Origin of the sequence: Streptomyces albireticuli (assembly GCF_002192455.1) — a bacterium.
Lineage (GTDB): Bacteria > Actinomycetota > Actinomycetes > Streptomycetales > Streptomycetaceae > Streptomyces > Streptomyces albireticuli_B.
In genome coordinates this window covers 111,579-226,921 of sequence record NZ_CP021744.1, presented here as the reverse complement: position 1 = coordinate 226,921, position 115,343 = coordinate 111,579, and the positions used below count along the sequence as shown (strand labels likewise).

Annotated in this window: 86 protein-coding genes, 1 tRNA gene and 4 pseudogenes (2 of these 91 cut by a window edge); 42 read left to right on the top strand and 49 right to left on the bottom strand. The window is 72.4% G+C overall.

The window, feature by feature from the left end; all coding sequences use genetic code 11:
• The 3 genes from SMD11_RS01010 to SMD11_RS01000 all read right to left on the bottom strand — a co-directional run.
• Positions 1 to 110 carry the 5' portion of a class I adenylate-forming enzyme family protein gene (locus tag SMD11_RS01010; RefSeq protein ID WP_087924580.1) on the bottom strand. The gene continues 1,423 nt to the left of window position 1, outside the view, so 110 of the gene's 1,533 nt are visible here — the first part of the coding sequence; its start codon is at positions 108 to 110; its stop codon lies off the left edge, out of view.
• A gap of 94 nt (positions 111 to 204) precedes the next feature.
• Entirely contained in the window at positions 205 to 2,154 is a 1,950-nt protein-coding gene (solA, locus tag SMD11_RS01005; RefSeq protein ID WP_087924579.1) for an N-methyl-L-tryptophan oxidase, read from the bottom strand.
• A 9-nt stretch (positions 2,155 to 2,163) separates the two neighbouring features.
• Complete coding sequence (locus SMD11_RS01000; protein WP_159395166.1) at positions 2,164 to 2,778, bottom strand: class I SAM-dependent methyltransferase; 615 nt, start codon at positions 2,776 to 2,778, stop codon at positions 2,164 to 2,166.
• A 726-nt stretch (positions 2,779 to 3,504) separates the two neighbouring features.
• Here SMD11_RS01000 and SMD11_RS00995 point away from each other — a divergent pair.
• Complete coding sequence (locus SMD11_RS00995) at positions 3,505 to 6,729, top strand: cytochrome P450 (protein WP_087924577.1); 3,225 nt, start codon at positions 3,505 to 3,507, stop codon at positions 6,727 to 6,729.
• A gap of 81 nt (positions 6,730 to 6,810) precedes the next feature.
• Here SMD11_RS00995 and SMD11_RS00990 read toward each other — a convergent pair whose 3' ends face one another.
• Positions 6,811 to 7,434: a TetR/AcrR family transcriptional regulator gene (locus SMD11_RS00990; protein WP_087924576.1), complete on the bottom strand. Its 624-nt coding sequence runs from the start codon at positions 7,432 to 7,434 to the stop codon at positions 6,811 to 6,813.
• Positions 7,435 to 7,558: 124 nt separating this feature from the next.
• Here SMD11_RS00990 and SMD11_RS00985 point away from each other — a divergent pair, with 124 nt between their 5' ends.
• A complete protein-coding gene (locus SMD11_RS00985) occupies positions 7,559 to 7,984 on the top strand; it encodes a pyridoxamine 5'-phosphate oxidase family protein (RefSeq protein ID WP_087930216.1) in 426 nt (141 codons plus the stop codon).
• A 97-nt stretch (positions 7,985 to 8,081) separates the two neighbouring features.
• On the opposite strand, the gene SMD11_RS00980 is transcribed toward SMD11_RS00985, so the two are convergent.
• Together SMD11_RS00980 and SMD11_RS00975 are read right to left on the bottom strand one after the other, a co-directional pair.
• Positions 8,082 to 8,567, bottom strand: coding sequence for a DUF5709 domain-containing protein (locus SMD11_RS00980; protein WP_087924575.1), 486 nt, complete (start codon positions 8,565 to 8,567; stop codon positions 8,082 to 8,084).
• A gap of 236 nt (positions 8,568 to 8,803) precedes the next feature.
• Positions 8,804 to 10,324, bottom strand: a complete 1,521-nt coding sequence (locus SMD11_RS00975) for a peptidoglycan DD-metalloendopeptidase family protein (protein WP_087924574.1) — start codon at positions 10,322 to 10,324, stop codon at positions 8,804 to 8,806.
• Between the two features lie 378 nt (positions 10,325 to 10,702).
• Between SMD11_RS00975 and SMD11_RS00970 the strand changes: the two genes are divergently transcribed.
• From SMD11_RS00970 to SMD11_RS00955, 4 genes are all read left to right on the top strand, one after another.
• Entirely contained in the window at positions 10,703 to 11,509 is an 807-nt protein-coding gene (locus tag SMD11_RS00970) for a serine/threonine protein kinase (protein ID WP_199843773.1), read from the top strand.
• A 69-nt stretch (positions 11,510 to 11,578) separates the two neighbouring features.
• On the top strand, positions 11,579 to 13,003 hold the full coding sequence (locus SMD11_RS00965) for a serine/threonine-protein kinase (RefSeq protein WP_087930214.1): 1,425 nt from the start codon (positions 11,579 to 11,581) through the stop codon (positions 13,001 to 13,003).
• Positions 13,004 to 13,209: 206 nt separating this feature from the next.
• Positions 13,210 to 14,229: an LGFP repeat-containing protein gene (locus tag SMD11_RS00960; RefSeq protein ID WP_199843772.1), complete on the top strand. Its 1,020-nt coding sequence runs from the start codon at positions 13,210 to 13,212 to the stop codon at positions 14,227 to 14,229.
• Positions 14,230 to 14,296: 67 nt separating this feature from the next.
• Positions 14,297 to 15,298: an alpha/beta hydrolase gene (locus tag SMD11_RS00955; RefSeq protein ID WP_324614675.1), complete on the top strand. Its 1,002-nt coding sequence runs from the start codon at positions 14,297 to 14,299 to the stop codon at positions 15,296 to 15,298.
• 187 nt (positions 15,299 to 15,485) lie between these two features.
• Here the strand turns inward: SMD11_RS00955 and bla are convergent, their stop codons facing one another.
• Together bla and SMD11_RS00945 are read right to left on the bottom strand one after the other, a co-directional pair.
• Positions 15,486 to 16,406 (bottom strand): class A beta-lactamase, encoded by a 921-nt coding sequence (bla, locus tag SMD11_RS00950; protein WP_087924573.1) that lies wholly within the window; start codon positions 16,404 to 16,406, stop codon positions 15,486 to 15,488.
• A 124-nt stretch (positions 16,407 to 16,530) separates the two neighbouring features.
• Entirely contained in the window at positions 16,531 to 18,207 is a 1,677-nt protein-coding gene (locus SMD11_RS00945) for a penicillin-binding transpeptidase domain-containing protein (protein ID WP_087924572.1), read from the bottom strand.
• Between the two features lie 85 nt (positions 18,208 to 18,292).
• Here SMD11_RS00945 and SMD11_RS00940 point away from each other — a divergent pair, with 85 nt between their 5' ends.
• Together SMD11_RS00940 and SMD11_RS00935 are read left to right on the top strand one after the other, a co-directional pair.
• Positions 18,293 to 19,249 (top strand): LysR family transcriptional regulator, encoded by a 957-nt coding sequence (locus SMD11_RS00940; RefSeq protein ID WP_087924571.1) that lies wholly within the window; start codon positions 18,293 to 18,295, stop codon positions 19,247 to 19,249.
• The gene (locus SMD11_RS00935; RefSeq protein ID WP_087924570.1) at positions 19,246 to 20,136 is read left to right on the top strand and encodes a serine hydrolase; all 891 of its coding nucleotides are present in this window, start codon (positions 19,246 to 19,248) and stop codon (positions 20,134 to 20,136) included. Before SMD11_RS00940 ends, SMD11_RS00935 begins: the two co-directional genes overlap by 4 nt.
• A gap of 135 nt (positions 20,137 to 20,271) precedes the next feature.
• Here SMD11_RS00935 and SMD11_RS00930 read toward each other — a convergent pair whose 3' ends face one another.
• The 3 genes from SMD11_RS00930 to SMD11_RS00920 are packed head-to-tail and all read right to left on the bottom strand — an operon-like array spanning position 20,272 to position 23,210.
• The gene (locus tag SMD11_RS00930) at positions 20,272 to 21,081 is read right to left on the bottom strand and encodes an SDR family NAD(P)-dependent oxidoreductase (RefSeq protein ID WP_087924569.1); all 810 of its coding nucleotides are present in this window, start codon (positions 21,079 to 21,081) and stop codon (positions 20,272 to 20,274) included.
• Positions 21,068 to 22,603, bottom strand: a complete 1,536-nt coding sequence (locus tag SMD11_RS00925) for a class I adenylate-forming enzyme family protein (RefSeq protein WP_087924568.1) — start codon at positions 22,601 to 22,603, stop codon at positions 21,068 to 21,070. Before SMD11_RS00925 ends, SMD11_RS00930 begins: the two co-directional genes overlap by 14 nt.
• A 1-nt stretch (position 22,604) precedes the next feature.
• Positions 22,605 to 23,210, bottom strand: a complete 606-nt coding sequence (locus SMD11_RS00920) for a chorismate pyruvate-lyase family protein (RefSeq protein ID WP_234365831.1) — start codon at positions 23,208 to 23,210, stop codon at positions 22,605 to 22,607.
• Here SMD11_RS00920 and SMD11_RS36125 point away from each other — a divergent pair.
• Positions 23,101 to 24,138, top strand: a pseudogene (locus SMD11_RS36125) (asparaginase domain-containing protein); the annotation flags it as partial. The gene SMD11_RS00920 and the pseudogene SMD11_RS36125 overlap by 110 nt on opposite strands.
• Positions 24,139 to 24,271: 133 nt before the next feature.
• Entirely contained in the window at positions 24,272 to 24,661 is a 390-nt protein-coding gene (locus SMD11_RS36120) for a hypothetical protein (RefSeq protein ID WP_234365830.1), read from the top strand.
• 105 nt (positions 24,662 to 24,766) lie between these two features.
• Here SMD11_RS36120 and SMD11_RS36115 read toward each other — a convergent pair whose 3' ends face one another.
• A complete protein-coding gene (locus tag SMD11_RS36115) occupies positions 24,767 to 24,976 on the bottom strand; it encodes a hypothetical protein (RefSeq protein ID WP_087924566.1) in 210 nt (69 codons plus the stop codon).
• A 102-nt stretch (positions 24,977 to 25,078) separates the two neighbouring features.
• Here SMD11_RS36115 and SMD11_RS00905 point away from each other — a divergent pair, with 102 nt between their 5' ends.
• Genes SMD11_RS00905 through SMD11_RS00895 form a run of 3 tightly spaced genes read left to right on the top strand, consistent with a single transcriptional unit; the run spans position 25,079 to position 26,369 of the window.
• Positions 25,079 to 25,624, top strand: coding sequence for a TetR/AcrR family transcriptional regulator (locus tag SMD11_RS00905; RefSeq protein ID WP_234365829.1), 546 nt, complete (start codon positions 25,079 to 25,081; stop codon positions 25,622 to 25,624).
• Positions 25,625 to 25,656: 32 nt separating this feature from the next.
• Positions 25,657 to 26,148: a DUF2975 domain-containing protein gene (locus tag SMD11_RS00900; RefSeq protein WP_087924565.1), complete on the top strand. Its 492-nt coding sequence runs from the start codon at positions 25,657 to 25,659 to the stop codon at positions 26,146 to 26,148.
• Positions 26,148 to 26,369, top strand: a complete 222-nt coding sequence (locus SMD11_RS00895; RefSeq protein ID WP_087924564.1) for a helix-turn-helix domain-containing protein — start codon at positions 26,148 to 26,150, stop codon at positions 26,367 to 26,369. Before SMD11_RS00900 ends, SMD11_RS00895 begins: the two co-directional genes overlap by 1 nt.
• Before the next feature lie 464 nt (positions 26,370 to 26,833).
• Here SMD11_RS00895 and SMD11_RS00890 read toward each other — a convergent pair whose 3' ends face one another.
• From SMD11_RS00890 to SMD11_RS00870, 4 genes are all read right to left on the bottom strand, one after another.
• Positions 26,834 to 27,397 (bottom strand): dihydrofolate reductase family protein, encoded by a 564-nt coding sequence (locus SMD11_RS00890; RefSeq protein WP_087924563.1) that lies wholly within the window; start codon positions 27,395 to 27,397, stop codon positions 26,834 to 26,836.
• 456 nt (positions 27,398 to 27,853) lie between these two features.
• Positions 27,854 to 28,486, bottom strand: a complete 633-nt coding sequence (locus SMD11_RS00880; RefSeq protein ID WP_159395163.1) for an NUDIX domain-containing protein — start codon at positions 28,484 to 28,486, stop codon at positions 27,854 to 27,856.
• Between the two features lie 410 nt (positions 28,487 to 28,896).
• Entirely contained in the window at positions 28,897 to 29,262 is a 366-nt protein-coding gene (locus SMD11_RS00875; RefSeq protein WP_087924560.1) for a hypothetical protein, read from the bottom strand.
• Positions 29,263 to 29,578: 316 nt separating this feature from the next.
• Entirely contained in the window at positions 29,579 to 30,448 is an 870-nt protein-coding gene (locus SMD11_RS00870) for an SDR family NAD(P)-dependent oxidoreductase (RefSeq protein WP_087924559.1), read from the bottom strand.
• 58 nt (positions 30,449 to 30,506) lie between these two features.
• Here SMD11_RS00870 and SMD11_RS00865 point away from each other — a divergent pair, with 58 nt between their 5' ends.
• The 8 genes from SMD11_RS00865 to SMD11_RS00830 all read left to right on the top strand — a co-directional run bounded on the left by SMD11_RS00865 (position 30,507) and on the right by SMD11_RS00830 (position 54,839).
• Positions 30,507 to 31,253, top strand: coding sequence for a TetR/AcrR family transcriptional regulator (locus SMD11_RS00865; protein WP_087924558.1), 747 nt, complete (start codon positions 30,507 to 30,509; stop codon positions 31,251 to 31,253).
• Positions 31,254 to 32,029: 776 nt separating this feature from the next.
• Positions 32,030 to 32,443, top strand: a complete 414-nt coding sequence (locus SMD11_RS36110; protein WP_234365828.1) for a cytochrome P450 — start codon at positions 32,030 to 32,032, stop codon at positions 32,441 to 32,443.
• Positions 32,444 to 32,741: 298 nt separating this feature from the next.
• Positions 32,742 to 42,296 carry an SDR family NAD(P)-dependent oxidoreductase gene (locus SMD11_RS35220; RefSeq protein WP_418952398.1) on the top strand — a complete coding sequence of 3,185 codons (9,555 nt, stop codon included), beginning with the start codon at positions 32,742 to 32,744 and terminating at the stop codon, positions 42,294 to 42,296.
• A gap of 3 nt (positions 42,297 to 42,299) precedes the next feature.
• On the top strand, positions 42,300 to 43,562 hold the full coding sequence (locus SMD11_RS00850; protein WP_087924556.1) for a cytochrome P450: 1,263 nt from the start codon (positions 42,300 to 42,302) through the stop codon (positions 43,560 to 43,562).
• Between the two features lie 27 nt (positions 43,563 to 43,589).
• The gene (locus SMD11_RS00845) at positions 43,590 to 49,157 is read left to right on the top strand and encodes a type I polyketide synthase (RefSeq protein WP_087924555.1); all 5,568 of its coding nucleotides are present in this window, start codon (positions 43,590 to 43,592) and stop codon (positions 49,155 to 49,157) included.
• Positions 49,158 to 49,203: 46 nt separating this feature from the next.
• Complete coding sequence (locus tag SMD11_RS00840) at positions 49,204 to 52,989, top strand: type I polyketide synthase (protein WP_234365826.1); 3,786 nt, start codon at positions 49,204 to 49,206, stop codon at positions 52,987 to 52,989.
• A complete protein-coding gene (locus SMD11_RS00835) occupies positions 52,986 to 54,209 on the top strand; it encodes a cytochrome P450 (protein WP_087924553.1) in 1,224 nt (407 codons plus the stop codon). Before SMD11_RS00840 ends, SMD11_RS00835 begins: the two co-directional genes overlap by 4 nt.
• 273 nt (positions 54,210 to 54,482) lie before the next feature.
• Positions 54,483 to 54,839: a hypothetical protein gene (locus tag SMD11_RS00830; RefSeq protein WP_159395162.1), complete on the top strand. Its 357-nt coding sequence runs from the start codon at positions 54,483 to 54,485 to the stop codon at positions 54,837 to 54,839.
• Positions 54,840 to 54,998: 159 nt separating this feature from the next.
• Here SMD11_RS00830 and htpG read toward each other — a convergent pair whose 3' ends face one another.
• Positions 54,999 to 56,930 carry a molecular chaperone HtpG gene (gene htpG / locus SMD11_RS00825; RefSeq protein WP_087924551.1) on the bottom strand — a complete coding sequence of 644 codons (1,932 nt, stop codon included), beginning with the start codon at positions 56,928 to 56,930 and terminating at the stop codon, positions 54,999 to 55,001.
• Between the two features lie 313 nt (positions 56,931 to 57,243).
• Here htpG and SMD11_RS00820 point away from each other — a divergent pair, with 313 nt between their 5' ends.
• Positions 57,244 to 58,137, top strand: a complete 894-nt coding sequence (locus SMD11_RS00820; protein WP_087924550.1) for a methyltransferase domain-containing protein — start codon at positions 57,244 to 57,246, stop codon at positions 58,135 to 58,137.
• A 9-nt stretch (positions 58,138 to 58,146) separates the two neighbouring features.
• On the opposite strand, the gene SMD11_RS00815 is transcribed toward SMD11_RS00820, so the two are convergent.
• From SMD11_RS00815 to SMD11_RS00785, 7 genes are all read right to left on the bottom strand, one after another.
• The gene (locus SMD11_RS00815; RefSeq protein ID WP_087924549.1) at positions 58,147 to 59,535 is read right to left on the bottom strand and encodes a condensation domain-containing protein; all 1,389 of its coding nucleotides are present in this window, start codon (positions 59,533 to 59,535) and stop codon (positions 58,147 to 58,149) included.
• Between the two features lie 14 nt (positions 59,536 to 59,549).
• A complete protein-coding gene (locus SMD11_RS00810; protein WP_087924548.1) occupies positions 59,550 to 61,574 on the bottom strand; it encodes an IucA/IucC family protein in 2,025 nt (674 codons plus the stop codon).
• A 134-nt stretch (positions 61,575 to 61,708) separates the two neighbouring features.
• Entirely contained in the window at positions 61,709 to 63,220 is a 1,512-nt protein-coding gene (locus SMD11_RS00805) for a pyridoxal phosphate-dependent decarboxylase family protein (protein ID WP_234365825.1), read from the bottom strand.
• On the bottom strand, positions 63,207 to 64,580 hold the full coding sequence (locus tag SMD11_RS00800; protein WP_087924547.1) for a diaminobutyrate--2-oxoglutarate transaminase family protein: 1,374 nt from the start codon (positions 64,578 to 64,580) through the stop codon (positions 63,207 to 63,209). Before SMD11_RS00800 ends, SMD11_RS00805 begins: the two co-directional genes overlap by 14 nt.
• An 85-nt stretch (positions 64,581 to 64,665) precedes the next feature.
• Positions 64,666 to 66,219 carry a non-ribosomal peptide synthetase gene (locus SMD11_RS00795; protein WP_087924546.1) on the bottom strand — a complete coding sequence of 518 codons (1,554 nt, stop codon included), beginning with the start codon at positions 66,217 to 66,219 and terminating at the stop codon, positions 64,666 to 64,668.
• Positions 66,195 to 67,169 carry a hypothetical protein gene (locus tag SMD11_RS00790; RefSeq protein WP_087924545.1) on the bottom strand — a complete coding sequence of 325 codons (975 nt, stop codon included), beginning with the start codon at positions 67,167 to 67,169 and terminating at the stop codon, positions 66,195 to 66,197. The genes SMD11_RS00795 and SMD11_RS00790 overlap by 25 nt, the downstream gene beginning before the upstream one ends.
• 50 nt (positions 67,170 to 67,219) lie before the next feature.
• Positions 67,220 to 68,440 (bottom strand): alanine racemase, encoded by a 1,221-nt coding sequence (locus SMD11_RS00785; protein WP_087924544.1) that lies wholly within the window; start codon positions 68,438 to 68,440, stop codon positions 67,220 to 67,222.
• On the opposite strand from SMD11_RS00785, the gene SMD11_RS00780 reads away from it, so the two are divergent.
• Positions 68,439 to 69,026 (top strand): cytochrome P450, encoded by a 588-nt coding sequence (locus SMD11_RS00780; RefSeq protein ID WP_087924543.1) that lies wholly within the window; start codon positions 68,439 to 68,441, stop codon positions 69,024 to 69,026. The genes SMD11_RS00785 and SMD11_RS00780 overlap by 2 nt on opposite strands.
• Positions 69,027 to 69,086: 60 nt before the next feature.
• Here the strand turns inward: SMD11_RS00780 and SMD11_RS00775 are convergent, their stop codons facing one another.
• The gene (locus tag SMD11_RS00775) at positions 69,087 to 70,130 is read right to left on the bottom strand and encodes a zinc-binding dehydrogenase (protein ID WP_087924542.1); all 1,044 of its coding nucleotides are present in this window, start codon (positions 70,128 to 70,130) and stop codon (positions 69,087 to 69,089) included.
• Between the two features lie 759 nt (positions 70,131 to 70,889).
• On the opposite strand from SMD11_RS00775, the gene SMD11_RS00770 reads away from it, so the two are divergent.
• On the top strand, positions 70,890 to 71,129 hold the full coding sequence (locus SMD11_RS00770) for a hypothetical protein (RefSeq protein ID WP_087924541.1): 240 nt from the start codon (positions 70,890 to 70,892) through the stop codon (positions 71,127 to 71,129).
• A 235-nt stretch (positions 71,130 to 71,364) separates the two neighbouring features.
• Here SMD11_RS00770 and SMD11_RS00765 read toward each other — a convergent pair whose 3' ends face one another.
• Positions 71,365 to 72,777, bottom strand: a complete 1,413-nt coding sequence (locus tag SMD11_RS00765; protein WP_159395161.1) for a helix-turn-helix transcriptional regulator — start codon at positions 72,775 to 72,777, stop codon at positions 71,365 to 71,367.
• A gap of 217 nt (positions 72,778 to 72,994) precedes the next feature.
• Between SMD11_RS00765 and SMD11_RS00760 the strand changes: the two genes are divergently transcribed.
• From SMD11_RS00760 to SMD11_RS00750, 3 genes are read left to right on the top strand one after another with little or no spacing between them, the layout of a single operon-like run.
• The gene (locus tag SMD11_RS00760; RefSeq protein WP_087924539.1) at positions 72,995 to 73,807 is read left to right on the top strand and encodes a class I SAM-dependent methyltransferase; all 813 of its coding nucleotides are present in this window, start codon (positions 72,995 to 72,997) and stop codon (positions 73,805 to 73,807) included.
• Between the two features lie 13 nt (positions 73,808 to 73,820).
• Entirely contained in the window at positions 73,821 to 74,519 is a 699-nt protein-coding gene (locus tag SMD11_RS00755; protein WP_087924538.1) for a tRNA-dependent cyclodipeptide synthase, read from the top strand.
• Positions 74,516 to 75,751 (top strand): cytochrome P450, encoded by a 1,236-nt coding sequence (locus SMD11_RS00750; protein WP_087924537.1) that lies wholly within the window; start codon positions 74,516 to 74,518, stop codon positions 75,749 to 75,751. Before SMD11_RS00755 ends, SMD11_RS00750 begins: the two co-directional genes overlap by 4 nt.
• A gap of 216 nt (positions 75,752 to 75,967) precedes the next feature.
• On the opposite strand, the pseudogene SMD11_RS37175 reads toward SMD11_RS00750, so the two are convergent.
• The 3 genes and pseudogenes from SMD11_RS37175 to SMD11_RS00735 form a co-directional block, all read right to left on the bottom strand.
• Positions 75,968 to 76,420 (bottom strand): annotated as a pseudogene (locus SMD11_RS37175) (transposase); the annotation flags it as partial.
• A 180-nt stretch (positions 76,421 to 76,600) separates the two neighbouring features.
• Positions 76,601 to 76,873 (bottom strand): annotated as a pseudogene (locus SMD11_RS36105) (arsenic resistance protein); the annotation flags it as partial.
• Positions 76,870 to 77,265 carry an ArsR/SmtB family transcription factor gene (locus tag SMD11_RS00735; protein ID WP_087924536.1) on the bottom strand — a complete coding sequence of 132 codons (396 nt, stop codon included), beginning with the start codon at positions 77,263 to 77,265 and terminating at the stop codon, positions 76,870 to 76,872. The gene SMD11_RS00735 and the pseudogene SMD11_RS36105, both read right to left, overlap by 4 nt.
• 80 nt (positions 77,266 to 77,345) lie before the next feature.
• Between SMD11_RS00735 and SMD11_RS00730 the strand changes: the two genes are divergently transcribed.
• Entirely contained in the window at positions 77,346 to 77,855 is a 510-nt protein-coding gene (locus SMD11_RS00730; protein ID WP_087924535.1) for an ArsI/CadI family heavy metal resistance metalloenzyme, read from the top strand.
• A 631-nt stretch (positions 77,856 to 78,486) separates the two neighbouring features.
• Here SMD11_RS00730 and SMD11_RS00725 read toward each other — a convergent pair.
• Positions 78,487 to 79,119 carry a type III effector protein gene (locus SMD11_RS00725; RefSeq protein ID WP_087924534.1) on the bottom strand — a complete coding sequence of 211 codons (633 nt, stop codon included), beginning with the start codon at positions 79,117 to 79,119 and terminating at the stop codon, positions 78,487 to 78,489.
• 128 nt (positions 79,120 to 79,247) lie between these two features.
• On the opposite strand from SMD11_RS00725, the gene SMD11_RS00720 reads away from it, so the two are divergent.
• The 4 genes from SMD11_RS00720 to SMD11_RS00705 all read left to right on the top strand — a co-directional run bounded on the left by SMD11_RS00720 (position 79,248) and on the right by SMD11_RS00705 (position 81,125).
• The gene (locus tag SMD11_RS00720; RefSeq protein ID WP_087924533.1) at positions 79,248 to 79,679 is read left to right on the top strand and encodes an Hsp20/alpha crystallin family protein; all 432 of its coding nucleotides are present in this window, start codon (positions 79,248 to 79,250) and stop codon (positions 79,677 to 79,679) included.
• 130 nt (positions 79,680 to 79,809) lie between these two features.
• Positions 79,810 to 80,175, top strand: a complete 366-nt coding sequence (locus tag SMD11_RS00715; protein ID WP_087924532.1) for a DUF2267 domain-containing protein — start codon at positions 79,810 to 79,812, stop codon at positions 80,173 to 80,175.
• A 113-nt stretch (positions 80,176 to 80,288) separates the two neighbouring features.
• On the top strand, positions 80,289 to 80,669 hold the full coding sequence (locus SMD11_RS00710; protein WP_087930209.1) for a DUF2267 domain-containing protein: 381 nt from the start codon (positions 80,289 to 80,291) through the stop codon (positions 80,667 to 80,669).
• A gap of 321 nt (positions 80,670 to 80,990) precedes the next feature.
• Positions 80,991 to 81,125, top strand: coding sequence for an ATP-binding protein (locus SMD11_RS00705; RefSeq protein ID WP_324614673.1), 135 nt, complete (start codon positions 80,991 to 80,993; stop codon positions 81,123 to 81,125).
• Positions 81,126 to 81,236: 111 nt separating this feature from the next.
• Here SMD11_RS00705 and SMD11_RS00700 read toward each other — a convergent pair whose 3' ends face one another.
• Complete coding sequence (locus tag SMD11_RS00700) at positions 81,237 to 81,650, bottom strand: transposase (protein WP_087924530.1); 414 nt, start codon at positions 81,648 to 81,650, stop codon at positions 81,237 to 81,239.
• A gap of 541 nt (positions 81,651 to 82,191) precedes the next feature.
• On the opposite strand from SMD11_RS00700, the gene SMD11_RS00695 reads away from it, so the two are divergent.
• The gene (locus tag SMD11_RS00695; protein ID WP_087924529.1) at positions 82,192 to 82,653 is read left to right on the top strand and encodes a hypothetical protein; all 462 of its coding nucleotides are present in this window, start codon (positions 82,192 to 82,194) and stop codon (positions 82,651 to 82,653) included.
• A 151-nt stretch (positions 82,654 to 82,804) separates the two neighbouring features.
• Here the strand turns inward: SMD11_RS00695 and SMD11_RS00690 are convergent, their stop codons facing one another.
• Positions 82,805 to 83,440 carry a TetR/AcrR family transcriptional regulator gene (locus SMD11_RS00690; RefSeq protein ID WP_087924528.1) on the bottom strand — a complete coding sequence of 212 codons (636 nt, stop codon included), beginning with the start codon at positions 83,438 to 83,440 and terminating at the stop codon, positions 82,805 to 82,807.
• Positions 83,437 to 84,942: an MFS transporter gene (locus SMD11_RS00685; protein ID WP_087930208.1), complete on the bottom strand. Its 1,506-nt coding sequence runs from the start codon at positions 84,940 to 84,942 to the stop codon at positions 83,437 to 83,439. The genes SMD11_RS00690 and SMD11_RS00685 overlap by 4 nt, the downstream gene beginning before the upstream one ends.
• Positions 84,943 to 85,621: 679 nt before the next feature.
• Between SMD11_RS00685 and SMD11_RS35215 the strand changes: the two genes are divergently transcribed.
• Complete coding sequence (locus SMD11_RS35215) at positions 85,622 to 85,762, top strand: hypothetical protein (protein ID WP_159395159.1); 141 nt, start codon at positions 85,622 to 85,624, stop codon at positions 85,760 to 85,762.
• A gap of 550 nt (positions 85,763 to 86,312) precedes the next feature.
• On the opposite strand, the gene SMD11_RS00675 is transcribed toward SMD11_RS35215, so the two are convergent.
• The 5 genes from SMD11_RS00675 to SMD11_RS00655 all read right to left on the bottom strand — a co-directional run bounded on the left by SMD11_RS00675 (position 86,313) and on the right by SMD11_RS00655 (position 92,223).
• Complete coding sequence (locus SMD11_RS00675; protein WP_087924527.1) at positions 86,313 to 87,401, bottom strand: acyl-CoA dehydrogenase family protein; 1,089 nt, start codon at positions 87,399 to 87,401, stop codon at positions 86,313 to 86,315.
• The gene (locus tag SMD11_RS00670; RefSeq protein WP_087924526.1) at positions 87,401 to 88,588 is read right to left on the bottom strand and encodes an acyl-CoA dehydrogenase family protein; all 1,188 of its coding nucleotides are present in this window, start codon (positions 88,586 to 88,588) and stop codon (positions 87,401 to 87,403) included. Before SMD11_RS00670 ends, SMD11_RS00675 begins: the two co-directional genes overlap by 1 nt.
• An 87-nt stretch (positions 88,589 to 88,675) precedes the next feature.
• On the bottom strand, positions 88,676 to 89,869 hold the full coding sequence (locus tag SMD11_RS00665) for a CaiB/BaiF CoA transferase family protein (RefSeq protein ID WP_087924525.1): 1,194 nt from the start codon (positions 89,867 to 89,869) through the stop codon (positions 88,676 to 88,678).
• A gap of 101 nt (positions 89,870 to 89,970) precedes the next feature.
• The gene (locus tag SMD11_RS00660; RefSeq protein WP_087924524.1) at positions 89,971 to 91,416 is read right to left on the bottom strand and encodes a CoA transferase; all 1,446 of its coding nucleotides are present in this window, start codon (positions 91,414 to 91,416) and stop codon (positions 89,971 to 89,973) included.
• 69 nt (positions 91,417 to 91,485) lie between these two features.
• Positions 91,486 to 92,223 carry a helix-turn-helix domain-containing protein gene (locus tag SMD11_RS00655; RefSeq protein ID WP_087924523.1) on the bottom strand — a complete coding sequence of 246 codons (738 nt, stop codon included), beginning with the start codon at positions 92,221 to 92,223 and terminating at the stop codon, positions 91,486 to 91,488.
• 1,853 nt (positions 92,224 to 94,076) lie between these two features.
• Here SMD11_RS00655 and SMD11_RS00645 point away from each other — a divergent pair.
• The gene (locus SMD11_RS00645; RefSeq protein ID WP_087924521.1) at positions 94,077 to 94,652 is read left to right on the top strand and encodes an antibiotic biosynthesis monooxygenase; all 576 of its coding nucleotides are present in this window, start codon (positions 94,077 to 94,079) and stop codon (positions 94,650 to 94,652) included.
• Here SMD11_RS00645 and SMD11_RS35210 read toward each other — a convergent pair.
• Positions 94,649 to 94,993, bottom strand: coding sequence for a hypothetical protein (locus SMD11_RS35210; protein ID WP_159395158.1), 345 nt, complete (start codon positions 94,991 to 94,993; stop codon positions 94,649 to 94,651). The genes SMD11_RS00645 and SMD11_RS35210 overlap by 4 nt on opposite strands.
• A 1,092-nt stretch (positions 94,994 to 96,085) precedes the next feature.
• On the opposite strand from SMD11_RS35210, the pseudogene SMD11_RS37170 reads away from it, so the two are divergent.
• A pseudogene (locus SMD11_RS37170) lies at positions 96,086 to 96,831 on the top strand (transglycosylase SLT domain-containing protein).
• 765 nt (positions 96,832 to 97,596) lie between these two features.
• Here SMD11_RS37170 and SMD11_RS36095 read toward each other — a convergent pair.
• From SMD11_RS36095 to SMD11_RS00610, 4 genes are all read right to left on the bottom strand, one after another.
• Positions 97,597 to 97,749, bottom strand: coding sequence for a hypothetical protein (locus SMD11_RS36095; RefSeq protein WP_234365824.1), 153 nt, complete (start codon positions 97,747 to 97,749; stop codon positions 97,597 to 97,599).
• A gap of 1,459 nt (positions 97,750 to 99,208) precedes the next feature.
• The gene (locus tag SMD11_RS00615; protein WP_234365823.1) at positions 99,209 to 100,414 is read right to left on the bottom strand and encodes a fatty acid desaturase family protein; all 1,206 of its coding nucleotides are present in this window, start codon (positions 100,412 to 100,414) and stop codon (positions 99,209 to 99,211) included.
• A 624-nt stretch (positions 100,415 to 101,038) separates the two neighbouring features.
• Entirely contained in the window at positions 101,039 to 101,203 is a 165-nt protein-coding gene (locus SMD11_RS35205; protein ID WP_159395157.1) for a hypothetical protein, read from the bottom strand.
• A 38-nt stretch (positions 101,204 to 101,241) separates the two neighbouring features.
• Positions 101,242 to 102,246, bottom strand: a complete 1,005-nt coding sequence (locus SMD11_RS00610) for a bifunctional lysylphosphatidylglycerol flippase/synthetase MprF (protein WP_087924517.1) — start codon at positions 102,244 to 102,246, stop codon at positions 101,242 to 101,244.
• 346 nt (positions 102,247 to 102,592) lie between these two features.
• On the opposite strand from SMD11_RS00610, the gene SMD11_RS35200 reads away from it, so the two are divergent.
• Positions 102,593 to 102,676: transfer RNA gene (locus SMD11_RS35200), tRNA-His, on the top strand.
• Positions 102,677 to 102,939: 263 nt separating this feature from the next.
• On the opposite strand, the gene SMD11_RS00605 is transcribed toward SMD11_RS35200, so the two are convergent.
• Positions 102,940 to 103,599: a TetR/AcrR family transcriptional regulator gene (locus SMD11_RS00605; protein ID WP_087924516.1), complete on the bottom strand. Its 660-nt coding sequence runs from the start codon at positions 103,597 to 103,599 to the stop codon at positions 102,940 to 102,942.
• A gap of 524 nt (positions 103,600 to 104,123) precedes the next feature.
• Between SMD11_RS00605 and SMD11_RS00600 the strand changes: the two genes are divergently transcribed.
• Complete coding sequence (locus SMD11_RS00600; protein WP_087924515.1) at positions 104,124 to 104,612, top strand: hypothetical protein; 489 nt, start codon at positions 104,124 to 104,126, stop codon at positions 104,610 to 104,612.
• 24 nt (positions 104,613 to 104,636) lie between these two features.
• Here the strand turns inward: SMD11_RS00600 and SMD11_RS00595 are convergent, their stop codons facing one another.
• The 4 genes from SMD11_RS00595 to SMD11_RS00575 form a co-directional block, all read right to left on the bottom strand.
• Positions 104,637 to 105,860 (bottom strand): beta-ketoacyl-[acyl-carrier-protein] synthase family protein, encoded by a 1,224-nt coding sequence (locus tag SMD11_RS00595; RefSeq protein WP_087924514.1) that lies wholly within the window; start codon positions 105,858 to 105,860, stop codon positions 104,637 to 104,639.
• A 459-nt stretch (positions 105,861 to 106,319) separates the two neighbouring features.
• Positions 106,320 to 107,351: a beta-ketoacyl-ACP synthase III gene (locus SMD11_RS00585; protein WP_087924513.1), complete on the bottom strand. Its 1,032-nt coding sequence runs from the start codon at positions 107,349 to 107,351 to the stop codon at positions 106,320 to 106,322.
• A complete protein-coding gene (locus tag SMD11_RS00580) occupies positions 107,348 to 108,322 on the bottom strand; it encodes a VlmB-like protein (protein ID WP_087924512.1) in 975 nt (324 codons plus the stop codon). The genes SMD11_RS00585 and SMD11_RS00580 overlap by 4 nt, the downstream gene beginning before the upstream one ends.
• A gap of 642 nt (positions 108,323 to 108,964) precedes the next feature.
• A complete protein-coding gene (locus SMD11_RS00575) occupies positions 108,965 to 110,104 on the bottom strand; it encodes an acyl-CoA dehydrogenase family protein (RefSeq protein ID WP_087924511.1) in 1,140 nt (379 codons plus the stop codon).
• A 640-nt stretch (positions 110,105 to 110,744) separates the two neighbouring features.
• Between SMD11_RS00575 and SMD11_RS00570 the strand changes: the two genes are divergently transcribed.
• Positions 110,745 to 111,599 carry a hypothetical protein gene (locus SMD11_RS00570; protein WP_087924510.1) on the top strand — a complete coding sequence of 285 codons (855 nt, stop codon included), beginning with the start codon at positions 110,745 to 110,747 and terminating at the stop codon, positions 111,597 to 111,599.
• 25 nt (positions 111,600 to 111,624) lie between these two features.
• Here the strand turns inward: SMD11_RS00570 and SMD11_RS00565 are convergent, their stop codons facing one another.
• Positions 111,625 to 112,185 carry a Uma2 family endonuclease gene (locus tag SMD11_RS00565; protein ID WP_087924509.1) on the bottom strand — a complete coding sequence of 187 codons (561 nt, stop codon included), beginning with the start codon at positions 112,183 to 112,185 and terminating at the stop codon, positions 111,625 to 111,627.
• 242 nt (positions 112,186 to 112,427) lie between these two features.
• Here SMD11_RS00565 and SMD11_RS00560 point away from each other — a divergent pair, with 242 nt between their 5' ends.
• The 3 genes from SMD11_RS00560 to SMD11_RS35190 form a co-directional block, all read left to right on the top strand.
• Complete coding sequence (locus tag SMD11_RS00560) at positions 112,428 to 114,053, top strand: thiamine pyrophosphate-binding protein (RefSeq protein WP_087924508.1); 1,626 nt, start codon at positions 112,428 to 112,430, stop codon at positions 114,051 to 114,053.
• 138 nt (positions 114,054 to 114,191) lie between these two features.
• Positions 114,192 to 114,632: a hypothetical protein gene (locus SMD11_RS35195; protein WP_159395156.1), complete on the top strand. Its 441-nt coding sequence runs from the start codon at positions 114,192 to 114,194 to the stop codon at positions 114,630 to 114,632.
• On the top strand, positions 114,629 to 115,343 hold the 5' portion of the coding sequence (locus SMD11_RS35190; protein WP_159395155.1) for a hypothetical protein. The gene runs 398 nt beyond the window's last position; only the first 715 of its 1,113 coding nucleotides appear in the window; the start codon lies at positions 114,629 to 114,631; its stop codon lies beyond the right edge, outside the window. The genes SMD11_RS35195 and SMD11_RS35190 overlap by 4 nt, the downstream gene beginning before the upstream one ends.

Genomic DNA, 115,343 nt, shown 5'->3' with positions numbered 1-115,343 from the left:
ATCATGTCGAGCACTTCGCCATGGGTGAGACGGCGATTTTCGTGAACCAGGGCTTCGCCGCGCGGGTCGCGCCCCAGTCCCGAGAGGATCCGGTGAAGAAGTTGACTCATACCTGTGTCGTCCTGATCTGTGGAACCCCCGGAGCCGGCCGGTACTCCTGGTCGGCAGGGGAGGGCGGGGGGGGGAGAGACGAGGGCCGGGGTGTCACGGCGGTGACTGCCGTAGGCCCATGGCGAAGGCCGCCGCGAACGCGTGGCTGTCCGGGTCCCAGCCGAGTTCCCTGATCTCGTCGGTGCGGGGCAGTCCCGCGCAGGCGCAGCCCGCCAGCCCCTGCTCCTCGGTCAGGAGGTAGGCGCTCTGCACGGCGGCACCGGCGTCCCAGAAGACGGCCAGGAGCCCGCCTGCGGGGTAACGGGCCATGATCCGCACCCAGTCGGCCTGCCACAGCAGGACGACCGGAGGGTGGCCGGCGGCCGGGTCGCGCCGCAGGTAGCCGTTGACGCGGTCGTTCACGGACCGCCGCCAGGCGGGGGAGGTGGGGTGGCTGATCAGCTCACTCCCGTCGGCGCAGGCGTAGAGCCCCGCTTCGAGCCCGGTGACGTCGTTCGCCAGCAGGTACGGGGTGAGGCTGCCGGTGCCCCCGCACGTCGGGCTGCTCGGCGCCGGCTCCTTGACCTTACGGAACAGACCGGTGAGTACGCCGGCGAGGGCGGAGAGCGGCAAGGGGCCGGTCATGTCACGGCGGGAACGGCGCCGCCGCAGCACCTCGGTCACCGCCGAACCGGTAGGTGTCGTGGGCAGGGGGATACGCAGCCCGTCGGGTGCCGGGTCGCACCGCTCGGGGATGTCGGCACGCCCGACCTCGGGGCCGCGCTCCAGGTCCCGCCAGACGCGGCGCTCGGCGGCGCTCCAGCCCGCGTGGACGGGCCGGTCGCCGTGGGGCGGACGGGAGACCCGAGCCCGCCGCTCCCCGGCCGGGGGCGGTGTCTGTGCCCCGGCGCGGGGATCTGAGACATAGGTCCGGTCCGGCGCGAAGGGTCGTAGCTGCTCCGCGGTGAACCGGCCGCCGCCGGTCAGCAGGCCGAGGACGACTTCCCCGAGCACGGGCATGAACTTGAAGCCGTGGCCGCCCAGTCCCGTGACGAGGGTGACGGCCTCGTGGCCGGGCGCCCGGCCCAGGACGAAATGATTGTCGGGGGTGCGCGGGTAGGTGCACACCGTGCTCCGCATCCAGCGGCCGGTCTGCCCGGGAAGGTAGCGGCGCAGCTCGGCCGCCGACCGTTCGATCTCGTCCCGCCGCACCCGCCGGTCCACGGCGTCCGGGTCGCAGGGGGCGGAATCGGCCTCCTGGCTGCACTTGACGCCGCCGACCGGCCCGTCGACGGCGGGCATGGCGAAGAAGATGCCGGGGGCCTGCCAGATGTGGACGGGGAAGCGGTCCGGCGCGAAGTGGTGCGCAGTGTCGGGACGCAGCGCGAACCAGTGCTGGACCTGCCGCTGTGCCTGGACGGGCACGGTCACCCCGGGCAGCAGGCGCGTGCTCCACGAACCGGGGCAGAGCACCAGGTGCCCCGTCGAGTAACGGCCCCGAGGGGTCTCCACCGTCAGCCCCGAGCGCCCGGCGGTGAACCGCACCATCGGCTCGTGGAATTGGAGCCGGGCCCCGTCCTCCCGCGCCAGCCTGTGGTGCAGGAGCAGGGCCTCCTCCGCGTGGACGAGACCCGCCATCGGGTCGTAGCAGGCGACCGCCTCGTCCGGCACCCGGGCGCCGGGCACCGACAGCCGCCGGATGCCCTCGGCGTCCAGCATGTGGTGCTCCAGCGCGAAACGGCGCGCGCACTCGGCGGTGCGCACCACCGCCTCACTGTCCTTCCGGCCCGTGATCAGCACACCGGTCCGCCGCCACACGGCACGCCCGGTGGCGTGGGAGAGCTCCTCCCACAGCTCGTGGGCGCGGAGCAGCAGGGGCACGAACACGGCTCCTTCCGCGTAGGCGCGACGCACGATGCGCGTGCCTCCGTGGCTCGATCCGTTGGCGTGCGCGGGGCCGAACCGTTCGAGGCCCAGGACGCGCATCCCGGCCGCCGCCAGATGACGCACGGTGCTGCTGCCCGCCGCGCCCAGGCCGACGACCACGACGTCGTACGTCTCCACCGGCGCCCCTCAAGTCCGCGGCCGCAGGCGCAGCGTGGCCAGGAACCGGCCGTCCGCGTCCGCTTCGACGTGGGTCTCGAACCCTCTGTCCGCCGCCCGCGCCGCCAGGGTGTCCGGGTCCACGTCGAGCCAGGGGAACCAGGGGCCCGTCTGCCCGGCGTACAGGTGCCGGATCCGGCGGTCGCCCGGATAGGGGCGCTCTCCGCTCGCCGTCCAGTCCGCCCTGCCCGGCAGGTCCGGGCCGCCGCGCTGGTCCTTCCCCGACACCAGGACACTGCCTCCGGGGGCCAGTAGTCCGGCCAGCCTGTCGAGCAGCGCCGGGAGCCGCGAGAGCCGCCCGGCGAGGCCGATGTTGTTCCCCATCAGCAACAGATGGCGGTAGGCGCGGGCGGGTCGGAAGGTCCACAGGTCGGCGAGCCGCACACGGCAGCCGTGGCGCACCGCCTGTTCCACCGCGGCCTCCAGCAGGTCGATGCCCTCGGCGTCGATCCCGCGGGCCATGAGGCGTTCCAGATGCCGGCCGGTGGAATACCCGATGTCGAGCACCGGGCCTTCCTCGATCACGTCCAGGGCGCGGAGGTCGGTCGGCGCCACGGCGCCGGGCTCCCGGAGCCACCACCGCATGCTCGTGGGTTCGGGGGGCCGGCCCTCGCGCTCCACCAGTAACTCACCGTGGGCCCCACGCTCCCTCAGAGCCTGCCCGTCCAGAGGCTGATGGCCCCCCGCCGGGTCCACGTCACAGAAACAACTACGCGGCTGCCTCACTGTCGTGCCTTCCTCGAGGCGTGCGCGCCGCCGACGGCGCGGCCCTCGTGATCCGCCGCGAAGTCTCTCCCCGGCCGGGTGAACCGTCACAGGCTGCCCCGGTGTCATGATCGCAACCCTTTCTCCTCGCGTTCTAATCCGAAGGTGTTAACAGCGCCTCTGGCCCTACGTTTTTCCGCTCGGGCGCTCCTCGGCGCGCGGGCGATGTCCGCGGGCCCGGGACCGTGGCGTAGGTCCGGAAGGGGCCACGGACACCTCGTCACCAGGGCCGGCCGTTCCCCGGCCGATGGACCGGCGACGACTCGTCGGCCTCGTGTCCGGCCGCGGGGAAGGCTGAAGCGATCCCGGATCGCGAGCGGGCGGGCGTCCCGACGGGCTCCGTGCCGCACCGAACTGTGGGCCGTGGCCGGCGTGTCGGCCGTGAAGCCGGATGCCAAGCCGCGACAGCGGTCAACGTTTTGCCGCTGTCCGTAGTTCCGTCGCACGGTCGCGTCACTCGACACAATCGATAGACATGGTCGAGTGACAATGTCGTCTGTATGGTGGTCGGGAAGCGACCGACGAAGCGGAACGAAAGGCACGCTGATGACCCATACGTCCGTTGCCATGGCCCAGGCGATACCCGAGCGCCGGGCGCTGCCCCTGGTCGGCCACGCCCTCGACCTGCCCCGCGGCGCCGACGGGCTCGTCCACCTGATGAAGGAGGTCAAGGAGTTGGGACCGGTGTTCCGGGTGCGCGTCTTCGGGTCCGAGATCATCGTCGTCGGCGGACTGGACCTGGTGACGGAGCTGTCGGACGAGACCAGGTTCCGCAAGAGCGTGAGCCGGGACCTGGCCGAGGTCCGCGAGATCGCCGGGGACGGCCTGTTCACCGCCTTCCACCACGAGCCGAACTGGCGCAAGGCCCACGACATCCTGATGCCGGCCTTCTCGCTCGGCGCGATGCGCGACTATCACGCGACCATGCTCCGGGTCGCCCGCTCCCTGATCGCCAAGTGGGACCGGGCCGCGGCGGACCGCCCCGTGGACGTCCCCGAGGACATGACCCGGCTGACCTTCGACACGATCGGGCTGTGCGGCTTCGGCTTCGACTTCGAGTCGTTCCGCCGCGACGAGGCGCACCCGTTCGTCGACGCGATGTCACGCGCCCTGGCCTTCACCCAGGACAAGGTCGAGTCCGTCCCGGGCTCGGAACTGTTCAAGCGCAAGCAGGCCGAGCGGTTCCGCCAGGACACCAGGCTGATGACGGACCTCGTCGACAAGGTCGTCCGGCAGCGCAGGGCGTCGGGCGACACGAGCACGGACGACCTGCTGGGCCGGATGCTGCACACCCGGGACACGGTGACGGGCGAGCCGCTGGACGACACGAACGTCCGCAACCAGGTGATCACGTTCCTCATCGCCGGGCACGAGACCACCAGCGGTGCCCTGTCCTTCGCCCTGTACTACCTGACCAAGCACCCCGAGGTGCTCGCACGGGCCCAGGCCGAGGTGGACGCCCTGTGGGGGGACGAGGACACCCCGGACCCCGACTACGGCGACATCGGCAAGCTGACCTACATCCGCCAGGTCCTCAACGAGAGCCTGCGGCTGTGGCCGACCGCGCCCGGCTTCGCCGTGGAACCCCTCGACGACACCGTCATCGGCGGCAAGTACGCCGTGCGCAAGGGCGAGGCGCTGACAGTGCTCACCCCGGCCCTGCACCGCGACCCCGCCTGGGGTGAGAACGTCGAGCTGTTCGACCCCGAGCGCTTCACGCGGGCGCGGGAGGAGAAGCGCTCCGTCCATCTCTTCAAGCCGTTCGGCAACGGCGAACGCGCCTGCATAGGCCGCCAGTTCGCCCTGCACGAGGCCACCCTGCTGCTCGGTCTGCTGGTGCACCGCTACCGGCTGATCGACCACACCGACTACCAGCTGAAGATCAAGCAGTCGCTCACCATCAAGCCCGACGGGTTCACCCTCAAGCCGGCGCGGCGCGCCGGTGGCGAGCGCCGCATGCCCGCCGTTGCCGCGAGCAGCGCCCCCGCGGGCCAGGACGGACCCGCGGGCCGGCGGGCCGGCGGTACCGTGCTGACCCTCCTGTACGGCTCCAATCTGGGCACCTGCGCGGGCATCGCCCGCGATCTGGCGGCGGACGGCGACGCGTACGGGTTCGCCCCGTCCGTGGCGCCCCTCGACGACTACGCGGGCGAGCTGCGTTCCGCCGACGGCCCGGTGGTGATCGTGGCCGCCTCCTACAACGGCAGGCCCACCGATGACGCCGCCGGGTTCGTCGCCTCGCTGGAGGGCCTCGAACCCGGCTCGCTGGACGGAGTCCGGTACGCCGTGCTCGGTGTCGGCGACCGCAACTGGGCGGCCACCTACCAGCGCGTCCCCTCCCTCGTCGACGAGCGCCTGGCCGCGGCCGGTGCTACGCCACTGCTGGAGCGAGGCACGGCCGACGCCTCCGGAGACTTCGCGGGCACGGTCGACCGGTGGACGGGCGACCTGTGGACCGCCCTGCTGGATCGCTACGGCGACCCGGCGGCCGGGACAGCGGCCGGGACGGAGCCTGCCGTCGAGCCGGAAGAGGGCCAGGGCCTGTACGAGCTCCAGGACACCACCGGCTCGGTCATCGGCGGACTCGCGGAACGGCACGGAGTCCGGCCCATGGAGGTTCTGGAGGCGTACGAACTCGTCGACACGGACCACGAGCTCGGCCGCCCCAAGCGCTTCCTGAAGCTGCGGCTGCCCGACGGCGTCACCTACCGCACCGCCGACCACCTGGCCGTCCTGCCCCGCAACCCGGACGCGCTCGTCCAGCGGGTCGCCGACCGCTTCGTCCTCGACCTGGACCGCACCGTGCGCCTGCGGGCGCGGCGCCGTAGCCGGAACACCCTGCCCGTCGACCGCCCGCTGACCCTGCGCCGGCTGCTCACGGACTTCGTGGAACTACAGGACCCCGCCACCCAGGAGCACGTCGCCGTGCTCGCCGCGCACACCGCGTGCCCGCCCGAGAAGCAGCCCCTGGCCACACTGGCCACCGCGGACCCCGAGACCTTCCGTGAACAGGTGACAGCCACCGGACGCAGTGTCCTGGACCTGCTGGAGGACCACCGCGCCTGCGAGCTGACCTTCGAACGCTTCCTGGAGATGCTGCCGGTCCTGCGCCCGCGCCACTACTCCGTCTCCTCCTCCGCCGCGGCCTCCCCCGGCGAGGTGGACCTGATGGTGTCGCTGCTCGCGGCCCCGCACCGCGGCGGCGAGGGCACCTTCCGCGGCATCGCCTCGCACTACGTCCAGGCGGTGACGGCCGGCGACACCGTCCACGCGCGGGTGCTGCCCTGCGGCGACTCCTTCCGCCTCCCCGAGGACCCGTCGGTGCCCGTCATCCTGGTCAGCGCGGGAACCGGGCTGGCGCCCTTCCGCGGTGCCGTCCTCGACCGGCTGCACGCCCGGTCGACCGGAACGCTGCTGTGCTACTTCGGCTGCGACCACCCCGACGTCGACTACCTCCACCGAGAGGAGTTCGAAGCCGCCGAGGCGGCCGGGGCCGTCAGCATGCGCCCCACCTTCATGCACGCGCCCGCGGACGGCGTCCGGTTCGTCCAGGACCGCATCGCGCGCGAGAGCGCGGAGGTCTGGGCCGCGCTGGAAGCCGGCGGACGGGTCTACATCTGCGGTGACGGCCGCCGCATGGCCCCCGCGGTGCGCGAGGCCTTCATGGCGATCCACCGCGACAACACCGGGGCGTCCGAGGAGGAGGCCGCGGCCTGGCTGGCCGCCCTCACCGAGTCCGGTCACTACGCCGAGGACGTCTGGGCCGGCTGACCACAGCCGCCCCACCCGCTCGACCCGACGGTGACGGCCACGGGCGCACAGCGCGCCCGTGGCCGTCACCGTCGCGGCGATTCAGTCCGTCGGTACGTCCACAAGGCCCAACCGCCCTGTGGCCAGAGCCGTGGTCGCGGAAACCAGGCTCCTCAGACCCAGGGTTTCGGCGGCCTCGTCCGGGGCGTAGAGGCGCTGTATCGTCAGCCCGTCGAAACCGGCGAGGAAGAAACGGGCGACCGTCTCCGGGGGCTGGGAGAGCTCGCGCCCGGCGCGCGTCGCCGCCTCCCTCACCAGCCGCGCCGTCACGCCGACCACCCCGCGGTAGTGGGCCTGGCGTGCCTCGCTCAGCCGAGGGGTACGCAGCACCAGCAACGACAGCTCCGTGAGCAGGTGGTAGCCGGCCGACTCCTCGCGCACCGAGCGCCACAGCGCGCCGGCCAGGGCGGCGACCGTCTCCTCGAAACCGCCGTCCTCGGGCGCCGCCTGCTCGACCCGCGCGATCAGGTCCTCGGTCAGCTGGTCCATGACCGCGCGGTACAGGTCTTCCTTCGTGCCGAAGGTGTAGTGGACCGTGGCCTGCGCGACGCCGAGCTCGGCGGCGATGGCACGCGTACTTCCGGCGGCCACGCCCTCCCTGGCCATGAGGTCGATGGCCGCCTTGACGAGCTGGGGGCGGCGCTCGACCGCGGAAACATGAGCCATACGCGGATTGTAGCGACTTGGTCCTACGATCAAGTCGGCAGACCGAGTCGTCCGCGCCTTCCTGGACCGGGCGGGGGCGGGCGTCAGGGGGACGGAGCCGGTGGTTCCCGCTATCGTCGGCCGCATGAAACTGTCGGTGGAGGAACGAGAGCGGTTTCTGTCCGAACCTCGTGTCGGTGCGCTGTCGGTGGTCGAACGACCCGACCGAGCACCGCTGACGGTTCCCATCTGGTACCACTACACGCCGGGCGGCGAGTTGTGGGTGCGTACCGGCCTCGGTTCCAGGAAGGCGCGAGCCATTCGCTCCGAAGGGCGTTTCAGCCTGATGGTGGAGCGAACCGCGCCGACGGTGCGCTATGTGTCGGTGGAGGGCCCGGTGACCAGGACGGAACCGGACAGCCCTGAGAGAGCCCGGGAGATGGCCGCAAGGTATCTCCCGCAGGAGAAGGTCGCCGGCTTCGTGGAATACGACCAGGCGCAGCTGGGCGAGCACATCGTCATCTGCATGCGACCGGAGCACTGGGTCTCGGCCGACCTGGGATCTTTCTAGTCGGCGCGGATACGGCGGAGCCATGACTCCGGCCGCCGTGCGCACCGCCCGTCACGCCGAGCGGGGGCAACGGCCGGGCCCGCGGCATCGACCGTCGTCACACGCTGAGGTCGTCTCCGCCCTCGACCACAGGCTCATCAGGCACGATGTGCATCGCCGCCTCCTCCGCGGAGGCCGCGCCGCCGTCGATTCCCACGTCGAAGGCGAAGACGTCATTGCGCCGAGGGGGCATGGCGTCGATGGTGGCGACGATACGGCCGGCGCGCTCGCCGCCGACCTCCTCGTCGAGGGGCTCGCCCTCCCCGCCGGGCACATCGCCGATGCCGTCCCCGTCCGGCACCGCGATCTCGGGAACCTCCTCGGCGAGCCGCCGGCCGAGGCTCTCACGCTCCCGCTGCTCGCGGGCCGTCGTGCCGTGGTGTCCCACGCCCAGGGGCCTCTCGGGAGGCGAATATCCCGCGTCGAGGACCTGATCGTAGAGATCGCCGTCGAGGGCGTTCTCCAGGTCCAGGTCACCGGGGTGGTCCCGGCGGTCGGACCGGGCAGGCTGGTAGACCTCGTCCCCCATCACGTCATCGGACATGGTGAGACAACCTCCTCCCGCACCGTTCCGCGGCGACGACCTACCTCCACTCTCCCTCGTACGGTGGCCTCGCGCTTCCCTGGAGGGGAGAAGTCCGCCTCACCGAGGAGAACGTTTGTTTGAATATTTCTCGCCGCGCGGCCACGGCACCGCGCGTCCGGACCACGGCCGCGGGGGTGACCGCGGCCGTGATCCGAGGGGCCCGGCGAAGAGGGGCCCGGGCGAGGGACGCCGGATCAGGTGACGGCCGGGCCCGGGCCGCTGTTGAGCCAGCCCCACTCGGACCAGGTGCTGAAGCCCGTCTGCCACCTGTGGTGGACGCCGACGCGGTTGGTACCGAACACCTCGATGCGTCCGTCGGCGTTGGTGGCGGCGGCGACCTCGGCTCCGCCGCCTCCGAACTCGGTCCAGTCGCCGTAGGGTGCGTTCACTCCCTTCTGCCACATGTGCATGGCGACGTCCCCGTTCATGGCGAACACCTCGACCCGCCCGTCGGGGGTCCGCTCGCTGGTCAGCCGGGAGTCGGCCGGACCGCGGGTCGGCTCCCATCCCGACCAGCCGGTGGGGTTCGTCTGGTACCTGTGGAACACGCCCACCGGGCCGGAGGCGAAGACCTCCAAGCGCCCGTCCGCGTTATGGTCGACCGTCAGGTCGTGCCCGCCGCCGCCGAACTCCTCCCATGACGACCAGCCACCGTTGACCGCGGTCTGGTACTGATGCTGCAAGACCTTGTCGTTGAGCGCGAAGACCTCGAGCCGGCCGTCGGGCGACTTCTCCATCTCGATCCGGCCGGCGGCAGGCCCGCCGCCCGTGGGTTCCCAGCCCGACCAGCCGCTGTTGGGGGAGGTCTGGTACCTGTGGAACACCCCGGACGGATTGGAGGCGAAGACTTCCAGGCGGCCGTCGCCGTTGGCCCCGGCCGCGACGTAGCGCCCGCCGTCGCCGAAGCCCTCCCAGCCCGACCAGCCGCCGGAGGGAGACGTCTGGTAGCGGTGCTGCAAGACGCCACCATTGAGGGCGAACAGCTCCAGGCGGCCGTCGGAGTTGGGCGCGATCGCGAGTTCCGCGCCGCCCGGCCCGCCCAGGGCTTCCCAGTCCGACCAGGCGCCGTTCACCTGGGACTGCCACGCGTGGTGCACTCCGTCGGCCCCGGCCGCGAACACCTCCAGCCGCCCGTCGGCCGATCGTGCCGACACCACCCGGCCCGCCTCCACGGGGTACACCAGTGGCTTGGGCCTGGGACCGGGGCCGGTGCCCGGGGTGCACGGCAGCCCCACGCCGCGTTCCGCGAGGTAGGGCTCCGGGTCGATGCCGCGTCTGTCGGTGGACGTGTCGACCCGCACCCTCAGATGGAGGTGAGGGCCGCTGGACTGGCCCTCGCTGCCGACGAGGGCGATGAGCTGACCGGCCGTCACCTGCTGGCCGACGACGACTTCCCGCCGGTACATGTGTCCGTATTCGGTCACTGTCCCGTCGGGGTGCAGGATGCGGATCCACTGGCCGTAGCCCTGGGCGGGGCCGGAGTTGATGACCTCGCCGTCACCGACGGCGTAGATCGGGGCGCCGTAGTCGTTGGCGATGTCGATGCCGTCGTGGCTGTCGCTGTAGTGCTGGAACACGGCGCCGGCGGTCGGGCACGCCGCGGCGAAGCCGGCGGCCTGGGCAGTGGCCGGGGACGCCGTCACCAGAGACGGCAGGACGGCGGCCGCCGCCGCGAGAACGAAGCGCAGCGTGCGCCGGGAAAGACCGTGAAGCACGTGACGTTCCTCCTTCCCTGAGGGCATGTCGGGGTGGACGGATGGGACACGGGAGTGCCGCTCCGGGCGACGGCTCCCTGTGGACCGGAGGGTTGGACGGTAGCCACGGCCGCGTGCCGAGGGCATCCGGAACGCTACGGACTGACAAGGCGGCCGGGACCCGGCCCGGGAAACCTCGCCCCACGGCTGCCTTGGAGACAGCCGCGTCCCAGAGGCACGGCTCGCGCGTCGTCGCACCGATCGGCCGGGCGGGTCCGGCCCGCGGCCGTCCTGAAGGGGTCGGAAATCGGCCAGAACTGAGGAGTAGGAGGGGCTGGCCGGGATGTGTAACGTTCGGCGTGCGTGCGAACCGAATGACGCGGGGGCGAGGAGGGGGCCGTGAGCGGGGTTGTGATCTATCTGCCGCAAGGGAAGGCGGGGGCCGGAGGGGAGCCGGGCGGCGACGCCGTGACACTGCGGCTCGGCCCGGGGCAGGTGGCGCGATTCGGACGGGGCTCCGCCACGTCCCCGGTCGAACTCCGCCTCGACGACGAGGCGATATCCCGGCTGGCGGGGGAGATCCGGGTGACGGACGACCACTGGCAGCTCAGCAACCACAGCACGACCCAGAGCTATCTGGTGGAGAACCCGGAAGGAGCGGGGGAGTACCTCAGGGTGCCGCCGCGGCGGGCGGGCGCGCCCATCCCCTTCGAGTTCTCACGGGTCGTACTGCCCACCCGCCGCGACACCACGGTCGCCTTCCAGGTGTTCGCGCCCGACCACGTCTACCTCGACCCGGACGGCATGGGCGACCAGTGGGGCAGCCGCACCGTCACGGCGTACTCCCTGGACGAGACGTCCCTGTACTTCCTGGTCCTGGTCGCGCTCTGCGAACCACGGCTGCGTGACGAGTCCCCCGTCGCGGTGCCCACCACTCCTGAGATCGTCGAGCGGCTCCAGGGCCACCCCGTCCTCGGCCGGCTGACCGCCCGGGCGGTCAGCTCGCACATCGACTACCTGGCCGACGAGAAGATGCGGATCAGCGCTCCCGCCGAACACGGGCTCCGCAGGGAAGCCCGCCGCAACGGCAAGCGGGAGACGCTCGTCGGGCTCGTCCTGCGGTTCGGACTCGTACGCGAGGAGCACCTCGCGCTGCTGCCGCCCCGGCCCGGAACGGGTGCGCGGAAGCGGGAGGCGCCGAGATGAGACGCGACGGCCGCGTACGGCGACGTGGCCGGCGGACCGGAGGGGGACGCGGTGCGTGGCTCGGCCGGCATGACGGGAGATGACGGCGCGGAACTGCCCCGCGGCTACCGCATCGGCGATTGGGAGGTCACCGAGCCGATCGGGGCCGGTGGCTGGGCAACCGTCTACGCGGGACGGGCCGTCCGCGACGGGACGGACCAGGAAGCTGAGCCGGGCGGTCACGGCGCCGTCGCGCTCAAGGTCCTGCCGACCGCGGGGCTGGCCCCGCGCCAGGCCCGCAAGGCCGCGGAAACCGCACGCCGCGAGGTCGAATTCGGCCACAGGTCCTCCCACCCGAGGCTGATCGGCCTGCTGGGGTCCGTCGTGCTCGGCGATCCGGACCGCCCCCTGCTGGACGGTGCCGTCGTGCTGGTCATGGAGCGTGCCCAGGGCAGCCTGCGGGACCTGCTCGGTACCGGGACGAGCGAGACCGAAGGCGCCCGGCTGCTCACCGAGATCTGTGAGGGCCTGGCGCACCTGCACCACAGCGGCTGGGTGCACGGTGACCTCAAGCCGGACAACATCCTGCTGATGGCCGACGGCTCGGTGAGGCTCTCGGACTTCGGGCTCGCCACGGAACTGACCGGCACGCACGGCACCCACGGGTACGCGCCCCCGATGGGCACCTTCGACTACCTCCCGCCCGAGCGGGGCAAGGCCACGCTCAGCGAGCAGGGAGTCGAGATCCGGCCGAGCGCCGACATCTGGGCCCTGGGCATCATGATCCACGAGGTGTTCGCCTCCGGTGCCTCGCCGTTTCCCGGCGCCACGCCCCTGGCCCGCGCCGCCGCGACCCAGGAGTACGCCGAGGGGCGCGCGCCGCTCCGCCTGGACGCCGCGGTCCCGCCGTTCTGGCGCGCGCTGGCCGCCGACTGCCTGGCCCCGACCCACGCCGCACGCGCCGCGCACACCGCCGAGAGCCTGCTGGCGCGCATCGCCGAGAGGGAAGCGGCGGAAGGGGAGGCCGGGCGTCCGGTGGCTCGCCGGCGCACAGCCCGGTGGCGAAGAACCCGTGCCGCCCTGGCGGCCGCCGCGGCATGCGCGGTGGGGGCGGCGGTCTGGACGTACGCCGGGAGCGTCGGTGCGTCCGGTACGCCGGGCACGCCACCGGCCGGGGCCGAAGGCCGGATCCGGGTGTTCAACGCCGAAGGGGGCTGCCGGGACCGCACGGACCGGAACCCCGGGTGCAGTCTGGGCCTGGCGATCGACCCCCGCCGCCCGTACACCATCGACAACGTCGTACCGGACCGCGTGTGGCACGGTGACGAGCTCACCGTCGACTGCCGCCTCTCCCAAGGGATCGCCATCCTCGACGAGGCGGACACGCAGTCCGCCGCCTGGTATCGCGTACGCCTTCCCCGTGGTACCCTCCGCCCCACCGCCTGGCTGCCCGCCGTGCGCACGAAGGACCGCCCACCGGTCCCCGAGTGCCCGGCCCCCACCCCCGTGCGGTGAGGCGGGCGAGGGACCGCAGAGAACCCGGATCCCCGTCGTGCCGCGTCGCCGTACCCGGAGTCCACCGGGAACCGTCGCGCGTGTCACCCCGGATCGTTCCGGATGCCTGGCCGGGCGCTCCGGTGGCTACCTTGCGGACCCTCGGTCCCCGGACCGTGCTCACTCCTCGCACGACCCTCACACGACACCGACGAAGGAGCAGGCACGTGCATGGCTCAGCAGCACGGCGCGCGAGATTCGGAACACTGATCCTGCTCGTCACCACGGTCGCGTCCGCCGTGGCCGGCCCGGCGTGGGCACAGGGCGCGAAGGACGTACCCGGCCCCCTCGGACACTCCGCGACGGCCGAGATGTTCTGCGACATCCCGGCGGACCGGGACATCTCCGTGACCCGCAAGGTCTACGAGGTCGGCCAGCGCCGCGGCGTGTCCGACAAGGTGATGCTCGCCGGCTTCGAGACCGGCTGGGTCGAGTCCCGGATGAACAATCTGAACTGCGGTGACCGGGACTCGCTCGGAGTCTTCCAGCAGCGGCCCTCGCAGGGGTGGTGCAATCCGGATCAGTGCCTCGACGTCGACTACGCGGCGAACAAGTTCTTCGAGGTGGCCCAGCAGATGGAGCCCCACTGGGACACCGCGGGGGAGCTCGCCCAGGCCGTCCAGCGCTCCGCCTATCCGGACCGGTACCGCCAGGCGGAGGGGTACGCACGCGAGCTGATGGGCGAGGCGTTCCAGCCCTACGGCACGATCGGGGCGAAGTACGCGGGCCTGGGCGGTGCGGGCGGGCCGCTCGGCCGTCCGGTACGCGCCGAGGAGAGCGCCGCGCTGGGCGGAAGGTTCCAGCTCTTCCAGAACGGGATCGTCCTCTGGCATCCGGATGTGGCCTACGCGATCTACGGGGACATCCTGAAGAAGTTCTGGGACACCGACTCGGAGCAGCGCTGGGGCTTCCCGACGATGGACGAGGCGGACGCGGCGCAGGCGCCGGACGGGACCCGCGGCCGCTTCCAGTTCTTCGAGCGCGGCCTGTTCATGTGGTCGCCGCGGACCGGTGCGCACACCGTGCACGGAGCGATCTACGACGCGTTCCACGCCGCCGGGCACGAGCGGGTGCTCGGTTACCCCGTGACCGACGAGATGGACGAGCCCGGCGGAAAGATGCAGAAGTTCCAGAAGGTCACGATCCACTGGACCGCGGCCAGGGGCACGTGGACCACGGACAACTGACCGGCCGTCCCCTCCCTTACTTGACGCATCCCCTACTTGACGAACAGTCACCGACCAGGAGGTCCTGTTGAGCGAGTACCGCCCCACCCGGAGGAACGTTCTGAAGGCCGTCGGCGGGGCCTCCGCGGCGATGGCCCTCGGCGCCGGAACCGTCCTCGGGACGGCCTCGGCGGCCAGCGCGGCCGATGACGGCTTCGGCCTGCGCGTCGTGCAGCGCGGCGAAGGCGATCCCCGCATGTGGTACTACCGTTTCCAGACCGCCGAGATCGGCTGGCAGCCGGCCGTCAACGTCCTGCTCCCGGACGACTACCACGTCAGCGGCCGCACCTACCCCGTCCTGTACCTGCTGCACGGCGGCGGGACCGACCAGGACTTCATCACCTTCGACCGCGCGCCCAACGACATCCGCGCCTGGACCGCGGGCAAGCCGATGATCGTCGTGATGCCCGACGGCGGGCACGCGGGCTGGTACTCGAACCCGGTCAGCTCGACCGTCGGCCCCCGTAACTGGGAGAGCTTCCACATCAACCAGCTGATCCCGTGGATCGACGCGAACTTCCGGACCTATGCCGAATACGACGGCCGCGCCGTCTCCGGGTTCTCGATGGGAGGCTTCGGCGCGCTGAAGTACGCGGCCAAATACTGGGGTCACTTCGCCTCGGTCAGCTCCCACTCCGGCCCGGCCAGCCTGCGCGGTCCCGCCGGCGGGCTCCAGGGCGGGGTGGTCCACTGGGCCAACGCCTCGTCCGCGGCCATCGAACTGGGCGGCGGCACGGTCTACGGTGTGCCGTGGGACCAGCGGAGGGTCAGCATGGACAACCCGTGCGAGCGCGTCGAGAGCTACCGCAACAAGCGGATCTTCATGGTCGCGGGCACCAGCCCCGAGCCGACCTTCTGGGACCGGTTCAACGAGACCGCCGTGCTCGAGACCCAGCGCGAGTTCCGCGGCTTCCTCGGCAGGGCCGGTATCCCGCACGACTGGCACGAGGTCCCCGGCGGCCACAAGGTCCGCCCCGATCTGTTCGTCCGGGACCTCGACGGCATCATCGACCGGCTCCGCAAGGCGTAGCGCGGAGGCGGCGAGGCCTGGTCGGGGTAGGGCTGGACGGAGGCGCCCGGCGGGCAACGGCCCGGCCGGGCGCCTCTCGCCGCTCCCGGACCCGGGGCGACCGGAAAGTCCGGCGCCTGAGGGTAGACGGGAGCCGGCCGTCACCACCGGCGCGTAGAAGTGGTCCCGTCGGGCCGGCCGGGTTCGTCTAGTGGGCGAGGGCCTTGACAGTGGCCTCGGTGGCCTTGGCGATGAGTGTGTCGTCCGCTTTCGCGTCCTTGGCGGTGCGGCTGGAGAAGACGGCGACGACGATCGGCGCGGCCCGGGGAGGCCAGAGAACGGCGATGTCGTTGCGCGCGCCGTAGCCCCCCGATCCCGTCTTGTCGCCCACCTGCCAGCCGGCCGGGACCCCCGCGCGGATGAGCTTGTCACCTGTGGTGTTGCGCTTGAGCCAGTCGGTCAGCGCCGACCGTTCGTCCGCGGCGAGGGCGTCGCCGAGGACGAACGCGCGCAGGTCGGCGGCCATGGCCCGAGGGGTGCTGGTGTCGCGTGGATCGCCCGGGGCGGCTTCGCTCAGGTCCGTCTCGTAACGGTCGGCCCTGGTGACGCGATCGCCGATCGCGGCGAGAGCCTCCTGCAAGCCCTTGGGGCCGCCGAGTTCGTCGAAGAGGAGGTTGGCCGCGCCGTTGTCGCTGTAGCGGACGGCGGCATCGCACAACTCCCGCAGGGTCATGCCGCTGTCGACGTGCCGGCCGGTGATCGGCGAGTGGCCGACCGGAACGTCACGGCCGTAGCGCACATGCCGGTCGAGCCGCTGGAGCGTGTTCTTCTTGAGCACGGCGCCGGCGAGGAAGGCCTTGCAGACGGAGGCGTAGGCGAAGCGCTCGTCCGGCCGGTGGGTGACGGTGCGTCCGCTGCCGGTGTCGACGGCGTACACACCCAGCCGGGCGTCGTACGTCCGCTCCAGCTCGCCGAACGCGCGCTCGGCCTCCTGGGCGGTGCCGTGTGACGGAGTGGGCGACGACGCCGGGGCGGGCGTACCGGTCCGGCACGCGGTGAGAGGGGCGACCGCGAGCCCGGTCAGGGTGGCGATGACGGAGCGCCTCGTAGGGGAGGTGCTGGTGCGCATGGAGCGACGCCTTTCGGTAGGTGATCCGGCATATGCGAGCGGAGACCGGGACGCACGGCACGCCGCGCCGACGGCGGCCGCGCGGGCGGCCGGTGGTCCTCGGTGGCGGCCGGTGGCGGCCGGGTCAGGAACGGTCGGTGGGCACGGCGGCCAGCACGTCGTGGACGAGGGGTACGGCGGAGGCACTGCCGCTGAGGCCGCCCTCCACGACGGCGGCGACGGCTATGCCGCCCCGGTGCGCGGCGACCCATCCGTTGTTGGGGGCTTGTTCCGAGACCTCGGCGGTACCGGTCTTCGCGCCGACGTCGCCGGGCAGGTCCGCCAGACCCTTGGCGGTGCCCTCGGTGACCGTGGCACGCATCATGGCGCGCAGCCGGTCGGTCACGTCCTTGGGGAGCGGTGCGGTGGTGGTCGTGCCGTGGGCGCCGGGGAGGAGCGTGGGCTGGCGGAACGTTCCGGAGGCCGCGGTCGCGGTGATCGACGCCATGGTCAGGGGGTTGCCCAGGACCTTTCCCTGCCCGATCATCGCCGCGGCCTTGTCGGTCGGGTCGGCCGTCGCGGGCGCCGCTCCGTCGAAGGAAGGGATGCCGACGTTCCATTTCTGGCCTATGCCGAAGTACTTCTCGGCCACGTCGGCCAGTTCCCGGTCGCCGAGCTTGTCACGCAGGCTGATGAAGGCGGTGTTGCACGACTCGGTGAAGTCCTGGGCGAAGGTGGCTCCCCGGTGCTCGCCCAGCTCCACGTTGTGGAACTGCTTGCCGACGGTGAGGTACTTGGGGCAGTCGACGACAGTGCCGGGCTCGACGGCGTCCTTGAGCAGCAGCGCGGTGCTGGTGACGATCTTCCAGGTGGATCCGGGCGCGTAGGTGCCGGAGACGGCGCGGTTGAATCCGGAGGACGGGGAGTTGGCCATGGCGAGGATCTCGCCGGTGTCGGCGCGCAGGGCGACGAGGGCGGCGTTCTTCCCCTGGCTCCGGGCGGCGAGGGCCTTCTCGGCGGCCGCCTGCCACACCGGGTCGATCGTGGTGCGTACGGGTCCGCCGCCCGTCCGGGCGGGTGCGCTGCCGAAGGTGGCCACCGTGCCCTTGGTCTCGCCCGTCACGCGGTCGACGACCTGGACGGCTCCCCGGGGGCCGCCCCCGGCGGCCTTGCCGAGCTGGGCGATGACCGGCGCCAGCGAGGGATACGTACGGCCGGACAAGGGGGCGGCACCACGACCGCTGACCTCGACCGCTTCGGTGGTCCCGCGCTCCAGGCGGAACTTGTCGGTGCCGTTCAGCTTCGGGTGGACGAGGGAGAGGGTCCAGTCCACCTTCCACGTCCCGTCCCGCTCTTCGCGCAGCGGGAGCTTCGAGGCGTAGGTCCAGGTGCCCAGGCCGGTGACGGGCATCTTCGCGGTGAAGGGCACCGTGACCGTGCCGTCCCGCCCGGTGGCGGCCGTCGCGGCGGTGAGGACCGGCTTGCCGATCTCCAGACCGGCGGTGAAGTTCCGCAGCGTGCTCTCGGCCGGCCCGGGGCTGGTGGTACGGCCGCCCGCCTCGGCCAGTCGCCCGGCCGCCCAGTCGGCGAGGAACGCGCGTGCCTGGGTCAGGGCTCCGGGATCGGAGGGGGGCGTGCCGGTGGCGAAAGGGCCCCACCCGGCGACGTACGCCCCGCCGGTGGCCGCGGCGAGCGCCACCGTTGCCGCCGAGGCGAGGAGGGCTGTGCGGCGTCGTCGCCCGGCACGCGTGACGGGGGCGTCCGCCGACGCCGGGGACTGGGTGCGGCGCCCGGGGCGCCGGTGAGGCTGGGGGAGAGGCATGCCCCGAGCACAGCAGCACACTCGCCCGTCCGTCCAAGATTGATATCGGTATCCTATTGATTAATCTGCGATATAGTTCCTGCTCGTGGACCTGATACGCCACCTACAGTGCTTTGTGGCTGTTGCAGAAGAGTCACACTTCGGCCGAGCCGCCCAGCGCCTCGGCATGGCTCAGCCTCCCCTGTCGCAGCGCATCCAGCGCCTTGAGCGGGAGCTGGGGGTGCGCTTGTTCGAGCGCACCAGCCGCCAGGTGACGATCACCAAGGGCGGCACCCTGCTCCTGGACGAGGCCCGCGAGATACTGGCACGCTCCGAGGCACTGCGGGCGACGGCCCGCCGCATCCAGGAGGGCCGCACCGGCCTGCTGCGCGCCGCCCTGCCGCCCGATCTCGCGGGCGACACCGTCGCCGCGATCCTGGCAGCCTTCCGGCACCGGCACGGCGGAGTGGAACTGGAGCTTCAGGAACTGACCACGGCCGACCAGCTCGCCGGGCTCGCCTCCCACGACCTGGACGTGGGGCTCATCCGGCACCCCTGCGACGTCGCCGGCCTGGAGCTCGGCCCCGTCCAGCGCCACGAGCTGGGTGTGCTGCTGCTCCGTGACGCCCCCGCCGCCCGCTCCGGAACGGTCCCGCTCACCGCCCTCACCGGGTACGACCTGATCCTCTTCCCCCGCGCCCAGGCCCCGGCCGTGCACGACGACCTCCTGACCACCTGCGCCCGGCACGGCTACACGCCCGCCGCGGTGCGGCACGGTCAGGGCCCCAGCTTCACCCGCGGCCTGATCCTCTCCTCCCGCGCCGTCGCCTTCACCTCACGGGACGCCCACCCCGCCCAGGACCCGGACATCACCTGGCGCCCGCTCACCGGCGCCCCGCTGACCCTGCGGCACTCCGCCGCCTGGCCGAGGGGTCGCGGCGACGCCGCCGCCCTCGCCTTCGCCGACACCGTCACCGACGCCCTCGCCGCCACCGCCACGGCAGGTGGCGACCTGCCTCCCACCCCCCTGCACCTGCGTCCCGCGGCGGAGTACTGGATATGACCGAGAACAAGGCCCGCACCCGTGGCCGCGTCCACGCCGCCTTCGCCGAGGCCGGCGTCACCGGCTGGCTCCACGCCGTCGACATCGACTCCGGAGCCCAGCTCGACGCGGGCGCCGACCAGCCGGTCGTCACCGCCAGCGTCCACAAGCTCTGCCTGCTCGTCGCCCTCCACCAGCAGGCGGAGGCGGGCCGGCTCGACCTCTCCGAGCAGACCATGTGCCCACCGCGCGACCGCACCCCGGGCCCCACCGGACTCGCCGCGATGCTCGACGACGTCCGCCTCTCCCTGCGCGACGCCGCGTATCTGATGATGGCCGTCAGCGACAACACGGCCGCCGACCTCATCCTCGAGCGCGTCGGCCTGGACGCCGTCAACCACACCACGCGGTGCCTGGGCCTCACCCGCACCCGTGCCGTCCACACCTTCCGGGAGTTCCTCACCCTCCTCAAGGAGGACACCGGACCCGGCGGCCCGGAGGCGCTGGCCGACCCCCGGGTCATCGCCGGACTCCGCGTGCTCGACCCCGCCGCCACCAACCGCAGCACCCCGCGCGACATGACCCGCCTGCTCGCCGCCATCTGGCGGGACGAGGCCTGCGCCCCCGAACACACCGCCGCGATGCGCCGTCTGCTGGGGCTTCAGGTCTGGCCCCACCGCCTGGCCTCCGGCTTCCCCTTCGACGACGTCCACGTCGCCGGCAAGACCGGGAGCCTGCCCACCGTCCGTAACGAAGTCGGTGTCGTCGAGTACCCCGACGGCGGTCGCTACGCCGTGGCGGTGTTCACCCGTGCCTCCAGCCCCGCCGCCGTCCTGCCGCCGGCCGACGCGGTCATCGGCACCGCGGCGCGCATCGCCGTCGACGCGCTTCGGGCTCGCCGGGACTGACTGAGGGCCCGTCACCCGCGGCCGCGGCGCGGGTGCTCGCTGTCGGACGGCTTCGAGGACAGATACGAGCTGAGGGCTGTCGTGCCCTTGCCCGGGGCAGCCCCGTTCCTCTGCTGCGGCACCCCCTGAAGCCGGCTACCGCGACAAGGCGACGTCCTCGACAGTCAGGTAGCGGCCGGACAGGTCTACCGCTGGGCCCGTCGCCAGTTCGAGGACGGCGTTGACCGCTCGGGGGAGCGGAACGGCCCGCCCTGCGTCGATCTGCTCGCGGAGCCAGAGGGCGCGGCGTCGGCGCCAGGGGTCGGTGGAGTCGGTCTCGCCCAGTGCGCTCGTGGTGAGTCCGGTCGCCACGATCCCGGGATGCAGACTGAAGGCCAGGACTCCATAGGGACGGGCTTCGCTGGCGATGTTCTCGATGAACGTGATGCCGGCGGCCTTGGCGACGGAGTAGGAGGACAAGGTGGGCCAGCGGTGCCGTCCCGCGGCGCTGCTGATGCTGATGACGCGGCCACCACCATGACGGGCCATCAACGGAATCACGGCATGCACTGTGGCGACGGTGCTCAATGTGTTGACGCGCACCGCCTCCCACCATTGTTCGACGGGGATCTCCCAGGTGAGGCCGATCGGGCCCTCCACACCGGCGTTGTCGATGAGGACATCGATGCGGCCGAAGTCGGCATAGATCTTCTGCATGGCGACGGCAGCGGCCGCCACGTCGCTGACATCGGCGCACACCGTCGTGACCGGACCGCCCGGCTGTGCGGGCAGCGCCGCGGCGAGGTGTTCGAGCGCCGAGCGGGTGCGCGCGACAAGAGCCAACCGGAATCCCCGTTCGGCACAGGCGGTGGCGATGGCCGCACCTAGTCCGCCGGTGGCGCCAGTGATCACGGCAACAGGCGGATCACCGGCGACACGCTCATGGGTCCCGTCAGACGACGACATGGGGGGTGTCCTCCTGCTCGGGTGCGCCGTAGCGGCCGCGCAGTGCGGCACGGTCGAGTTTGCCGGTGGCCGAAAGGGGCAGCCGCTCGGCGAAGTCGATGGAGCGGGGCACCTTGTACCGGGCGAGCAGGCCACGGCAGTGGCTGAGCAGTTCCTCGGCGTCCGGTCGGCTGTCGTGCCGGGCAACGATCACGGCGTGGGGGACTTCGCCGCGCCGGCGGTCGGCACGGGCGATCACGGCGGCGTCCTCGACCTCGGGATGAGTGCGCAGTACGTCCTCGATCTCGGCGGGCTGCACACTGTACCCGCCGGTCATGATGGTGTCCTTGGACCGTCCGACGACCCGGACGCACTCGTGCGCGTCGCGGACCACCAGATCGCCGGTGCGCAGCCAGCCGTCGTCATCGGTGACGGAGGCCATCTGTCCGGAGCTCGTGCGGTAGCCCGGGGTGACCTGGGGGCCCCGCACCCATAGTTCGCCGACCGTACCGGTCGGCACGGGGCGTCCGGGGGCCTGGGGGTCGATGACGCGGACTTCCAGGCCCGGCACCGGGATGCCGGCGCTGTCCCGGCAGGAATCAGCGGTGGGACTCAGCCCAGCGCCGGAGAGTTCGGTCATCCCCCAGCTCTGGAGCAGCTCCACGCCGGTGCGCCGATGCCAGTCGCGGCGCAGGTCGGCGGGTGTCTGCTGCCCCGCACTCAGGCAGCGCAGCAAAGCGGTCGGCCGCCACCACTGACCGGCGGCCTCCAGCAGCCTGCGATAGACGGTCGGCACCGCTTCGATGACGGTGACGTCGCGAGCGACCAGCTGCTCCAGCCACCAGGTCGGCTCGAAGGCGCGGGAGGAGGTCAGCAGCGTCGCCCCGGCCAGCAGCGTGGAGATCGCCGCGAGATGGCCGTACGTGTGCGCGAGGGGAATGGGAACGGCCACCACGTCATCGGGACCGCGGTGCCGGTCGCGCCAGAAGCCGACCGCGAGGTGGAGTGCCCGTTCCGTCTGGACCACGGGGCGGCAGACGCCCGTCGATCCCGATGTGTGCATGATCATGCAAGGGGTGTCCGCCACGCGGCCGGTGACCGCCCGCGTCTTCGCGGTCCTTGCCGCTCCGCGCGGACCGCGCACGGCATGCCTTCCCGGCGTCACCGCGATCACGTCCACAGGCAGCCGTCGCCCGGCGCACAGTCCCTTGATGTCATCCGACCGTTGCGGGCTGGTCAGCAGCGCCCGGGGGCGGAGATGCTCCAGCACGCGGACGATCTCGTGCTCGGTGAGCACGGCGTTCATCGGTGCCACCGCCGCCCCCGCCTTGTGGGCGGCGAGGTACGCGGCGAGCCAGGAACCACCGTTGGGCAGGAGGAGCGCGACGCAGTCCTCCGGGGTCCGCACCAGCGGGCGAAGTGTGCCGGCCAGGGAGGAGGACCAGGCATCCAACTCGGAGTAGGAACAGGCCGCGGTCTCGTCGAGGACGGCGACGCGGGCGCCGCCCGCGGCGAGGGCGTCGATCAGGGAGTCACGGAACATCTCAAGCACGCTCCCCAGCTGCCGCCGCCTCGGTCCGCACCCCGGGTGGAACGATCCGAGGACTGAACAGCTCGCGGATATACGCCCACGGCCTGTCGTCGGCGTTCAGGGTGTAGGCCTTGAAAGCACAAGGCGTGTCCGGGGCCTGAGGCCAGCTCGTCAGGCCGATTCGGCTGATATGGCGGCTCATCGGCAAGCCCGCCGCGGCGAACGCGAACCCGATGGGGCGCGTACGGTCCTGCATCGCCGCATCGATTCGTGCGTCCTGTCCGGCCCGCGCCGTCACGATGTTCGCCGACACCACCTCACCGTTACGGCTGACCAACCGGGTACGGCGCACCAGGCACGCACCGTCCGTCGCCAGGCGCAGCAGCCCGCGCGCGGTCGCCTCCACATGCTTGCCCGGCGTCATCTCGATGCCGTCCACCTGCGGCGTGAGGGCTGATCGTGTGAGCGCCTGGAGCAGGACGGTGGTCAAACCGTCGCTGGCGAGCAGTATGCGGGTGACAGGCGACCGGAAACCCGAGAGGTCGCCGGCGGGGAACTCATCGCGGGTGTCCGCGGGAACAGTGAGGGGGTGCATCGTGTGCTCTCCGGAAAACGTCACTGGCACGGTGGCAGTTCTCCCGTCGGAGAGTCGCTACAGGCTCCGTGCGAAACCCGGTCCAGGAACAACGGCTCGATCCGCGCCCACCGCGCGTCAGTCAACAGCACAGCCAGCCCAACGACTGGCTGATCCAAACGAAACTGCCTGGTGCCTGCCGGGCCTTGGACACGCGGGCCTCGGCAGTACGACCTGGGGCAGGCGTGGGCGAAGTGTTCCGGTTCGACCTGGTTCAGGTCGCACTGTGCCAGGCGCGCCCAGGCTGCCAAGGCCCGCAGCGACGGCGGGGCTTCGACAACCGCATCCGGTTGACCCGGTCGAAGGGCTGACGGACGGGCCCCAGGGAGGATCCGGAGCCCCGGGGGCGGGGGCGGGGACGCCGGCAGGAGCCCGTAATCTGGGGCCTGTTGACGGTGGTGGCGAGGGGGAGAACGTGAGCATCGCGCTGTTCGCGCTCGGGGGCACGATTTCGGTGTCCGGGCGCGCCAAGGGCGAGCGGCTGACCGGCGCCGAGATCACCGCCGCCGTGCCCGGGCTCGACGGGCTCGGGGTGACGCTGGACGTGCGGGACGTCCATGCCGTGCCGAGCGGGAGCCTGACCTTCGCGCAGGTGCTCGGCGTCGTCGAGGCCGCCTCGCGGGCCGTGGCGGAAGGGGCGGCCGGTGTCGTCGTCACGCAGGGCACCGACACGCTGGAGGAGACCGCGTTCCTCGTCGATCTGGTCTGGGAGCACGAAGCGCCGTTCGTGCTGACGGGCGCGATGCGGCAGCCGGGCACGGCCGGCGCCGACGGGCCTGCCAACGTACTCGCGGCCGCCCGCGTCGCCGCCTCGCCCGCGGCGCGCGGGCTCGGCGCGCTGGTGGCTTTCAACGACGAGGTGCACGCGGCACGTTGGGTCCGTAAGTCCCACAGCACGAGTACGGCGGCGTTCGCCTCGCCGAACGCCGGCCCGGTGGGTCACGTCATCGAGGGCGAGGCGCGGATCCTGGCCGCCCCGCCCCGCCGTTCCACTGTCCTGCCTGCCGGTTGCGACAGCGCACGGATCGACGCCGCCCGCGTGGGCCTTGCACTGCGTCACGCTCGACGACGACGGGGCTCAGCTGGCAGGACTCGCCGAGACGTACGGCGGCCTGGTGGTGGCCGGCTTCGGCGTCGGGCACGTGCCCGCTTCCCTCGCACCCGTGCTGGGTGCGCTCGCCGCCCGCATCCCGGTCGTCCTGACCTCTCGTACGGGCAGCGGCCCGGTGCTGCGGCACACCTACGCCGGGCCCGGCTCGGAGACCGACCTACAGCAACGCGGGCTGATCAACGGAGGGTTGCTCGACCCGTACAAGGCCAGGGTGCTGCTGCGGCTGCTGCTCGCGGCGGGTGCGGGGCGGGACGAGGTGGCCGCGGCGTTCGCCGAACACGGCCACACGGCCGGCAGGCTGTTGACCGGCTGGTCGACGCACTAGTGGCCCACGGCCGCGCCGTCGGTCATGCCGGCGGCTTTACGGATCCCGGTTGCGGGGAGGCGGTCGAAGTCCCCCGCCCAGATTCCGATGCGTCCGAGGTCGGGGTTACGGGCGCTCACGCGTCCACTCGTTGGCGTAGGCGACGTCCTCGTTGAGGGCCCGGATCGCGTCGATCGGGACTTGAACGTAGGGCAGCGGTATGCCGAGTGCCTTGCCGATGGCCGCGGCGATCTGAACCGGCGTGAGTTCGTCTCCCGCCGGGGAGACCGCCCGGCCGATCCACTCCTTCGGCCGGGAGAACGCCAGCACGGCCACGGCGCGACATCGTCGACGGCCATGATCTGCTGCGGCACCTCCGGCGCCGGCCCGGTGGACAGAGTCCCGTTCCGCAGCGCGTATCCGCCGGTGAAGTTCTCCATGAAGGAAACCGGCGTCAGGATCGTCGCGGGCAGGCCGAGCGCCGCGATGTGCTGCTCGATCCGCCACTTGCTGACCAGGTTCACCGGCAGCCTCTCGTCAAGGTGCCGGTCCGCCGGGACCCTGATCGCCGAGCACGGCGCCGACGCCTCCCTGGAGGAGGTCGCTCGCCGTGCCGGAGTCGGCTCGGCCACCCTCCATCGCCACTTCCCCTCCCGGCAGGTGCTCCTGGAAGCGGTCTTCAAGGGCCGGGTGGAAACTCTGTGCGTGAAGGCCGGCGAACTGCTCACCGCACCCGGCCCGGGTCAGGCCCTGTCCACCTGGCTGCGCGCCGTCGGCACGCACGCCGTGACCAACCGCGGACTGGCGGCGTCCCTGATGCGCGACGCGGATCCGGCGCTGGGCGAGACCTGCCACGACATGATCACCAACGCCGCGATGGCTGCGGTAGAAGCATCTCTCGACGGGCGGCGACATCCCGCCACGCTGCGATACGGCCGCCCACTCTTCGGCTCAGCCCTTGCTTCACCTATCGAGATTCGATAGATTCTCATCGTAAATCGATGGAAAGATGGGTCATGGGAAAGCTGACAGTGCGCGCGCTGCGCGCCGTGCTCGTGGTGGTGCTCACAGGCACCGTGTTCGTACAGGCATTGATGGCGTGGGCGCTGGTCAGCGGGAGTGACCCGGAGGACGGGTCGCTCCCGCTGACCGCGCTGCGCGTGATGACGATCCTGGGCATCGGGACGGCCCAGGTCGCCCTGGTCTGTGTATGGCGGCTGGTGACGATGGTGCGACGCGGAACCGTGTTCTCCCACGCCGCCTTCCGGTACGTGGACGTCATGATCGGCGCGATCGTCGCGGCTGCTCTCGTGTGGTTCGCGGTCACGGCCCTCAACGCGCCCGGCCAGCGGGACGACCCGGGCGTCACTGTCATCATGGGCGGGATCGGCGTGGCCGTCCTGGGAGTCGCGCTCATCGTGCTCGTACTGCGGATGCTGCTCGCCCAGGCCGTCGCCCGCGACGCCGAAGCGGCCCGGATGCAGGCCGAGTTGGACGAGGTGATCTGATGCCGATCGCCGTCGACATCGACGTGATGCTGGCCAGACGGAAGATGTCCGTGGGCGAACTCGCGGACCGCGTAGGGATCACGCCCGCCAACCTGGCGGTACTCAAGAACGGCCGCGCCAAGGCGGTGCGCTTCGCGACACTCGCCGCGCTCTGCGAGGTGCTCGAGTGCCAGCCGGGCGACCTGCTCCGCTGGGAGGCCGAGGACCCCGCGGGCGAATGAACCGTGCCGGCCGACGCGTCATCGCCGGTCCCGCCTGCCATTGACCAATCCGCAGGTGGCCACCAGGGTCCCCGGGCAACGCCGCCGCATCGGCGCGGTGAGCGGCCCTGGCGACCGTGGCGTGCCCGGCCGGCCAGGGTTCGCGCAGCCGTCGTGGAGCAGGCCCGCGCGGGTGCCGCTCAGTCGCAGACGGCCCGCCGGGTGTCCGGAGGGGCCCGTGTCCGGGGTGACCACGGTGAGCTTTCCCGTGCGGCCGGCGACCACCACGGGGCAACTGCGGCCGCACCTTCACCGAGGAGGGCGGCGCCGGACCGGCCGGATCCCGGACGCCGTCCGGCCAGTACCTGGTGTAGAGGAACAGCAAATCTCCGTGGACGCGCAGCAGGGCCAGTGATTCCTTCGACCGCAGTGCGATCTTGGTGACGGCGACCCGGGCGGTAGTCCGGGTCACCCAGGACGGGCGCTCAGCGCCTCGTTTCGTACCTGGTCAGGATCACGCCGCAGGGAAGCGTCCGCGTCTCCACCAGGTCGAGGTTCACCCAGTTGTCCAGCGCGGTGAAGAACGGCGTGCCGCCGCCCACCAGGACCGGCGCGGTGGCCAGCACGTACTCGTCGATCAGCCCGGCCCGCATGGCCGCCCCGGCGAGCGTCGCGCCGCCGATGTCCATCGGGCCGCCGTCCTCGGCCTTGAGCCGGGTGATCTCGGGGACCGCGTCGCCGGTGACCAGGCGGGTGTTCCAGTCGACCTTGTCGGTCGTCGACGAGAACACCACCTTCGACATGTCCCGCCAGCGGCGCGCGAACTCGATCTCCGCCGGGGTGGCGTTGGGCCGCTGGTCGCCGGTCGGCCAGTAGGAGCTCATCGTCTGCCACAGTTTGCGCCCGTACAGCGACAGGTCGGTCGCCTGCAACTGGTCGGACCAGAACTGGAACAGCTCGTCGCTCGGCACGCTCCAGCCGATGTCGTCGCCGGGCGCGGCGATGTAGCCGTCCAGGGTCAGGTTCATGCCGTAGATCAGTTTCCGCATGGCGCCAGCTTTCCGTGAGTCGGTCTCACGCGTACAGACCGACACGGCGCGGGAAACCCATCGGTGCGCGATCTGAGCTCACATGTGGTTCTCGTGCTCGGTGGCTCAGCCGCAGACTCATCGTTCCGCCAGGAAAGGGCATCGAGCTGAGACTGATCTTGGGTGACATCGTGGTGAGACAACAGAGAATCAGCAGGTCACAGAAGATCGACATGTCATCGGCGGCGAGCCCCTACAGCTGTGTCCTGGCGATACATGCCGAGAAGCCGGAAGAACTCCTGGACCGGGGTGGAGCCGGTGGGGGTATTGCGCTCGATGTCGGAAGCCCAGTCGAGCGGGCTGTTGCCGTCGAGGCGCCTTCCGAGCCATTGGCTGAATGCCCGGCCATGCCAGAAGTCGCAGGGGTCGTCGACGGAGTGCACGGCGACGGCGAGACGCGTCGGACGGGGATCGAAGCTACCGAGTCCGCTTTCGGGTGTCCGCCAGGTGGCTGGCTTCGCGGAGATAGGGGCACCGTCCGCCGTGCAGGACGTCGTTGGCGATGGTCAGGACCCGAGCCTGTTCTGGATGCACGAGCGGGACCCATTCCTGGGCGGTGAGCATGCGCCAGGCGTCGTGCTCGTCGGACAGAGTCACCTCGATGGTGCTCGCGTCAACGAGTGGGCCCTTGAACAGCGTGAAGATCTCAGGGATGCCCTCGGGGTGCAGACCCCAGTCGACAGCCAGCAGTTCGGGCTCGTCCGGCATGGCCAGCCCGGTTTCCTCGTAGGTCTCCCGCACAGCCGTCTGCCACAGATCCTCACCCTCGTCGTGGCCACCTCCCGGGAGCTGCCACTCGTCCGTCCACGAGGTGTGGAGCAGCATGATCCGGTGTTCGGCGTCATGGATCAAGGATGCGGCGCAGCCGAGGATCTGCGCGCGGCGGGCGAGCCATTCCTCGCGCGGTAGCTGCGGGTGTTTTGTCAACGTGCCGCCTCCCTTTGCCAGGACACTTGTCTCCCTTGACGCGATGATCCGGCTGATACGCGATTCGGAGTATCCGACATTCAACGGGGGTACCGCGGAGAAGGTCACGGTCTGGGTTGGCATGCAGACATGGAGCCATGCCCGGTTGAGGACGTCCATCCGGTAGAACGCGGCATGCCGTGGCCGGCCGACCTCCTGGCCGCGTGCGCCGTCACCGGCCGGCGGCCGTGCCTCTGCCTCCCGGACATCCCACGGACGCAGGGGCCACAGGACCCTGCACATCCGGCTCCGGGCGGCTGTGCGGAGGCGCGCACCACCACACAGGGTCCTCCACGGCGACGCCGTGGGCGGACTTCTCGAGCGGCCTGGGCACGCGGCGACTCCCGGGCATGCGGGAGCGCCGGGTTGTCGTCCGTGTCCGCGTCGAGCGACTGGCCTGTCGTGTGAGGGGCCGTGGAAGCCACGGAATCTTATGGGCCTCCACGGTCTCGTCACAGCAACTTCTCTTGCGGAGCCGAGGGTGGCGTTCGCTGTCAGACTGCTCGGAAGCTCAACCGCGGTGCCTGGGACTGCCAGGTGTGGAAGTCGTTGGCCGGCTCCGAAAGGACAGTGCCCGTGCAGTCGGCGTTGCTGTACATGTCGAGCCGTTTGTCAGTCAGGTTGAACACTCCGTAGGCGGGGAAAGGAAGCGTGACGCAGCCCGACCCAGGGTTGGTGTGCCACGAGGTTCTCCCCTCCCAAGGGGTCTCGTAGAAGCACGCGGATCCGTTCACGCAGACCGGTTCACCCGGCTGCCGTGTGCCGGGGCCGTCGGCCGACGCGGGGCCGGCGAGAAGTGTCATCGAGAGTGCCGACGCCGAGACGCCGATCGTGAGGATGGATTTGATGCGAAGAGCCATGAGTACCTCCGTGAAGTCCAAGTGGTGAGGCGCTTTTGTGGGGAACGGTGGGGATGAGGGGGAGGGGCACTTCTGCGCCCGCTGTCGGCAGGTCGCAGTGAGCGGTTCCGGGTCGAGGAAGCGCGGGAGCCTCACGCCGCGTTTCGCGGCGGCCGATTTCGAAGGGCCCGTGCGGATCGTTCTTCGCGGTGGCGCCGTCGGTGGCGGCGCGCGGCCCAGGATCGGGAAGGTGCGCGGCGGGACGGCGCAGGTCGTAGTGCGATGTCGTACGGCCAAGACGCTGGTGTTCCGGTCGAAGTGTGCGAATCCGGCCGGTCTACTCGGTGTCCGCCGGGAACTCGACGGGGTGCCGCGCGCCGAAGTCGGCGGAGACGGAGACGGCCTGCCAGCCTTCGGCCTCGGCGATCTGGTGCCGTGAGTGGTCGAGGGCCATCCGGGCCGCGTTCGCGCCCAGGGGCAGGTGGGTGGGGAGGTGGTCGCGCTTGACCACGCGTACCAGGATGTCGGCGGCGCGGTCCGGGTCGCCGGCGGTGCGGCTGCCGCGAGCCCGGTCGTGGAAGGCGCCGACGGTCGCCTGGTACTCCGGGGGGACGTCCTGGACGTCCATGGAGGCTCCGGCCCAGTCGGTGGCGAAGCCGCTGGGTTCGACGACCAGGTATCGGATGCCGAACGGCGCGGTCTCGGCGGCGAGTACGCGGGTGAGGCCGTCGACGGCGAACTTGGCCGCCTGGTAGGACCCCAGGCCGGCGCTGCCGCCCACCCGGCCGCCGATGGAGGAGAACTGGACGACGATGCCGCCGCCCTGGGCCTTCAGCAGTGGGAGTGCTGCCTTGGAGACGTTGTACACGCCCCAGAAGTTCGTCTCGAACTGGCGGCGGAAGTCGTCCTCCGGAGCCGTCTCGACCGGGGCGACGTTCGCGTAGCCGGCGTTGTTGACGACCACGTCGATGCGGCCGAAGCGGTCACGGGCGGCGTGGAGCGCGGCCGTGGCCGCGGCGGCGTCGGTCACGTCGAGCGCGACCGGGAGGACCTTGTCGCCGAACCGCTCGACCAGATCGGCGAGTTGTTCCGGCTTACGGGCAGTGGCGGCGACCTGGTCGCCCGCTTCCAGGGCGGCGACCGCGAGGGAGCGGCCTAAGCCGCGGGAGGAACCGGTGATGAACCACGTCTGGGTCTGGGTTGCCATGCGGATAGCAAAACATGGTTGCGTTAATAGCGCAACCTCGTTGCGTTAGAATGTCCGCATGGTCAGCCGCAGTCAGCCCACAAGAGCCCGGAGCCCCGAGGCCAAGCGCGCCCGCGAAGCCGCGATCCTCGACGCGGCGGCCCGCCTGGCCACGGTGAACGGCATCCGAGCGGTGACCTTGACCGACATCGCGGCAGGGGTCGGCATGCACAAGTCGGCGATGCTCCGCTACTTCGAGACCCGGGAAGAGATCTTCCTCCGCCTGGCCGCCGCCGGGTGGGTGGAGTGGTCGCAGGAGGTACGTGAGCAGCTCGCCGCCACCTTGCCCGGCGCGGGCGGCGAGGGCGGCGACGGCGGCGAGGACTCCGCGCGTGCCGCGAACAGCGCGGACCAGGAGTCCCGCCTGCGCGCGGCCGCCGGTCTGCTGGCCGAGTCGCTGGTCGCACGCCCCCTGTTCTGCGACCTGCTCGCTCACACGCCGATGACTCTGGAGCACAACGTCTCGCTGGAAAGCGTCCGGTCCTTCAAGCTGATCGCCATCGCCGAGGTCGAGGCCGTGGGCGAGGCGCTGCGCCGGGTGATCGGGCTGAGCCCGGCGCAGGCCGGCGACGTCGTCGCCACGGCCGCGGCGATGGCAGGAGCCCTGTGGCAGATGGCCGCCCCGGGAACCGCACTGCGCCGCCTTTACGAGTCGGACCCGGATCTCGCCCACGCCGTCGTCGACGTCGCCCCCCGGCTGACCGGCATCCTGAGCGCACTGCTTCGGGGCTACCGCGCCGGCAGTGCCGGCAACGCGGCCGAGTAGGGCGAGCGGCGGGCAAGGACCGGTTGAGTCGGGCCGCGGCGGTGCGCGACCGCCGGACTCCGTGCGTCATCTGTCCCGTGCGGAGGCCCTTTTGCTCGGCGGGTCGGCGCGAGTCGGGCAGGGCCGGGCAGGATGACGTGCGGGCGCGACCTTCACGATCGGGCGAGGGGAATCACGTGATCATGGACGGTCGCGCCCATGGCCGTTCACCCGATCCCCTGTCCAAGATCCGGGCACGCATCAGGCCCGGCGTCGGCACAGGCGCGGCTTCCCCCAGGTGAGACGGACGGACGGCTGAATTCCGACCGCAACGGGATCTAGGGAAATGCGGGTACCACCAGTAATACGGTTGTCCTTGACTTCCGAAAGAGTCGAGGTGGTGACCATGCGCGACAAGAGCCCGCTGCGAGCCGAGACTTGGCCGATGTCCCGGACCTGCCCGTTCTCCCCGCCACCGGAGTATGCCGGCCTGCGCGAGCACCCCGGCCTGCCCAGGCTGACAGGCCCGAGCGGACGCACCGTGTTCGTCGCCGCGCGCCATGAAGACGTCCGCGCTGTGCTCGGCGACGCCCGGTTCGGCTCCGACCGCTCGCACCCGGATTTCCCGTGGACGCGCGTCGGCGAGACCGTGTTCCCCGGCTTCAGGCCCTCGCTGATCGAGATGGACCCACCCGAGCACGGCCCCGCCCGTCGTGCGGTCGCCGGTGAGTTCACCATCCGCCGCATACGAGAAATGTGCCCCAAGGTCCAGCGCGTCGTCGACGGTCCGCTCGACGATGTGCTGGCCGCCGCCGGGCCTGACCCCGGCGGCGGTGGAGGAACTGCTGAGGTTCTTCTCCATCGCCCAGCTGTCCCTGATTCGCCGCGCCACGGCGGACGTCGAGATCGGCGGCACTCTGATACGGGCGGGTGAGGGCGTGGCCGCCCTGTCCGCCGCCGCCGACCGCGACCCCGAAGCCTTCGCCGACCCGGACACGTTCGATGTCACCAGGGACAAGCGCGGGCACCTGGCTTTCGGCTCGGGACCGCACCAGTGCCTCGGCAGGAATCTGGCACGGCTGGAGCTGCGCATCGTCCTCGGCACTCTGTTCCGGCGCGTCCCCACTCTCCGCCTGGCCACGCCACGCGACGAACTGCGCTTCGTCAACGGCTCCGCGTTCTCGGTATCGGCGCTCCCGGTCGCTTGGTGACGGAGACAAAAACCGCCGGCCGTCAGTCATGCGTTTACCGAGTTGAGGGAGAGACAGTTCATTTTGTTGTGCGGCGGAATGTCTGTCTCGCATCCGACGGGTAGCAGCATTCAGCGGGACCTGCTACGTGCCGCGGTAGTGGTGGAAATTCTTGGCAACAGGCCGAAGGGTCTAGTGAAAGTCCCAGATTTTGGTCGCCTGGAAGTGTTGTGTGGAATGGGCCTGGGTGCTGACCATATTGACGCACCTCGATTTATCGGCGTTTGGTTAGATGGTCGCGAGTTCGGTTAATGATCTTGTGCCCATGGTAGCCGACAAAGTCCAAACTTCTCTGGGAGGGCACCGGATGCCGGGCGAACCGATCGCGATTGTGGGAATGGCGTGCCGATACCCGGGCGGAATAACCGCCCCGGCAGGGCTCTGGCAGGTGGCCAGGGACGGGATCGACGCGATCGGCGAGTTACCGGACGACCGGGGCTGGGACCTGGCGGCCCTCTACGATCCCGACCCGGACCGGCCCGGTACCTCCTACGTCCGGCACGGCGGCTTCCTCTACGACGCCGGCCATTTCGACGCCGAGTTCTTCGGGCTCTCCGCCCGCGAGGCGTTGACCACCGATCCGCAGCAGCGCCTCCTGCTCACGACGGCGTGGGAGGCCCTGGAGCACGCGGCCATCGATCCCACCTCGCTGCGGGGCAGCCGCACGGCCGTGTTCGCCGGCTCGATGATGCACGACTACGCGCCCCGGGTGCACACCGTCCCGGACGGGCTGGAGGGGTACCTGATCACCGGGAACACCTCCAGCGTGGTGTCCGGCCGAGTGGCCTACGTGCTCGGCCTCACCGGGCCCGCGGTCACGGTGGACACCGGCTGCTCCTCTTCGTTGGTGACCACTCATCTCGCGGTGCAGTCGCTGCGTCTCGGCGAGTGCGACCTGGCCCTGTCCGGCGGGGTGACGGTGATGGCGACCCCGGAGATGTTCGTGGAGTTCTCGCGGCTGCGCGGCCTCGCCCCGGACGGCCGGTGCAAGCCGTTCTCCGCGACGGCGGACGGTACGGCCTGGTCCGAGGGCGTCGGAATGCTGGTGCTGGAACGGCTCTCCGACGCCCTGCGCCACGGGCACACCGTGCACGCGCTGGTGCGCGGCACCGCGGTCAACTCGGACGGGGCCTCCAACGGGCTCTCCGCGCCCAGCGGGCCGGCTCAGGAACGGGTGCTGCGGGCGGCGCTGGCCGACGCCGGACTGTCCGAGGCGGACGTCGACGCGGTGGAGGCGCACGGCACGGGCACCATGCTCGGCGACCCGATCGAGGCACGGGCGCTGCTGGCGGTGCACGGCTCGCAGCGGGCGCGCTCGCTGCTGGTGGGGTCGGTCAAGTCGAACATCGGGCACACGCAGGCCGCTGCCGGGGCGGCGGGCATCCTCAAGATGGTGCACGCCATGCGCGACGGCGTGCTGCCGCGCATCCTGCACCTGACCGAGCCCAGCCCGCACGTGGACTGGGAGTCCGGCAGGGTCACCCCGCTCGCGGAGGACACGCCGTGGCCGGAGACCGGACTCCCGCGCCGGGCCGGGGTGTCCTCGTTCGGCATCAGCGGCACCAACGCCCATGTGATCCTGGAACAGGCGCCGGAACCCGCGCCCGCCGCGCCACCGCGACCGGCGTCCGCGGTGCCGCTGCTGCTGTCCGCACGGTCGGCGGAGGCACTGCGGGAGCAGGCCGGCCGGCTGGCCGAGCGGCTCCGCCCGGACCGGGTCGGCCTGCTGGACGCGGGATTCACGCTGGCGACCGGCCGGGGCCGGTTCGAGCACCGGGCCGCCGTCGTCGGCCGGGACCGGGAATCGTTGGTGCACGGACTGGACGCGCTCGCCGAGGGCGGCTCGGCACCGGGCACGGTCGTCGGGTCACCCTGCCGGGACACCGGTCCGGTGCTGTTGTTCCCCGGCCAGGGCACGCAGTGGACCGGGATGGCCACGGAACTGCTGGAGTCCAGCCCGGTCTTCGCCGGGCACATGGCGGCCTGTCAGGACGCGATGGCGCCGTACGTGGAATGGAACCTGGGCGACGTGCTCACCGACGCGGACGCGCTGCTCCGGGTGGACGTGGTGCAGCCCGCGCTGTGGGCGGTCATGGTGTCGCTGGCCGGACTCTGGCGGGCGCACGGAGTGCGACCGGCCGCGGTGGTGGGCCACTCCCAGGGCGAGATCGCGGCCGCGACCGTGGCCGGCGCGCTGTCCCTGGACGACGGGGCGCGGATCGTCACGCTGCGCAGCCGGGCATTGCGGGCGCTCTCCGGTACGGGCCGGATGCTGTCGGTGGGGCTGCCGAGAGCGGCGGTCGAGGAGTCGATGGCCCGCTGGGGCGAGGAGCTCTCGGTGGCCGCGGTCAACGGGCCGCGCTCGACGGTGGTCTCGGGCACCGTCGAGGCGGTCGAACAGTTCGCCGCCGCACTGGTCGCCGAGGACATACGGGCGAGCCTGTTGCCGGTGGACTACGCCTCGCATTCGGCGCAGGTCGAACTGCTGCGTGCGGAGCTGCGCGACCTGCTGGCGCCGGTGACTCCGAAGGCGGCCGAGGTTCCCTTCCACTCGACCGTGACCGGCGGTCCGGTGGACACCACCGGCCTGGACGCGGACTACTGGTACCGCAACCTGCGCGCCACGGTCGAGTTCGAGGCGACGGTGCGCGGGCTGGTCGCCGTCGGGCACACCACGTTCCTGGAGTCGAGCCCGCATCCGGTGCTCGCCGGCGGCGTGCGGCAGATCCTCGGTGACTACGAGGAGGACCACGACGAGGGCGGCGTGGTGCTGGAGACCCTGAAACGGGACGACGGTGGTGCCGACCGCTTCCTGCTGGCGGTGGCCGAGGCAGCCGTGCACGGGCTGGACGTGCACTGGAACGGGCTGTTCGACGACGCCCGGGGTGTGGAGCTGCCGACCTACCCGTTCCGTCAGGAGCGGTACTGGATGCTGCCCACCGCCGCCTCCGGGCCCGTCACCGGGCATCCGATGCTGGACTCGGTGGTCCAGCTCGCCGGCGGTGGCCTGGTCGCCACCTGCCGGCTCTCTCTCACCCGGCACCCCTGGCTGGCCGAGCACGGGGTGCGCGGCACCGTGCTGCTGCCCGGGGCCGCGTTCGCCGAACTGGCGCTGCACGCGGGTGAGCGGGCGGGGCTGCCGGTGCTGGACGAGCTGGTGCTGGAGAGCCCGCTGGTGCTGCCCGAGCGGGGCGAGACCGAGTTGCAGATCGCGATCGGCGAGACGGACCCGGGCGCGCTGGCGATGTACGCCCGGTCCGCGCCGGACGCGCCGTGGACCCGTTGCGCGACCGGGACGCTCCGGGCCGCGGGGTCCGGCGGCGAGACCCTGACGGAGTGGCCGCCGGCCGGTGCCGAGGAGATCGACCTCGACGGCGCGTACGCACAGCTCGACGAGCGAGGTTACGAGTACGGGCCGGCCTTCCAGGGGTTGCGGCGGGCCTGGCGGCTCGGTGCGGAGCGTTGGGCCGAGGTCGAGCTGCCGGTCGATCCCGGGCGGTTCGGCCTGCACCCGGCCCTGCTCGACGCCGCGTTGCACCCGCTGCTGCTGGACGCGGGGGACGCGCCGGTGAGGTTGCCGTTCTCCTGGAGCGGGGTCGCACTCCACGCGGTCGGGGCCACGGCATTGCGGGTGCGGCTGACTCCGCGGGGCAACGACTCGTTCGCCGTGGCGCTCGCCGACGCGGCGGGGGAAGCGGTGGCCACGATCAGCGCGCTCGCGCTCCGGCCCGTGGGGCCTGTGCGGCCGGGGACGGCGGGCGTGGACCGGGCGCTGCACCGGCTGGACTGGGTGCCGGTCGCGCGGCGGCCCGCCCCGGCGATCGTGGACGGGCCGGTCGTGGACGTGGCCGGGCCCGAGGAAGCACTGGCGCGGGTCCGCGAGTTCTTGGGCACCGACGACGAGAAGGCGACCGGCGGGCCCCTGATCGTGCGGACCCGTGGTGCGGTCGCGATCGCCCCGGAGGACGACCAGGACCCCGACGCCGCGGCGGTCTGGGGCTTGGTCCGCACGGCACGCACCGAACATCCCGGCCGGTTCGTGCTGGTCGACCTGGACCGCCCTGGCGACCCCGAGGACGACGGCTCCGCCCTGGAGCTGGCGTTGGGCACCGGTGAGCCGGAGATCGCCGTCCGGGGCGGGCAGGCGTTCGCGCCGCGGCTGGCCCGGGTGACGCGGACGGGAGACCGGCCCGCCCTCGCCGGAGGCACGGTGTTGATCACCGGCGGGACCGGCGTACTCGGCCGGGAGCTGGCCCGGCACCTGGTCACCGAGCACGGGGTGCGGCACCTGGTGCTGGCGGGGCGGCGGGGCGGCGCGGCGGCCGAGTCCGGTCTCGGGGACCTGACGGGCACCGCCGAGATCACGGTCGTGGCGTGCGACGTCGCCGACCGGGCCGCCCTCGCCGAGCTGCTGGCGGCGATCCCCGCGCACCGCCCGCTGACCGCGGTGATCCACGCCGCGGGGGTGCTGGACGACGGCACGGTGCGCTCCCTCACCGCCGAGCGGCTGGACGCGGTGCTGCGGCCGAAGGTCGAGGGCGCGCGCAACCTGCACGAACTGACCGAACACCTCGACCTGGCCGCGTTCGTGCTGTTCTCCTCCGTATCCGGGGTCCTCGGCACGCCGGGGCAGGCGAATTACGCGGCCGCCAACGCGTGGCTGGACGGGCTGGCGCAGCACCGCCGCTCGCGGGGACTGCCCGCTTCGTCGATGGCGTGGGGACTTTGGGCGCAGGACACCGGCATGACCGGGCGGCTGGGCGACACCGACCGGGCCCGGCTGCGGCGGACGGGGCTCGTGCCGATGTCCCGCGAACACGGGCTCGCACTGTTCGACGCGGCGCTGGGCACCGACCTGGCGTGCACCGTGCCCGCCCGTTTCGACCTGGCCGGCGTGCGTGCGGCAGGCCCGGAGCGGGCTCCGGTGTGGGCCGGGGTGCTCGGCGTCCGGCGGAGCGCGGCCCGGTCGGCCGCCGTGGCCGCGGCGCCCGTGTTCGTCTCCGGTGGCGAGCGGTCGGTGCTCGATCTCGTGCTGGCCACGGTGGGCTCCGTGCTCGGCGTGGAGCGCCGGGTGGACCCGGCGCGGGCGTTCCGCGACATCGGCTTCGACTCGCTGTCCGGGGTGGAGCTGCGTAACCGGCTCTCCGCCGCGACCGGGGTGCGGCTCCCCGCGACCGCGGTGTTCGACCATCCCACCCCCACGGCCCTGGCCGGGTACCTGTCCGGGCAGCTCTCCGACGCGGTACCCGGCGGCCGGGCACCGGTTGCCGGGCCCGGCACGCACGACATGGACGACCCGGTGGTACTGGTCGGCGCGAGCTGCCGTCTTCCCGGCGGAGTGTCCACCATGGACGAGCTGTGGGAGTTGCTGGCCGCCGGGCGGGACGCGATCACCGAGTTCCCGGCGGATCGCGGCTGGAACCTGGAGGAGGTCTACCACCCGGAGCCGGGCCGTGGCGGGCGCAGCTACGTGCGGCACGGCGGCTTCCTGGACGGGATCGCCGAGTTCGACAACGGCTTCTTCGGCGTCGCCCCGGCCGAGGCGGTCTCGATGGACCCGCAGCAGCGCATCCTGCTGGAACTGGCCTGGCACGCGCTGGAGGACGCCGGGATCGACCCGACCGCGTTGCGGGGCACCCGCACCGGTGTCTACCTCGGGCTGATGGGCAACGACTACGCGCGCCGCGCGCACCGGACGCCCGAGGACCTCACCGGCGACGTCTCGATCGGCAACGCGGGCAGCGTCGCGTCGGGGCGGCTGGCCTACACGTTCGGTTTCCACGGCCCGGCGATCACGGTGGACACGGCGTGTTCCTCCGCGCTGGTGGCGATGCACCAGGCCGCGCAGGCGCTGCGGGCCGGTGAGTGCACGGTCGCGCTGGCGGGTGGCATCACGGTGCTCACCACGCCGACGCTGTTCGTGGAGTTCTCCCAGGTGGGGGTGCTCGCCGCGGACGGCCGGTGCCGACCGTTCGACGCGGCCGCGGGGGGCACCGCGTGGAGCGAGGGCGCCGGCCTGCTGGTGATGGAGCGGCTTTCGACCGCGCGCGAACGGGGCCACCGGGTGCTCGCCGTGCTGCGCGGCTCGGCACTCAACTCCGACGGCGCGTCCAACGGGCTGACCGCGCCGAACGGATCGGCCCAGCAGCGGGTGATCCGGGACGCGCTGGCCGTCGCGGGCCTGGCGCCCGGCGAGGTGGACGCGGTGGAGGCGCACGGCACCGGAACCCCGCTCGGCGACCCGATCGAGGCCACCGCGCTGCTGGCGACCTACGGGCAGGACCGGGAGCGGCCCGTGCTGGTCGGGTCCGCGAAGTCCAACCTCGGGCACACCCAGGCCGCGGCGGGCCTGGCGGGTGTGCTCAAGATGGTGCTGGCCATGCGGCACGGCCGGTTGCCCGAGACCCTGCACCTGAATGCCCCGAGCCCGCACGTGAACTGGGACGACGGCGCGGTGCGGTTGCTGGACGAGCCGATGGACTGGCCGCGCGTGGACCGTCCGCGCCGGGCGGCGGTGTCCTCGTTCAGCCTCAGCGGCACCAACGCGCACGTGATCCTGGAGGAACCCGAGCCGGAGCCCGAACCGGAGCCGGTGACCGCCGCGGCTCCGCCGCTGATCCCGTGGGTGCTCTCCGCGGCCGCCCCGGAGGCGCTGCCCGCGCAGGCCGAGGCCCTGCTCCGCCGGCTGGCCGACGAGGACGGGAACGACTCACTGTCCGCGCTGGACGTGGCGTACTCGCTGGCCACCACGCGGGCCCGGCTGCGTGCCCGCACAGTCGTGCTCGGCGCGGACACCGGCGAGCTGACCGCCGCGCTGCGGGCCGGGACCGGCAGTACCGGAGTGGCGGCCGACGGCGCGACCGCGTTCCTGTTCCCCGGCCAGGGCGTGCAGTACGCGGACATGGCCACGTCGCTCCGGGACCGGGTACCGGCGTTCGCGGCGGCCTTCCAGGAGATCGCCGCCGAGCTGAACCCGCTGCTGGACCGGCCGCTCGCCGAGATCCTCCGGGACGGACCCGGTGAACGCACCGACCATGCGCAGGCCGCGGTGTTCGCGGTTCAGGTGGCGGTGTTCCGGCTGCTCACCACGGTGGGGGTGCGGCCGGACGCGGTGGCCGGGCACTCGGTCGGCGAAATCGCCGCGGCGCACGCCGCGGGCGTGTTCTCGCTGGCCGACGCTTGCGCACTGGTGGCCGCGCGCGGGCGGCTGATGCGCGAACTCGGTGGCGAGGGCGCGATGGTGGCGGTCCAGGTACCGGAAGCCGACGTGCCGGAACTGCTGCGCGGCCGCGAGGACCGGGTGGCGCTGGCCGCGGTGAACGGGCCCGCCTCGGTGGTGCTCGCCGGGGACGAGGACGCGGTGCGGGAGATCTCGCGGCGGGTGGCCCACGCGCACCGCCTGGCGGTGCGGCACGCGTTTCACTCCCACCACATGGACCCGGTTCTGGACCCCCTCCGGGAGGTGCTGGCCGGACTGGACTTCCGGACACCGGTGATTCCTGTCGTGTCCTCGGTGACCGGCGCACGGGTCACCGAAGAGCTTCGTGACCCGGAGTACTGGGTCCGGCATACGCGGGAACCGGTGCGCTTCCACGACTGCCTGCGCACGCTGGACGCGTCCGGCACCAGCACCTACCTGGAGCTGGGACCGGGCGCGACGCTCAGCGCGCTCGGCCAGGAGGCGCTGGGCGGGGACGGTTTCCTGCCGGTGCTACGGCAGGACGCCGACGAGGTGCACGGCCTGCTGACGGCGTTGGCGGCCGCGTACACCCGGGGGGTCGACGTGGACTGGGCGGCCTGGTGCGCGGGCGGGCGGACGGTGCCACTGCCCGGCTACGCGTTCACCCGGCAGCGGTTCTGGCTGCCCGACGACGACGGGGCCCCCGCCGACCCTCTGCTGCACGGTGTCGAGTGGCCGCCGCTGCCCGTCCCCGGCCCGGTCGCCGACGCGCCGGGGCCGTGGCTGGTGGTGGCCCCGCCGGGCACGGACTGGGACCGGCTCACCGAGGACGTCGCGGGCGTGCTGGGCGAAGGGACCCGCACCGTGCGCGGCGACGCCGTGGACGGCGAGCACTGGGACCGGCTGCTGCCCGACCTGCCGGGCGGCGGCATCGTGTCCCTCCTGGCGATGGCCGAGGGCCCGGACACGCCGCGGGTGCCGACCGGCCTGGCCGCCACCCTGGCGCTGCTGCGGGCGCTGCTGTCCAGAGGCGCGGACACGCCCCTGTGGTCGATCACCAGCGGCGCCGTACGGGCCGGCACGGCGGACACCGTGCCGCATCCGGAGCAGGCCGCCGTGTGCGGGCTGGTCCGGGTCGCGGGCATGGAAGCGCCCCGGCTGCACGGCGGCCTGGTGGACCTGCCGCCGCGACCGGCCGTGGAGGACCTGGCCGCGCTGCCCGCCGCGCTGGCCGCCAGGGACGAGATCGCGATCCGGGGCGGGCGGCTGTACGCCCGGCGACTGGTCCCGGTGCCCCGCACCGAACCCGCCACGACGGAGCCCCTCGGCACCGTGCTGATCACCGGGGGGCTGGGCGGCATCGGCGCGCACGTCGCCCGCCGGCTGGCGGCCCGGGGCGCGGACCGCCTGCTGCTGGCCGGCCGCCGGGGCGTGGACACCCCTGGCGCGACGGAACTGCGCGCCGAACTCACCGCGCTGGGAACCGAGGTCGAAATCGCCGGCTGCGACGTGGCGGACCGCGAGGCGCTGGCCGGGCTGCTCGCCGGGCGGTCGCTCACCGGTGTGGTGCACGCCGCCGGGGTGCTCGACGACGGGGTGCTGGAGGCGCTGTCCGAGGACCGGCTGGCGCGTGTCTTCGCGGCGAAGGCGGACGGCGCGCGGTTCCTGCACGAGCTGACCGCCGGCCATCCGCTGCGCTTCTTCGTGCTGTGCTCCTCGCTGGCCGGCACCGCGGGCTCGCCGGGGCAGGGCAACTACGCCGCGGCCAACGCCGTCGTGGAGGCGCTGGCGGCCCATCGGCAGGCCGGCGGCCTGCCCGCGACGAGCCTGGCCTGGGGCCCCTGGCTGGACACCGGGATGACCACGTCCTGGCCCGTCGGCCCGCGGTCGGACAGCGGCGCCACGCCGATGCCCGCCGACCGGGCGCTGGACGCGCTGGAGCGGGCACTGTCCGGCGGTGCGGCGCAGTACGTGGCCGGTGCCGTGGACTGGCCGCGGTTCGCCGCCGCACGGCCGGGGCGCCTGTGCTCCGGACTGCCGGGTGTGGGCGCGGACACCGGGCCCGAACCCGCGAGCGCGCTGCGGGAACGGCTGGCGGCCACCGCGCCGGAGCGGCGGTCGTCGGTCCTGCTGGAGCTGGTCACCGCCCGGATCGCCGTCGTTTCGGGCCGGCCGGCCGGAGACCTGGACGCGCACCGGCCGTTCCGGGAGCTGGGCCTGGACTCGCTGGCCGGGGTCCGGCTGCGCAACCTGCTCGGCGCGGACACCGGAGTGCCGCTGGCGGCCTCCGCGGTCTACGACCACCCCACCGCCGCCGCGCTGGCCCGGTACCTCGGCGACGCGCTCGGTGTCGACGAGGGCGACCCGGCCGAGCGGGTCGTGCTGGACCGCCTGAGGGAGCTGGAGGCGGCCCTGCTCCGGCGGCCTCCGTCCGCGCCCCTCCCCGAGGTGATCACTACGACACTGCGGCGCCTGCTGCGCGGCCAGGAGGACGGCACCGCCGACGAGCGGGCCGCGGTGCCCGACCTGAGCGGCGCCACGGACGACGAGATGTTCACGCTGATCGACGGAGTGCTCGACGACGCGATATCGGACACCGGTCGCACCGCCGGCCGTGCCACGGAGAGGAGCTAGCCCATGTCAGTGCCCAGCCGCCCACCGGCCACCGCGCTCGACAACCCGCTGCACGCCCTGCTCGACCGGGAAGTGCTCGCGAACCCCTACCCGTTGTTCGAGCGGTGGCGAGAACAAGGTCCGATGTGGACGTCGGACGGTTCCCTGCTGCTGAGCGACCACGCCACCTGCATGGCGGTGCTCAAGAGCCACACGACCATGGGCAGTGACACGTTCAACGCGCCGGGGATGCGGGAACTCTTCGGCGACCGCGGCGACGAGCCGGTGCTCAACTCGATCTTCTTCATGGACGATCCCGGACACGGGCGGCAGCGGAACCTGGTCAGCAAGGCATTCACACCACGGATCACCGCGCGCTTCGAGCCGTGGATCCGCGGGATCGTGGACGAACTGCTCCGCGACTGCCTGGCCGGCGGCGAGTTCGACGGCGTGCAGGACCTGGCCGCGGTGCTCTCGCTGCGGGTCATCGCGACTCTCCTGGGCATCCCGGCCGAGGACATCCCGATGCTGCGGGAGTGGTCCAGCGACATGGCGCTGTCCACGGAGCTGCCCACGCTGGTGGCCAGCTTCCACTCCACCGAGATGTTCGACCGCGAGGAACTCGTCCGCATCATCCGCACCACCACCGAACTGCACGGCTACTTCGCGGACCTCATCCACAAGCGCCGCCGCAACCCCGGCGAGGACCTCGTCTCCAGCCTGCTCTCCACGCAGGAGAACGGGCGCGGGCTGAGCCGGCGTGAGGTGACGAACGTCGTGGTGACCGTGTTCACCGCGGCCCACGAGTCCACCACGAACCTGATCACCAACGGCTTGCTCGCGATGTCGCGCCACCCGGAGCAGTTCCAGCTGCTCCGGCAGGACCCGGCGATCGTCGGCGACGTGGTCGGCGAGGCGCTGCGCTACGACTGCCCGATCATGCTGACCGGCCGTGTCGCGCTGCGGTCCGACCGGATCAACGGCCTCGACATCCCCGAGGGCTCGGTGGTCACCCTGGTCCTCGCGTCCGGCAACCGGGACGAGCGGGCGCACCCGAGTGCGGGTCGGTTCATCGCGGACCGGAAACCGGCCGCGATGAACCTCGCCTTCGGCGCCGGCGCGCACTACTGCCTCGGCAGCAGCCTGGCCCGGCTGGAGGCGGAGATCGTGTTCGGTGAGCTGGCTCGCCGGCTGCGCGGCTTCCACGTGCACGAGGACTCACTGAGCTATCGCAGGCACGTGGTCGTCCGCGGCCTCGACACCGAACGCATCACCTTCCAACTCTGACCGGCCATCTGTCGCAGGGAGTCGTTCATGCCCGATGAAGTCAGCACGCTCCGGCAATATCTGAAAAGGGTCACCACCGATCTGTTACGCACCCGGGAGCAGTTGCGTGACGCGACCGAGCGGTCCACCGAGCCGATCGCGGTGGTCGGCATGTCGTGCCGGCTGCCCGGCGACGTGGCCTCGCCCGCCCAGCTGTGGGACCTGGTGGCCGGGGGCACGGACGCCATCTCGGCTTTCCCCGGGGACCGGCACTGGCCGATCGAGGAGCTCTACGACGCCGATCCGGAGTCCCAGCAGGCGCGGCGGTCCTACGTGCGCGAGGGAGGCTTCCTCAGCGGTGCGGGCGATTTCGACCCCGCGTTCTTCGGGATCTCCCCGCGCGAGGCGCTGGTGATGGACCCGCAGCAGCGGTTGGTGCTGGAGCTGGCCTGGGAGGCACTGGAGTCCGCGGGCATCCTGCCGGACTCGCTGGTGGGCGAGCGGGCCGGGGTTTTCGTCGGCGCGTCCAGCAACGACTACGAGATGCTCTGGCAAGGCACCGACCAGTTCTCCCAGTACGGCATCACCGGCAACACCATGAGCGTGATCTCGGGCCGGATCAGCTACGCCCTGGGCTTCCACGGCCCGGCCCTCACCGTGGACACCGCCTGCTCGTCCTCCCTGGTCGCCACCCACCTCGCCATGCGGGCCCTGCGCGCCGGCGAGTGCCCGATCGCGCTGGCGGGCGGTGTGACGGTGCTGAGCACTCCGGAGACGTTCGTCGAGTTCTGCGGCCAGGGCGTCACCTCCCGGGACGCCCGGATCAAGGCGTTCGCGGCCGCGGCGAACGGCTCGATCTGGGCCGAGGGGGCGGGCCTCCTGGTACTGGAGCGGCTGTCCGACGCGCGGCGGCACGGCCATCAGGTGCTCGCGGTGCTGCGCGGCTCGGCGGTCAACTCCGACGGCACCAGCAACGGGCTCTCCGCACCCAACGGCACCGCCCAGCAGGAGGTGATCCGTACCGCGCTCGCCGACGCCGGACTGTCCACCCAGGACATCGACGTGGTCGAGGCGCACGGCACCGGCACGCCGCTCGGCGACCCGGTGGAGGGCACCGCGCTGGTGGCGACCTACGGCCGGAACCGGCCGCCCGGTCGGCCGTTGCTGCTGGGCTCGCTGAAGTCCAACATCGGGCATACGCAGGCCGCGGCCGGCGTGGCCGGCATCATCAAGATGATCATGGCGATGCGGCACGGTCTCGCGCCGAGGACCCTGCACGTGGACAGCCCCACCCCGAAGGTGGACTGGGGAGTGAACGGGGTCAGCGTGCTCGCGGACGCCATGCCCTGGCCGGAGACCGGTCGAGCGCGCCGCGCCGCCGTCTCCTCCTTCGGGATCAGCGGCACCAACGCCCATGTCGTGCTGGAACAGCACGTCGAGCCGGAGGCGCCGGAGCCCGGCGCGCCGTCCGCCGGTCTGGTGTGGACGGTGTCGGGCCGGACCGAGGACGCGCTGCGCGCCCAGGCGACCCGGCTGCTGGCCTTCGCCGAGTCCGGCGACGCTCCCTCCGCCGAGGGGCTGGCGCACGCATTGGCCACCCGCCGCACCCACTTCCGCCACCGGCTGGCAGTGCCCGGCCGGGACATAGCCGAACTCACCTCCGCGCTGCGCGGCCACCTCGACACCGGCCTGGCCCCCGAGGTGGCGGTGGGTGCCGCGGCCGGCGGCGGGCTGTGCATGCTGTTCACCGGCCAGGGCGCGCAGCGCCCCGGCATGGGGCGGCAGCTCGCCGCCTCCTTCCCGGTGTTCGCCGAGGCGTTCGACGAGGTGTGCGAGCTGTTCGACCGAGAGCTGGAGTGTCCGCTCCGGACCGTTCTTGAGGGTGAACCGGACCTGCTCGACCGCACCGACTACGCCCAGGCCGCCCTGTTCGCGGTGGAGGTCGCGCTGTTCCGGCTGATGCGCTCCTGGGGTGTGCGCCCGGACCTGCTGCTGGGACACTCGATCGGGGAGATCAGCGCGGCGCACGTGGCCGGGGTGTGGTCGCTGCCGGACGCGGTCCGGCTGGTGGCCGCCAGAGGCCGCCTGATGGCCGCGCTGCCCGAGGGCGGCGCGATGCTGTCCGTGCAGGGCACCGAGCAGGACCTGGCCCCCTGGCTGGCGGGGCGCGCGCGGCGGGTGTCCGTCGCGGCGGTGAACGCCTCGGACACGGTGGTCGTCTCCGGTGCGGACGAGGACATCACGGAACTGGAGGCCGACTGGGCGGGCCGGGGACGGCGGACCCGGCGGCTGCGGGTCAGCCACGCGTTCCACTCGCCGCTGATGGAGCCGATGCTCGCCGAGTTCGGCACGGTTGTGGCCGGGCTGACGACGCACGATCCGGAGATCCCGGTGATCTCCAACCTCACCGGCCAGATGGCCACGGCGGAGCAGCTGCGTTCACCGGAGTACTGGACCGCGCACGTCCGGCAGGCGGTGCGGTTCCACGACGGGCTGCGCACCGCACGCGAGGCCGGTGCACGCGTCCTGCTCGAACTGGGACCGGGCGCGGTGCTCTCCGCGCTGGCCGGGCGGGACGCCGGGCCGGACGAGGCGAGGGTGCCCACCCTGCGCGGGGCCGATCGTGACGAGACCAAGGACGTGCTTCTCGCCCTCGGCGCGCTGCACACACAAGGCGTGGAGGTGGACTGGCCCACCGTGCTGCCCGCCGCGCCCGCCAGAACGGCGGACCTGCCCTGCTACGCGTTCCAGCACGAGAGGTACTGGCTGGTACCGGACGGCAACGGGCTGAACCTGCGTTCCACCGGCCTGCTCCCGGTGGGCCACCCGCTGCTGGGCGCCATGGTGTCCACGGCCGACGGCGACGGCGTGCTGCTCACCGGCCGGCTGTCCCTCCAGTCGCACTCCTGGCTGGGGGGCCACCGGGTGCGCGGCGTCCCCTTGCTGGCCGGCACCGGCTTCGTGGAACTGGCGCTGGCCGCGGGCGAGCACGTCGGCTGCGACCTGCTCGAACAGCTGACCGTCGAGGCACCGCTGGCCCTGCCGGAGCACGGCGGGGTGTCGGTGCAGGTGGTGGTGGGCAACACCGAGGAGACAGGCCGCCGCCCGGTGCGGGTGTACTCCCGCCCGGAGGGCGTGGGCAGGGCCGAGCCGGGCCCCTGGCGGTCACACGCCTTCGGCTACCTGGGTATCCGCACCGCCACGCCGGACACGACCCTCGCGCACTGGCCGCCGCGGGACGCGCGGGAGATCCCGGTCGCGGACGTCTACGACGAGGTGGTGGAGGGCAGGCACTTCCGCTACGAGGGCGCGTTCCGAGGTCTGCGGACCCTTTGGCGACGCGACCACCCCGACGGGAGCTCGGAGATGTTCGCCGAGGTCGCCCTGCCCACCGAAGCGGCGGGGGACGCGAAGCGCTACAGCCTGCATCCGGCGCTGCTGGACGCGGCACTGCACGCGGTCGGTCTCGGCCCGCAGCTGGACGGGATCGACGAGGGCAGCGGCTCGATGCCGTTCTCGTGGTCGGGGCTGTCGCTGTTCCGGGCCGGAGCCTCGATGGTGCGGGTGCACGTCACCGGCGGGAACGGTGACGTGGTGATCACGCTGGCGGACGAGACCGGTGCCACCGTGGCCACGGTGGACTCCCTGGTGTTCCGGCCGTTGCCCGCCGATGAGTCCTACCTGCTGGGACCGGCCGAGGACGGCGCGGAACTGCTCGCACAGGACTGGGCGCCCGTGCGCCGGCCCTCCACGGTGGACGATTCCGGTGAGTGGCACGATCCCGGGACCGGTGGGCTCGACCTCGCGTCGCTGGCGGACGCGGAGGACCCGGTGCCGCCGGTGGTGGTGCTCCGCCCGGCCCGTCCCACGGGGGACGACGTCACCGCACGGGTCCGCGCCGCGCTCACCGAGCTGACCGGGTACCTGCGGGTGTGGCTCACCGACCAGCGGTTCGCCGGTTCACTGCTGGTGGTCCGCACCGAGCGCGCGCTCGGCGTGCGCGCGGGCGACGAACCCGACCTGGCACTGTCCGCGGCCTACGGGCTGGCCCGCTCGGCACAGAACGAGTACCCGGGCCGCCTCCTGCTGGTCGACGTCGACGAGCCGGCCGACACCGCGTTGCGCGACGCGGTCGCCGTCGCGTCCGCGGCCCGTGAGCCCCAGGTGGCGCTGCGCGCGGGCGAGCTGCTGGTGCCCCGGCTGCACCGCGACGGCGGTCCGGCGGAGAGCGACGGCGGCTCGGCCGCCCGCACGCCCGACCCCGACGGCACCGTGCTGATCACCGGCGGGCTCGGGTCGCTGGGCCGCACGCTGGCCCGGCACCTGGCGCGCCGGGGCGCCCGCAGGCTGCTGCTCCTCTCGCGCCGTGGCGCGGAGAGCCCCGGCGCCGCGGAACTGGTCGCCGAACTCGGTGAGCTCGGCGCGCACGCCGAGGTGGCGCGCGGCGACGTCGCCCGGCGGGACGACGTGGCCCGGGTGCTGGCCGAGGTGCCCGCGGCACACCCGCTCACCGCCGTGGTCCATGCGGCCGGTGTGCTGGACGACGGCCTGGTGGAGTCGCTGACCGATGAGCAAGTAGAGAACGTGCTGGCGCCGAAGGTCGACGGAGCCTGGCACCTGCATGAGCTGACCCGGGAACTCGACCTGGCCGGGTTCACGTGTTTCTCCTCCGCCGCCGGCGTGTTCGGCACCGCGGGCCAGGGGGCTTACGCCGCGGCGAACGCCTTCCTGGACGCGCTCATGGACCAGCGGGCCGCCGCCGGGCTCCCGGCCCGCTCGCTGGGCTGGGGCCTGTGGGCGCCGGACAGCGGGACCGGCACGACCGACGGGATGGGCGGCGGACTGGCCGCCGCGGACCGGGCCCGCATGGACCGCACCGGGATCCGCGCACTGAGCGTCGCGCAGGGCCTGGCCCTCTGGGACACCGCGACCGGCTCGGACAGGGTCCACCTGGTGCCCATCGGGCTGGACCTGGTCACCGTGGCCGGTCTGGGGGAGGAGGGCATTCCGCCGCTGCTGCGCGATCTGGTCCGCCCGGCCCGCCGCCGGCGCTCCGCGCGGTCCGCCGCGCCCGCCGAGTCCCCGGCGGACCTGGCCCGCAGGCTGGGCGGGCTGAGCCCCACCGAACGGGACCGGCAGCTCCTCAACCTGGTGCTCGGGCAGATCGCGGCGGTGCTCGGCTATCCGTCCGCGGACGGGGTGCCCGCGGACGGTCCGTTCGGAGACCTCGGATTCGACTCACTGAGCTCGGTCGAGCTGCGCAACCGGCTCAACACCGCCACGGGTCTGAACCTGCCCGCCACCTTGGTGTTCGACCACCCCACTCCGGCCATCCTCGCGGCGCACCTCGGTACGGAGGTCGCGCCGGACGCCGCCGGCCCGGACGAACCGGCGGACGGCCCCGCCGAGCGCGACCCGGATCAGCTCTCCGGACTCGCGCGGGCGGTCGAGGAGGCGCTGGCCGGCGAGAACGCGCAGCGCGACGCGCTGCGCGGACGGCTGCGGGCGGCACTGCGCGCGCTGGACGGCGAGCCGGGGCCCGGGGTGGACGAGCTGAGCTCGGCCTCCGTGGACCAGCTCTACGCCTTCGTGGACCGGGAGCTCGGCGATGCGTGAGCCAGCAGCCGGGACCGCCCGGCCGACCGGAGAGGAATCGAAAACTGTGGGCGAGGATCCGAAGCTCGTCAAGTACTTCCAGCGGGTCACCGCGGAACTCCAGCGCACCCGGGAGCGGTTGCGGGAGCTGGAGAACCCCGTCGACGACCCGGTGGCAGTGGTCGGCATGGGTTGCCGGTTCGGCGGTGGGGTCGGTTCGCCGGAGGAGCTGTGGGAACTGCTCGCCGCGGAGCGGGACGTGATCACCGGGTTCCCGGCCGACCGCGGCTGGACCGAAGACCAGATCTACCACCCGGAACCGGGCACACCGGGCCGCTCCTACGTCCGGCACGGTGCCTTCCTCGACGACGCGGCCGACTTCGATTCCGAGTTCTTCGGCATTTCGCCGCGCGAGGCGCTCAGCATGGACCCGCAGCAGCGGATCGCGCTGGAGGTCACCTGGCAGGCGCTGGAGTCCGCCGGCATCGATCCGGCCGGGCTGCGCGGCAGCCGCACCGGCGTGTTCCTCGGACTGTCCAACGCGGACTACGCCACGGCGGTCCGCGAGATGCCCGAGGACATGCTGGGCCAGCTCTCCATCGGCAACGCGGGCAGCGTGACCTCCGGCCGGCTGGCCTATGTGTTCGGCCTGCAAGGGCCCGTGCTCACGGTGGACACCGCCTGTTCCTCGTCCCTGGTCGGGATCCACCTGGCGGTGCGGTCGCTGCGCGCGGGCGAGTGCACCCTGGCGCTCGCGGGCGGGGTGACCATCCTGTCCAGCCCGCTGCTGTTCATCGACTACGCCCGGCAACGCGCCCTGGCGCCGGACGGACGGTGCAAGCCCTTCTCCTCGGCCGCCGACGGCACCGCGTGGGGCGAGGGCGCCGGGATGCTGGTGCTGGAGAAGCTTTCCGACGCACGTCGCAACCACCACCCGGTGCTCGCGCTGCTGCGCGGATCGGCGATCAACTCCGACGGCACCTCCTCCGGGCTGACCGCCCCGAACGGAACCGCGCAGCAGCAGGTGATCGCCGACGCGCTCGCTTCGGCCGGCCTGTCGCCCGCGGACGTCGACGCGGTGGAGGCACACGGCACGGGCACCGCGCTCGGCGACCCGATCGAGGCACAGGCGCTGCTGGCCGGGTACGGCCGCCACCGCGGCGACCGGCCGCCGCTGCTGGTCGGCGCGGTGAAGTCGAACCTCGCCCACACCCAGGCCGCGGCCGGAGTCGCCGGCGTGGTGAAGATGGTGCTGGCCATGCGGCACAGCACACTGCCCAAAACCCTGCACATCGGCACGGCGACCCCCCGGGTCGACTGGGCGCAGGGCGGGGTCGAACTGCTCACCAGCGCGGTCCCGTGGCCGCGCGACGGGCGTCCCCGGCGGGCGGGCGTGTCCGCGTTCGGAGTCGGCGGCACCAACGCGCACGTGATCCTGGAGGACCCGGGGCCCGACCCGGACATCGAGCCCGGCGACCGTGCCGTCCCGCCCCTGCTGGCCTGGACCCTGTCGGGCAGGACCGAACAGGCGCTGTCCGCACAGGCGGCCGCGCTGCACGAGTACCTCGACCGGGCGCGCCCGGACCTGCTGGACCTGTCGTGGTCGCTGGCCACCGCCCGGGCGCACCTGCCGCACCGCGCGGTGGTGTTCGGCTCCCGCCCGGCCGATCTCGCCGCGGGCCTGACCGCGCTGAGCACGGGCCGGAACGACACCGGGAGCGCCGCGGTGGTGGTCTCCGGCACCGCCGTGCGGGACGGCAGCACCGCGTTCCTGTACCCGCACGAGTGCACCCCGGCCGTGGTGCGCGCGCTGGCCACCCAGTACGCCGAGGCCGAGCCGTTCGCCGAGCACCTCTCCGCATGTGCGGCGGCGCTGGCCGGGCAGGTCGGCTGGTCCCTGACGGATGTGCTTCGCGGTGACCCGGACGCGCCACCACTGGACCGGCCGGACGTGTCGGCCCCGGCCACGCTGGCCGTGCTGACCGGCGTGACACGAGTGTGGTGCGCGTCCGGGGTGCGCCCGGCGGCGCTGGCGGGACACGGATCCGGCCGGCTGGCCGCGTCCTGGGCGGTCGGGTGGCTGTCCCTGTCCTCGGCGCTGCGGATCGCGGCCGGGCGTCCCGCGGGCGCCGAACCCGACGTCGTGGACGTCCCGCCCCCCGCGCCCGGTGTGCCGGTGCTCTGCGGGGACACCGGCCGTTGGCTGCGGGAACGTCCGGCCGAGGACGACTACCGCACGGTGCCGGCCGCCGACCCCGGCTCGGCCGCCCGCGAGCTGCGGGCCGACGGTCATCGACTGCTGCTCGTGTTCGGTGGGGACACCGCGGGCACGGCCGCCGCGCTGTCCGACGGTCCCGCCGTACTGGCCGTGCCGGAGGAGACGGAGAGCGCGGTGACCGGTTCCGCGGCGATCGTGCGCGCGCTGGGCCGCGCGTACGTGCTGGGGGCGGCGGTGGACTGGCGTGCCGTCCTGGCCGGCACCGGTGCGCGGCGTATCCCGTTGCCCGGCTACGCCTTCCAGCGCAACCGGTACTGGATCGAGCGCGAGTGGACCATGCCGGTGCTGGTCTCCGACGACCCCGGGACGCGCGAGCCCGATCCGCGCTCGCCCGCCGCTCTGCTCTGGGCACTGCACGAGCGGGAGCGCACGCGCCAGGTCGAGACGCTGGTGCGTGAGTGCCTGGGCCGGGCGCTGGGCAACGGACCGGACGACCAGGTCGACGCCGAGGACACGTTCCGCGATCTCGGGATGGACTCGCTGGGCGCGGAGGATCTGCGCGACAGACTCACCACCGATGCCGGTGTGGAGATCGAACTCTCCGACGTGCTGAACTACCCCACGGTGGTCGATCTCACCGAGCGTGTACTGGAAAAACTGGCCGCCCGCGCCGAGGAGGGCACGCTCGACGAGATCGCGGGGACCGCCCGGTCCCGGAACGAGGTCCCGGAATCCGGCACCGGACCGGTGGACCCGGCGCCCGGGAACGCCGACGAAAGCGACGGCAGCCTGGCCTCGTTCTACATCCGGGCGATCCGCACCGGCCGGATCAACGTCGCCCTCCGCCTGGCCCGCGCGGCCTCCGAGACCCGCGACACGTTCGACCAGGACGACCCGCGCGATCTCGCCGAACTGCGCAAGGTGGGCGCGGGCACGGGCGGCCCCACGATCGTCGGCCTCACCCCGCCGATCTTCCCCAACCTGGACCTGCCCTACTCCTACCTGCACGCCGGGCTGGACCCCGCGTCCGACGTGTGGTCGCTGTGGTCGCCCGGATTCGCGGGCGAGGCTCCGCTGCCCGCCGACCGTGCCGCCCTGATGAGGATGCTGGCGAAACCGCTGCGCCGTGAGCTGGCAGACACCCCGTTGATCATCGCGGGGTACTCCTCGGGCGGCTGGCCGGCGCACGACCTGGCCACCCACCTGGAACAGACCGGCGTCCCCGTCACCGCGCTGCTCCTGCTGGACTCGTACCTGCCGGAGGAGGAGATGGAACAGACCGAGACCCGCAGCGAGTTCATGCGTGAGCAGATCCGGCGACGTGACCTCATGGGCATGTCGCTCGACCGTCCGGACCGGACAGTGACCACCAGCGGTCAGATCGCGGCGATGGGCGGCTACAGCAGGATCTACAGCGGCTGGCGGCCCGGCCCGCTGAAGGCGCCGATCCTGCACCTGCTCGCCAGCGAGGTCGTCGCGGGCGTGCCCACCAGTTCGGAGGACCACCCGTTCCCGGCCGAACTGGCGCACCGCGTGCGCAGGCTGCCCGGCGATCACTTCACCATCCTGTCCCAGCACGCCGACCTGATCTCAGCGAACCTGCACGACTGGCTGACGGAGGTACAACCCCTATGACGACCGTTCCCGATCTTCCCGACGCCACAGAGGCGCTGGAGCACTTCCCCTTCGACGACGGCCGCGGCATCGAGGTCAACGAGCGGTTCCGGGAGCTGCGGCAACGCGAGGGGCTGCTCCGGGTGCGGCTCGCCTACGGTGAACCCACCTGGCTGGTCAGCCGCTACGCGGACGCCCGGCTGGTGCTGGGCGATGCGCGGTTCAGCCGCGCGATGTCGGTCGGCCGGGACTTCCCGCGCCAGGAGGAGGCGACGGAGCTGGCCGGGCTGATCACCATGGACGCCCCCGAACACACCCGGCTGCGCACGCTGTTGCTCAAAGCCCTCAGCAGATCCCGTATCGATGCGCAGCGCCCGACGGTGCACGCGGCGGCGGACGATCTGCTGTCGTCGGCGATGAAGGCCGGCCCGGGCATGGACATCGTGGTGGACTACGCGCAGCGGATGAGCGTGCTGTCCATCTGTGACCTGCTCGGCGTGCCGGTCTCGGACCGGGAGGTGTTCGAGTCGACCAGTGCGGCACTGATGCCCGGCAGCACCGTCGGCGCCGAGGACATGATGCGGCGGTTCGGTGCCTTGCGCGCCTGCACCGAGCGGCTCATCGCCGAGCGTCGGACGCGCCCCCGCGACGACCTGATGTCGGCGATGATCCAGGCCCGGGACGAGGAGGACCGGCTCACCGACAACGAGCTGATCGACCTGGTCGTCAGCATGCTGCTGGCCAGGTTCGAGGCGATCATCACCCAGATTCCGAACTGCGTCTACGTTCTCACGCGGGGCGACCGTGCGCTCTGGAACCGGCTGCGTGCGAATCCGGACGAGCTGCCGGCGGCCGTCGAGGAACTGCTGCGCAACAACGCCTCCGCCGGTGCCGGCCTGTTCGTCCGCTATGCGCGGGAGGACGTCAACGTCGGCGGCACGCTGGTGCGCGCGGGCGAAGCCCTCACCGTCGCCGTCGAGTCGGCCAACCACGACCCGGCCCGCTTCGAGGACCCCGACGCGATCGACTTCACCCGGCCACCCGGTGGACACCTCACCTTCGGTTACGGCGCGCACTACTGCGTCGGCGCCCAGCTCGGGCGCATCGACCTTCAGGAAGGGCTGCGGGTGCTGCTCACCAGGGCCCCGGAGCTGACCGTCCGCGACATCACGTGGAGAGAACGGCCGCACATCCGGGGGCCGGAGGCGATGCGGGTGACCTGGCAGGGTGGCCCGGAATAACCGCCACCGCCACCGCCGCCGGGGGCCAACCGGCTTCCGGCGGGTAGTGGCAGGTCGGCTGGATCAGGCGCGCCCCCGGATGGGAGCGGCGCGGATCGGCTACCCGTATGAATGCCACTCCTCAAACATCAAGTCATCCTTTCGTGTGACATTTCGTCAACAGTCTATCGAGATGCATCCGGAAGCGTGGATTCTCCTCCGTGAAGGCGCCGCTCTCGGGGAGGTGACTCTCCCCAACGGCAACGCGGCGCCACCGCGGGGGAAGGAGACCCCATGTTCCCGCTCAAACGCCTGGCGCAACTCGGGGTGACAGCGACTGCGGCAACAGCCCTCATCATCGGACTTTCCGCCAACGCTGAAGCGGCAAACGGAACTTTGACCCTCAGGTACCCCAACGGCAACACCATTGACGTCACCAACCGGGCAAACTTCATCTGCTTCGGCATCCAGGGTGCGGTGGGGGCCGTCAACAGGACCGACGCGAACGCCTTCTTCTACGCGGATGGGGTCTGCTCCGGCCCGGCGACCCTGGTCGTCCCGCCCAACGGCAGCTCCAGCTTCTCGCCCCAGAACGGACTGGTCTTCCGCCCCGTAGCCGACACCTCCGGACAAGCCCGGCCCCACGCCTGAGCTCCACTCCAAGCGTTCACCTGAGCCCCCGGCCGAAGAAGGTCAGGGGCTCCTCCACCGGCTGCCAGGACCCTGGGGGCAAAGACCGGCGCCGGACACCGGCGGCCCGCCCGGATCGTGCGGGGCGGGCCGCCGGTGTCCGGCGGAGACCGCGTTACGTTACAGCGCGCGTTCCAGGCGGGCCGCCATCAGCTTGACGAAGCGGGCCGGTTCCTTCGGCTGGCCGCCCTCGGCGAGTACGGCCAGGCCGTGCAGGAGCTCGGCGGTGTCGGCGAGCTCCGTACGGTCCTCGCGCTCCTTGTACGCCCGGTTGAGGCCCTTCACCAGCTGGTGGTCCGGGTTGAGCTCCAGGATCCGCTTGGCACGGGGCACCTCCTGGCCCATGGCGCGGTACATGTTCTCCATGGCCGGGGTCAGGTCGTGCGCGTCGGAGACGACGCAGGCGGGGGAGACGGTGAGGCGGGAGGAGAGGCGTACCTCCTTGATGTCCTCACCCAGCCGCTCCTTCATCCAGCCGAGCAGCCCGGCGTACTCCTCGGTCCGCTTCTCCCGATCGGCGTCGGGGGTCTCCTCGTCCTTGGCGTCGAGGTCGATCTGCCCCTTGGCCACGGACCGCAGCTTCTTGCCCTCGTACTCGCCGACGGCGTCGGCCCACACCTCGTCGACCGCGTCGGTGAGCAGCAGCACCTCGATGCCCCGGTCACGGAACGCCTCCATGTGCGGGGAGTTCTCGATGCTCTGCCGGGACTCGCCGGTCAGGTAGTAGATGTCTTCCTGGCCGTCCTTCATCCGCTCCACGTACTGCTTGAGCGTGGTCGGCTCGGTGTCGTGGTGCGTGCTCGCGAACGACGCGACAGCGAGGACGGCGTCGCGGTTCTCCGGGTCGGTGACCAGTCCCTCCTTCAGGACGGTGCCGAACTCCCGCCAGAACGTGTCGTAGCGGTCCTGGTCCTTGGTCTTCATCTCCTTGACCGTGGACAGGACCTTCTTCGTCAGCCGGCGCCGCATCAGCTCGATGTGCCGGTCCTGCTGGAGGATCTCGCGGGACACGTTGAGCGAGAGGTCCGCCGCGTCGACGACGCCCTTGACGAAGCGGAGGTACGGCGGTAGCAGCGCCTCGCAGTCGTCCATGATGAACACGCGCTTGACGTACAGCTGCACGCCGCGCTTGACGTCCCGCGTGAACAGGTCGTGCGGAGCGTGGGCGGGGAGGAACAGCAGGGACTGGTACTCGAAGGTGCCCTCCGCCTGGAACCGGATCGTCTCCAGCGGGTCGCGCCAGTCGTGGGCGATGTGCTTGTACAGCTCGTGGTACTCGTCGTCGGACACCTCGTCGCGCGGCCGCGCCCACAGCGCCTTCATGGAGTTGAGCGTCTCGGGCTCGGGCACCTCGCCACTCCCGCCGCTCTCGTCGGCTGCGGCTATGGCTGTGGCGGAGGCCTCGGGCAGCATCCGGACGGGCCAGGTGATGAAGTCCGAGTACCGCTTGATGATCTCCCTGATCTTCCACGGGGAGGTGTAGTCGTGGAGCTGGTTCTCCGGGTCGGCCGGCTTGAGGTGGAGCGTGACCGAGGTGCCCTGCGGCGCCTCGTCGACCGTCTCCAGCGTGTACGTGCCCTCGCCGCGCGAGGACCAGCGGGTGCCCTGGCTCTCGCCGGCGCGCCGGGTCAGCAGGGTGACCTCGTCCGCCACCATGAAGCCGGAGTAGAAGCCGACGCCGAACTGGCCGATGAGCCCTTCCTCCCCGGCCGCGTCCTTGGCCTCCTTGAGCTCCTGGAGGAACTTCGCGGTGCCCGAGTTGGCGATCGTTCCGATGAGCCGTCCGACCTCGTCGTACGACATCCCGATGCCGTTGTCCCGCACGGTGAGGGTGCGGGCGTCCTTATCGACGTCGATCTCGACGTGCAGATCGGACACGTCAGCGTCGAGCGAGTCGTCCCACAGCTTCTCGAGACGCAGCTTGTCCAGCGCGTCGGAGGCGTTGGAGACGAGCTCCCGCAAGAAGACATCTTTGTTCGAGTAGACCGAGTGGATCATCAGCTGCAACAGCTGACGGGCCTCTACCTGAAACTCAAACGTCTCAGTCGACATGTTCGCGAATACCTCACAGGTCCTATCGCCAGAACTGATCGAAGCCACTGTAAAACACCACGTCAGGGACAGGGGCCGGGATACGGGAGCGGTGGCTGGATCCTGAGGCGGCGCCGGGCTGACCGGACCAACCATGAACCCGCCATGTAGGACACGGCCTTGGCCTCGGATCCCGAACTGTAGAGGAGACACCACCGGTCACGAACGGGGACGTGCATCTGGGCCGTAGGGCGTGCGGAGTTCGCCGGCCGTGTGAGACATCCCTCTCCCGTCGTCGTGGCGCTGGCGGCCTGGGAAGGTCGACCATGTAGTCATGACCTCTTCGTCCCACCCGCCGCGGGCCGGTAGCCGACCGGATCCGACAGTCGGGACCACCGCGCTCGGTGGAGAGTCCGCTCCCGCCCGCGGATACCTGCTGGACAACGCGCGCGCCGAGGCGGGCGAACGATTCGTCTGGCTGGCCGAGCTGTTCGACGGGGTGACGCGCGGGCACTTCGATCGACTGGGGGTCGGGTCCGGCTCGCGCTGCTGGGAAGTGGGGGCCGGTGGCCCCGGCATCCCGGAGGCGCTCGCGGCGGCCGTCGGTCCCACCGGGCACGTGCTGGCCACGGACATCGACCCGTCGTGGCTGAAGGCAGGCGACGGGTACGAGGCGCGCCGGCACGACGTCGCCGCCGACCCGCCCCCGGAGCCGGGGACGTTCGATCTGGTGCACGCCCGGCTCGTGCTGGTCCATGTACCCGACCGGGCCCGCGCGTTGGCCACGATGGCGGCAGCGCTGCGGCCCGGCGGCTGGCTGCTGATCGAGGACGCCGACACCGCTCTGCAACCACTGGCGTGCCTGGACGACACCGGTCCCGCGCAGCGGCGGGCCAACCGGCTGCGTGACGCGGTCCGGGAGCTGCTGGCGCGCCGCGGCGCGGACCTGCGCTACGGCCGGACACTGCCGCGGGCATTGCGTGAGGCCGGCTTGGTGGACGTCGCCGCGGCGGGCTCGTTCCCGGTCGGCGGGCCGGCCTGCGACCGGCTGGAGGCGGCGACCATCCGGCACGTGCGCGGCGAGCTGCTCGCGGCCGGCCTGGCCGACGACGCCGAGATCGACGCGCACCTGGCCGCCATCCACGCGGGCGAACTCGACCTGACACTCGCGCCGCTGATCTCGGCCTGGGGGCGCCGTCCGGCCGAGCACCCACCGGCACTCGGTTAGGCAGATCCCCTATTCCTGCACATCAGCGACAAGAGCATCCTCTTGCAGTCCCTCAGCCGTCTCCCCGATCGTGCGGTCCAGGTCGCCGAGCAGCTGCCGCAGCGCCTCCTCGTACCCGGCGGCGAAGCGTTCGACGCCGGCTTCCCGGTAGAGGTCCGGGTTGTACTGGAACTCGTACGTCATCCGGTCGTCGCGCCGGCCCACGTGGAAGGTGACGTCCGTGGTGCTGACGCTGCCGCCCAGGTCGTGGCGCATGGAGCGGGTGCCGGTCAGGTCCAGTGGGGGCGCGGGCTCGTTGTGGAAGGTGAACAGGACACGGAAGAGCCGGGGAGGCCGCGGGTACTCGTCCTTGAGCGAGGCCATCACCGCGGGGAAGGGCACGGCCTGGCAGGTGAGGGCCTCGGCCAGGTTGACCGCGGAGAGCCCGAGGAGCTCGCGCAGCTTCCCCTCGTCGGACGGCCGGGCGCGGAGGACGTACGCGTTGGCGAAGTAGCCCATGGCGTCGAAGGCGCTGGCGCGGGTGCGGTTGGCCATGGGAATGCCGAGTGTGACGTCCTGGCTGCCGGTGAGCCCGCGCAGGAGGAGACACAGCGCGGAGAGGCTGACCGCGGCGAGGGTGACGTTCTCGGCCCGGGCGAGCCGGGAGAGGGCGTCGCTCATGTCCTCGGGGAGGGCGAAGACCCGGCGCTTGCCGTTGAAGGTCTTCCGCTCGGGAGCGGGGTTGTCGTAAGGGAACGTGACGGCGTGGGAGAAGCCCGTGAGTTCCTTGCGGCAGCGGTCGAGGAGCTTGCGCGCCCGGGGGGTGCCGAGCCAGGTGTGCTGCTCGGCGGCGAACTCGGTGAACTGCAAAGGGGATTCCGGCAGGGCGGGCGGTGTGCCGGTCACGGCGGCCCGGTAGAGCTCGGACACCTCACGCCACAGCAGGCCCATGGACCAGCCGTCGAAGACGCTGTGGTGGACGACCGCCAGGACGAGGTGGTCCTCCTCTCCCACCCGGTAGAGCGTGAAGCGGGACAGGGGCGTGCCGCCGAGGGGGAACAGCTCCTCGGCGTCGGTCGCCAGGCGCTGCCGTAGGGCGTCCTCGCGGCTGGTGTCCGGGAGGCCGGCCAGTTCGTCCGTGAGGTCGACGTGGGCCAGGGGGTGCGGGCCGGGGGAGTGGAGCACCTGCCGGACGGTGCCGTCGGCGTCCCGGCGCAGTGAGGTGCGCAGGGCGTGGTGGCGGGCGGTGACGGCGGTGAAGGCCGCCGCCAGGGCCCGGGTGTCGAGGGGGCCGGTGACGCGGTGGGCCTCCGACATGTTGTAGGCCCGGCTGACCTCGGGGTCGGCCAGCATCGGCGGGTAGAGGCGTTCCTGGGCGGGAGAGGCCGGATACACCGTGCCGTCCTCGGGTGCGCGCATGGTCGTGGCCTTCCTTATCGAGCCGCGGGGAGGAGGGGGTTGGGGACCCGGCCGACCCCGGCGGGCATGGTCACCTGCCGCGACCGTCCTTCGCGCAGGAGCGGGCCGAGGACCAGGCGCGAGGGCCACACGGGCGCCCGCAGCACTTCGTGCCGGACGGCGTCGGCCACGGCGGGAGGCGGGCCCACGCGGTCGAGGGCGCGGTCCACGGACAGGGCCAGCCGCTTCCAGAACGCCGTCTCGTCGATGCCGTGGGCCCGGCTCAGCGCGTCGGCTATGCCGTACAGGTTGACCTGGAGGCCCAGGGTCTGGAGGAAGCCGACGAGCTGACGGCCGGTCGGGAGGCACACGGAGTCCGGGTCGCCGGGCTTGAGCCGGTACCCGGGGTCCGGGAGGCCGGCGGCCGCCATCCAACCAGGGGTGAAACGCAGGGTGTCGTGGTCGCGCAGGACGAACCGGCGGGGGACCCCGTGTTCGAGGACGACCACCACGTTCTGCCCGTGGAGCTCGGGCAGCACGCCGTGGCGGAGGAAGCCCACGCCCATCTCCAGGAAGGCGTCGGCGAGTTCACCGAAGAACTCCAGCGCCTGTGCCGCTCCCCAGCCCTTCGCCGAGCGCGCCCGGGCGAGCAGGGGGCCGAGGAGGTGCCACTCGTGGGCGGCCAGCGCGGCCATGGGCAGCACCAGGCGGTGCCCGCCGTCGAACACCTCCCGCGGGTACAGGCGTACCTGGGCCGCCAGCTCGCCGGGGCGGACGGCAGCGGCCGGCCCCGTCCCGGGGGAGCTCCAGCCCGCCCAGGTGCGTTCGTCACAGATGCCCGCCAGGGCGCGGAGACCGGGGTCGCGGTCGGCGATGGCGCGCATGGTCGACTCGGCGCGCTCCCCGTTGTCCAGGTCGCCCGGGACGAGCAGCCGGGGTACGCCGAGGGTCGTCACGCTCAGGGGGAGCTTCACATGGACGTGCGCCTGGGAGGCGGTCGCCAGGCTGCGCAGCGAAGCGGTGGGCTGGAAGGCCCCGAGGGCGGGCGTGAGGGGGACGGGGCCGTCCGGATCCCGCCGGGAAGGGGTGGCCCGCCCGGCACGGTGGAGTCCGGCGAGGACGTGATCGTACTGCCAGGGGTGGACGGGCAGGGGCTGGTGGGTCGTCAGGTCTACGTGGCGACGCTCCATCAGGCCGAGCAGGGCGTCCGTCCCGGTGCCGGTGAGCAGGAGCCGGTGCAAGCTCTCGGAGGCGGGGGCCGAGCCCCGCCGGGTGCCCTCGCGGGGTACGGCGACCCAGGCGAGCGGCATGGGCTCGGCGCGCAGGGGGCCGTAGCGTGTCGCGTCGTCCGCGGTCCAGCCGGTGGCGGCGCGGGCGGTGGGGTGGAAGGGGCGGTTGCGCAGGGAGGCCAGGCGCTCGCCGGCCAGCAGGCAGTGGGGTCGCGGCAACAGCGGGTGCGTGGGGCCGGTGCGGGCCGGTGCCGGGGCACCGGCCACGCCGGACGGGCTCACCTCCTCGGCGGCGCCGGTGGCGGGCCGTGCGCCCGCGAGGAGCCGCCGCCGGGCGGCGAGCGTCGCGGCGGTGTGCTCGACGGCGGTACGCAGGTCGTCGAGCACCTGGTGCGCGTAAGCGGCCGGGGCTTCGCCCGGTACGGGCGTCCGGTCGGCGTCGGCCTGGAGGAGGCCGAGAAGTTCGGCGGGGCGGAGCGTACGCACCCCGTCCGGTGCCGGTCCCGTGAGCCGGGCGGGCCCGCCGTGCCAGACGGGGCCGCGCGAGAACCGCCAGGACTGAAGAGCGCTGACGGGGCGGGCCCGGAAGCAGACCCAGCCCTCGGCGAGGTCCAGGCGGAACCAGCTCTCGCCGGCACCGAGCTCCCGTGCGGCGAGGTCCGCCGGGACGCGGTCCGAGCGCCGGTGGGCCACCTCGTAGAGGTTCTCCTGGACGAGGGTGTCGACCAGGTCGCGCATGACGAGCTCGGCCGCCCGCTCGTCGTGTTCCCCCTCGTGAGGCCGCTCGCCATGGGGAGCGCGTACGGCCGCACCCGCGGACGTGACCTCCATGGACTCCGGAGCGTCCGTCAGGGGGTGTGACGGGTCGTCGGCTGTACAGCACAGGTCGGGCATCTGCTTGTTCTCACTCCAAAGTCGGTCGGCGTACCGGCGGCCGCGCCCGGGTACCCGGGCGCGGCGGGCGGTCAGGGCGTTTCCCGCTCGCCGGCCCGGACCACGGCCGCCAGCAGGGCATCGACCGTACGGGGCTCGGTGTCCGGGTTGAGCAGCGTCAGCTTGAGCTGGACGGCCTCACGCCCGGTGGTGGGGTCGGGAGCTGTCGTACGGCCCACGACCGCGAGGCCCTCGCGGAGCAGACGCCTGCGCAGCCGGGCGTTGACCGCGTCCACGACGTCCTCGGGCGCGTCGGCGGGCACGTACCGGAAGACGACGGTGCTCAGGGTGGGCGGCGCGTAGAGGGTCAGGCGCGGGTGGGCGGTGATGGTGTCGGCGGCGTGCCGGGCCAGGTCGTGGCAGCGGTCGACGAGGGTGCCGAGGCCGGTGCGGCCGAGGGCCTTGAGGGTGACGGCGATCTTGGCGGCGTCGGGGCGGCGTGTGGTGCGCAGGGAGTGGCCGAGGAGGCTGGTGTAGCCGGCCGCTTCGTCGTCCTCGGGGTTGAGGTAGGCCACCTGCCGGTCCAGGGGGTCGAAGGCGGCGCGCTCGCGGGTGAGGAAGACTCCGGCGGCCACGGGCTGCCAGCCGAGCTTGTGGAGGTCGAGGGTGATCGTGTCGGCCTCGGCGAGGCCGGCCAGCAGGGGGCGGAGCCGGTCGGAGAAGAGGGCGCCCCCGCCGTAGGCTGCGTCCACGTGCAGCCGGGTGCCGTGCGCGGCGGCGATCGCGGCGATGCGCGGCAGCGGGTCGACGGCGCCGAGATCGGTGGTGCCGGCCGTGGCCACGATCGCCACGGGGAGCTCGCCGCGGCGTCGCAGCGCGGTCAGTTCCGCGTCCAGTGCCGACGGGTCCATGCGGTGCCCGGAATCGGTGGGGACCGCGATCACGGCGTCCTCGCCGAGTCCGATGAAGCCGGCGGCGCGGGCGAGGGAGAAGTGGGCGGCGCGGGAGCACAGGACGCGTAGCCGGGCGCCGGACGGGATGCCGGTGCGGGCGGCGGAGACGCCGAAGTGGCGGGTGACGGTGTGGTCGCGTGCGAGGAGGAGCCCCATGAGGTTGGACTCGGTCCCGCCGGTGGTGACGACGCCGGAGGCGGTGGCGGGGTCGTAGCCGGCCAGTCCGGCGAGCGCGGCGACGACGGAGCGCTCGACGGTGGTGGCGGCGGGGGCCTGGTCCCAGGAGTCCAGGGACGGGTTGAGGGCGGACGCGGCCATGTCCGCGGCGACGGCCACGGCCAGTGGCGGGCAGTGCAGATGACCGGCGCAGGCCGGGTCGGCGGGGTCGGCGGCGCCCGCGGCCAGCAGGCGGGTCACCTCCGCCAGCGCGGCGGTCGCCCCCGTCCCGTGTTCGGGGAGCGGTGTGCCGAGCTGAGCCTCCCACCGGGCCGCGAGCTCGCCGGGGGGACCGGCCGGGACGGGTCCGCCGCGTTCGGCGGCGCCGTTGGCCAGCGCCGTGACGGCGGTGGCCAGCAGGGCGCCCAGCGCGGCGGAACCGCCCTCGCCCTGGGCCAGGCGGTGCGCGGGGAGCAGGGGGTCAGTGTGCGGCACGGGTGCTCGCCTCCAGGGCGTCGGTGAAGCGTTCGAGGACCGATGCGGCCTCCTCGTCACTGATGATCAGCGGAGGCAGCAGGCGGACCACGCTGTCGTGCCGTCCGCCGAGCTCCACGATGAGCCCGCGGTCGAGGCAGGCCGCGCGGACGGCGCGGGCGAGGACGGGGTCGGCCGGCAGGCTGCCGAGGAGATCGGGCTCGCCCCCGGGGTCGACCAGCTCCACTCCGAGCATCAGCCCGCGGCCGCGCACGTCGCCCACACAGGGGAACCGTGCCGGCAACTCCTCCAGCCGCGCGAGCATGCGGGCGCCCAGGGAGGCGGCTCGTTCGGCCAGGTGGTTGCGGGTGATGAAGTCCAGGGTCGCCGCTCCGGTCGCCATGGCCAGGGTGGTGCCGCGGAAGGTGCCCGCGTGGGCGCCCGGCTCCCACACGTCGAGCTCCTCCCGGTAGACGACGACGGCGAGCGGCAGGCCGCCGCCGATGGCCTTGGAGGCGACGAGGACGTCCGGGACGACCCCGGCGCGCTCGCTCGCCCACAGGGTGCCGGTGCGTCCCATGCCGGTCTGCACCTCGTCGGCGATCAGCGGGATCCCGTGCCGGTGTGTGACGTCGCGCATGGCCCGGAGCCAGTCGGCGGGGGCCGGTACGACACCGCCCTCGCCCTGGACGGGCTCCAGGATCATCGCGGCGGGCGGCACGACCCCGCCGTTGGGGTCGGCGAGCAGCCTGCGGACGTACTCGGCCGCGGTGCGTTCCCCGAGCTCGCCGCCGAGCCCGAACGGGCAGCGGTAGGCGTAGGGGTAGGGGAGGCGGGTGACGTCCGCGCCCGACCCGGCGACCCGGGCCTTGGCCGCGACGCCGCCCGAGACGGCCAGGGCGCCGCTGGTCATGCCGTGGTACGCCCCGGTGAACGCGGCCAGGCCGTGCCGTCCGGTGGCGGACTGGGCCAGTTTCAGGGCCGCTTCGACCGCGTCGGTGCCCGCCGGGCTACAGAACTGGACGCGTGCGCCGCGCGCGAGTCCGGCGGGCAGCGTGGCGAACAGCGCCTCGGTGAAGGCGTCCTTCTCCGGGGTGGCGACGTCGAGGGTGTGCAGCGGGCGGCCGCTGTCGATCACCTTGCGCATCGCTTCCACGGCGACGGGGTGGTTGTGGCCCAGGGCCAGGGTGCCCGCACCGGAGAGGCAGTCCAGGTACGTGCGGCCGTCGGCGCCCTCGACGGTCATGCCCTCGGCCCGCACGGGGACGATCCGCAGGTGCCGTGCGTAGGTGCGCGCGGACGACTCCCGGGCGTCCAGTCGGCGCAGGATGCCCTGCCCCTCCGACTCTGTCACTGCCGGTACCGGCTCTGCCGAGGACATGGTGCGGGCACTCCTGATCGATGGGGGAACAGCGGATGGGAAGGGGGGAGAGGGGGCGGAGGGGGCCGGGCCCCCTCCGCCGTCGTCAGCTCGCGGCGAGGTCGTCGTCGACGAGGCGTGCCAGCGTCTCGACGGTCGGCGAGGCGAGGAAGTCGCCCGGCATGACGTCGGCGCCCAGCTCGTCGCCGATGCGGCCCAGCATCTCCATCAGGTGCATGGAGTCGCCCCCGGTGCCCACGAAGTGCTCGCGGAGGCCGACCGACGCCAGGCCGATCACCTCGCACCAGATGCGGGAGACGGCCTCCTCCGTCGCGGTACGGGGGGTCTCCTGCCCGGGAGCCGGCTCGGCCGGGGCGGGCAGCCGGGAACGGTCGAGCTTGCCGGTCAGGCCCACCGGAAGGCTGTCCAGGACCACGACGCGCGCCGGGACGGCGTGGTCGGGCAACTGGCGGCCGAGGTAGCCGAGCAGCTCGTTCTCGTCCGGCGGCAGGAAGGTGGGCGAGGTGACGTAGCCCAGCAGTCGCGTCCCGTGCAGCGGGTGCCGGTCCACGACGACGGCGGCCTGGCCGACGGTCGGGTGGACGCGCAGCAGCTTCTCCACCTCGGCGGGGTCCGCCCACTGGCCGCGGATCTTGACGCGCTGGTCGCGGCGGCCGCAGAAGACGAGGTTCCCGTCGGGCAGCCGCCTGGCCAGGTCGCCGGTGCGGTACGAGGGCGTTCCGTCGGCATCCGTGGTGAACGCCGCGGCGGTGCGCTCGGGGTCGCGCCAGTAGCCGCGCGCGACACGGGCGCCGCGCAGGACGAGTTCGCCGAACACCTCGGTGGGCCGGCCGGTGGTGTCGGTCAGCAGGACCTCGACGCCCTCGACCGGCCGGCCGACGGGCAGCGCGGCGCGCAGGGCGTCGGCGGGCTCCACCAGGTGCTGGAGGGCCAGGGTGCACTCCGTCGGGCCGAGGCCGTTGACGAGCCGGGAATGCGCGGGGAAGGCCGCCCGGAAGGCCGCCGCGTCCGCGCCGGTCGCCTCCTCGCCGCCCAGCACCACCGCGCGGACGGTGTCGAGCGCGCCGTCGCCGTGCCCGGCGCTCGTCAGGTGCCGGAAGACGGTGGGGGTGCAGTGCACGACGGTCGCCCCCGCGTCCGCCAGAGCCGCGCGCAAGGACGCCGGGGAGTGCGCGGACGGGTCCACGACCTCCAGGCAGGCGCCCGTCAGCAAGGCGCCGAACAGGTCCATCACGCCCGCGTCGAAGGAGTACCGCGCCAGCAGCGGGACGCGCTCGCCCGGGCCCAGGCGCAACCGTGCGGCGTAGGTCAGGGCGTGGCGCAGGACGTTGCCGTGCGTCTGGACGACACCCTTGGGCGTACCGGTGGTGCCGGAGGTGTAGAGCACGTAGGCCATGGCGTCCGCGGTGGGGGCCGTGACCTCGCGACCGGTGCGGTCGACGGCGTCGTACGAGGTGGGCAGGGGTACGACGGGGAGGGCGGGGGCCAGGGCCGCGGCCCGGTCGGCGAGAGCGGCGTCGCACAGCAGGGCGTCCGCGCCCGCGTCGGCGAGGATCGCGGCGAGGCGGGTGTCGTCCAGGCGGGGATCGAGCGGCACATAGGCGGCACCGGCCTTCAGCGCCGACCAGACGCCCAGCACCGCGCCGGTGTCGTGCGCGCACAGCAGCGCGACGCGACCGGTGCCCTCCTCCGCCGGGGCCGGGGCAGGCGCGGCGCCATGGTGTCGGTGATCCGGTCGAGGTCCGCGTAGCGGAGCTCTCCCGAAGGGCCGCGCAGCGCCGGACGGTCACTGTGGGCGGCCGCGACGGCCTTGAAGCGGTGCACCAGACCCTCCGTCACCCCGGCGGCGGGCGGCGGGAGGTGACCGGCCGGGGCGGGGAGCGCCCAGGGCCGGGGCGCGGCCACCGCTCCGTCCTCGACGGGCAGTTCGGCGACGGGCCGGCCGGGCTCGTCCCCGGCGGCGTCCAGCAGGGTACGGGTGTGCCGGAGCAGGCGGGCCGCGGTCTCCCGCTCGTGGAGCCCGGCGTCGTAGCCGAGCCGGAGGACCATGGGGGTGCGGGTGGTGTCGAGGGTGAAGGCCAGGTCGTACGGCGCGCCGCCGGGGCCGTCCCGCGTGCCGTCGTCCGCGGTGAGGTAGCGGAACGCCACGGCCGGCACCTCGGCGGCCTCTTCCGCCGGGCGTCCGACGGGTGTGTCGGCCCGGCCGGCGGTGTCCTCGTGGAGGTGGTCCCACAGGGCGGTGAACGGGGCCCACGGGTCGAACCGGGCGCGCAGGAGCACCGGGTCGGGGCCGGTCGTGGGCAGGGCGGCCGCGAGGAGGAAGTCGTCCTGACCGGTGTGGCGGTGCAGGACGGCGCACAGCGCGGCGAGGGCGAACGCGGCCGGGCGGTGGTCCTCCGAGGGCCGCAGGCGGGCGCCGGTCCCGGCGGGCAGGGCCAGCTCCTCGGTGGCGGGGCGGCGGTCCCGGCGGTCGGCGCGGGGCAGGTCGGCGGGCAGGTCCAGGTGCGCCGCGCCGGCCGGCGTGCGGAGCCCGCCGGCGGCTCCCGTGGTCGCGGACGGGTGTGTGCCTGCGGTGCCGTGCAGTGGCATGGGGGTTCTTTCGTCGTTCGTGGTGGCGCGGGCGGAGAGCTGACGGCTGGTCAGGTGGCGAGGAAGTCCGGGTGGGGGTGGCTGAGGAAGTCGCGGTGGGAGATCTCCCAGCCGTAGGCCCCGGCCATCGGGAACACCACGACGTCCCCGGTCCGCAGCCGGCCGACACGGGCGGCACGGGTGAGGACGTCGGCCGGGGTGCCCAGCTCGCCGCAGAGGGCGACGGGCGTGTCCCGCAGCTCGTTCCGGTCGACGGGCCAGGGCCAGCTGTCCACCCCGACGACCGTGAAGGGGTGCTCGGCACCGAGCACCTTGGGCAGCCGGAACTGGTGGATCCCGCCGCGCAGGACGGCGAAGGCCCGCCCGTGGTTGTGCTTGACGTCGAGGACCTCGGCGCAGTAGAAGCCGTGCTCGGCGACGAGCGAGCGCCCGGGCTCGATGACGAGTTCGACGCCGGCGAGGGCGGCCGACCGGTCGTGGAGACCACGGGCGAAGGCGTCCCAGTCGAAGTGCCGGCCGTCGCCCGAGTAGTCGACGCCGAACCCGCCGCCGATGTCGAGCACCCGGGTGGGCAGGCCGTGACGTGCGCGCAGTTCGGCGGCCAGGGCCAGACAGCGGTCCACGAAGGCCAGATGGGAGGCGGCGTCCGGGTTGTTGGAGACGGAGTGCAGGTGCAGGCCCTCGACGTCGATATGCGGCGCCGCCAGCGCGGCGGCGGCCACCTGCGGCAACTGGTCCTCGTCGATGCCGAACTGCGTGGCCTCGCCGACCATCTGGTGCGTTCCGGTGACGAGCGGCCGCCGGGTGTTGGCGCGCAGCAGGACGCGGGCGCGGGTGCCGGTGCGGCCGGCGACGGCGTCGAGGCGGGCCAGGTCGGTCAGGCTCTCCACGTTGAAGAGGTCCACACCGGCGCGCAGGCCCTCCTCGACGGCGGCCCAGGTCTTGCCGGGGCCGTTGAAGACCACCCGCGCGTCGCCGTCGGCGGCGCGGGCCTTGCGCAGTTCACCACCGGAGGAGATCTCGAAGCCGTCGACCACCGGGGCGAGGGCGCGCAGCACCTCGGGGCGGGAGTTGGCCTTGACGGCGTACAGCAGGGTGCAGGTGTCCGGGAGCGCGGCGCGCAGCCGCCGGGCCTGGCCGGCGATGGCGGCGGTGTCGTGGACGTAGGCGCAGAACGGCTCGGCGCGCTCGCGCGCGGCGGCGATGCCGCTGTGGATCCGCTCGGCCACCCGGGAGGGCAGCGCGTGGCCTTCGTGACGGTGGGTCTGCATGGTGGGTGGGTGCTCCCGCACGCTCGGCCGGCTCGTCTCCGGCACGGACCTGGGCGACGAGGAGATCGCCGGCCTCGGCGTCCTCCTGCTGACAGCGGGTCACGAGACCACCGCCGGCATGCTCGGCCTCGGCACGCTGGCCCTGCTCACGCACCCGGACCAGCTCGCGGCACTGCGGGCCGACCCCGCGCTCCTGCCCGGCGCCGTCGAGGAACTCCTCCGCTACCTCACCATCTTCCACTTCGGGGTCCCCCGGACCCCGCTAGTCGATGTCGAGCTCGAAGGGCAACTCATCCGCGCGGGAGAGTCCGTCACCCTCTCCCTGCCCGCCGCCAACCGCGACCCCGCGGCCTTCGACGACCCGGACGTCCTCGACGTCACCCGCCGCGCCCGCGGGCACGTGGCCTTCGGCTACGGCGTGCATCAGTGCGTCGGCCAGAACCTGGCCCGCGCGGAACTGGAGATCGGCCTCGGCGCGCTGCTCTCCGGGTTCCCCGGCCTGCGCCTGGCCGTCCCCGTCGAGGACGTGCCGCTGGCCGCCGACTCGGGGTTCTACGGGGTGCACGCCCTGCCGGTCGCCTGGTAGACGCCTGGTCTCCCCCGACGCGTCAGGGGAGACCACCGGCGATGAGTGATCGAGGGCAGGTCAGAAGGTGACCACTGCCTTGAGAGCGCTACGGTCGTCCATGGCCCGGTACCCGTCCGCGACCGACGCGAGCCCGACGGACAGGTCGAAGACGGGGGAGGGGTCCAGCCTGCCCTCCAGCACGTCCGGCAGCAGCTCGGGGAGGTACGCGCGGACGGGGGCGATGCCGCCGCGGACGGCGATGTTGTGACGGAACAGCACGCTCATGTCCAGCCCCGCACCGCTGCCGTGCGGCACGCCGACCCACCCGATGCCGCCGCCCGGCCGGACGACCCCGACCGCGGTCTCCATGGACTGCCGGGTGCCGACGGCCTCGACGACCGCGTGCACTCCATGACCACCCGTCAGTTCCCGTACGGCCGTCACCGCCGCCTCGCCCCGCTCGGCCACCACATCCGTGGCGCCGAAGGAACGGGCGACGCGCGTCCTCGCGGCGTGCCGGCCGAGAACGACGACCCGCTCCGCGCCCAGGCGCCGCGCCGCCAGCACCGCGCACAGGCCGACCGCGCCGTCACCGACCACGGCGACGGTGGCACCGGGCCGGACGCCGGCGCTCACGGCCGCGTGATGACCGGTCCCCATGACATCCGACAGCGCGAGCAACGCGTTCAGCAGCCGGTCGTCGGAGGCGGCCGCGGCCGGAAGCTTCACCAGCGTGCCGTCGGCGTAAGGGACGCGGACAGCTTCCCCCTGTCCGCCGTCGGCGCCCGCCGCTCCCCAGACCCCGCCGTTCGCACAGGAGGTGGGCAGGCCCTCGGCGCAGAAGCCACACGTGCCGTCCGACCAGGTGAAGGGCGCGACGACCAGATCGCCGGGACGTACGGTGCTCACGCCGGACCCGGTCTCCACCACCGTGCCGAGGAACTCGTGCCCGATCCGCTGCCCGGGCTGCCGGACGGACTCCCCCCGGTAGGCCCACAGATCGCTGCCGCAGACGCAAGCGCGCAGCACCTGCACCACGGCGTCCTGGGGCTGCTGGACGCGGGCGTCGGGGACCTCCTCGACGCGGATGTCGTAGGGGCCGTGAATAGTGGTGGCGCGCATGAGGCGGAGGTGTCCTTGCGTGGCGGCTGGGGGCGTGAACAACCGTACGGTATGCCGCTTCGAGGGTGCCGACGAGTGAGGTCTTGAGAGTGGCTATTGATCGGGTGATCGCTGGTGGACCCGAAACGAGTAGGGGTGCCGTTACTGACTTTCAGCGGTGTTGTCGTCACGTTGGGATGCCGGTTTCATCATGCGGAGCTCCAGCAGGTACCACGGTCTCGACCACGACGGCAGCCGAGTACTCCGCGGGCCCGTGACCATCACGCACATGCCCACTGTCCACACACCACGGGAAGAATTCCACCACTGATCCCCCACGTCTGATCACCCACGTCTCGCTCTACACCCAGCGGTTGCACCCAGGTTCCGGACCACGTCTGCGACCTGCACCGGCCCGGCAATGAACGCCCCATCCGACGACGACGAAACCGCAGGCACATCTGCCGCCCGGAGACGTGGTCAACCCTCTGCCGAGACATCCCGTCGGTCTTCTGGGGGCGGTGAGGACGCCGAGGGGTCGGCTGGCCGTCGTTGTAGGTGCTGTAACGACCCGCTGAGGCCAGGCGCTCCGCCGGATGTCGTCGGAATGCACTGTTCCGTTGCGCGGGCAGTACGACTTTTTCATGCGGACGGGTGAATTTGTCGGCTGTATTCTCGGGGCTTTCGCGTCAGGCTGGATGCTCGGGCAGGAGATAGATCGGGCAGGCGCTACGTGCGGCCTGACCGGTCCTGATCGACCGCAACGAGGGGCAGTTCGCGGTGAGTTGCCCGGTACGGAGCGCCCGCGAGGCCGCCAAGAAGCGCGGCGACAGCCAGGCCCGCGCCCCGCGCCGCCGCCGTCAGCGCGTCGTGCAGCACGAGGGCCGGGAGCCGTCCGGGTTCGCCGCCGTGCTCCAGGGCCTGATGGCCGACCGGGCCTGGGAGCTCCCGGCCACCGGCGGCACCGGAGCCGGGGGCCGTCGTTTGACGGGCCGGGCCAGCCGCCGGGTCATCAGGTGACTGTCCAGCTGGTGTGGACTTCGCTGATGGAGTGGGTGGACGTCATTCTGGCCATGGAGCACGACAACCTCGCCGCCCTGCTCCAGGTCGCGGACGACCGGGCCTCCCTCAAGCTGGCGCTGTACCTCGGCGACCAGGGCGTGCCTGACCCCTGGGGTCAGCTGGATAACGCCTTACCACCTGCGCTGAACTCAGCGGGGCGGGCGCCCGGCCGCCACTTTCGCAGGGTGATCCCCTATCGGAGAGGGCTTGGGTGGCGCTCGTCGGGGGAGCGGATTTCCTCGATGAGGTCTCGTACGACCGGTTCGGTGGAGTGGTGGGCGAATCGCTGCCGGAACTGCCGGGCGAGGCCGGGTGGCAAGCGGCCGACGAGGGCGACGGCGCGATGGGCACTGTGGGCGGCGGCGTCGAGTTCGCCGAGGGCCAGCTGCGCGTCGACCACGTACAGGAGGCGCCTGGCGGCGTAAGGGGAGGGAGGGTCGGGCGTGCGCGAAGCCGGGCCGTCGTCGAGCAGGGTGGTGAAGTGCGGCAATGCCTTCTTGGGCCGACCCAGATGAAGCCAGGCGGCGCCCGAGGACACCGCCAGCCATTCCTCGCCGACGTTGACGCACAGCAGGTCGGCCACGGGGTCCGCGTCGGCCGCTTCGTCGGCCAGCGTGCTGGTGGCTCGCCCCAGCGCCCGGGTGCTGGCGGTGAGGTCACCGAGACGGGCGAGGGCTTGCGCCTCTCTGGTGTGCAGGGTGACGGCGAGGCCGGCCGGGGGGCGCCGGACGATCGCCCGTGCGGCATGGACCAGGGACAGCATGTCCTTGGGATCGCCGGCTACGAGATGACGGAACGCCAGGTCGATCATGCAGGAGGCGACGCGACGCCGCGAGCCCGCGGCGGTGGCGGCGCGGATGGCGGCCAGGGCGTACCGCTCGGCCCTGGCTTCCTCTCCCAGGCAGCCACTGAGCCATTCGCACAGCGCGGCGGTGCGTGTGGCGAGGAGGAGGAGCCAGGCCCCGGTCTTCGCGTCGTACCCGTGGCTGGTCAGGAGCCCGGCGAGCAGGCGGTGTTCCGCGCGGGCGGCGACGTACAAGGCCATCGGGGTGACCGGTGTGGCTACCTCCTGAAGTTCGAGTGCTTCGATACGGGCCTCCATCCCGGCCAGCATGCCGGGGGTGACGGGGCGTCCGTCCCGGGTGGGTGGCGGCTGGGGCGAGGCCAGGGCGGCCAGTGACTTCTTGATCTGGAAGTCGAGGGCGGGGCCGGTGACGGTGAGGTAGGAGCGGGGCCGTGCGCCCGCGAGCCGGGCTGTGCTGTGCAGGGCGCCGATCGCTCCCTGGGGTGTCCACGGCTGGTTCAGCAGCGCGGTGTCGTCGGTGGCCAGGTGCAGCCAGTGCGGCCAGCCGAGTCTCGCCACCTCTTCCCCGGGAACGTGGTGGACGCGGGCGATGGCGAGCTGTGCGGTGAGTTCGGGTTCGTTCCGCCCGGCCTCCCAGTGCGAGACCGTGTGGCGGGTCCTGACCATCCTGGGGCCGAAGCCGAGTTCGTCGTGGACCCTGGCTATCAGTCTCGCGTAGCCGAGCTGCGAGAGGCCGAGCGATTCCCGCGCCACCTTCAACGGATGCCGCGCCATGTGCGAGTCATCGGGTCTCTGATACATGCCATACCCATCAGTAGTTGAACCATCACCGAATCGTAGAGATCCGCACGGAGGGACGATGCCGAGTACGGCGAGGTAAGGCGCACCTTGGGCGCCACGAAGTCCCTTGAGGCGTCGCACAGGTCACGTTTCCCTGGATCCCGCGAGGCCGCCCCCCTTCCAGCCGCGGAAGCGGCGGCGGCGCGCCATCTCATCCACCGGGCAGTCAGGGGTAGCCATGGAGAGCCAGTTCGATTCAACTGCCGCCGCTTATGCGCAGAGCATGAGCGCGTTGCCGTTCCGTGAACACGTCGAGGCACACAGCCTGTTGACGGCCATCGGGCCTGTCGCGGGCCTGTCCGTACTGGACCTCGGCTGCGGTACGGGGTCGTACACGCGGTACTTCCACACCGCCGGTGCCGGGCGGGTCGTGGGCCTGGACGCGTCGCTGTCCATGGTCGAATCCGCCCGCGGCGAGGAGGAGGGGGAGAGGCGCGGCATCACGTACGTACACCGCGACGCCACACGTCCCCTGAAGGACACGGACGCCGATGGCCTGACCGGTGCCTTCGACCTGGTGACGTCCGTCTACGTCCTGCCGTACGCGATGTCGGAGGAGGAGCTCACCGCGATGTGCGCGACGGCCCGCCGGTCGCTGTCGCCGGCGGGCGGCCGGTTCGTCGCGATGACGCTCAACCCGGACTTCGCCACGGACCCCGAGTGGTACCGGCACTACGGCATGCGGCTCACCACGGACCGGCCCGGCGGGGAGGGCGCCACGGTCCGTCTGACGGCGTGGATCAATGGGCAGACCATCGATGTCCAGGCCCGCCGCTGGTCGGCCGGTGCACATGAACGGGCCTTGCGCGCGGCGGGGTTCGACAGCGTCAGCTGGGTCCGGCCGGAGGTGTCCGAGGCGGGCCGGAGGAGCTTCGGTGACGACTTCTGGGCCAAGTACCTCACCTGCCCGCATGCGCTGATCATCGACGCCACAGCGGAACCGGCCCCCGGCACGGACTCCGGCTCCCCCTCCGGCCGCGAAACCGACTGAGGAGCCTTCCGCCATGGAATTCCTCGTACAGCCGTGCACCGCCGAAAGCCGGCGGATCCTGGCGCGCGCCGAGCACCTGCTGATCGGGCTCAGCCCGTGGAACGGTTACTACAAGCCCCACAGGATCGAGGCCCTGGTCGATTGGGCCTGCGCGAACTTCGCGTCCGTGGACGTCTTCGTCCCCGGTTACGAGGCAGCGCATACCCTGACCGCGGCCGGATTCGAGCCGCGGGAAGCGGTCCACCGCACCCGGCGCGCCATCAGCCAGCTCCGCAACCCAGCCCAGCGCGCCCTGCGGCGTGCCGGCATCCCGAACCCCGGAGCCCGGTTCCACAGCTGGACGCAGCTGGCCAACCGTCCCCCGTACGCCCGCATGCTGGAGCGCGTGCATCAGGCGTACCGGACCGATGAAGCGGTGCGCCGCGCCTGCCGCCTCACCGCCCGCGGGGCCGTGCTGCACGCCGCCGAGCGAGAGCCGAGTGAGCGGCAGATCGACCAGGCGGTCGGCTACGCCCTCGCCGAGCTGCCTCTGGTTCTCGACGGACCGGCGATCTTCGGAACGGAGTCCTCGGTGTTCGTGTACCACCGGGAGATGGATCTCCTCGATCCCTTCATCACCGGCCGGGCCACCCGGCTCCGTCCCGCCTCCGGACAGGGATACGCCGTGGTGCGGCCGGCCGACGACCGTTGCGTACCGTCCCACCGCTCATGACAGCGAAACGGAGCCTCCAGCCCATGGACCAGCCCACCACCGACCCCGGCCTGCCTCTGCGCTACCCCTTTCCGCCGGGCGAGCTCGGCGCCCCACCGCCGCTGCTGGGCTGGGCCCGCAAGAAACAGCCGGTATGCCCGGTCGCGCTGCCCAGCGGCGACCGCGTATGGATGGTCACCCGCAAGGACGACATCACGCGCGTCCTCACCGACCCGGGCTTCTCCCGCGACCTCACCTACCCCGGTGCACCCCGCTTCGTCGGCGACGACTTCACCTCCGTCCCGGGCGGGATCTTCAACCTCGACCCACCCGACCACACCCGGGTCCGCCAGGTGATCAACCGCTTCTACACCCGCGGCGCCGTCGAACGCCACCGGCGGGTGATCGAAGACCACGCGGTCCGGTTGCTCGACGACATGGCACACGGCTCGAACCCGGCCGACCTCATGCCCGCCTACGCCGCCGCGCTCCCCCCGCGCGTGGCCCGCGAAATCCTGGCGGTGCCAGCTGAGTTACACGGTGACTACCACAGCTGTTTCCGCACCCAGACCCACCTCGCCGCCTCCGCGGCGGCGGTCGCGGCGGCCACCGCATCGATCACCGACTTCACCAGGGAAGTCATCGAAACCAAACGACGGGACCCGGACCCCGACGAACCCATCGGCGCACTGATACGGGCCCGCTCCGGCGGCCTCATCAGCGAAGACGAACTGATCGGCACGACCTCGTACCTGTTCGTCACCGGATCCGAACCCCTCACCGCCCCGCTCGGCACCGGCGTCGTCACCCTCCTCACCCACCCCCGGCAACTCCGGGAGTGCGTCAAGGCTCCGGACCTGTGGCCCAAGGCCGTGGAAGAGATCCTGCGCTACCACCACAACGGCGTACTCGGAATGCCCCGGGTCGCCACCGATGACGTCACGCTGCACGACGTCACCATCCGCAAGGGAGAGGGCGTCTGCTGCCCGATGCTCGGAGCCACCCACGACCCCGCGCACTACCCCAACCCCTCCCGCTTCAACATCCACCGCACCACCGACGCCTCGGCCACCTTCGGCGCCGGGCCCCATTTCTGCCTCGGCGCCCCCCTGACCCGCCTCTTCCTGCACACCGCCTACCGGACCCTCTTCACCCGCTTCCCGTCCCTTTTCCTCGCCGTCCCCGAACGCGAGATCCCCTGGGAGGACAACGTTCTCTTCACCAAACCCGCGAGCCTCCCCATCGCCTGGTGACCCGCGACTCACAGAGTCACCGGTCCAGCTAAGGACTGGCGGGCGGGTCACGAGTGGCGCCATAGACGAATGGCAGCGACGGTTGCCGTGCCGTGGAAGATGTAGGCCCTTTTGTCGAATCGGGTGGCTATGGCACGGAGGCCCTTGAGGGTGTTGATCGTTCGCTCGACTACGTTGCGGCGTTTGTAGGTCGCTTTGTCGAAGCTGGTGGGCCGGCCGCCGGCGTTGGCGTTTGACCCGCTGGTCCCTGCGCTCGGGAATGGTGTGCTTGATCTGCCGGCGCCGCAGATACCGGCGGTTCCGACGGGACGAGTACGCTTTGTCGCCGCCCGGATGACCGGGGCGCGTGCGCGGATGACCGCCGGCCGGACGCGGGGCACGGGTGCATTCGTGGACGGGGATGAGCTGCGGGGCATCGCCCCACTGGCCTGGTGAGATGACGAACGCGAGCGGACGTCGGCCGCCCTCATCGGCGAGATGGATCTTGCAGGTCAGCCCGCCGCCGGAGCGTCCCAGGGCCTCATCTGAACGATGTTGAAGAGGCCGGCCGCGTCGTCCACGGACACGCGGCGCGGGGGCGCGGGCGCCCGCGGCGTGTTGATGGACACGGCACGAGGTCGAGTCCACGCTGACCACGCTCCAGTCAATGCGGCCTTTGCGCGCCGGCATCGGCCTGGACGGCCCGCAGGGTCCGATCCCACGCGCCGTCCGCCGATCACCGGCGATGCCTGTCATGAACCGCCTGCCACTTGCCGAGCCGCGTGGGTAGGTCCCGTCACGGGATGCCGGTCCGCTGACGGAACAGGATCCCGTTGATTACCTGACGGTGGTTCTTCCAACGCCCGCCCCCAGCGACGGGATCAGGAGGCGGCGGTCGCGGGTGACGGTGTCGAGGCGGTCGTAACGAACCTTGGCCAGGACCGGGTACATCATCACCAGCAGGCCCAGCGCGATCGGCAGGGAGACGCCGATCACGGTCACCTTCGCGAGCGCGTCGCCCAGGCCGGGGACGAGGCGGCCCAGGCCGAGGCCGGCGCCCATCGCGGCGAGGATCCACACGGCGAGGTAGCGGTCGAGGAAGGACAGCCGTCCCGCTACCGGGGCGGTGGTCGGGCGCGTCACCAGGGGGCCTCGGCGGGCTCGGGCAGGGGCTGCCCGGCGGGGCGGGTGAGGATTCCGGCGAGGCGGTCCGTGGTCTCCGGCAGCAGTCGGTAGTACACCCACGTCCCGCGCCGCTCGGAGGCGATGAGCCCGGCTTCGCGCAGGAGCTTGAGGTGGTGGGAGATCGTCGGCTGGGACAGCTCGAAGGCCGGGGTGAGGTCGCAGACGCACACCTCGCCGCCGGCCCGGGAGGCGATCATCGACAGCAGCCGCAGCCGGACCGGGTCGCCCAGGGCCTTGAAGACCTTCGCCAGCTCCACCGCGTGGTCCTCGGCGAGCGGCGCGGTCAGCAGGCCGGGGCAGCAGCCGCCGGGGCCGTTCTGCCCGAGCACCACGAATTCTTGATTCGACATGTCTCTATGTTGACGCCTGTCGATTCAAGGCGCAAGCTTGAATCGAAGTCGATCGATACAAGAGGATCGAGGAGATCGCCATGTCCCGTGTTCAGCTGGCCCTCAACGTTGCCGACCTCGAAGCGTCGGTGACCTTCTACTCCAAGCTCTTCGGCGCCGAGCCCGCCAAGCGACGCCCCGGCTACGCGAACTTCGCCATCACCGAGCCCCCGCTGAAGCTCGTCCTCATCGAGGGCGAGCCCGGCCAGGACACCCGCCTGGACCACCTCGGCGTCGAAGTTGAGAGCACCGAAGTGGTCACGGCCGCCACCGAGCGCCTCAAGGCGGCCGGCCTGGCCACCTTCGAGGAGAACGACACCTCCTGCTGCTACGCGCTCCAGGACAAGGTCTGGGTCCACGGCCCCGGCCGCGAGCCCTGGGAGGTCTACGTCGTCAAGGCCGACGCCGACACCCTCGACAAGCCCACCGACAACACCCCGGACGCGTGCTGCGGAACCACCTCCTGCTGCACGCCCGACGAGCAGTCCATCAACCCCGGCCAGGCGCTGGCCGAGGCAAAAGCTGCGGCAGGCTGCGCCTGCGGCGGCTGACCTCGTTCCGAGATGTAACCGCTCAAGGGCCCAAGCCGCACGACGCGCGGGTGGCGGAGCGCGTCTGCTCCCAACCCTGGTGGCGGTCCGGGTACGACATCAAATCCCGCACCTATGCGATCCGTTACTTTGTCGCCACCGGCAACGCCTCATACTCCGACATGGAGTTCGGGCTGTTTTCGATGCTCGGCGCTCGGCGCGCTCGACTCGGTCCTGAAAGCCGTGGTGCCGTCGACGACCCCGTACATGGATGCCGCCGTCGAGGAGCCGCGGGTGCCAAGGGGAGCGCGAGCACGAGGTCCCGGACGAGGATGTCGCCCGCCTCTCCCTGCTGGCCCACGCCAACCTCGACATCCTGGGCCGTTACTCCTTCCTCGGCTCCCCACCGGACGGCGGGGACTTGCGGCCCCTGCGCAACCCGGCTGGCGCCGGGCTCGACGAGGAGGGCACTGACGGCTGGCAGGCCGTACGACGACGCCCACGCGGGGCCTTCTTGCTCGTCAGCGGCGATGAGCAGGTACTGGAACGCGGAACGGCCGAAACCAGGTGCCGCCTGGCGGGATGCGAATGGTCCGCCGTGCCTGCCCCCGGGGGCGGCGGCTGCCGCCTCACGGTGTGCCGGCGGCGGGAGTCAGGGCGGTGTGAGGGTGTCGAGTCGTGCGGCGAGGTCGGGGTGGGCGGCGGCCAGGTGGCGTCGGGTGGCGGCCAGGGGGGCGATGAGGGCGGCGGGGTCGTCGTGGGCGAGGGCTGTGTGGAGCTCGCCGACGGGGCGGCGGGCGGCGGGGGGAAGGTCGGTGAGTGCGGTGATCTGGCCGGCGAGGCGGCGCAGGTCGGCGGCGTTGCGGCGGGCCCAGGTGGCGGTGTTGCGGTCGGCGGCCCGGGCCTGTCTGGTGGCCGTCACGCGCTGTTCGCCGGTGGTCCCGGCGGGGCCGGGGCGGCCGCGCAGGTAGCGGCGTTCGGCGGCCTGGCGGCTGGCGACGCCCAGGGGGTGGGCGAGGTCGGCCCAGCTGGCGCCCGCGTCCCGGGCCGTTTCGATCAGGCCGGTCTCCCACCCGGCGAGCCGCTCGCGGACCTGCCGCAGCAGCGACAAGGAGGCCAAGGCCTGTTCCGGGCCGGGGCCGGCAGCGTCGGGGGCGTTCGAGGTCCTGTGCTGGGCTTCGCGCAGGGCGTCGTCTATGGCGTGCAGGGCCGCCGCGGCGGCGAGGAACGACGCCGGGCTGTGGGCGTCGGTGCTGGACGGCGGCGGTTGGTCGGCCGGGGTCACGGGCACCTCCCTCGGGTTGTCATCATGTGGACGACATCGTGATTGTCATCCGTTGGATGACATGTTACAACAGTGTCAGTGAGGCGCATTGGCAGTAACTGCCTGAACCTTCTGGAGGTGTTTTCACGATGTTGATGCGCACTGACCCCTTCCGTGAGCTGGACCGGCTGGCGCAGCAGCTGATGGGCCCGGGCACCTGGTCCAAGCCGTCGGTGATGCCGATGGACGCCTACCGCGAGGGTGACGATTACGTGGTGGCCTTCGACCTTCCCGGTGTCACCGCGGACGCGATCGACATCGACGTCGAGCGGAACATGCTGACGGTCAAGGCCGAGCGCCGGTCCGTGACGAAGGCCGACGACGTGCAGATGGAACTGTCCGAGCGGCCGCTGGGCGTCTTCTCTCGCCAGATCGTGCTCGCCGACACCCTCGACACCGAGCACATCAAGGCCGACTACGACGCGGGTGTGCTCACCCTGCGCATCCCGATCGCCGAGCGCGCCAAGCCCCGCAAGATCTCCATCGGCGTCGGATCCGGTCACCAAGAGATCTCCGGCTGACGTCGGCCGAACAGGTGCGGAGGACGCGTAGCCGAGCTCCCTCCCACCCCGCCCTCCGCCTTCCGGGGGGCAGTTCGAAGAAGAGGGACGCGGTCGAGATGACTCTGCACCTGCCGCCTCCCTCGACCACCTGAAGGAACGCGGCGAGTGCGGCGCCCTGGAGGAAGCTGAGCGCGCGGCCCGCATGGTGCTCGACCTGCTGGACGCGCACCTGGTCGGCGAAGTCCGCGCTCAGCTCGCGGCACGCCTGCCGGAGGACTTCGCCCTGACCTTCCTCAACTCGCTCCGGAGCGCCGAGCCGCTGCCGCCGGAGCGGTTCGTGCGGGCGACCACGGCCTGGATCTGGATCGGGCGCCCCCGAGCGGACCGCGACGGGGCCATCGGTGCCGCACTGCCAGCGGTCGCCGACACCGCGGGCGAGGCCCCGCTGGGCCCGTTCCTGCTGCGATTCCCCGTCGGCTACGACCTGCTACTCGGACGTTCCTACCCCTCCTGACCACCCGCCCCGGTGTCCGCACACCGGCGACAGCAAGAAAGGCAACCACTCCCGTGATCTCCGACCGGCTCGCACCGCACCAGCCGCACCCCTTCGGGGCGGCGTACGAGCAGATGCTGGAGAAGGTCCGCTACGAAGGCGCCTACCCCACCCGTGAGAAGGCCGACGAGGTCGTCCGCCTGGTCCTGTCGGGGCTGGGACGCCAGCTGACGGGCGACGAGCGTGTCGACCTGGCCGCCCGGCTACCCTTCGAGGCCGCTCGCGTCCTCACCACGCAGGTCCCCGATACGCAGCCCCTGACCGGCTGGGCCTTCGTCAAGGACCTCGCCGCGCGCTCGGGCGCCTCCCTGGCCACCACCCGCTGGGACACCGGAGCCGTGTTCGGGGCCGTCGCCACGTACGCCGGCACCGACCTCACCACCCGCATCCTGCACCAGCTCCCGACCGGCTACGCGCTGCTGTTCGGCCGCGCCGAACTCACCCCGGCCGCGTAGACAGGCCGAGCCCTTCCAGCACCCGGGAATCCCTGCTGGAGGCCGTGCAGACGAAGGGGTGGTCCCTGCTCCGGGTCCACCAGGGTCTCGGTCTCGGCCAGGGCAAGCAGGGCCCCGAGAAGTTCGGGGATGTCCTGCCCGGTGGGACCACCGGGCCGCTGATCGGGGTCGGCGACATGCGCCGGGTGGCCCTCGCGCGGCATAGTGCGGGGGTGACCGCACCGGACCGCCTGGACCTGCCCGCCCGCCGACGCCGCCAGCGCGGTGTACCAGCCGATCGCCGCCGCTCCGCCCGGCCAGGAGGCCGTGGAGGTGGATGTCTTGCCGGTTGCCACCGCGATGATCGACCGCCTGGTCCGCCACGCGGAGGTCATCAGCCTCCGCGGCGACAGCTTCCGCATGCGCGGACGCGACCTCGGACGCGTCCCGCCCGCCGAGACCAGCAGCAACGACTAACAAGATCAACTGACGCAACGGGGGTCAATTCTCGACCGTCGACGGTGGGTCACGATTCGGGCTCTGTCTCACATTCCGTGCCAGAGCCACGGAGGGTCACCACATCCGCGATCATGACCGGCCTCGCGCTGCGAGGAGGACCCGTTTGCGGAGCAGGTCGAAGTTCGCGCGGCCGAACATCTGCCGTTTCAGCATTTTGATCTTGTTGTTGTGGCCCTCGATTGGTCCGGAGCTGTAGGGCATGCTCAGTCCGGCGACGACGGCGTCGAGATCGTGGCCGAGGCCGGTGGTGAAGGTGTGAAGGGCGGGCAGGTCGTCGGCCTGGACCAGGGCGATCCAGCTGTGAAGCCGGCGGCCCTGGCGGTTGTTCATCAGCTCGGCGAAGGCCCGCACGTGTCCGGCGGCCCGGTCGAGTGCGGGGCAGCGGGCGAGGATGTCCTTGAGCTGCTGGGCCTGGTCGGTGCTCAGGCTGTCGGGGTGGCGGGTGATCCAGCTGGTGACGTCCCGCACGCTGAAAGGGCTCACTGATGAGTAATCGCTCGACCTCGCCGCACGCCTAGCGCGGACGCGGGGTCAGGAAAACAGCTGCTGGCCGGTTTCTTCGCGACCCGTGCATTTTGTGAGCTTCATTCGTCGCAGGCAGCAATGGAATTCACGCCAACTCGCCCGTGAACCATGTCACATGATCTTGCGTTGAGGGCCCTGGTCTGCTGGCGATAACGTCAGGAAGTCCGCCTCTGCCGCAACTTTCTCTCCGGTGCGGCAGAGGAGAGAAAAGAGAGAAGACGGCATACGGGGCCGGGGTGGGCTCGCAACCAAACACCGGTACTCCCGCATGCCGTCTTCCCGCATACGCACTTGGGAGTGTAGATGAACCGCCGCGCTCTGGGTACTCCCGGAGTCACCGCTCTGGCAGCCTTAACGTTCGGGCTCGCCGCGCCGGCAGCCTCAGCCGCCGAGTTCAACCGCGCCACGTCCACCGCGATATCCGCCCCCGCCGCCGGCCTGGGCCTCAGAGCGTCCGTGACCGGCCGGCCACACGACACCGAAAGGGGAGAAGCGTTATATGCCCAGCGTATTCGAGAAGCCTGTCGGTGAGGAAAAGCCGGATTCATTGAAGGAGGCGATCGGGTATGGCGCGCTCAATGTGCTGCTCTTCCTGATGATCTCCTATCCGGGCGCATCCTTTATCCGCGAGCTTCTGGGATGGCGTGGCGTCGCTATTTCACCGCTCCTGGCGGCTGTTGTCGTGTGGCCGGTCTCGGTCCTCGTCGTCTACACCGAGCCACGCGCCCAGAAGCGGCCGTGGTGGCCGCGGATCGAAAAGGTGTGGAGGTGGGCCGGCGCGGTGCTCTACACCTGCCCGCCCCTGGTCCTGGCGCTCACGTTTCCCCTGGCGGTGGGCTGCGGCCTGTCCACAGGGATTCCCACACTGATCTCCCTCTCCCCACCGGTCCTCCTGATGGCCTTTTTCATCCTGCGCAGGCGCTGGCGCGACCGCCGCCCGGGCGGAAGCTCGGCGGAGTAACAGAAGACGGGACTGGAGAAGGGTGGGCTGGCCCCGCCCCGCCAACCCGACCGCCGCACGTCCCCACGCGGTCCCTCATTTCTGCGAGCACGAAGTGTGACGGCCTTCACCCAGCGTTGCCGCGAGGTGCGTCCCACCGGAGTGCCTCCTGTCATGGCTTCATACCGCTGGCGAGGAGGTCCATGGTCCGGTTGACGAGCCCCAGCAGGTCTTGTTCTTGGCCGCTGGTCACCCACTGCCACAGGGTTTCGTCGACGGCGGCCATCACGGCCACGCAGATGACGCGGATCTCCAGCGAGTCGGCCTCGCGTCCGGCGCGTTCGGCCAGGACGGCGGCGAGCATGTCCGCGTCCCGTGCGGCCTGTTCGGCCGTTCGGCCCCGGATCACGGGCACCTCCCGCGCGAGACGTGTGCGCTGGACGAGTTCGGTGCGCTCGGTGGCCGCGAGGTGCCCCAGGACGTCGAGGACGACGTGCCGCAGGGATTCGAGCACCGGCTCGCCAGCCGGGCGAGCCCGCAGTCCGGCCTCCAGGAGCGGGTCCTGTTCGTCGGTGAGGACGATGTCCTCCTTGGTGGCGAAGTAGCGGAAGACCGTGCTGGGCGAGACCTCGGCAGCCTCGGCGATCTGCTCGACCGGGGTCGCGTCGTACCCCTGCTCGGCGAACAACCGGTAGGCGGCCCGGCGGATCGCCTGCCGGGTCTGGATCTTCTTCCGCTCGCGCAGCCCGAGCTGGGGCGTCTCGGGCTGCTGGGCGGCTGTCGTACGTGCGGAGGCCATGGACGTCATTGTTCGGTATTCCTCCGGGCGGGGGTGGGCAGGCGGGCGGCCACGAGCAGCGCGACGGCCAGAGCCGCGGTACCGCTCACCGTCAGGACGAGGCTCTGACCGTGCAGGAACGCGCTGTCGGCGCTGGCGGCCAGGTGCTCGGCGCCGAGACGTTCGGCGACGGCCTGGGCGGCGCCGACGGACTCCGCAGCCGCCCCGGCTTCGGCCGCGGGCAGGCCCCCGGGGTCCAGGCGTGCGGTGTACGCGCCGGCCAGCAGGCTGCCCAGCAGCGCCACACCGACCGCGCCGCCGAACTGCCGCACGGTGGTCAGCAGCCCGGAGCCGCTGCCCGCGCGCTCGCCGTGCAGGGAGCCCAGCGCCGTGCCCATGGCGGGCACGACAGCGGCGCCGATTCCCAGTCCGGCGACCGCCAGCCACAGCGCGGTGATCCCGTAGCCGTCCCCGGCGCCGGTGGTCGAGCCGAGGAAGGCGGCGGCGGACAGCGCGAGCAGCCCGCCGGTGATCACGGCGCGCGCTCCGAGGCGCGCGGTGATCGCCCCGGTGGCTTTGGAGGCGATCACCATCCCGGCCATCAGCGGCAGCATCCCCAGACCGGCGCCCAGCGTGTCGTAACCGAGGACGCCCTGGAGGTACTGGGGCAGCACGAACATCAGCCCGGCCAGGACGAGCGAGATCAAGGTGGCGGCCGCGGTGCTCCACAGAAAGGCGCGCTCACGCAGCAGGGACACATCGAGCATGGGCCGCGGCTGGCCGCGCCCCCGCCACACGAGGGCGGCCAACAGCGCCAACGAGGCCAGGAACGCGCCCGCGATCAGCGGACTGGCCCAGCCGCGAGCGGGCCCCTCGTTGAGCCCGAAGATCAGCGCGCCCAGGCCTGTGACCGTGAGCAGTGTGGACACGGCGTCGATGCGGGGCGAGGCCGGATCCCGGGTCTCAGGCAGCAGGAAGACGCAGGCGGCGATCCCTATGAGCACCAGCGGCACGTTGATGAAGAAGACCGAGCCCCACCAGAAGTGCTTCAGCAGCCAGCCGCCGACGAGCGGGCCGAGCGGCAGGCCCAGCGCGGAGACCGCGGAGATCGCGCCGAGCGCCCGGGTGCGCTCCTCAGGCGCGAACAGCGAGGGGAGCGCCGCCAGGGCCAGCGGCATGATCAGCGCGGCCCCGGCCCCCATGACCGTACGGGCGGCGATGACCAGCTCGGCGGTATGCGCCAGCGTTCCCAGCAGAGAGCCGGCCAGGAAGACGCCGAGGCCGCAGACGAGCATGCGGCGGCGGCCGAAACGGTCGCCCAGCAGTCCCGCCGGGAGCATCAGGGCGGCGAACACCACGATGTAACTGTTGGCGATCCATTGCAGCTGCCCGCTGCCGGCGCCCAGCTGGGCGGACATCGACGGGAGCGCCACGTTCAGGATCGTCGTGTCGAAGCTGAGCACCAGATTCGCGGCGACCAGGGCGACCAGGGCCCACCAACGCCGCGGATCAGCTCTCGCGGGCGTGGACACGGCCGACGGGGCGGACACCGGGCACGACAAGAGGCACCTCCAAGAAAGACGACACTCATATGAGTGTAGACCTTCATGTGAAAGTGAACTGTCAGTTTCTTGTTCGGTGGGCCTGTACGTCTCGTCCGCGGCCCTGAGGATGCCGACCCGGCCGCGACCGAATCAGGCGGCCCGGTCGAAGCCGGCGGCGGCCAGGTCCTGGCCGCGCAGCAGGGTGAAGCCGACGCCGAGTTTCGGGTCGTACGCCTCAGGGTGGATACCGAGCTCGTGCGTGCTGTACTCGCCGAACCTGTTGATGTGCTCGGGTCAGGTACGGCGAGATGTGGGCCAGGTCCTCCGGCTCGATCGTCCAGCCCTCTTCCAGCAGAGGCCCCGCTCGCCCCCGGCCCCGTGCGCCCATTCCTTCCATCTCGCCGGTCACGGCGGGGGTGCGTGACGAGTGCGGGGGCAGCGGATGCACCGCCCAGGACGCTGCCGAGCGACCGGCTCCGTGTCCGCGAGCAGATCCATATCCTCGGGCCGCCGTGTCTCCCGGGCTGCGGTGCTGGACGCGCTGCCCGTCCACGTGCCCGTGTCGGCTGTGGGGTGTTCAGCCGTCGGGGGTGGTATTGAGGGCGCCGCAGGACCAGCAGTCCCACTCGCTGGGCAGTCCCGCATCACGATGAGTCTGCTCCTGCTGATGACCGCGTGGCTGCTGCCAAAGCGTCAGTCCCCGCGGACACTACGTAAGGTGCTCTCCGGAGCCGCGGTCGCTGTGGCTGTGTTGCCGACGCTGCTGCTGATTCTGATCGCCGAGGCGATGGGCTGGAGAGTGCTGTGAGCAGGCTGAGCACAGAGGTGCCGTGCGCGGCCGGCGCGCGGCGTATCCGTCTGATCGTCGCCCGTGCCCACACATCGATGACGTCTTGGTCGGCAGGCCCGTGTGCCGGTGCGTCTCGCGCCAGGAAGCGCGGGACCGTCATGGGCGATCCGGGCTGGGGGTGTCCCCCGCCCCGTTCGCTGGAGACGGTGTCTGACCGTGCTCGAGACGTGTCTGCGCGAGGCGAACGGCCCGCCACCCGCAGGCCGCGCAGCCGCGTGAGAACCACAGGAAGACCCTCACCGGTCCGCCCGTCGAGAGCAGCTCAGGCTGCTGCCCTCACTGTGGCCGCCTAGTCGGTGTCCGTCGCTGCCGGCACGGCGATCCGGCTCCGGTCCAGGGGACGGCGGGATGAGACGAACTCCCCTCTGATCGTTGACTCGTGGTAATGCAGATCCCGGCCTCGATCTATGCGGCGGCTCTCTCCCACCACCCCGGGCCGGGGGAGAGCTGCTGAGCCGCCGGCCGGTCTTGGCCGGTCGGCGGCGAGGCAGGGCGTGGGGGCGAGGGGTCAGGGTGTGGTGGTGAGGGTGGGCCAGAGGGTGGTGGCGGTGAGGGGACGGGCCAGGCGGCGTGCCCAGTAGGTTTCGTCACCGTCTTCGTCGCGCCAGGACCACAGGCGGGTGGTGGCGAGGTGGAGCGGGTTGAGCTGCGTGATGCCGATGGCGCCGTGGAGTTGGTGGGCGATGCGGGCGATCTCGGCGGCCGAGGCGGAGGCCTGGGTCTTCGCGGCGGCGATGACGACGTGTGCGGCCGGGCCGCCGGGATCCAGCGGGGCGGCGGCCTGGACGGCGGTGCGGACCAGGGCGGTCTCCTCGATCAGCCGCGCTTCTTCCTGTTTGACGGCCTGGAATCGGCTGAGCGGACGGCCGAACTGGGTGCGGGCGGTGGTGTGGGCGACCGTCAGGTCGACGCAGCGTTCGGCAGCACCGGCGATCAGGGCGGAGCGGGCCAGGGCCGCGCGGAGCCGGGCCTCGTCGAGCAGTTCGGGGGAGATCCGGCGGACGTGGGAGGCGGGGATCTCCAGGGTGGCGAGGTGCAGGTCGTCGCGGGGTTCCTCGGCGAGGTTGGCACCGGGGGTGAGGCTGGCCTGGTCGGGGGTGAGGGTGAACAGGACGGGGCCAAAGGGGGCGGTGGCCAGGACGACCACGGCGGTGGCGGCGCGGGCCCAGGGGACGCGGCGCAGGGTGCCGGTGACCAGCAGGGTGTTGTCGTCACCCAGGCAGCCGGCCGAGCCGACGGGCGAGGGGGCCGGGTGGGCGTAGCGGATCGTCAGCTCGGGGGCGATGGTGTAGCTGAGCGGGCCGTCGGGGACGGGGAGGCCCGCGCGGCGCAGCAGGGGGCGGGCGACCAGGGCGGTCTCGGCGAGAGGGGCGGGGACGGAGCGGCGTCCTGCTTCCTGGGCAGCGGCGAGGAGTTGGGCGGTGGAGGCGCCGGGGGAGGGGAGGGCCACGGCATCGGGGGCGGTGGTGTTGGTGACGGTGGGGACGGCGCCCGCATCGGTGTAGAAGGCGGTGGTGTCGTAGGCGTCGGCGGAGATGACGGGGGCGTTGGTGTCGATCGTGTGGGTGTTCATCAGTGCTGCCGTGTGGGTGTTCATCAGTGCTGCTCCAGACCACGCGTGATGATGCCACGAAGGATTTCGTTGGTGCCGCCGCGCAGCGTGTAGCCGGGGCTGTGCAGCAGGGCGAAGGCGAGAAGTTCGGGGTGGCTGCCGGGTGTGGCGTGTGAGTCGGCCGGGGTCGGCAGGATGCTGCGGACGGTGTCGACCAGCGCGCCCTCCAGGCGGGTACCGAGGTCTTTGACCAGGGCGGCCTGGGTGTCGGGCGAGTGCCCGGCGTCCAGGGCCGCGGCCACGCCGAGGGACAGCTGACGAACACTGTGCAGACGGGCCGTCAGGATGCCTACCTGGACGAGCTGTTCTGCCGTGGCCGAGCGCTGCTCCAGTTCGCGGAGCAGGGAGACCAGCAGAGGGAAGGTGGACAGGTAGCGCTCCGGGCCGCTGCGTTCGAAGGCGAGTTCACCGGTGACCTGCTTCCAGCCGCTGCCCCGCTCCCCGAGCAGCATGCCGTCGGGGACGTCGACGCCTTCGAGGTGGACGGCGTTGAAGCGGTGCTCGCCGCTCATCAGGCGGATCGGCTCGATGCGTACGCCCGGCGCGCGCAGGTCGACGATGAACTGGCTGAGCCCCGCGTGCTTGTCCTCGGCGTCGTCGGTGCGGGCAAGGACGATGGCGTAGTCGTTGACGTGGGCGCCGCCGGTCCACATCTTGGTGCCGGTCAACCGCCAGCCATCGGCGGTACGTTCGGCGCGCGTGGCGACCGAGGCGAGGTCGGACCCGCTGTTCTTCTCGCTCATGCCGATGGAGAAGAAGCACTGCCCTGCGGCGATCCGGGGCAGGAAGAAACGGCGCTGCTCCTCGGTGCCGTGCTGGAGGATGGACGGGCCGGCCTGCCGGTCGGAGACCCAGTGGGCGCTGACCGGGGCTCCGGCGGCGAGCAGCTCCTCGATCACCACATAGCGGTCCAGGAAACCGCGGCCGGCGCCGCCGTACTCGGTGGGCAGGGCCATGCCGACCCAGCCGCGCTCGGCGCAGCGGCGGCTGAAGCCGGGGTCCCAGCCGGCCAGCCAGGAGTCGGGGCGGCCGAGCACGGTGCCGCGGGCGCGCTCCTCGTCGGCAAAGGCGCGGACCTCGGCGCGGAGCCTGCGGGCCGATTCGGGCAGGGCGACATCGGGGAACGCGATCGGTGAAAGCGTCGGGGTCGGTGAAAGCGTCGAAGGCGACATGGCTCATTCGCTCCCGGGTCGGTGAATTGATTGATGCATTTCTTTGCGTCACGGAGCTTCGTCACGGAGCTTCGTCACGGAAACCGATCAGCCCGTGGGGTGCAGCAAGGAAGGGTCGAAGCCGGCTTCGCGGAGCACCTCGTCGGTGTGCTGGCCGATGCCCGGGCAGGGTCGCAGCTCCGGCTCCGGGTCGGCCGAGTAGCGCACCGGGCGGCCGATGACCCGGTAGCGGCCCTCGGTGGGGTGTTCGGCCTCGTACAGCAGGCCGCCCTCTTGGGCGTAGGCGGTGGTGGCGGCGGAGGCAAGGTCGAGCACGGGGGCGGCGGCGATGCCCGCCCGGTCGCAAAACGTCTGCCACTCGGCGCTGGTGTGTCGCGGCGTCAGCTCCGCGAGCAGCGGATAGAACGCGTCGGCGTTGCGGGCCCGGTCGGGGCCGGTGGAGAAGCGCGGGTCGGCGGCCAGTTCGGGGCGGCCCACGAAGGCGGTGAAGTCCCGCCAGTTGCGGTCGCTGTGCGGCAGGATGCACATCCAGCCGTCGGCGGTGCGCAGGGCTCGGCGCTGCGGGCTGAGTGAGCGGGCCGAGCCGAAGGCTCCGTCGGCCTCCAGAGCGGCCGCTCCCAGGTGCTCGACCAGGTTGAAGGCGAGCATGGTGTCGGCCATCGGGACCTCGATGTGCTGTCCGGTGCCGCCGTGCTCCCGGTAGTGCAGTGCGGCCAGTACCGACTGGGCGATCTGCATGCCGCAGATCTTGTCGGCGAGGACGGTGGGAACGTAGTGCGGTTGGCCGGAGACCTGGTGGTTGAGCCAGACCAGGCCGCTGGCCGCCTGGATGATGTCGTCGTAGGCGGCGTGCGTGCCGTAACGGCTGTCGCTGCGGAAACCCTGGGCGTTGGCGTAGATCAGGCCGGGATTGACGGACGCGACGTCGTCGTAGCCCAGGCGGAGCTTCTCCAGGGCCTGCGGGCGCAGGTTGGTGATGAAGACGTCGGCGGTGCGCAGCAGGGCGAGCAGGGCGTCGCGGCCGTGCGGGGCCTTGAGGTCGATGGCGGCGCTGCGCTTGTTGCGGTTCAGGTTGAGTGCCGGGCCACCCATGCCAGGGTGGCGCCGCGGCGGGTAGTGGCGCGTCATGTCGCCCGTGGGCGGCTCGACCTTGATCACGTCCGCGCCCAGGTCACCGAGTTCCTTGGCGGCGTACGGGGCCATGATCACGCCGGCCAGTTCGATGACGCGGACTCCGGCGAGGAGTCCGCGGCCGGACGGGCCGCTCGGCTTCTCGGGCATCTTGCGGTGCCTCCTGGGGTATCGGGTGGGACGGGTGAACGGAGGTGCGGGGATCGCGGCAGTGCGGGTCCCGGAGAATCCGGAGAACCCGGAGAAGTGGCCTAGCGCCACTGGAGCGCGGCAGACCCGAGCGGGGAACGTCGGCCGGCCTGTGGGACCGTGCGTCCGCTGTACGCGAACGGTGTCGCCGGTTCGGTGAGCGGGCCGAAGTCGGTCTCGGCGGTCGACAGCGCGGCGAACGGCGTGCGCCCGGGCCGGGGCAGGTCGAGTACGTCCTCCCGTGCGAGGAGTCCGAGTTCCTGCACCCAGTGGCAGACCCCGGCCAAGGTCACGCGGATCCGCCAGGAGCCGCCCTCGGTCGCACGCCGGCGCAGGACCGTTGCCACGGCGGCGGCCCCGAGGTAGGCGGCGAGGTAGTCATTGAGCAGGTACGTCGGTGGCAGCGACGGCCGGTCGGTCCACTCCTCGATGGCGAATCCAGTTGCTGAGCAGGCGAGTTGGTCGAACCCGCCGCGTTGGCCCCAGGGCCCTTCGGCGCCCCAGGCGTGGTATTCGAGGGTGATGAGTCCGGGGCGGCGCCGGACGAGTTCCTCGGTCGACGCCCCGTACCGGGCAAGTCCCCGGTAGGCGTGCACGAAGACGTCCGCGTCCTGGAGCGCGTCCTGGAAGGCCGCACGGTCGTGGTCGTCGCGCAGGTCGCAGTAGGCATTGCGCTTGCCGCCGCCGGTCATGGCGATCATCGGGATCGGGTCGGGGCGGTCGGGGCGCGACAGGTGCAGCACGTCGGCGCCGAACTGGGCGAGGAGCCGCGCCGCGACGGGACCCGCGATGACATGGGTGAGATCGAGCACCCGTACGCCCGCGAGAGCCTCATCGGCCTCACCGATCGGCTCCAGCGGCCGGACCGGTCCGTCACCGACGCGTTCGATCTCGACGACCGGACGCTGGGCCACGTACCGCCCGGCGGCGTGCGCGAGCCACTCGTCGCGGGTGCGCACGACGCAGGCGGCGCCACCCCGCGCGCAGATGGCCTCCTCCAGTGTGAAGGCGTCCCAGTCGGCCGTGGCCTGCGCGATCCCCACCTTGTCGAGCCCGCACCTGAGCACGGAGCCGACCGCGTCCCGCAGATGCGGGTAGGTGGTGATGAGGAAGATCCACCGGCCGTCGCGTGCCCGGTAGAAGTCGTTGTTGCCGAGCAGCGTCGGATCGTCGAGCAGAGTGCCGATCGGGCGCCCGGAGAGCGTCGTGTGATACGTGGCCATGAGCTGGTCGATCGCGGCCCCGGCCTGCACCTGAACCCTCTGGTGCCGGTGGCCGCGCTGTTCGCCGAGCGCCGCCGTCTGCCGCCCGAAGACAGCGATCGCGGCGGACATGGCATCGGCGAGGCGGTGCACCGAGGGCACCAGGGGATCGGCTCCGACGACGGCGATGTCCTCGGCTCCCCGGGCCGGATCAGGGTCGCCGAGGGTGTGCAGCAGCCGGGAGAGCATCTCGCCGACAGAGGTCGGCGAGATCGTCTCGGTCGTGGTCAGCGTGTGCGAAGTCATGCCGGGATGCTCGTTCCCAGTGCTGCACGAACGCCCGGATTCACGGATATCCGTGAATCGATGCGGATGTCACGTCCGCCTCTCCTGGATGTGCGCGAGCAGCCGGGCCGCCGCCCGGTCCAGACTCAGCCGCTCCGAGCGGCCGCGACGCCGGTGCGTCAGAACGAGGGCGCCCGTGACGACGGGGCCGTCGGTGACGGGGATCGCGAGCGCGCTGACCTCGGGGTCGGCCAGACCCTCGCTGCGGCTGATGCGCGACGCGCGGATCGCGGGAAGAGCGCGGCGGAACTCCGCGACCGCCTCGGGGTCATGGCGGGCGAGCTCGTCGAGCAGCCCACGGCGCTCCGCCTCGTCGGTGAAGGCCAGCAGCAGCCGGCCCGCGGCGGTGCGCAGCAGCGGCCGGGCCATATGCTCGTCGGCGAGCGGCAGGAGGCGGGGGATCTCGTCCTCGCCGCCGCGCGCGAGGTGCACGGCGTCGAGCCCGACCCGCACCGTGAGCAGCACCGGGGTACCCGCGACGCGGCTCAGTTCGTTGAGCTCGGCCTGACTGATCTGCGGGACGACCCGGCCGGCGATGAGGTTGAGGACATGCGGGGCGGGCCCGAGCCTGAAGCGTCCGTGTTGTTCCAGCAGAAAGCCGGTCGCGGCAAGGCCGTTGACCAGATCCTGCACCGAGCTCGCCGGCGCCCCGACCGTCCGCGCCAACTCGGCCACGGTCACCCCGCCCGGCCCCCGCGCGGCGGCCTCCAGGATCCCTGCGACCCGGTCCACCGTACGGTGACGCCGCCGTCGGCCGTGCTCGCTCATCCCGCCCCACCTTGTGCTTCTCGTACGCCGCCGGCCACCAGCTTGTCCTTCTTGCTTGTACGCCGCCGGTCACCAGCGCCGACACAGCTCGTCGATCCTTTCCCGAACCACCCCGACGAGCAAGCCGTCCCCGGCCCCGCTGACGTCACAAGCCCGGCAGAAGAAGGTGGTTCACGCAAAGGCGGAAGGATCGTCTCCGGGTCGAAGCCGTCCGCCTTGGCGAGCTCATCGAGGTGATGGCACGTTGCGCGGTGGACGTCCCAGGCCCTGTCGAGTCCCTTGCCTCGAAACCCGCCGCCACACCCACACCGAGCACGGCGAACAGCCGCCCGCGAACCGATTCCTCACGCCTCCCCGTGCGCGCTGGCGCACACCTACGACCAGGTAATTGCGGTTGCCCTGAGCAACGTACCGGCCTCGCAGGCCCTGGAGTCGTACCTGAACCGCGTCGAGGCGGACGCCGGCAAAGGGACAAGATCCTGAGACAAGTCGCCGTGACCCCGGGATGAGACACACCGAGAACACGCAGACCGCCATCACGGAACGGGACATTCTAGTGGGGGGCCTACGCGTGCAGGCCGGCTACGAGGAGCTCGCCTCGCTCGTGAGCACCCTCTGGCCCGACCGCCACGAATCCGGCCCATCCCCCGGCGGGACCCTGGTGAAGATCCGCTGCATGCGCCGCACCCTCCACTTGTGGCCCGCAGACCAGGCCGCCGATGCCCACACCGCCACACCGCGCCTGCGCCTGGGCGCTACCCTCGCCACCGCTCGCCGGCACGACCTGAACCAGACCGGTCTCCAGCGCTGGCGGCAACGGGCCGTCGACGCGCTGGCGGGCGGGGCCAGGTCGCCGGGGGAATTCCGTCAGCCGACGACAGGGGGCACAGCCCAGGAAGTCGCGAACTCCCTGATGAACGCCCACGCGCCCGCGTGGTCTACGGCTCCGCCCGCGAGCGTCGGAGTCACATCGAATCTGTCGGCCATGCCGCCGACCCTATGTGCCCGCCTGCGTGGAGCGGGCCTCGCGCTCGCCCACCTCGGCGCCCTGACACGCGGCTCACCTCCGGTTGCGTGGAGCGGGCCCTTCGGGATCTGTGGTGTTGGGATGGTTTTGCTCTTTCGTTACTAGGTGCTGGGTGTGTGGGGTGGGTGTGCCGGTTCGGTGGTGTGTTGTGCTGAGGGAGAGTGTAGGAGGGGGTGGGTTGGGGGTGCCTGGGTACTGCTTTGTCTGTCCGGTCGGGTTTTTTGGTGGGGGGTGTGGGGGTTGGGTCGTGTGGTGGTGTGTCGTTGTTGGCGTGCCCGGGAATCGAGTCTTGACGGTTGGGTCGGCCTGGTAGTTGCTGCCTCGGGTCTCTGCTGGCTTCGGCCTTTGGTGTCTGGTGCGGTGGCACGTTTTCTCGGCTTTCGGCGCCCGACTGGCTGACCTCCGCTTGCGTGGAGCGGATGTACCGGTCTTGCCGGCCACGGCGGCTGTACTGCGGTTCACCTCCGCTTGCGTGGAGTGGGCGGTGTTGCGTTTGCGTCATGGTCGTGAGGTGTTGGCTGGCGTCCTTCTTTGTTTCTGGAGGGGAGTCTGGGTCCTTCGGTGCGGGGGTGCGTGGCGACGGGGGTCTCGGTCTCTCCGGGTCCTTGGTGGCCTGTCTGCGGGCCATCGGTGTGGGGTGGGCTTTGTTGCATGGCCGGGGTGTTCGTCATCGCGTACATGTGTCACTGGCATGTTTCGGGCCGCGTGGCGTGCTGTCGCTGTGGTTTGGTGAAGTCTGTGGGGGAGTGTGCTGGGGTGTTCGGGGGGGTGTTTGAGTGGGTGTGTCTTGACCTTGAGTGTGCTTGATGTTTGAGGGTTGGCGTTCATGACGCGTTTTCTTGATTTTGTTCGCCCTGCTGCTGGGGCGGTTTTGATGAGTGAGTGGCTCACCGGCACGGCTGAGCGTTCGCGTTTGGCCGCTGACGTGGTGGTGGACGGGTGGGAGGCGGCCCGGAGGCCTTCCGGGCGTCTGGCGCAGCATGTTTTCCTGTCCGCGGGTGGTGCCGGTCTTCTCTTTTACGCGCAGTGGGCCAGTGACGGGGATCACTTGGCGTGGGCCGGTGCTCATCGTGCCGGGGCCGTCAGCCGCGTCGACACGGTCGTGCCCGGCATCCGGCGTTCTGGTCTTGTCCGGACTCGTCTCATGCGCAGTGTGGTTCACGACGCGGAGGGGCCGGTTGGTCTCTTCGTGGTGAGTGCGATGGCGGTGGATGAGGTGGAAGCCGCCGTCGTGCCGGTGCCGGGCCTGCTCGGGGCGCATGTCCACCTGGCATCAGAGGGTGAGCGGGTGAGGGTCGTCACCGAATGGGCCGACGCTGCCTCTTATGAGGCCGTCATCACCGGTGGGGTCGGCTGCCAGCGGTACACGCTCTACCGTGCGTTCGAGGACGATCGCCGCTAGGTGCTGTGCCCGGGGCTGGTGGGCGTGCGTGTTCTCGGTGGTTGTGTCCTGGCCGGGGCGGCCGGCGGAGCGCCGGGCCCGGCTTCTTCTGGCTGGGTGCGGCGCTCCTGGTGTCTGGTGGTGGCGTCTTGGGAGGTCACGGCCGCGTGGAGGATGTCGGCGTGGTTGAACGTGAGCCGGGGTGGCGGGTCCGCTGTCGTGGTGGACAGCCCGCGGCTGCTCTCCATGATCTTGAGCTTGTCGCGGCTGGCCCGCGGCGCGCGGCCGGCCGCACCGTTCGCGGTGAAGGAGGGCTGGCGTTCCTCTGTCTCCAGATGGAGAGTGATCGTCTGCCGTGGCACGGCCCGTGCCGCCTTCTCGGAGTTGCTCTCCCATAGCAGCGCCTTCCCAGGCTGTCTGGGTCTCGGAGAGCACCTGGTGCACGAGCGCCACCTGGACGGAGGCCGGCTGGTGGGTGGGTGAGCTCTTCTCCTGGTACGGGCAGACCCGGTTGCTGGTTCTTCTGCCTGGTACTGGGCTGTTCCAGTTCTCCTTGCCGGGGGTGTGGGGTTCCGCCCGGCTGCTCTGGGCGGGTGTGTCGGGTGGCCCGGTTGCGGGTTGTGGGCTGGGCCCTGGGGCTGGGGGGAGGGGGCGGGGTGCCGGGCCGGGGGTGGGATACCGGCTTCGGTGGCTGGGGCTGGGGCTGGGGCTGGGGTGCCGGGCGGGCGCGGAGTGGTCGCGTGGAGGGGGTCTGGCCGCTGCGGGCCGGTGGCGGCTGGGGGAGGGTGGGCTCGCCGGGGCTGGTGGTCTGGGGTGCCGGGCTGGGCCGGAGCTGCCGTATGGCTGGGACCGGGTCTCCCTTCGGGCTGGTGGGGGCTGGGGGAGGGTGGGCTGGCCGGGGTTGGTGGCCAGGTGGTGCCCGGGTCGGTCCGGAGCTGCCGCGTGGCCGGGGCCGGGCCCCCGCGGGTCGTCGTACGGCTGGGGGCCTCCGGGGGGGGCGGGGGAAGTGGCGGGGCCGGCGGGGCCGGGGGTGGGGTCTTGGGCAGGGGTTTGGTTGCCTTCCGGGGCTGGGCCCCGGGGGGCAGGGCGGGGGGTGGCTGCTACTGGTGGCGGGGCTTGGTGGGTTGGTTGCTGGTTGCTGGTTGCTGGTTGCTGGGTGTGTGCGTTTGGTTGCGTGGGGTGGGTGGGGTGTGAGGTGGGGCATGGGGTGTGGGTCACGTACGAGTGCGGGTAGTGGCCCGGCCATCCCCGGTTCCGGACATTTCGGGTGTTTGGGTGGGTGGTGGGGGTGGGGGTCTACGGGGTGGGGTCGTAGGTCACACCTTTGCCAGGGGGTTCCGGCGCCGCTAACAATTACGGGGTCGCTGGGCGCCGTCGATCGAGACGCGGCGCTTTTTCCGCGCCGTTTCCGGGCCACTGCGACGTACGCGATTTGGAAGAGGTTCAGCTCAGTTATGCGCTCCACCATCTCCGGCTATACCCGTCTGCCCAAGGTTCATAAGCTTTCCGCCGCCGGCATCGCCGCGGCCGGCATCGCCGCTCTCGCTTTCGCCGCGGTTCCGGCGTCCGCCGATGAGCGGGCCCTGGACGTCAAGCCTGTCGCGTGGAGCACCACCGCCTCGGTCGCCGCCGAGGAGCAGGTGCGGGGTGAGCTGGCCCAGCGTGTGGCCGGTGCCGCCGCCCAGGCCAAGACCGACGCCGCTGCCGCGCGGAAGGCCGCCGCGGATGCCGTGGTGAAGGCGAAGGCGGAGAAGGAGCGCGCGGAGAAGGAGGCCGCGAGCCGGTCCGAGGACCGTAAGCCGGTCAAGGCCGCCCCCGCCCCGCTGCCCCCGCCACCCCGGCTGCTCCGGCTCCTGCTGCTCCGGTGAAGAAGGCTTACGCCGATAACCTGGACGGCTGGATCAACGAGGCGATCGATGTCCTGCGCGCCAAGGGCATTCCCGCTTCTTTTGAGGGCGTGAAGCGGAATATCATGCGTGAGTCGACGGGTAATCCCCGGGCGATCAACAACTGGGACTCCAACGCCGCGGCCGGTATTCCTTCGAAGGGTCTGCTGCAGATCATCGATCCGACGTTCAAGGCGTATCACGTCGAGGGCACGTCCTGGGACATCTACGACCCGGTCGCGAACATCGCCGCGTCCTGTAACTACGCGGCCGACAAGTACGGCTCGATGGACAACGTCAACTCCGCCTACTGAGAACCGGCCGGTCCTGGCCCGCACCCCCGCTGATACGGGCGGTGGCACCCCCGCGCAAAGGGGGTGCCACCGCCCGTTTCGCGTTCCCCGCCCGCCTTCCCGCCCCGCCCCGTCCCGGCCTGTCCGGGCCTGTCCGGGCCTGCCCCCGGCCTGTCCGGGCCCCGGTCCGTCACGGCCTGGTTTGATCCTGCTCCGGCTGTGCCCGGGCCGTGCCCGTCCGCAGTGCCCCGGTCCCCGCTGCATACCGGGCTGCCCGGCCGTGCCCCGGGCTGCCCGGCTCGGCTCGGTCCTGGCCGCGCCCGGTCCTGTCCCGCTGTGTCCCGGCCGCGTTCGGCCCGCCTGCGGGCGGTGTGCGTCGGGCGGGGCCCCGCCTTGATCGTGTTCTTTGGTCCGAGACTGGCAGAGGGGCGGGCGGTCTTGCCGGGATCCTTGTCTGCGGTCTGCGGTCTGCGGTCTGCGGTCTGCGGTCTGCGGTCTGCGGTCTGCGGTCTGCGGTCTGCGGTCTGCGGCAGTGTGGCCGGCGGGCCGGGACCGGATGCCTTCGCGTCCGTCTGCTCTCGTCTGGGGAGCGGCCCGGTGTGTGATCGGTCGCTGCCTGGGTCCGTCTTCAGTCGTCCGGGTTCTGGGCGGGGTATTGCCGGTCGGCGGCGTTCATCGCGGTGCCTGGTGCGGCAGTGGGGTGGAAGCAGTTGCCGTTGGCCCGCACTGTGATCGAGTTCCGCTGGTGGTCGATGTGGAAGGGCTCGTCTCCGCGTAGGTTCCGGGTCAGGTGCCGTCTTGTGCCGGTGAGTGGGTGACGATGACGCAGGTCTGCCCCGGCGGGGTCTGGCTGGTGTCTGCCCACGGTTCCACGGTCAGTTCCAGTGGTGCTTCACCGTCGTTCTTGACCAGCGGCCGTGCGGTTCCCCCAGCGGGCATCTTCAGTACCTCTCGTTTCCCCTGCGGGCGGTTTCGCGTGCGAGCACCGGTCCCAGGCAGGCGTCCCGATCCTCACACGCGGGAATCACGTGCTCCACGCGCCTGGACTCGTCCGGGCCGCCCGGTATCAGTACAGCGGGGACGGGTCGCTGCCCTTGGTGCCCGGGAGGGTCTTCCCCGCGCGGGCCGGGCAGTGTTCCGTCGCGGCAGGTGGGGTGTGGTCCCGGCGGGCTGCCGGGGACGGTGTGCGGTGTCCGGGTGGCGGTGTGGCCGCCATGGGATTCCCTGAGTGCGAACGCGAACGCGAACGCGAACGCGGAAGGGGGGGAGGGGGAGATGCGGGTGTTCGGCGGGGGCAGGCACGGGTGCATGGCATTGCCCCGCCGGGTGGTGCCGGCGGCTGTCCTACGGGTGGTGAGGTTCTGGTCCGGGTGGGGCTGTTGCGGTTTGCCGTTCGGCGGTGAGTTCGCCAGCGGCACCCCCGGCCCTGCCCGCTTTCCCGCCTCACCCGGTGCCGGACGGGCCCCGTTGGCCACCCGGCTCTTCTCCGGCCGGTGTGTGCCTTGCCCGGGGGGGCAGGTCCGGGCGGGTGGCCGAGGCCGGTCCGCGGGTGCCGGGTTCCGTGCGGGGCGAGGGACCGGTGCGGGGCGCAGGTACCGGGCCCAGATCTGGGCCTTGCGGTACGGGCCGGCACCGTCGCTGTCGTATTGCGGGGCGTCGAAGGTGACCCAGTACGCCCACTCGCCGTCGTGTGCGTACGGGTGCTCCACGGGCTCCGGGGCACCCATCGCGTCGATCGTCCCCAGGAACTCGTTCTGCCACGGCCCGTCCCACTGCGGATCACGGACCACCGCGACCCGGCTGCCTGCGGGCAACGCCTCCACAGGCCACTCCCGGAGCAGGGAACAGTCCTTGAGGAGTTCGACGGCCCGCCGGTCCCGCGAGGCCGGCGAGCGGGAAAAGGAGGAAACGCTCACGCACCCCAGCTTTCCCGTAAGGCCCCCTCATCGCCACAGGTTAAAGATCACGCCCGGGGCGGCCCGCGCCCCGGCCCCGGCCCCGTCCTGGTCCTGGCTGCGCCCGTTTGTCCCGCCTTGGCCCTGTCCTGGCTCTGCCCGTGCCCGGCCGTAGCCCCGCCCCGGTCCTGCCCTGCTCCGGTCAGACCCTGCCCCGCCTTGCCTTGCCCTGGCCTGGCCCCAGCCCCGGGGCCCGGTCGTGTTCCGGCCCCCGGGCCGCGCCGTGTTCACCGCCTGCCCGCTGTACGCCCCGCGGACCACCCCCCCGGCCGCCCGCGGGGGGGGAGGGAGGGAGGGGGAGGGGGGTGTGCCGTTTTGTGCCGCCGGGGGTGTCCCGGGGGTCTCCTGTCCTGCTCCGGGTTGCTCTGGCCGTGTCTGCCCTGCGCCCTTCTTCGGGCTGCCTGCCTGCGTGTCGTCCTGGTCCGTTCCGGCCGTCTGCCTGTTCATCGTCCTGGCAGTGGTGGGTTCACCTTGCCGTGGCGTAGGGGTGCGCTGATTGTGTGGAGGTAGGTGGCGACTTCGCGGTAGGAGGTCCAGAAGCCGGTCTCGTGGTAGGGGATGTTGTGTTGTGTGCAGTAGGTGCGGGTGAGCTGGCGGGCGCGGGGGAGGTTTTTGCGGGGCATGGAGGGGAAGAGGTGGTGTTCGATCTGGTAGTTCAGGCCTCCGTAGAGGAAGTCGGTCAGGGGGTTCGGGCGGATGTTGCGGGCGGTGAGGACCTGGCGTTCGAGCCAGCCGAGGGTTTCGGGGGTGCCGCCGCGGATGGTCATGCCTTTGTGGTTGGGGGCGAACAGCAGCCCGAAGTAGACGCCGAGGACAGCCTGCTGCACCACCAGGAACACCACCGCCAGGGCGGGTGACAGCAGGATGAAGACCGCCCCCAGGTACAGGGCCAGGCGGGCCAGGATCAGGGCGCTTTCCAGTACGGGCCGTCTGGGCAGGCCGCCGGCGATGGCTTTGACTGCGGTGCGCTGCATCTTGGCGGATTCCAGGACCAGCAGGACGAAGAACAGCACGCTCTGGTAGCGCACGATCAGGCGCTGGCCGCGGCGGCGGGCCGCGTACTGGGAGAGGTCGAAGATCGCGGTGCGCCGGCCGATGTCGGGGTCGAGTGCGAGGTGGTTGGGGTGGCTGTGGTGGCGGCTGTGGTGGTGGGTCCACCAGCCGAAGCTGACGCCGTTGACGAGATTGGCGTGGACGTAGCCGACGGCCGCCGACGCCCCTGTGCCGCGGAACATCGCCTTGTGGCCGGCGTCGTGCCACAGGAAGGAGCTCTGCGCCCCGCACAGCCCCATCCAGGCGGCGACCGGGATCTGCCACCAGGAGTCGCCCACCAGGAAGAACGCGGCCAGGCCCGCTGCCAGCAGGGTGGTGTTGAGGGTGAGGCGGCCCAGGTAGTAGGCGGGGCGCAGTTCCAGCAGGCCCTCGGCCTTCACCTGCTTGAGGAGTTCCGCGAACGTGGCGGAGGCCCCGGCCGGGGCCGGCAGGGCACACGCCGCGCCCGCGGGGCCGGCGGCGCCCGCGTGGCCGGCCGCGGGCACGGCGGCGGGCGTGGGCACGGGGCCGGCCGTGGGCATGGGGGTGGGCGTGGGCACGGGGGTGGTTGTGGTGGTGGGGCCGGTGTCGGTGGTGTGCTTGTGCGAGGGGTGCATACGGTGCTCTCCTTCGAGGCGCGGCCCGCCCGGCCCGTCCGGTGCCGCCGTGGGAGGGGCAGTCCGGCGACCCGCCCCCCGGGGCACCGGCCGCCGGCCGTCAGCCGGCGGGGTCCGGGGTCCGGGGTCCGGGCAGGCGCCCGGCCTGTGCGGGCACCGGGTCCGTGCCGGGGCCCCGGCCACCGGGAGACCGGCCACCGGCCGTCAGCCGTCGTCGGCCGTTGCTGGCCGGCTGCCGGGAGAGCGGTCACCGGGCTTCGGGTGCCAGGTGCCAGGTGCCAGGTGCCGGGCGTTCGGTGCCGGGTGTGGGGCGGGGTGTTGTGCCCAGCTTCCCCCGCCGTGCTGATGCGGTACTGATACGCACCTGACCGCCCATCCGCCCGTTCGCGCCTGCCGCCTGCCGCCTGCCGCCTGCCGCCTGCCGCCTGCCGCCTGCCGCCTGCCGCCTGCCGCCTGCCGCCTGCCGCCTGCCGCCTGCCGCCTGCCGCCTGCCGCCTGCCGCCTGCCGCCTGCCGCCTGCCGCCTGCCGCCTGCCGCCTGCCGCCTGCCGCCTGCCGCCTGCCGCCTGCCGCCTGCCGCCTGCCGCCTGCCTGCCGGGCCCGGGGCCTGGGCCTGGGGCCTGGGTCAGGTGGGTGGTGGCCCGGTGGTCAGGTGGGTGTCCAGTGCGCGGACGGTCTGGTCGGCCTCCCGTGCCGCTTCCGTGTCGTCCGGGTGCTCGATGATGCGCATCAGGCCTTCGACCAGTGCTTCTTGCAGGGCCTGTGTGGTCCTCTCGTGGGACGGTTCCATGGAGTCCCTTCCTTCGCGGCGGCGGTGGTCCGGGTGGTTCACAGGGCGTTGCAGGCGCGGAAGATGTGGGCGAAGGCGGCGGGGGAGGCCTGTCCGTCGAAGGCCACGTATTCGGGGATCCTCTCGCGTGCGGCCCATTTGTGTTTGTAGGCGAGCTGGGTGCGAGCCGGGTAGAGGGCCTGGCCCTGTTCCCACAGGTAGTGCATGAGCCACTGGAAGGCCGGGCTGTGGCCGGGGAGTTCCGCCCCTGCGTCCAGGCCGGTGAAGGGGGTGAAGCCGAAGTGCAGCCATCTGGTTCCTTCGCGGCGGAACACCTCGATCGCGTGGGCGTTGAGGGCTTCCATCAGGCCGGGGGAGCCGCCGGGGACGCGCCGGCTGAGGTCGTGGAGCCAGCCCTGGCGGGTGCCGTAGACGGGGGAGTAGGAGAGGTAGGCGACCGTCCGGCCCGCGATCGTGCCGGTGAACAGGCGCCGGTGCCGCTGTGCGCTGCCGCCGATCTCGCCGACGAGGAACTCCAGTTCCCTCGTGTGCGGGCCCTTGGCCCCCAGCCATGCCGCGTCGACGGCGCGCAGCGCCTCGTAGGAGTGCTCGGGCCGGTGCGCTTCCTGGATCACCAGGTCGTTGCGCAGGGCGCGGGAGATCTTGTTGCGCAGCTGCATGAAGGCGGTGCCGCGCAGGGTGAAGTCGTCCAGGGGCAGGGCCCAGGACGCGCCGATCTGGTTGACGGTGAAGCCGTGGCGGGCGTAGGCGAGGGCGTCGGTGTGCTGGAGCTGCACGCCGACCAGGCCCAGGCCCTCGCGCCGGGCGTGGGCGCGGAAGGCGTCGAGGAGGAGGGTGTAGGTGTGCTCGGGGGCGAACGGGCCGCCGAACTGCACGAGGTAGCGGCCGGCGGGGCGGTAGACGATGACGCCGTCGGTACGGGGGAGGGTGAAGGTGTGGTTGCCGCGGTTGAGGGCGAGGAAGGCGCTGGGGTTGTCCGCGCCGGTGTACCGGGTGATGGCCTGGAGGATCTGCGCTCCGGTAGCGGTAGCGGTGGCGGACAACGTCGGGCCCCCTCCTGCTGGTGATGCCTGATCCCTTGCCGGTGATGCCTGCTCCCTGCCGGTGGTGCCTGCTCCCTGCCGGTGGTGCGGGCTCCTTGCCGGTGGTGCGGGCTCCTTGCCGGTGGTGCGGGCTCCTTGCCGGTGGTGCGGGCTCCTTGCCGGTGGCGCGTGCTTCCTGCCGCTGGTGGTGGTGCGTGGCGACGACTTGAGTAGAGCACCGTGCCTGCCGTGCCGGAAAGGGGAATGCGGGCAATGGCGGGGGTGTCAGGCGGGTGTCAGGTGCGTATCAGCGGGGGCTGTCACTGTGGTCGGGCGAGCGGCCCGCCGCGGGCGGGGCGGTTCGCCGGGAGAGGTGCCCGGAGTGGCTTATCGGGGACCGCGGTGCGCGGTCGGGCCCAGGCCCGCGCAGGTTCGAATCCTGCCCTCTCCGCCCCCGCACCCCCTGCCCCACACCCTCTGCCCCGCGGCCTTGGCCCGTACCCCCGGCTTGCGGGCCCGGCCTCACGCCTTCCGCCTGTCCCGGTGCCCCTCGTTCCCGCGGAGCACTCTTGGGGCCAAGGGGGTCCTGTCTACGGTCATGGGCCCGCGGGATTCCGCGCCCCCCCGGCTACGCCCGCCCCGCCCGGCTCCCCTTCTTCTGGCTTCCCGGGGGCCTGTGTCCTTCTTCTCCTTTTTCGCTTCCGTGGCGGGTGTTCAGGACCGGTCCGCGGCGGGTGTGGGGTTGCCGAGGGCGCGGTGGGCGAGTTCGAGGACGCTGCGGGTGATGCGGGGGGTGTCGAGAGGGGAGGGGCGGTTGATGAGGTCGTCCAGGAGGCCGTCGGCCGCGTGGTAGATCATGCGGAACGTCCAGTCGGGGTCCTGGCAGGTGAAGGCGCCGGCGTGGGCTCCGCGGGTGACGAAGGCGGACATGAGGTCGATGACGCGGGCGTTGCTCGCCTTGCACAGTTCCAGGGCTCTGGCGTTGGCGGAGCCGTAGACGATGCGGTGCAGGGCGGCGTGGTCGGCGGCGTGGCGGATGAGAGCGGTCAGGAGGCGGTCGACGGCCGGCCACCAGGCGCCGGTGGTATCCGCGTCCGTTTCCTCAAGGATGCGTTCGGTGGTGGCGACGAAGGTGTCGACGTACTCCTCCCACAGGGCGCCCAGCAGGTGGTCCTTGGTCTCGAAGTGCAGGTAGAAGGTGCCCTTGGCGATCTGTGCGGCGGTGGTGATGTCGCTGATGCGGGCGTCGGTGAAGCCGGTGGCGGCGAAGACCTCGGCGCCGGCCCGCAGGATGTCGGCCCTGCGGTCCTGGGGGCTCTTGGCCACGCGTTTGCGCCGTGCGGGTGCCGCTTCGGTGGTGGGGGTGGTGGCCATCTGCGCGCGCCTGCCCTTTCGTCGCCTCTTCTCCGGGTGGCCGGGGGGTCGCCCGTTTGCGTGCGGGGTCCCGGCCGCACCCAATCTACCTGACTGACCGCCAGTCAGTGGTTGACTGACCGGCGGTCAGTCGATACTTTCGGGTAGCCGCCGGCACCCCACCCCTCTCCCATGGCCTATCCATCAACTTCCCTTCCGTCAGGGGTGTTTGGCTCCGTTTCCCGTTCGGCCCGGCTTGTCCCTGCTCCTGCTCCTGCTCCTGCTTCTGCTTCTGGTGCTGTTTTTGTCGTCCGTGAACGCGGGGGACGGCAAACGCACCCCACCGCCCGCCGGACAGTGCGCACCCCCGGCACCGCCTGACGCCCGCTCCGGCCCGTACCGGCCACGGGTGCTTGTGCCGTCCCCGCCGGCCGTCCCCGCTGTCTGCACCCGCGCCCTGACCCCCGCCCCCTTTCCGGCCTCTCCGGCCTCCCGTCCCCGTGTGTTTCTCCCGTGTGCCCTTTTCCGTCTGTTGGAGTTTCTCTGTGGACAGCACCGCTCTCGCCCGCGCTTACCGTTCCCTCCTGGACGCCGCGCAGGCCCTCACCGCCGCCGTGCCTGTTCTGGGGGCGGAGGACCGGGCCACTGCCGACTGGACGCTGGGGCATATCGCCCTGAGCGACGGCATGCTGGCCGCTGTCGCCCGGGACGTCCTGGCCGGCCGGCCCGCCCGTATCGACAACACCGCGGCCATGGAACCCGCCGCTCTCGCCCGTCTCACCGCCACCACCTCTCATGCCGGGCGGGTCGCTCTCGTACGCCGTCATGCCGGTGAACTGCTGGGCCTGGTGGAGGCCCTCTCCCCGCACCAGGCGGCGGCTTTGATCCAAGCCCGCCTGGTCGACCGGACCGGCCGCCAGGTCTTCGACGGCCGTCTGGCCTGGGAGGAGGTGGTGCGCATGCGGGCCGAGGAGCATCTGCCCGGCCACGCCGCCACGCTCGCCGCCCTCCATCCCGCCGCCGGCCGGGCCTGAAGGGGAGGGCCCTGGGGGCGGGGGTCAGGCGGGGGCGAGGACGAGGACGGCGTTCTGGCCGCCGAAGCCGCTGGAGTTGCTCAGGATCACCCCGCCCGGTGCCGGGGTGGGGCGGGAGGCGACGTCGATGTCCATCCTCGGGTCGAGGGATGTGAGGTTCGCCGTGGGCGGCACCAGGCGCTGCTCGGCGGTCAGGACGGCGAAGACCGCTTCCACGGCCCCCGCCGCGCCCAGCAGGTGCCCGGTGACCCCTTTGGTAGAGGTCACCAGCGGACGGCCCGTCAGCACCCGGTGGATCACCCGCGCCTCGGCCAGATCGTTGAGGGGGGTGGAGGTGCCGTGCGCGTTGACGTGCCCGACCTCACCCGGCGAGAGCCCGGCATCGGCGAGCGCCGCGCGGATGGCGGCCTCCAGGCCCCGGCCTTCAGGGTGGGGAGAGGTCAGGTGGTGGGCGTCGGCGGAGGCCCCGTAACCCACGATCCGCCCCCGCACCCGCGCCCCGCGCGCCCGGGCGTCGGCGGCCCGCTCCAGGACCAGGATGCCCGCGCCCTCCCCGGCCACGAACCCGTCCCGGCCCGCATCGAAGGGCCGCGACGCACCCTGGGGGTCCTCCTCACGCTGCGAGAGCGCCCCCATCTGCGCGAAGCCGGCCATCACCAGCGGGGTGAGCATCGCCTCGCTCCCGCCCGTCAGCACGATGTCGCACCGGTCCAGGGCGAGCAGGTCACGCGCGGTGCCCACCGCGCTCGCCCCCGACGCGCACGCGGTGGCCACCACCAGGTTCGGGCCCCGCGCCCCGAACTCCAGGGCGGCCTGCCCGGCCAGCATGTTCGGCAGCTGCCTCGGCAGCAGCAACGGCGACACACGCGCCGGGCCCTCACCGAGCAGCACCCGGTGCTGCTCCTCCACGGTGATAGGCCCGCCGTCCGCGCAGCCCAGCACGACACCCACCCGCCCGCCGTCCCAGGTCGCCGGGTCCAGACCGGCGTCCGCGACCGCTTCCCGGGCGGCGACCAGCGCGAACTGCACGAAAGGGTCCAGACGATGGGCGCGGCGCGCCCCCAGCAGAGCGGCGGCGTCGAAGCCCGGCACCCGGCAGGAGATCCGTACACGGTGGTGCGCCAGGAGCGGGTCCCAGGCCGCCGCCGGCCGGGCCTCGGTCACCGCCCGCCAGCTGGGTCCGACACCGATCCCGCCCGGGGTGACCAGGCCCAGCCCGGTGACCGCGACCTCGGCAGCGTTCCTCACAGCGCCGCACCCCGTACCCGTGCCCGTGTCCGCATCCGCACCGATACCCGCACCCGCGCTCGTACCCGTGTTCGCGGCTGCGTCCGTGCACGTGCCCGTACCCGCATCCGCGCTGGCGTGCGTGCGCGCGCCCGGTCCCGGGTCTGGCCGGTCGGGTGGCGGGCGGCGGCGGGTACCGCGAGCGTTCCGTAGCCGTAGCCGTAGCCGTAGCCGTAGCCGTAGCCGTAGCCGTAGCCGTAACGGGATCTGCTGCCCCAACCCGGTCCGGATCCGCGGCCGCAACCGGGTCCGTATCCGGGCCCGGGCCCTGAGCTGGTGAGCGGGCCCGCCTGCCCCGCCGGTTCCCGACGTTCCTTCACTGTCCGCACCTCACGGGGATCCTCATCTGGGCTCGGCCGGCCCGGCGCCGCAACGCCGCACACAGCAGGGAGAAACAGAAGCAAAGGCGGGGGAGGGGTGTCAGGGCGGGGGGAGGGCGGGCCAGGTCATCGTGGTGGCTCCCCAGGTCAGGCCGCCGCCGAACGCGGTCAGCAGCACCCGCTCACCCGCCCGTAGGCGCCCTGCGGTGGCGGAGTGGGCCAGCAGCAGGGGGATGGAGGCGGCCCCGGTGTTGCCGACCTCCTCGATGTTCGACAGACACCGCCCGGCCGGGATACCGATACGGTCCCCGACGGCGGCCAGGATCCGGGCGTTGGCCTGGTGCGCGGCCAGGTGGTCCACGTCCCCCCGCTTCCACCCGGCTTCCTCCAGGGCCGTGTGCGCGGCGCCGGCCATCCGCTCGACCGCGTGCCGGAACGTCTCGCGCCCCCGCATCCGGAAGAACTCCTCACCCACCCCGGCCGGTGCCCCCGAGGACTTCTGCCGGGACCCGCCGGCCGGTACCTCGATGAGGTGGCCCAGCCCCCCGTCGCTGCCCAGCACCACCGGCCCCACCGCCCCCGCCTCGCCCGCGTCCCCTTCCCGCAGGACGACCGCTCCGGCACCGTCGGCGAAGATCACGGCGGTGGCCCGGTCCCCCGGGTCGATCAGGGTGGTGAAAGCGTCCGCCGCGATCAGCAGCACCCGCCCCGCCCCGCCCGAGGCGATCAGGCCCGCGGCGGTGGCCAGCCCGTAGAGGAAGCCCGTGCACACCGCGGCGATGTCGAACGCCGCCACCGGGCCCAGCCCGAGCCGGGCGGCGACCTCCGGCGCGGTGGCCGGGCACGGCCGGTCCGGGGTGGTCGTCGCCAGCACCACCGCCTCCACCCGCCCCGCCCCCGCGCACTCCAGCGCGCGCCGGCCGGCCGCGACAGCCAGGTCGGAGGTGGCCGTCCCCGGCGCGATCACATGCCGCGCCCTGATCCCGGTACGGGTACGGATCCACTCCTCCGAGGTATCCAGACGGTGTGTCAGCTCGGCGTTGGTCACCACGTCGGGCGGTACGTACCCGCCGACGCCCGCCACCACCGCCGCCCGCCCCCCACCCCTGCCCGCACCCGCGCTGGTGGTCATGCCCGGCCCCGGGGCGGTGCGGCGGGGAGGTGCGGGGGCAGCCCGATGTAGGCCATGCGGGAGGCGGCCATCTCCGTGGTCCACCGCTCCGCCATCGCGTACCGCTGCCCGGGGGTGGTCTCCGCCATCCGCACCCCCGGCCACAGCTCGTAGTCCCCGACACGGTGGGCGTGGGCGCGCATGCCCTCCTGGAACAGCTCCTCGCGGTGCAGGACGTACCCCCGGTCCGGGATCTCCTCCCACAGCCGCATCCCCGCCGTGAGGATCTCCAGCAGGCGCGGCCGGTAGCCGGGATGCGCGGCCAGGTGGTCACGCAAGATGGTCGCGGCCACCGTCAGATGACGGATCTCATCGATCGCCGCCCCGCGGGAGATCTCCCCCGTCGCCGGGGACAACGGCGCCCACTTGCGCTCGCTCAGCTCCGCCGCCGGCGCCAGCACCCCCTCGATGACGATCGCGAACACCGCCACCCCGCCCGCGAAATCGCCCTGGTCACGGACGATGTCCAAGGTGAAGTCCACGACCGGGTCCAGCACCTCGCGCCGGTAGCCCGCCCCCAGCTCCGCCAGGTCGGCGAGCAGGCTGCGGGCCGGGTGGCCGAGCTCGACCAGATGCTCGCGGAAGACCCGGGCGTGCCGCGCCTCGTCGATCAGCTGGGTCGCGTAGAACTCCATCTCCGCCACCCCCGGGGCCAGCGGCACGTAGTGCCCCAGCAGCCGGGTCGCGGCCTCCTCCGCCAGCGCCCGGAAACCGAACTCCAGCACCAGGGCCTCGCGCAGCGGCCCGTCCTCCTTCAGGAAATCGGGGACCACCGCGTCCGGGTGATGCCCGGTGGCGCCCCGGCCGCGCAGCGTGCCCTGGGCGACGGAGGTGAACCAGTAGGCGAGATTGCACTCCTGGGGTCCCAGGGCCAGCTCCTTGGCGCCCTGGAGCAGACCCGGCGCCCGCTCCCAGTCGGCCTCGGGCGCCACCGCCCCACCGGCATCCGCGCCAGGCGCCGGCGGAGGGGACGGAGGGGAGGGAGGGGAGGAGCCCGGAGTGACAGAAGTGGTGGAAAAGGGGGAAGAGGTGGAAGGGGTCATCGTGTCACGCTCCTTGTCCGCGGGCGGTGCCCCTGCGCCGGCACCACCCCACCCGACCGGCATCCCGTACGCCCCGCGGCCCGGGCCCGTACCGGGGGAGGCCCGCACGGGCCGCGGCGGGCACCACCACCGGCCCGGCGCCTGCCTGTCGGCCCGGTGCCCGCCGCCGGCCCGGCGCCTGCTTCCAGCCCGGCGCCTGCTGCGGGTCCGGCACCCGCCGGTCTGAGGCCCGTCGTCGGCCCAGCGCCCGCCTTCGGCCCGGTCCCTGCCACCGGTTCGCCGCTGCCCGCGGTCCCGTGCCCGCCGGTCCGGCCTCCGCCACCGGCCTGACCCCGGCGCACCGCACCGGCGCCCGCCGCCGCGCCGGTGCCCGCCCGCCTCCCGTACGGGCCCGAGCCCCCGGCACCGGCCTCCCGGGCACCGGAACAGGCCTTACCGGTCACGGCAGCCGTCACGGTCACAGGCGGCAACTCCCTTCCAGGCGACGGCGCGTACGGTACGCGCCCGGCGGCTGCGCGGTGCGGGCACCGTTCACGCGAGTTCCAGGGGGCCTCCGCCGAAGTACCGCAGCAGCGGCTCCGCCGCCCCCGCCCGGGACGGCGGGTGGAACGCCAGCGCGCGGACGGCCCCCGCCATACGGGCGTGGTCGGGGCGGCGGATGAAGTCCAGCCCGCCCAGCAGCTCCAGCGCCTGCGCGGCCACCACCGGCAACGCCTCCTGCACCGCGTACCGGGCCACCAGCACGGCCGCGACCGCCGCCTCACCCGCCAGCCCCTCCCGTACCGCCCGCGCCGCCCCCTCCAGCACCGCGAGAGCGGCCTCCAGACGCACCGCCAGCCCCGCCCGCTCACCCGCCGTGCCCCGCTCACCGTCCACCACGGCCTCCACCAGGGCACCCGCCGCCCCGGTGTACCCGGCCGCCACCAGCAGCTCGAACCACACGAACCCGGCCGTCTGGAGATCGTCCAGCCGCCGGGGGTCCGCGGCCGAGGTACGCACCACCAGCTCCCCGGGGACGAACACCTCCTCCAGGACCACCTCGTCGCTCTCCGCCCCGGCCAGCAGATCACTGCCCCAGAACGGGCGCACGCTCATCCCCTTAGCCCCCGCCGGTACCAGCGCCAGCGCCAGCTCCCGATCCCCGCCCGCGCCCGGCACGGCCACGCTCGCGGTGAGCCAGTCCATGGATGCCGACAGACTGCACGGCTTCTTCGCCCCCGACAGCACGAAACCGCCCTCCACCGGCCGCGCCGTCACCGAGGGGGCGAGGATGTTCGCCTGGGTGCGGCCCTCCGCCCACCCCGAGGCCATCAACTGCCGCTTGGGCACCACCTGACGCAGCACCGCGAGCTGCGCCGCGCTCAGCCGACCGCCGCGCCCGGCCAGGGAGTAGAGCATCGCGGCCGTGAAGTGATGCATCGTCACCCCAGCCGCCAGCGACGGCGACAGCGCCCCCAGCGCCCGCTGCACCGCGACCGCCCGCACCGCGTCCGCCCCGTGCCCGCCGAAGGAGGCCGGCACCAGCAGCCCCACCCCGCCGTGCGCACGGAACAGTGAGATCACCGGCCCGCCCGGCCGCTCCCGCTCCGCGTACGGAACAGCGGCCAGTGCCTTGAGCAGACCCGGGTGGTAACGCTCACACACCTCACGGGCCAGATCCAGGGAACGCAACAGGAACCTCCGCTGTCAGCAAGGGGGGGCCACGGGCAGCACGCGCGGACGTACCGGACGATCGAGCGGTGGACCAGGACCAGGACCAGGACCAGGACCAGGACCGGGGGCAGGGGCAGGCGGGACAGGGCTTGCGGGGGAGGGGTACGTTCGTCCGAAGCGAGACCGATCGTGTCAGGCGCCCCTGACCTGTCGCTGACACGGCACTGATACCGGGTGCGGCGCCCGGCCGCCCTCCGGCGTGGGCAGCCGGGAGCGGGCGCTGCCCGCAAGGTCCGCAACCCCTCCCCGCGGCGGCGAGGGACGGCGCGCTCGCGTGACGTACGGCCGGAGCCACCACGGGCCCGCCCCGGCGCGCCGCTCACCAGGGGCCTCGGCCGCCGGCAGGGTGCGCCGACGGGGGCCCGCACGGGCCCACGCCGCGCCGCGGGCCTGCGGGGCCCGCGGCGGTCGGCACCGCCGGTGGCTGGTCACCGGGAGTCTGTACAGCTCCCTCCGGGTGGCGGCCGGCCCGCGCCACCCGCCCGCGCCGCCCCGGCGCGCCCCGCCCCGGCCGGGCCACCACACGCCCGCACCCCGGCATATGACGTAAAGTCACCCTCTTCGGCCTCCACGGGCCGGAGTCCTGACGGGACGCCCGTTGAACCACCGCACCCCCGCCGCCCCGGACACCCCCACCGGCCGGTACACCACCGCGCCGGGCAAGAAGGCCACCGCCCCGCCCGTCGCCACCGCCCCGCCGCCCGAGGCCCCCGGTCTGCGCACCGCCGTCGCCCGCCTCACCGAGACCTTCGCCGGGCAGGCAGGCGACCCGGGGCAGGGCTGCCTCTTCTGCTACGGCGATCAGGAGGTCGCCGCGCTGCGCGACCCCCGTGCCCCGCTCTCCGACGACCTGGCGCACTACACCGCCCGGGACCTCACCCACTGGCCCCACCCCGCACAGGCGGCCCGCCGCGTCCTGCCGCACCTGGCCGCCCTGGCCGCACGAGGGGAGTACGTCGGTGAACTCGAAGGCACCGCCCTGCACCAGGCCGGCTGGCAGACCTGGCCCGCAGACCAGGCCGAGGCCGTCCGCGCCTTCCTCGACGCCTACTGGACCGCCGCCCTGCGCCGGCGGGACCCCGCACGCCCCCTCGACGACGTCTTCGCGTTCTGCTCCACCGCCCACCACACCCCCGCCCCCTGCCTGGCCCGCTGGGAACACGAGCGGCACCCGGCCGCCGACGCCCACCTCGCCGACACCGCCCACGGATGGATCGAGGACCTGCTGCTGGACGCCGCCGACCCCGCCCACCCCGCCTGGTCCACCACCCCCACCCCCGGCCCCGGCCCCGGCCCCGACCCCGGCCCCGATGCCCAGCTGCGCACCTGGCTCCTGACCCACGCGGCCCCCCGCCTGCGCCACCACACCACCGACCCCGCCCTCCGCCACACCCTGGACCGCCTCCACGCCCTCGGCCTGCCCGAAAGCCGCGACAGCGAGCAGGCCGGGTGACCAGCCTCAGGGCGGGCGTAGGGCCTCAGTAGACCGGGAACACGGAGGTGTCGATGCTGTACGTGCCCAGGGGGACGGTCTCACCGAACCGGAACTCGCGGCGCGTGCTGTACCGGGGTCCTTCCGGGGTGGCGTGCGGGGCCGAGAGAAGAAGCCCTGTTCCGTTGCGGGGGTCGATGATGAGGTAGTACGGGATGCCCATGGTGGGGTAGTCGCGCATCTTGCCCTCGTAGTCGTTCTCCGGGTTCGACCGGGAGACGACCTCCACCACCGCGGTGATCTCCCGGGGGTGGACCGCTTCCCCCGACTCCAGGGCCTGTTCGGGGAAGACCATAACGTCGGGGCGCCGCTTGATCCCCGCCTCGGGGTCCTCCACGTCGGCCCCGCCGTGCGCGATCAGCCCCGGTGCCGACCGGTCGAGCTGACGGTCGAGGTGCTTGGCCAGGCGGTAGACGATGAGCTCGTGCAAGTTGGCCGGGCTCATCATCATGATGATCTCGTTCCCGCTGATCTCGGTGGCCCAGACGTCCTCCGGCGCATGGGCGGCGAGCTGGTCCGCGACCGCACGCATCCGGGCGTAGTCCATGAGACTGCCTCCTTGATGGCCTCGTGAGCTGTCCCTGTGGCTCAGCGTAACGCGACGACGGACCGTCACCGGGACCGCTGCGGCCCCGCCCGGGCCCGCGGAACACCCGCCGCAACCCCGCGGAATACCCGCCGCAACCCCGCGGAAGAAGCCCACCCACGCCCCCGCCCACCCCGCCCCCGGACAATGGGCCCCGACCCCTGCCCACCCCCCCCGCACAGTCCCCGGAGAGGCACCCACCCATGAGCACAGCGCAGCGCCCCCGCACCGGAGGGGACCTCGTCCTCCACTCGCTGACCGCGCTCGGCGCGGACACCGTCTTCGGGCTGCCCGGCCAGCACGCCCTCGGCCTCTTCGACGCGCTGCGCCGCTCCTCCCTGCGCTACGTGGGCCTGCGCACGGAGAACAACGCGGGCTTCGCCGCCGACGCCCGCGCCCGCCTGACCGGCACGGTCACCCCGCTGCTGGTCTCCACCGGACCCGGCGCCCTGATGACGCTTCCCGCCCTCCAGGAATCGGCCGCCGCCTGCGCCCCCGTACTGGGCATCTCCAGCCAGATCCCCACCGCCGGGCTCGGCGGCGGCCGCAAGGGCTACCTGCACGAACTGCGCGACCAGCAGGCCTCCTTCCGCGACATCGTCAAGAGCACCTGCACCGTCCGCACCGCCTCCCAGATCCCCTCCGCCCTGGCCGCCGCCTGGCGCCACGCCCTCCAGGCACCGGCCGGCCCGGTCTGGGTGGAGATCCCGCAGGACGTCCTCCTGGACCCCACCACCGTGCCGCCCGTACGCGCCCTGGACGCCACCCCCGCACCGCTCCTCCCGCGCCCGGAACTGATCGAGGAAGCGGCCGCCGCCCTGGACCGTGCCGCCCGCCCCGCCGTCCTGGCCGGCGGCGGCGTCGTCCGCGCCGGCGCCCAGCGGGCGCTGCGCACGCTGGCGGAGAAGCTGGACGCGCCGGTGGCCTGCACGTTCGGCGGCAAGGGCGCCTTCCCCTGGCAGCACCCGCTCTCCGTGCGCTCCTGGCTGGAGGACCGGCACACCACCGGCTTCCTCCAGGACGCCGACGTCCTCCTCGTCGCCGGCTCCGGCCTGGGCGAACTCTCCTCGAACTACCACACCTTCCGCCCCCGCGGGCAGGTGATCCAGATCGAGGCGGACCTGGGCAAGCTGGAGTCCAACCACCAGGCTCTCGCCCTGCACGCCGACGCCGCCCCCGCCCTGGCCGCCCTCGCCGGCGCCGTCACCTCCCGCCCCGCCGGGCAGGGGAGGGAACGAGCCCGCACCCTGCTGGAGAAGGTCCACGCCCGCATCGCCGGCCAGGACCTGGACACCGAGCAGCAGGTCCTGGCCGCCGTCCGCGAGGCCCTGCCCGACGACGCCCCCAGCTTCTGGGACATGACGATCCTGGGCTACTGGGCCTGGTCCGCCTTCGACCCCCGCACCGGCCCCTTCCACTCCGCCCAGGGCGCCGGCGGCCTGGGCTACGCCTTCCCCGCCGCCCTCGGCGCCGCCACCACCGACCCCGCCCGCCCCGTCCTGGCCGTCTCCGGCGACGGCGGCGCGATGTACTCGATCGCCGAACTCGCCACCGCCCGCCAGTACGGCCTGCCCGTCACCTGGCTCATCGTCGACGACGGCGGCTACGGCATCCTGCGCGAGTACATGAGCGACGCCTTCGGCCAGGCCACCGCCACCGAGCTGGCCCGCCCCGACTTCACCGCCCTGGCCGCCTCCTTCGGCGTCCCCGCCACCCGCACCACCCCCGGCCGCCTGGGCGAGGACCTGGCCAAGGCCCTCGCCGCCCCGGGCCCCTCGGTCGTCGTCCTCCCGGCCGTCCTGAAGATGTTCGCCCCCACCCACCTGTAACCCCCCGGGGGCGGGTGACGGCGCACCAGACACCCCTCCCCGCACTCCCCGCCGCCTCCCCGGGACCGGCCCCGGCAAGAGGCGCCGGGGCCGGGGAGGGGTGCGGGCACCGGGCACCCCCGGCCCCCTTGTGTTTTCATGTCACCGTCGGTCATCCACCGTGGCAAGGACGACACCATGGGCCCGCACGAGCACCCCGCCCACCCCGCCGCCGAAGCCCTCGGCCCGCTGTATCCCGTGGCGAAGGAAGCCGCCGACCGCCTCCAGCTGGGCATGTCCGTCAAAGAGGCGATCGAGGAGGCCCGTACGGCCGTCCCCGGCGGAGTCGGCTTCACCCCGCAGCAGGTCGTCCAGGGCGCCCACGACCTCCTGACCGCCGGCCCGGACGAGGACCTGGAGGAGATCCCCGGCGAGGACCCCCACCACCACCAAGACCACAACCACCACCAAGACCACAACCAGGGCCAGGCCCAGGACCAGGACCAGGAGCGGAACCGGGCCCGGCACGCGGGCCGGGACCAGGCCCCGGACGGGCCCACCGGGCAGCCGGACCACCCCGGCCGGCCCCGCCCACAGTGACCACCCCGCCCGCCCCAGACCCAGAAACAGACCCGGAAACAGACACGGAGACCGCCCTCCACCGCTTCCACGCCCTCCTCACCCAGGACGACACCGCCCGGGCCACCGACCACCACCTGCGCACCCACCAGCACGCCATGGGCCTGACCTTCCACGGCCACCCCCTGCGCCCCCTGCTGCGCCCCCGGCTCATCAGCGCCACCGACCACGCCCGCGTACGCGCCGAAGGCGCCACCCTCGCCCTCGACCGCCTGGCCTCCCACGCCCTGTACCCGGGCGAAGAAGGCGACCTCGTCCGCGCGCACCTGGCCCTCACCCCCCAGGAGGCCGCGCTGGCCGCCCTGGTCCCCCCGGCCGGGCCGCTCAGCCCGCACTCCCGCCTCGACGGGTTCCGCGCCGGCGGCCGGACGGCCTTCGTCGAGTGCAACGCCCACAGCCCCGCCGGCATTCGTCACCCAGGACCTGCTCGCCGACGCCTGGAAGGGCACCGCGGTGATGGAGGAGTTCGCCCGCTACGGGCACGCCCTGGCCGCACACCCGCTGACCCGCGCCTGGGCCGCCGGGGCGTGCGTGATGGTCAACCCCTTCACCAGCCACCTGGCGCACAAGAAGTCGGTCCTGGCCCTGCTCACCGACCCGGCCGCCGGCGGGCTGCTGCCCCCTTCCGAGGCGGCCGCCGCCCGGGACCTGGTGCCCTGGACCCGGCTGTGC

Excerpts from the sequence above, each read along its gene's own strand:
- SMD11_RS01000 (WP_159395166.1), bottom strand. The coding sequence starts at position 2,778 with ATGCGGTGGTGGCTCCGGGAGCCCGGCGCCGTGGCGCCGACCGACCTC.
- SMD11_RS00995 (WP_087924577.1), top strand. The coding sequence starts at position 3,505 with ATGACCCATACGTCCGTTGCCATGGCCCAGGCGATACCCGAGCGCCGG.
- SMD11_RS00990 (WP_087924576.1), bottom strand. The coding sequence starts at position 7,434 with ATGGCTCATGTTTCCGCGGTCGAGCGCCGCCCCCAGCTCGTCAAGGCG.
- SMD11_RS00985 (WP_087930216.1), top strand. The coding sequence starts at position 7,559 with ATGAAACTGTCGGTGGAGGAACGAGAGCGGTTTCTGTCCGAACCTCGT.
- SMD11_RS00980 (WP_087924575.1), bottom strand. The coding sequence starts at position 8,567 with ATGTCCGATGACGTGATGGGGGACGAGGTCTACCAGCCTGCCCGGTCC.
- SMD11_RS00965 (WP_087930214.1), top strand. The coding sequence starts at position 11,579 with ATGACGGGAGATGACGGCGCGGAACTGCCCCGCGGCTACCGCATCGGC.
- bla (WP_087924573.1), bottom strand. The coding sequence starts at position 16,406 with ATGCGCACCAGCACCTCCCCTACGAGGCGCTCCGTCATCGCCACCCTG.
- SMD11_RS00945 (WP_087924572.1), bottom strand. The coding sequence starts at position 18,207 with ATGCCTCTCCCCCAGCCTCACCGGCGCCCCGGGCGCCGCACCCAGTCC.
- SMD11_RS00935 (WP_087924570.1), top strand. The coding sequence starts at position 19,246 with ATGACCGAGAACAAGGCCCGCACCCGTGGCCGCGTCCACGCCGCCTTC.
- SMD11_RS00930 (WP_087924569.1), bottom strand. The coding sequence starts at position 21,081 with ATGTCGTCGTCTGACGGGACCCATGAGCGTGTCGCCGGTGATCCGCCT.
- SMD11_RS00925 (WP_087924568.1), bottom strand. The coding sequence starts at position 22,603 with ATGTTCCGTGACTCCCTGATCGACGCCCTCGCCGCGGGCGGCGCCCGC.
- SMD11_RS00905 (WP_234365829.1), top strand. The coding sequence starts at position 25,079 with ATGAAGGAAACCGGCGTCAGGATCGTCGCGGGCAGGCCGAGCGCCGCG.
- SMD11_RS00900 (WP_087924565.1), top strand. The coding sequence starts at position 25,657 with ATGGGAAAGCTGACAGTGCGCGCGCTGCGCGCCGTGCTCGTGGTGGTG.
- SMD11_RS00895 (WP_087924564.1), top strand. The coding sequence starts at position 26,148 with ATGCCGATCGCCGTCGACATCGACGTGATGCTGGCCAGACGGAAGATG.
- SMD11_RS00890 (WP_087924563.1), bottom strand. The coding sequence starts at position 27,397 with ATGCGGAAACTGATCTACGGCATGAACCTGACCCTGGACGGCTACATC.
- SMD11_RS00880 (WP_159395163.1), bottom strand. The coding sequence starts at position 28,486 with ATGCCAACCCAGACCGTGACCTTCTCCGCGGTACCCCCGTTGAATGTC.
- SMD11_RS00875 (WP_087924560.1), bottom strand. The coding sequence starts at position 29,262 with ATGGCTCTTCGCATCAAATCCATCCTCACGATCGGCGTCTCGGCGTCG.
- SMD11_RS00870 (WP_087924559.1), bottom strand. The coding sequence starts at position 30,448 with ATGGCAACCCAGACCCAGACGTGGTTCATCACCGGTTCCTCCCGCGGC.
- SMD11_RS00865 (WP_087924558.1), top strand. The coding sequence starts at position 30,507 with ATGGTCAGCCGCAGTCAGCCCACAAGAGCCCGGAGCCCCGAGGCCAAG.
- SMD11_RS36110 (WP_234365828.1), top strand. The coding sequence starts at position 32,030 with ATGTGCTGGCCGCCGCCGGGCCTGACCCCGGCGGCGGTGGAGGAACTG.
- SMD11_RS00850 (WP_087924556.1), top strand. The coding sequence starts at position 42,300 with ATGTCAGTGCCCAGCCGCCCACCGGCCACCGCGCTCGACAACCCGCTG.
- SMD11_RS00845 (WP_087924555.1), top strand. The coding sequence starts at position 43,590 with ATGCCCGATGAAGTCAGCACGCTCCGGCAATATCTGAAAAGGGTCACC.
- SMD11_RS00835 (WP_087924553.1), top strand. The coding sequence starts at position 52,986 with ATGACGACCGTTCCCGATCTTCCCGACGCCACAGAGGCGCTGGAGCAC.
- SMD11_RS00830 (WP_159395162.1), top strand. The coding sequence starts at position 54,483 with ATGTTCCCGCTCAAACGCCTGGCGCAACTCGGGGTGACAGCGACTGCG.
- htpG (WP_087924551.1), bottom strand. The coding sequence starts at position 56,930 with ATGTCGACTGAGACGTTTGAGTTTCAGGTAGAGGCCCGTCAGCTGTTG.
- SMD11_RS00820 (WP_087924550.1), top strand. The coding sequence starts at position 57,244 with ATGACCTCTTCGTCCCACCCGCCGCGGGCCGGTAGCCGACCGGATCCG.
- SMD11_RS00815 (WP_087924549.1), bottom strand. The coding sequence starts at position 59,535 with ATGCGCGCACCCGAGGACGGCACGGTGTATCCGGCCTCTCCCGCCCAG.
- SMD11_RS00810 (WP_087924548.1), bottom strand. The coding sequence starts at position 61,574 with ATGGAGGTCACGTCCGCGGGTGCGGCCGTACGCGCTCCCCATGGCGAG.
- SMD11_RS00800 (WP_087924547.1), bottom strand. The coding sequence starts at position 64,580 with ATGTCCTCGGCAGAGCCGGTACCGGCAGTGACAGAGTCGGAGGGGCAG.
- SMD11_RS00790 (WP_087924545.1), bottom strand. The coding sequence starts at position 67,169 with ATGCCACTGCACGGCACCGCAGGCACACACCCGTCCGCGACCACGGGA.
- SMD11_RS00780 (WP_087924543.1), top strand. The coding sequence starts at position 68,439 with ATGGTGGGTGGGTGCTCCCGCACGCTCGGCCGGCTCGTCTCCGGCACG.
- SMD11_RS00785 (WP_087924544.1), bottom strand. The coding sequence starts at position 68,440 with ATGCAGACCCACCGTCACGAAGGCCACGCGCTGCCCTCCCGGGTGGCC.
- SMD11_RS00775 (WP_087924542.1), bottom strand. The coding sequence starts at position 70,130 with ATGCGCGCCACCACTATTCACGGCCCCTACGACATCCGCGTCGAGGAG.
- SMD11_RS00765 (WP_159395161.1), bottom strand. The coding sequence starts at position 72,777 with ATGTATCAGAGACCCGATGACTCGCACATGGCGCGGCATCCGTTGAAG.
- SMD11_RS00760 (WP_087924539.1), top strand. The coding sequence starts at position 72,995 with ATGGAGAGCCAGTTCGATTCAACTGCCGCCGCTTATGCGCAGAGCATG.
- SMD11_RS00755 (WP_087924538.1), top strand. The coding sequence starts at position 73,821 with ATGGAATTCCTCGTACAGCCGTGCACCGCCGAAAGCCGGCGGATCCTG.
- SMD11_RS00750 (WP_087924537.1), top strand. The coding sequence starts at position 74,516 with ATGACAGCGAAACGGAGCCTCCAGCCCATGGACCAGCCCACCACCGAC.
- SMD11_RS00735 (WP_087924536.1), bottom strand. The coding sequence starts at position 77,265 with ATGTCGAATCAAGAATTCGTGGTGCTCGGGCAGAACGGCCCCGGCGGC.
- SMD11_RS00730 (WP_087924535.1), top strand. The coding sequence starts at position 77,346 with ATGTCCCGTGTTCAGCTGGCCCTCAACGTTGCCGACCTCGAAGCGTCG.
- SMD11_RS00720 (WP_087924533.1), top strand. The coding sequence starts at position 79,248 with ATGTTGATGCGCACTGACCCCTTCCGTGAGCTGGACCGGCTGGCGCAG.
- SMD11_RS00710 (WP_087930209.1), top strand. The coding sequence starts at position 80,289 with ATGCTGGAGAAGGTCCGCTACGAAGGCGCCTACCCCACCCGTGAGAAG.
- SMD11_RS00695 (WP_087924529.1), top strand. The coding sequence starts at position 82,192 with ATGCCCAGCGTATTCGAGAAGCCTGTCGGTGAGGAAAAGCCGGATTCA.
- SMD11_RS00690 (WP_087924528.1), bottom strand. The coding sequence starts at position 83,440 with ATGACGTCCATGGCCTCCGCACGTACGACAGCCGCCCAGCAGCCCGAG.
- SMD11_RS35215 (WP_159395159.1), top strand. The coding sequence starts at position 85,622 with ATGACCGCGTGGCTGCTGCCAAAGCGTCAGTCCCCGCGGACACTACGT.
- SMD11_RS00675 (WP_087924527.1), bottom strand. The coding sequence starts at position 87,401 with ATGAACACCCACACGGCAGCACTGATGAACACCCACACGATCGACACC.
- SMD11_RS00670 (WP_087924526.1), bottom strand. The coding sequence starts at position 88,588 with ATGTCGCCTTCGACGCTTTCACCGACCCCGACGCTTTCACCGATCGCG.
- SMD11_RS00665 (WP_087924525.1), bottom strand. The coding sequence starts at position 89,869 with ATGCCCGAGAAGCCGAGCGGCCCGTCCGGCCGCGGACTCCTCGCCGGA.
- SMD11_RS00660 (WP_087924524.1), bottom strand. The coding sequence starts at position 91,416 with ATGACTTCGCACACGCTGACCACGACCGAGACGATCTCGCCGACCTCT.
- SMD11_RS00655 (WP_087924523.1), bottom strand. The coding sequence starts at position 92,223 with ATGAGCGAGCACGGCCGACGGCGGCGTCACCGTACGGTGGACCGGGTC.
- SMD11_RS00645 (WP_087924521.1), top strand. The coding sequence starts at position 94,077 with ATGACGCGTTTTCTTGATTTTGTTCGCCCTGCTGCTGGGGCGGTTTTG.
- SMD11_RS36095 (WP_234365824.1), bottom strand. The coding sequence starts at position 97,749 with ATGCCCGCTGGGGGAACCGCACGGCCGCTGGTCAAGAACGACGGTGAA.
- SMD11_RS00615 (WP_234365823.1), bottom strand. The coding sequence starts at position 100,414 with ATGCACCCCTCGCACAAGCACACCACCGACACCGGCCCCACCACCACA.
- SMD11_RS35205 (WP_159395157.1), bottom strand. The coding sequence starts at position 101,203 with ATGGAACCGTCCCACGAGAGGACCACACAGGCCCTGCAAGAAGCACTG.
- SMD11_RS00605 (WP_087924516.1), bottom strand. The coding sequence starts at position 103,599 with ATGGCCACCACCCCCACCACCGAAGCGGCACCCGCACGGCGCAAACGC.
- SMD11_RS00585 (WP_087924513.1), bottom strand. The coding sequence starts at position 107,351 with ATGACCACCAGCGCGGGTGCGGGCAGGGGTGGGGGGCGGGCGGCGGTG.
- SMD11_RS00565 (WP_087924509.1), bottom strand. The coding sequence starts at position 112,185 with ATGGACTACGCCCGGATGCGTGCGGTCGCGGACCAGCTCGCCGCCCAT.
- SMD11_RS00560 (WP_087924508.1), top strand. The coding sequence starts at position 112,428 with ATGAGCACAGCGCAGCGCCCCCGCACCGGAGGGGACCTCGTCCTCCAC.
- SMD11_RS35195 (WP_159395156.1), top strand. The coding sequence starts at position 114,192 with ATGTCACCGTCGGTCATCCACCGTGGCAAGGACGACACCATGGGCCCG.